The 115,343-nt window shown below is 41.8% G+C and carries 80 protein-coding genes, 1 tRNA gene and 1 pseudogene (2 of these 82 running past the window's edge); 49 read left to right on the top strand and 33 right to left on the bottom strand.

Going from position 1 to position 115,343, the window contains the following annotated elements; translation table 11 throughout:
• The 3 genes from ACTQ9S_RS01105 to ACTQ9S_RS01095 all read right to left on the bottom strand — a co-directional run.
• Positions 1–24, bottom strand: the 5' end (the start) of a protein-coding gene (locus ACTQ9S_RS01105) for a phosphoadenosine phosphosulfate reductase domain-containing protein (RefSeq protein ID WP_440453355.1). Its footprint begins 615 nt before the window's first position; only the first 24 of its 639 coding nucleotides appear in the window; its start codon is at positions 22–24; its stop codon lies off the left edge, out of view.
• Positions 25–194: 170 nt separating this feature from the next.
• On the bottom strand, positions 195–797 hold the full coding sequence (locus ACTQ9S_RS01100; RefSeq protein WP_440453353.1) for a DUF934 domain-containing protein: 603 nt from the start codon (positions 795–797) through the stop codon (positions 195–197).
• Entirely contained in the window at positions 790–2,481 is a 1,692-nt protein-coding gene (locus tag ACTQ9S_RS01095; protein ID WP_440453351.1) for a nitrite/sulfite reductase, read from the bottom strand. Before ACTQ9S_RS01095 ends, ACTQ9S_RS01100 begins: the two co-directional genes overlap by 8 nt.
• Before the next feature lie 258 nt (positions 2,482–2,739).
• On the opposite strand from ACTQ9S_RS01095, the gene sat reads away from it, so the two are divergent.
• Positions 2,740–3,993, top strand: a complete 1,254-nt coding sequence (gene sat / locus ACTQ9S_RS01090; RefSeq protein WP_440453349.1) for a sulfate adenylyltransferase — start codon at positions 2,740–2,742, stop codon at positions 3,991–3,993.
• 267 nt (positions 3,994–4,260) lie between these two features.
• Here sat and ACTQ9S_RS01085 read toward each other — a convergent pair whose 3' ends face one another.
• Entirely contained in the window at positions 4,261–4,779 is a 519-nt protein-coding gene (locus tag ACTQ9S_RS01085) for a hypothetical protein (RefSeq protein WP_068035927.1), read from the bottom strand.
• 344 nt (positions 4,780–5,123) lie between these two features.
• Here ACTQ9S_RS01085 and ACTQ9S_RS01080 point away from each other — a divergent pair, with 344 nt between their 5' ends.
• The 5 genes from ACTQ9S_RS01080 to ACTQ9S_RS01060 all read left to right on the top strand — a co-directional run bounded on the left by ACTQ9S_RS01080 (position 5,124) and on the right by ACTQ9S_RS01060 (position 10,547).
• Positions 5,124–6,263 (top strand): sulfate ABC transporter substrate-binding protein, encoded by a 1,140-nt coding sequence (locus ACTQ9S_RS01080; protein WP_440453347.1) that lies wholly within the window; start codon positions 5,124–5,126, stop codon positions 6,261–6,263.
• Positions 6,264–6,574: 311 nt separating this feature from the next.
• A complete protein-coding gene (locus ACTQ9S_RS01075) occupies positions 6,575–7,678 on the top strand; it encodes a sulfate ABC transporter substrate-binding protein (protein WP_068039166.1) in 1,104 nt (367 codons plus the stop codon).
• A 291-nt stretch (positions 7,679–7,969) separates the two neighbouring features.
• A complete protein-coding gene (cysT, locus tag ACTQ9S_RS01070; RefSeq protein ID WP_068035926.1) occupies positions 7,970–8,854 on the top strand; it encodes a sulfate ABC transporter permease subunit CysT in 885 nt (294 codons plus the stop codon).
• A gap of 1 nt (position 8,855) precedes the next feature.
• A complete protein-coding gene (cysW, locus tag ACTQ9S_RS01065; RefSeq protein WP_068327864.1) occupies positions 8,856–9,794 on the top strand; it encodes a sulfate ABC transporter permease subunit CysW in 939 nt (312 codons plus the stop codon).
• A gap of 30 nt (positions 9,795–9,824) precedes the next feature.
• The gene (locus ACTQ9S_RS01060) at positions 9,825–10,547 is read left to right on the top strand and encodes a sulfate/molybdate ABC transporter ATP-binding protein (RefSeq protein ID WP_082785668.1); all 723 of its coding nucleotides are present in this window, start codon (positions 9,825–9,827) and stop codon (positions 10,545–10,547) included.
• Between the two features lie 90 nt (positions 10,548–10,637).
• Here ACTQ9S_RS01060 and ACTQ9S_RS01055 read toward each other — a convergent pair whose 3' ends face one another.
• Positions 10,638–10,949: an ArsR/SmtB family transcription factor gene (locus ACTQ9S_RS01055; RefSeq protein WP_350656426.1), complete on the bottom strand. Its 312-nt coding sequence runs from the start codon at positions 10,947–10,949 to the stop codon at positions 10,638–10,640.
• Between the two features lie 610 nt (positions 10,950–11,559).
• Between ACTQ9S_RS01055 and ACTQ9S_RS01050 the strand changes: the two genes are divergently transcribed.
• From ACTQ9S_RS01050 to bfr (ACTQ9S_RS01040), 3 genes are all read left to right on the top strand, one after another.
• A complete protein-coding gene (locus ACTQ9S_RS01050) occupies positions 11,560–11,751 on the top strand; it encodes a (2Fe-2S)-binding protein (protein ID WP_440453345.1) in 192 nt (63 codons plus the stop codon).
• Positions 11,752–12,153: 402 nt separating this feature from the next.
• Positions 12,154–12,642, top strand: a complete 489-nt coding sequence (gene bfr / locus ACTQ9S_RS01045) for a bacterioferritin (RefSeq protein ID WP_440453343.1) — start codon at positions 12,154–12,156, stop codon at positions 12,640–12,642.
• Positions 12,643–12,712: 70 nt separating this feature from the next.
• Positions 12,713–13,195 carry a bacterioferritin gene (gene bfr, locus ACTQ9S_RS01040; RefSeq protein WP_068035914.1) on the top strand — a complete coding sequence of 161 codons (483 nt, stop codon included), beginning with the start codon at positions 12,713–12,715 and terminating at the stop codon, positions 13,193–13,195.
• Positions 13,196–13,374: 179 nt separating this feature from the next.
• On the opposite strand, the gene ACTQ9S_RS01035 is transcribed toward bfr (ACTQ9S_RS01040), so the two are convergent.
• A complete protein-coding gene (locus tag ACTQ9S_RS01035) occupies positions 13,375–14,751 on the bottom strand; it encodes a DHA2 family efflux MFS transporter permease subunit (protein ID WP_440453341.1) in 1,377 nt (458 codons plus the stop codon).
• 343 nt (positions 14,752–15,094) lie between these two features.
• Between ACTQ9S_RS01035 and yghU the strand changes: the two genes are divergently transcribed.
• From yghU to ACTQ9S_RS01020, 3 genes are all read left to right on the top strand, one after another.
• Positions 15,095–15,949, top strand: a complete 855-nt coding sequence (gene yghU, locus ACTQ9S_RS01030) for a glutathione-dependent disulfide-bond oxidoreductase (RefSeq protein ID WP_440453339.1) — start codon at positions 15,095–15,097, stop codon at positions 15,947–15,949.
• Positions 15,950–16,239: 290 nt separating this feature from the next.
• Positions 16,240–17,460, top strand: a complete 1,221-nt coding sequence (locus tag ACTQ9S_RS01025; protein WP_440453337.1) for a DUF1176 domain-containing protein — start codon at positions 16,240–16,242, stop codon at positions 17,458–17,460.
• Positions 17,461–18,037: 577 nt separating this feature from the next.
• On the top strand, positions 18,038–19,717 hold the full coding sequence (locus ACTQ9S_RS01020; RefSeq protein WP_440453336.1) for a DEAD/DEAH box helicase: 1,680 nt from the start codon (positions 18,038–18,040) through the stop codon (positions 19,715–19,717).
• Between the two features lie 142 nt (positions 19,718–19,859).
• On the opposite strand, the gene ACTQ9S_RS01015 is transcribed toward ACTQ9S_RS01020, so the two are convergent.
• A complete protein-coding gene (locus ACTQ9S_RS01015) occupies positions 19,860–21,704 on the bottom strand; it encodes a sigma-54-dependent Fis family transcriptional regulator (protein WP_082787201.1) in 1,845 nt (614 codons plus the stop codon).
• 445 nt (positions 21,705–22,149) lie between these two features.
• On the opposite strand from ACTQ9S_RS01015, the gene ACTQ9S_RS01010 reads away from it, so the two are divergent.
• The 8 genes from ACTQ9S_RS01010 to uvrA all read left to right on the top strand — a co-directional run bounded on the left by ACTQ9S_RS01010 (position 22,150) and on the right by uvrA (position 31,293).
• Positions 22,150–22,449 carry a phenol hydroxylase subunit gene (locus ACTQ9S_RS01010; RefSeq protein ID WP_440453334.1) on the top strand — a complete coding sequence of 100 codons (300 nt, stop codon included), beginning with the start codon at positions 22,150–22,152 and terminating at the stop codon, positions 22,447–22,449.
• 70 nt (positions 22,450–22,519) lie between these two features.
• A complete protein-coding gene (locus ACTQ9S_RS01005; RefSeq protein ID WP_440453332.1) occupies positions 22,520–23,530 on the top strand; it encodes an aromatic/alkene monooxygenase hydroxylase subunit beta in 1,011 nt (336 codons plus the stop codon).
• A 47-nt stretch (positions 23,531–23,577) separates the two neighbouring features.
• Complete coding sequence (locus tag ACTQ9S_RS01000; protein WP_068035900.1) at positions 23,578–23,847, top strand: MmoB/DmpM family protein; 270 nt, start codon at positions 23,578–23,580, stop codon at positions 23,845–23,847.
• Positions 23,848–23,921: 74 nt separating this feature from the next.
• A complete protein-coding gene (locus ACTQ9S_RS00995) occupies positions 23,922–25,439 on the top strand; it encodes an aromatic/alkene/methane monooxygenase hydroxylase/oxygenase subunit alpha (protein WP_068035897.1) in 1,518 nt (505 codons plus the stop codon).
• Between the two features lie 32 nt (positions 25,440–25,471).
• Positions 25,472–25,834 (top strand): phenol hydroxylase subunit P4, encoded by a 363-nt coding sequence (locus ACTQ9S_RS00990; RefSeq protein ID WP_068035895.1) that lies wholly within the window; start codon positions 25,472–25,474, stop codon positions 25,832–25,834.
• 72 nt (positions 25,835–25,906) lie between these two features.
• Positions 25,907–26,965, top strand: coding sequence for an NADH:ubiquinone reductase (Na(+)-transporting) subunit F (locus ACTQ9S_RS00985; protein ID WP_440453330.1), 1,059 nt, complete (start codon positions 25,907–25,909; stop codon positions 26,963–26,965).
• Positions 26,966–27,185: 220 nt separating this feature from the next.
• On the top strand, positions 27,186–28,430 hold the full coding sequence (locus ACTQ9S_RS00980) for a DUF819 family protein (protein ID WP_440453328.1): 1,245 nt from the start codon (positions 27,186–27,188) through the stop codon (positions 28,428–28,430).
• 280 nt (positions 28,431–28,710) lie between these two features.
• Positions 28,711–31,293 carry an excinuclease ABC subunit UvrA gene (gene uvrA, locus ACTQ9S_RS00975; protein WP_440453326.1) on the top strand — a complete coding sequence of 861 codons (2,583 nt, stop codon included), beginning with the start codon at positions 28,711–28,713 and terminating at the stop codon, positions 31,291–31,293.
• A 54-nt stretch (positions 31,294–31,347) separates the two neighbouring features.
• Here the strand turns inward: uvrA and ACTQ9S_RS00970 are convergent, their stop codons facing one another.
• The 3 genes from ACTQ9S_RS00970 to ACTQ9S_RS00960 form a co-directional block, all read right to left on the bottom strand.
• A complete protein-coding gene (locus ACTQ9S_RS00970) occupies positions 31,348–32,088 on the bottom strand; it encodes a peptidase (protein WP_068035887.1) in 741 nt (246 codons plus the stop codon).
• A gap of 39 nt (positions 32,089–32,127) precedes the next feature.
• Positions 32,128–32,913, bottom strand: coding sequence for a transglutaminase family protein (locus tag ACTQ9S_RS00965; RefSeq protein WP_440453324.1), 786 nt, complete (start codon positions 32,911–32,913; stop codon positions 32,128–32,130).
• Positions 32,914–33,009: 96 nt separating this feature from the next.
• Positions 33,010–35,355, bottom strand: coding sequence for a circularly permuted type 2 ATP-grasp protein (locus ACTQ9S_RS00960; protein ID WP_440453322.1), 2,346 nt, complete (start codon positions 35,353–35,355; stop codon positions 33,010–33,012).
• Between the two features lie 303 nt (positions 35,356–35,658).
• Here ACTQ9S_RS00960 and rhuM point away from each other — a divergent pair, with 303 nt between their 5' ends.
• The gene (gene rhuM / locus ACTQ9S_RS00955) at positions 35,659–36,666 is read left to right on the top strand and encodes a RhuM family protein (protein ID WP_264753618.1); all 1,008 of its coding nucleotides are present in this window, start codon (positions 35,659–35,661) and stop codon (positions 36,664–36,666) included.
• A 211-nt stretch (positions 36,667–36,877) separates the two neighbouring features.
• Here the strand turns inward: rhuM and ACTQ9S_RS00950 are convergent, their stop codons facing one another.
• Together ACTQ9S_RS00950 and ACTQ9S_RS00945 are read right to left on the bottom strand one after the other, a co-directional pair.
• Positions 36,878–38,362 (bottom strand): amidase, encoded by a 1,485-nt coding sequence (locus ACTQ9S_RS00950; RefSeq protein ID WP_440453321.1) that lies wholly within the window; start codon positions 38,360–38,362, stop codon positions 36,878–36,880.
• Between the two features lie 89 nt (positions 38,363–38,451).
• A complete protein-coding gene (locus ACTQ9S_RS00945) occupies positions 38,452–39,210 on the bottom strand; it encodes a 5-oxoprolinase subunit PxpA (RefSeq protein WP_068035880.1) in 759 nt (252 codons plus the stop codon).
• A 179-nt stretch (positions 39,211–39,389) separates the two neighbouring features.
• Between ACTQ9S_RS00945 and ACTQ9S_RS00940 the strand changes: the two genes are divergently transcribed.
• Together ACTQ9S_RS00940 and ACTQ9S_RS00935 are read left to right on the top strand one after the other, a co-directional pair.
• A complete protein-coding gene (locus tag ACTQ9S_RS00940) occupies positions 39,390–39,740 on the top strand; it encodes a hypothetical protein (RefSeq protein ID WP_440453319.1) in 351 nt (116 codons plus the stop codon).
• 101 nt (positions 39,741–39,841) lie between these two features.
• Positions 39,842–40,585 (top strand): zinc-dependent peptidase, encoded by a 744-nt coding sequence (locus tag ACTQ9S_RS00935; protein WP_440453317.1) that lies wholly within the window; start codon positions 39,842–39,844, stop codon positions 40,583–40,585.
• A 65-nt stretch (positions 40,586–40,650) separates the two neighbouring features.
• Here the strand turns inward: ACTQ9S_RS00935 and ACTQ9S_RS00930 are convergent, their stop codons facing one another.
• Together ACTQ9S_RS00930 and ACTQ9S_RS00925 are read right to left on the bottom strand one after the other, a co-directional pair.
• Complete coding sequence (locus ACTQ9S_RS00930; protein ID WP_440453316.1) at positions 40,651–41,580, bottom strand: hypothetical protein; 930 nt, start codon at positions 41,578–41,580, stop codon at positions 40,651–40,653.
• A gap of 572 nt (positions 41,581–42,152) precedes the next feature.
• Positions 42,153–42,827: a hypothetical protein gene (locus ACTQ9S_RS00925; RefSeq protein ID WP_068035873.1), complete on the bottom strand. Its 675-nt coding sequence runs from the start codon at positions 42,825–42,827 to the stop codon at positions 42,153–42,155.
• Between the two features lie 206 nt (positions 42,828–43,033).
• On the opposite strand from ACTQ9S_RS00925, the gene ACTQ9S_RS00920 reads away from it, so the two are divergent.
• Positions 43,034–43,468: a hypothetical protein gene (locus ACTQ9S_RS00920; RefSeq protein WP_227514033.1), complete on the top strand. Its 435-nt coding sequence runs from the start codon at positions 43,034–43,036 to the stop codon at positions 43,466–43,468.
• A 286-nt stretch (positions 43,469–43,754) separates the two neighbouring features.
• On the opposite strand, the gene ACTQ9S_RS00915 is transcribed toward ACTQ9S_RS00920, so the two are convergent.
• Positions 43,755–47,069 (bottom strand): ESPR-type extended signal peptide-containing protein, encoded by a 3,315-nt coding sequence (locus tag ACTQ9S_RS00915; protein ID WP_440453314.1) that lies wholly within the window; start codon positions 47,067–47,069, stop codon positions 43,755–43,757.
• A gap of 575 nt (positions 47,070–47,644) precedes the next feature.
• Positions 47,645–48,601 carry a hypothetical protein gene (locus ACTQ9S_RS00910; RefSeq protein ID WP_440453312.1) on the bottom strand — a complete coding sequence of 319 codons (957 nt, stop codon included), beginning with the start codon at positions 48,599–48,601 and terminating at the stop codon, positions 47,645–47,647.
• A 228-nt stretch (positions 48,602–48,829) separates the two neighbouring features.
• On the opposite strand from ACTQ9S_RS00910, the gene ACTQ9S_RS00905 reads away from it, so the two are divergent.
• The 5 genes from ACTQ9S_RS00905 (at position 48,830) to acnD (ending at position 56,881) form a co-directional block, all read left to right on the top strand.
• Entirely contained in the window at positions 48,830–49,810 is a 981-nt protein-coding gene (locus ACTQ9S_RS00905; RefSeq protein ID WP_440453310.1) for a LysR family transcriptional regulator, read from the top strand.
• 309 nt (positions 49,811–50,119) lie between these two features.
• On the top strand, positions 50,120–51,406 hold the full coding sequence (locus ACTQ9S_RS00900; RefSeq protein ID WP_440453308.1) for an NRAMP family divalent metal transporter: 1,287 nt from the start codon (positions 50,120–50,122) through the stop codon (positions 51,404–51,406).
• Between the two features lie 508 nt (positions 51,407–51,914).
• Positions 51,915–52,808 (top strand): methylisocitrate lyase, encoded by an 894-nt coding sequence (gene prpB / locus ACTQ9S_RS00895; protein ID WP_068327803.1) that lies wholly within the window; start codon positions 51,915–51,917, stop codon positions 52,806–52,808.
• Positions 52,809–52,914: 106 nt separating this feature from the next.
• A complete protein-coding gene (gene prpC, locus ACTQ9S_RS00890; RefSeq protein WP_440453306.1) occupies positions 52,915–54,042 on the top strand; it encodes a bifunctional 2-methylcitrate synthase/citrate synthase in 1,128 nt (375 codons plus the stop codon).
• A 205-nt stretch (positions 54,043–54,247) separates the two neighbouring features.
• The gene (acnD, locus tag ACTQ9S_RS00885) at positions 54,248–56,881 is read left to right on the top strand and encodes a Fe/S-dependent 2-methylisocitrate dehydratase AcnD (RefSeq protein WP_440453674.1); all 2,634 of its coding nucleotides are present in this window, start codon (positions 54,248–54,250) and stop codon (positions 56,879–56,881) included.
• A gap of 110 nt (positions 56,882–56,991) precedes the next feature.
• Here acnD and ACTQ9S_RS00880 read toward each other — a convergent pair whose 3' ends face one another.
• Positions 56,992–57,282, bottom strand: coding sequence for a type II toxin-antitoxin system RelE/ParE family toxin (locus ACTQ9S_RS00880; RefSeq protein ID WP_440453305.1), 291 nt, complete (start codon positions 57,280–57,282; stop codon positions 56,992–56,994).
• A 17-nt stretch (positions 57,283–57,299) separates the two neighbouring features.
• Entirely contained in the window at positions 57,300–57,521 is a 222-nt protein-coding gene (locus ACTQ9S_RS00875) for a TA system antitoxin ParD family protein (protein ID WP_068035855.1), read from the bottom strand.
• 100 nt (positions 57,522–57,621) lie between these two features.
• Between ACTQ9S_RS00875 and prpF the strand changes: the two genes are divergently transcribed.
• The 5 genes from prpF to ACTQ9S_RS00850 all read left to right on the top strand — a co-directional run bounded on the left by prpF (position 57,622) and on the right by ACTQ9S_RS00850 (position 63,719).
• On the top strand, positions 57,622–58,869 hold the full coding sequence (gene prpF, locus ACTQ9S_RS00870; protein ID WP_440453303.1) for a 2-methylaconitate cis-trans isomerase PrpF: 1,248 nt from the start codon (positions 57,622–57,624) through the stop codon (positions 58,867–58,869).
• Between the two features lie 133 nt (positions 58,870–59,002).
• Positions 59,003–60,850, top strand: coding sequence for an ABC transporter ATP-binding protein (locus ACTQ9S_RS00865; RefSeq protein ID WP_068035852.1), 1,848 nt, complete (start codon positions 59,003–59,005; stop codon positions 60,848–60,850).
• A gap of 154 nt (positions 60,851–61,004) precedes the next feature.
• A complete protein-coding gene (locus tag ACTQ9S_RS00860; protein WP_068327796.1) occupies positions 61,005–61,397 on the top strand; it encodes a hypothetical protein in 393 nt (130 codons plus the stop codon).
• A gap of 12 nt (positions 61,398–61,409) precedes the next feature.
• Positions 61,410–62,009: a GNAT family N-acetyltransferase gene (locus ACTQ9S_RS00855; RefSeq protein WP_440453301.1), complete on the top strand. Its 600-nt coding sequence runs from the start codon at positions 61,410–61,412 to the stop codon at positions 62,007–62,009.
• A gap of 210 nt (positions 62,010–62,219) precedes the next feature.
• Positions 62,220–63,719: a bifunctional 2-methylcitrate dehydratase/aconitate hydratase gene (locus ACTQ9S_RS00850; RefSeq protein ID WP_440453299.1), complete on the top strand. Its 1,500-nt coding sequence runs from the start codon at positions 62,220–62,222 to the stop codon at positions 63,717–63,719.
• 117 nt (positions 63,720–63,836) lie between these two features.
• Here ACTQ9S_RS00850 and ACTQ9S_RS00845 read toward each other — a convergent pair whose 3' ends face one another.
• From ACTQ9S_RS00845 to ACTQ9S_RS00825, 5 genes are all read right to left on the bottom strand, one after another.
• Complete coding sequence (locus ACTQ9S_RS00845; RefSeq protein ID WP_440453297.1) at positions 63,837–64,613, bottom strand: SDR family oxidoreductase; 777 nt, start codon at positions 64,611–64,613, stop codon at positions 63,837–63,839.
• Positions 64,614–64,829: 216 nt separating this feature from the next.
• Positions 64,830–66,272 (bottom strand): mercury(II) reductase, encoded by a 1,443-nt coding sequence (gene merA / locus ACTQ9S_RS00840; protein WP_440453295.1) that lies wholly within the window; start codon positions 66,270–66,272, stop codon positions 64,830–64,832.
• Complete coding sequence (gene merF / locus ACTQ9S_RS00835; protein WP_350656394.1) at positions 66,269–66,517, bottom strand: mercury resistance system transport protein MerF; 249 nt, start codon at positions 66,515–66,517, stop codon at positions 66,269–66,271. The genes merA and merF overlap by 4 nt, the downstream gene beginning before the upstream one ends.
• A 9-nt stretch (positions 66,518–66,526) precedes the next feature.
• Positions 66,527–66,739 carry a mercury resistance system periplasmic binding protein MerP gene (gene merP, locus ACTQ9S_RS00830; protein ID WP_440453672.1) on the bottom strand — a complete coding sequence of 71 codons (213 nt, stop codon included), beginning with the start codon at positions 66,737–66,739 and terminating at the stop codon, positions 66,527–66,529.
• Positions 66,740–66,783: 44 nt separating this feature from the next.
• On the bottom strand, positions 66,784–66,957 hold the full coding sequence (locus ACTQ9S_RS00825) for a MerR family DNA-binding transcriptional regulator (RefSeq protein WP_440453294.1): 174 nt from the start codon (positions 66,955–66,957) through the stop codon (positions 66,784–66,786).
• Between the two features lie 293 nt (positions 66,958–67,250).
• Here ACTQ9S_RS00825 and ACTQ9S_RS00820 point away from each other — a divergent pair, with 293 nt between their 5' ends.
• From ACTQ9S_RS00820 to ACTQ9S_RS00805, 4 genes are all read left to right on the top strand, one after another.
• Entirely contained in the window at positions 67,251–68,651 is a 1,401-nt protein-coding gene (locus ACTQ9S_RS00820; RefSeq protein WP_440453292.1) for a DUF2868 domain-containing protein, read from the top strand.
• Between the two features lie 224 nt (positions 68,652–68,875).
• A complete protein-coding gene (locus ACTQ9S_RS00815) occupies positions 68,876–69,859 on the top strand; it encodes a sterol desaturase family protein (RefSeq protein WP_440453290.1) in 984 nt (327 codons plus the stop codon).
• A 147-nt stretch (positions 69,860–70,006) separates the two neighbouring features.
• Positions 70,007–70,204 (top strand): hypothetical protein, encoded by a 198-nt coding sequence (locus ACTQ9S_RS00810; RefSeq protein ID WP_350656389.1) that lies wholly within the window; start codon positions 70,007–70,009, stop codon positions 70,202–70,204.
• A gap of 21 nt (positions 70,205–70,225) precedes the next feature.
• A complete protein-coding gene (locus tag ACTQ9S_RS00805) occupies positions 70,226–71,911 on the top strand; it encodes a DUF3482 domain-containing protein (protein ID WP_440453288.1) in 1,686 nt (561 codons plus the stop codon).
• A gap of 131 nt (positions 71,912–72,042) precedes the next feature.
• On the opposite strand, the gene ACTQ9S_RS00800 is transcribed toward ACTQ9S_RS00805, so the two are convergent.
• The 3 genes from ACTQ9S_RS00800 to ACTQ9S_RS00790 form a co-directional block, all read right to left on the bottom strand.
• Positions 72,043–73,059: an ArsA family ATPase gene (locus ACTQ9S_RS00800; RefSeq protein WP_440453286.1), complete on the bottom strand. Its 1,017-nt coding sequence runs from the start codon at positions 73,057–73,059 to the stop codon at positions 72,043–72,045.
• A gap of 88 nt (positions 73,060–73,147) precedes the next feature.
• A complete protein-coding gene (locus ACTQ9S_RS00795) occupies positions 73,148–73,423 on the bottom strand; it encodes a cory-CC-star protein (protein ID WP_440453284.1) in 276 nt (91 codons plus the stop codon).
• Positions 73,424–73,576: 153 nt separating this feature from the next.
• The gene (locus ACTQ9S_RS00790; protein WP_440453282.1) at positions 73,577–75,256 is read right to left on the bottom strand and encodes a carbon starvation CstA family protein; all 1,680 of its coding nucleotides are present in this window, start codon (positions 75,254–75,256) and stop codon (positions 73,577–73,579) included.
• A 503-nt stretch (positions 75,257–75,759) separates the two neighbouring features.
• On the opposite strand from ACTQ9S_RS00790, the gene ACTQ9S_RS00785 reads away from it, so the two are divergent.
• Positions 75,760–76,428, top strand: coding sequence for a hypothetical protein (locus ACTQ9S_RS00785; RefSeq protein WP_440453281.1), 669 nt, complete (start codon positions 75,760–75,762; stop codon positions 76,426–76,428).
• Between the two features lie 111 nt (positions 76,429–76,539).
• A complete protein-coding gene (locus tag ACTQ9S_RS00780) occupies positions 76,540–77,103 on the top strand; it encodes a hypoxanthine-guanine phosphoribosyltransferase (protein ID WP_068035828.1) in 564 nt (187 codons plus the stop codon).
• 106 nt (positions 77,104–77,209) lie between these two features.
• On the opposite strand, the gene recD is transcribed toward ACTQ9S_RS00780, so the two are convergent.
• The 3 genes from recD to ACTQ9S_RS00765 all read right to left on the bottom strand — a co-directional run bounded on the left by recD (position 77,210) and on the right by ACTQ9S_RS00765 (position 88,704).
• A complete protein-coding gene (recD, locus tag ACTQ9S_RS00775) occupies positions 77,210–79,417 on the bottom strand; it encodes an exodeoxyribonuclease V subunit alpha (RefSeq protein ID WP_440453279.1) in 2,208 nt (735 codons plus the stop codon).
• A 102-nt stretch (positions 79,418–79,519) separates the two neighbouring features.
• Positions 79,520–84,115, bottom strand: coding sequence for a UvrD-helicase domain-containing protein (locus tag ACTQ9S_RS00770; protein ID WP_440453277.1), 4,596 nt, complete (start codon positions 84,113–84,115; stop codon positions 79,520–79,522).
• Positions 84,116–84,189: 74 nt separating this feature from the next.
• Positions 84,190–88,704, bottom strand: a complete 4,515-nt coding sequence (locus tag ACTQ9S_RS00765; RefSeq protein WP_440453275.1) for an exodeoxyribonuclease V subunit gamma — start codon at positions 88,702–88,704, stop codon at positions 84,190–84,192.
• A 615-nt stretch (positions 88,705–89,319) separates the two neighbouring features.
• On the opposite strand from ACTQ9S_RS00765, the gene ACTQ9S_RS00760 reads away from it, so the two are divergent.
• The 4 genes from ACTQ9S_RS00760 (at position 89,320) to ACTQ9S_RS00745 (ending at position 91,417) form a co-directional block, all read left to right on the top strand.
• Complete coding sequence (locus tag ACTQ9S_RS00760; protein ID WP_350656379.1) at positions 89,320–89,835, top strand: hypothetical protein; 516 nt, start codon at positions 89,320–89,322, stop codon at positions 89,833–89,835.
• 201 nt (positions 89,836–90,036) lie between these two features.
• A complete protein-coding gene (locus tag ACTQ9S_RS00755; protein WP_227514032.1) occupies positions 90,037–90,744 on the top strand; it encodes a hypothetical protein in 708 nt (235 codons plus the stop codon).
• Positions 90,745–90,817: 73 nt separating this feature from the next.
• Positions 90,818–90,893, top strand: a tRNA-Arg gene (locus ACTQ9S_RS00750).
• 41 nt (positions 90,894–90,934) lie between these two features.
• Positions 90,935–91,417, top strand: a complete 483-nt coding sequence (locus ACTQ9S_RS00745) for a RidA family protein (RefSeq protein ID WP_440453670.1) — start codon at positions 90,935–90,937, stop codon at positions 91,415–91,417.
• A gap of 94 nt (positions 91,418–91,511) precedes the next feature.
• Here ACTQ9S_RS00745 and ACTQ9S_RS00740 read toward each other — a convergent pair whose 3' ends face one another.
• A complete protein-coding gene (locus ACTQ9S_RS00740; RefSeq protein WP_440453273.1) occupies positions 91,512–93,659 on the bottom strand; it encodes a heavy metal translocating P-type ATPase in 2,148 nt (715 codons plus the stop codon).
• 153 nt (positions 93,660–93,812) lie between these two features.
• Here ACTQ9S_RS00740 and cadR point away from each other — a divergent pair, with 153 nt between their 5' ends.
• The 5 genes and pseudogenes from cadR to ACTQ9S_RS00715 all read left to right on the top strand — a co-directional run bounded on the left by cadR (position 93,813) and on the right by ACTQ9S_RS00715 (position 97,362).
• Positions 93,813–94,226, top strand: a complete 414-nt coding sequence (gene cadR, locus ACTQ9S_RS00735) for a Cd(II)/Pb(II)-responsive transcriptional regulator (protein ID WP_068035815.1) — start codon at positions 93,813–93,815, stop codon at positions 94,224–94,226.
• A 303-nt stretch (positions 94,227–94,529) separates the two neighbouring features.
• Complete coding sequence (locus ACTQ9S_RS00730; RefSeq protein ID WP_227514031.1) at positions 94,530–94,793, top strand: hypothetical protein; 264 nt, start codon at positions 94,530–94,532, stop codon at positions 94,791–94,793.
• A gap of 51 nt (positions 94,794–94,844) precedes the next feature.
• Complete coding sequence (locus tag ACTQ9S_RS00725; RefSeq protein ID WP_440453271.1) at positions 94,845–95,177, top strand: hypothetical protein; 333 nt, start codon at positions 94,845–94,847, stop codon at positions 95,175–95,177.
• 80 nt (positions 95,178–95,257) lie between these two features.
• Positions 95,258–95,956: a VIT1/CCC1 transporter family protein gene (locus ACTQ9S_RS00720; protein WP_068035813.1), complete on the top strand. Its 699-nt coding sequence runs from the start codon at positions 95,258–95,260 to the stop codon at positions 95,954–95,956.
• A 122-nt stretch (positions 95,957–96,078) separates the two neighbouring features.
• Positions 96,079–97,362 (top strand): annotated as a pseudogene (locus ACTQ9S_RS00715) (IS3 family transposase).
• 228 nt (positions 97,363–97,590) lie between these two features.
• Here ACTQ9S_RS00715 and ACTQ9S_RS00710 read toward each other — a convergent pair.
• The 3 genes from ACTQ9S_RS00710 to ACTQ9S_RS00700 all read right to left on the bottom strand — a co-directional run.
• The gene (locus ACTQ9S_RS00710; protein ID WP_440453269.1) at positions 97,591–106,842 is read right to left on the bottom strand and encodes a ribosomal protein L7/L12; all 9,252 of its coding nucleotides are present in this window, start codon (positions 106,840–106,842) and stop codon (positions 97,591–97,593) included.
• 130 nt (positions 106,843–106,972) lie between these two features.
• Positions 106,973–114,169 (bottom strand): SpvB/TcaC N-terminal domain-containing protein, encoded by a 7,197-nt coding sequence (locus tag ACTQ9S_RS00705; protein WP_440453267.1) that lies wholly within the window; start codon positions 114,167–114,169, stop codon positions 106,973–106,975.
• 1,107 nt (positions 114,170–115,276) lie between these two features.
• Positions 115,277–115,343 carry the 3' portion of an NAD(P)/FAD-dependent oxidoreductase gene (locus tag ACTQ9S_RS00700; RefSeq protein ID WP_440453668.1) on the bottom strand. It continues 1,439 nt past the right edge of the window, so 67 of the gene's 1,506 nt are visible here — the last part of the coding sequence; the start codon falls outside the window, past its right edge; its stop codon occupies positions 115,277–115,279.

Here is a 115,343-nt window from a genome sequence, read left to right as displayed (position 1 = left end):
TATATTTGGGTGTAACTGGCTCATAATACGTTCCTTAAATGGGATTAGTTTAACAAGTGAGTTAGAAAAAGCTTAATACATGAGTGTCGTAGGCCGTAGCTTTAGCCAGCATTTTGCTTTCGCAAAGGTTTAAGCTGGGCTAAAGCTACAGCCTACAAAAGAAAGTTAGCTATTCAAAAGAGAGATAACAAAAATTAATTGCCCGAAAACATCGGTAAGTCAGCGGCGTTGCGACCGTCATAACTGCTAGCAAGGGCAGTAAACGCTTGGTCAATACTGAATTTAGAGTCTGGTTGCATGTCATGCTCACTGAGCACAAAGCTATCAACACCTACGCGTAACAGATAAGCAATTTGATCACGGCCGAACGCGCCAGCGACACGAATCTCACCTTGATAGCCCATTTGGCGTAACGTTTGAGCGAAGCTAAAGTTGCGTCCATCAGCGAATTTAGGAACATGAATGACGATGAGCGCCTTCTTTATTAGCAGCTCACTTAGCTCTGTCAGTGCATTCGCATCCGTATCAGCAGTCACCCATAATCCAATACGGCTGCTATGCTGGACTATCAGCTCATACACCTCTTTGACCAAACCACTTGCCAGCGCCCCTGAACCGTCCAATAAATCAGCAAGTGGTACTAGGACGTCAGGTTTTTCTTGCTTATGTAGCAGCTCAAGTAAAGTAAGATCTATCGAGGCAATACCATCTGGTAACGTATCCGTGGTTAACGCATGCCAGCTATCTTTATGGCTGATATCGACGCCGTGACTATCCAAAATGTGGTGATTAGCCATAGACCTTCTCCTTAAATGGATCAATACCGACACGCTCAACCAATTCGCCAAAGCTTTCAACGTCATTCTCGGTGGTGGCACGCAGATCGACATAGACATCAACAATCTGTTGAATGGTATCAGCAACCGCTTCGGTAGGTACGGAACGGCCGAGTATTTTGCCAAGCTTGGCATCGTTACTTGAGTTGCCGCCAAGGCTAATTTGATACCAGTTTTCACCTTTTTTATCGACACCCAAGATACCGATATCGCCAGTATGGTGGTGTGCACAGGCATTGATACAGCCCGACATATTGAGGCGGATATCGCCAAGATCGTATAGATAATCTAAATCGCTAAACTGCTTCTCGATTTGCTCAGCAATATTATGCGTGGTGGCATTGGCAAGTGAGCAATAATCCCAACCAGGGCAGACGATCATGTCAGTTAAAGTATTGATATTGGCACGTGCTAAATGCAAATCTGAGAGCTGCTGCCACAATTCATAGAGGTTGTTGGTTTGCACATCAGCGAATACTAAATTCTGCTGATAAGTGCCGCGCAGTTCGCCAAAGCTATACTTGTCAGAAAGATCAGCAAGCGCATCCATCTGCGATTCGCTGACATCACCGGATGGTACATACTTGCCATCGACCAAGCCTGCTTTGAGAGAAATAACGACTGCGCGGTAACCAGCGACCTTATGTGCCACGGTGTTTTGGTTATACCAATTGGCAAAGTCTTTATCAGCGCTTAATTGCTGCTGTAGATCGGACTGTGCTTGTAGCGCATCAAAGGCTACATAATCAGGCTCACTAAAGAAGCTGGTAGCAGTCTCAAAGTTTGCATCAGTCAGCGTCAGCGGCCCGTCTTTGGTATGCGCTTCCCATTCGGCATCGACCAATTTAGCAAACGCAGGTCCGCCCAGTGTGTCGACCAAAATCTTGATCCGTGATTTGTACTTACTACCTTTATCACGGCGACCATGCAGATTATAGACACGCAATATGGCGTCTAAATAACTCAGTAGATGCTGACGTGGCAAAAATTTATTGATAACTTTACCAAGGACTGGGATACGTCCAAGACCGCCGCCAACTAGGACTTCAAAGCCAAGCTCGCCATCTTCATTTTTCTTAAGGTGCAGACCAACATCGTGTACTTGTGTCGCTGCGCGGTCCTCATCGGTGCCGATAACAGCAATCTTAAATTTACGTGGTAAAAAAGCAAACTCAGGATGAAATGTCGACCACTGGCGAATGATTTCGCAGTAAGGACGCGGATCGGCAATCTCATTTTGATGAATACCGGCATAAGGATCGGTCGTGGTATTACGAATACAGTTACCAGAAGTTTGTATTGAGTGCATCTGTACCGAGGCCAGCTCCGCCAAGATATCTGGTACATCTTCTAGCTTTGGCCAATTTAGCTGAATATTGGTACGGGTAGTAAAGTGCCCGTAGCCTTTGTCATATTTACGAGTAATCTCAGCCAATTTACGCAACTGATAGCTGGCAAGTAACCCGTAAGGAATGGCAATACGCAACATTGGCGCATAACGTTGGATATAGAGGCCGTTCTGCAAACGCAGCGGCAAAAATTGCTCTTCTGGCAGCTCGCCTGCCAAAAACCGCTCGGTTTGGTCGCGAAATTGGGCGACTCGTTCCTCTACCAAGGTCTGGTCAGCGTAATTATATTGATACATGACGTAATCTCAATTTTGTTTTTAATCTTAAAAGCAGCAACGAAAATGATTTGCGTGTGTGATAAATCTTATGGCTAATCGCGGTGCAAACAATGTAATTTCACTATCATATAAGTTTACGCCTTTAAACATAAATTCCTTTAAGTCATATCCATATCCAAACACAGCATAAATTTTCATAAAGAAAGTTAGGTAGCCTATGTTTATCAAATTTATTACTACTTATTTCATCCCTACCTATAAAGGCTCTAAATCAATATGACATCTACAGCCCATAATCAACAATCATCAAAACTTGTTCCGCCGCACGGTAGCAGCGATCTTAAGCCGTTACTATTAACAGGTGATGCTCGCAAGCAAGCGTTGAAACTTGCCAGCACCTTACCGACGATTACTCTGAGCTCACGTGAGCGTGGCGATTTGATTATGTTGGGTATTGGCGGTTTTACCCCATTGAATGGTTTTATGAACCAAGCGGATTGGCAAGGGGTGGTTGATAACATGCGTCTGCAAAGTGGTGATAATACTGGCTTATTTTGGCCAATTCCCATCACTTTATCAGCGCCTAAATTAACCGCCGATAATCTAAATCAAGGTGATAAAGTCGCGTTAGTCGCCCAAGATGGTGAGATTATGGGCATCTTGACGGTAGAAGAGACTTATACCATCGATAAAGAATATGAGTGTCAGCAAGTCTTTACCACCACTGATAGCGAACATCCGGGCGTACAGCAAGTACTAAACCAAGGTGAAGTAAACATTGCAGGTAGCGTCGAAGTGCTAAGCGAAGGCGAGTTCCCAACCTTATATCCAGAGATTTATAAAACCCCTGCTGAGACACGTGAGATTTTAGATGCCAAGGGCTGGAAAACAGTCGCCGCCTTCCAAACGCGTAATCCAATGCATCGCTCACACGAATACCTTGCCAAGATTGCCATTGAAATCTGCGATGGGGTGTTGATTCATTCATTGCTAGGGGCATTAAAGCCAGGTGATATCCCAGCTGATGTGCGTCAAGAAGCCATCAAAACCTTGATTGATAATTACTTTAGACAAGATACTGTTATTCAGGCAGGCTATCCGCTCGATATGCGTTATGCCGGACCACGTGAGGCGCTATTGCATGCCGTATTCCGTCAAAACTACGGTTGTAGTCATCTGATTGTTGGCCGTGACCATGCTGGTGTCGGTGATTACTATGGTGCGTTTGATGCGCAGACTATCTTTGAATATGTTGGTAAAGACGACCTCATTACTCAGCCGCTAAAAATTGGCTGGACGTTCTGGTGTAATGCTTGTAATGCCATGGCTTCAGATAAAACTTGCCCGCATGAAGCGTCTGAGCATGTCAAAGTATCAGGTACTAAGCTACGTAAGGCATTATCAGAAGATGAGGACGTGCCAGAGAACTTTAGCCGTCCAGAAGTATTACAGATTTTACGTGATTACTATGCCGGTATCGCAAAAGAGGAACGTGCTGAGGTCAAATTGACTGGTGCATCTGCGGTATAGGTAGTATTTTTATCGTTGATAAAATTGCAAAATAAAAAAGATACAGCGAGACTGGGATAAATTTTTTGCAGCCTCTGTCTGCGCAGGCACAGCACGCAAGAAAAATTTGTACCAGTCTAGCGAATTCATGCAGTGTATCTATTTTATTTAGTATCGACTATATATAAAAAAGAGTGTGTATAAAAAAGGTGGTAGACCCAAAATCTACCACTTTTTTTATGCATGATTTTTTTATACCTGAAGACCAAACATTTAAAAATAATGCGTTTAGGTTAGCTCTAAATTACTCGAAAGCTTCTTATAGTCGCCAACTAGCGTACCGCCACCAGAACAAAATTGATTCAGTGCGTACTTATCTTGACTATCAATAGTTAGCTGACCATCTTTAAATTGAAAAAAAGCCATACTGTCATTAACGGTCGTTTGAAAGATAACGCCGTGCGCTTTATCTTGACCCATCAAAGTCGCCTGACCATCAAAATGGCAGGTTGGTTTTTTAACATCGCTACGAGCGCGTACTTTGATATTAATCTGGTCGCTGTCATCTGCCCGTACCATAACTCCCACCCAATCATTACCTTGCGCCCGTTTGTCATAACCTGAAGAAGCATAATCACCAACGACCTTTTGTACAGCAGGCGTTTGAATAACGGTAGCACTCTTCGCTACGCGTTCAGCATGTGCATCATTACTGTAGCTACAACCCGTTACGGTAGCGAAGGCAGTGGTAGCAAAAAACAGTGCTGCAACAGAAAATAATGAGCGCTGGCGTTGGTAGTTAATCATAGAGGGGACTCCTTGGTATTAATAGATGGTAGACGACATATGGTAGGCCGTGACTGTGCGCTTAATAGTTTGCGCTTGATAATTAGAGTATGCCACAGTCTATAACAGAACTCTCTCATCGCCTTATAGGATAAACGTTACGTAAACTTACCTACTATAGAACCGTTAAACCGCTTACTTATGCCAAGTTCATCACTCGATAAGCCTAAATGTCACTAAGCGCTCAACAAACAAGCTGCTAGCATAGCTTCAATCCTCACATAATTCTTATCTATATCTGCTCCACTTAATACTTTAATAAAAATAAACCCTCATTCAATTCTCCAATTCTGCAGAGAACTACCATGCAACTGATTACCGAAACTATCAACACCTTATCGTCTCGTAGCAAACATAATGTCACGGGCGCTCAGAAAAATATGCTGCCGCGTACTTTAATGATAGGTAGCGTATTTACAGCGCTGATATTAATGACAGGCTGTAGCCCGACACAGGCGACTCAAAACGATGCAGAAAAATCAGCAGGCGATGCGAAAAACATTAGCCTTTTGAATGTCTCTTATGATGTGTCACGCGATTTTTATAAAGAATACAATACGCTATTTAGTAGTGCTTATCAGGTTAAACATCCAAACAGTAAAGTGAACATCAACCAGTCGCACGGTGGCTCCAGCAAACAAGCGCTATCTGTCGCTAATGGCTTACAAGCGGATGTGGTGACCCTAAACCAAGCGACTGACATGAATTTACTGGTCGAAAAAGGCTTGGTGGGCACCAATTGGCAGCAAGCATTACCAAACAATGCCGTCCCTTATACCAGTACCATGGTGTTATTAGTGCGCGATGGTAATCCAAAAAATATTCAAGATTGGCAAGATCTAGCGCGTAATGATGTTGATGTAGTAATGCCAAACCCAAAAACAAGTGGTACCGCTCGCTATGCTTTTTTAGGAGCGTATGGCTATGGACTGCATCAATTTAAAGAAAGCGTACAAAGTCCAGCTAAGACTGATGACTTTATTAAAAAGGTACTGGCAAACGTGGTTACTTATGACAATGGCGCACGTGCCGCAACGACCAGCTTTACCCAGCGCGGGCTAGGGGATGTACTGATTACTACGGAAAATGAGGCGCATTTAGTCACCAAAAAATACGCTAAAGGGCAGACTGAGCTTATTTATCCAAGCTACTCTATTACCATCAATAATCCAGTCGCTGTGGTCAATACCGTTACTGAAAAAAATGGTAATGCAGATGCAGCAAACACTTACCTAAAAGGTTTATGGGATAAGCCTGCCCAGGAATTAATGGCGCAGATGTATCTACGTCCCAGTGATAAAGCTGTCCTTTCCGCGCATAAAGATACCCTACCTGATATCAATACTTTTGAGCCAGTAGCCGTCTTTGGGTCATGGGAGCAAATTATGGATAAATTCTTTGTCGATGGCGGAGTTTTTGATCAGTTGGCACGGGCAGAGCAGTAAGCCTCACCATTATAAAACAGTTATAAAGTGTCATATAAGTAACTAGATATTGGTACCCAGCTGGAGAATTATTGCGCTGCATATTTATAAAATGTGCAGCGTGCCTGCTAGCATATGAAACCTAAGTAATTGATAGCTTTGGCTTTATAGTTATCTATCACAGCAAGTCCTAATAATTAAAATATTTGTGGATTTACTAGATGCGTATGTTATTCCATTTTGGCAATAACATACGCATATTAGTCATTAAACATAATAAGCTGGCACTGTTAGCATACTTGCATTACATAACAAACATCTTTGAGGCATTTATGACATCTTACGCGGCAGGCTATCAACATAAAAATAAAGCGCTTAGCGTCTTAAGTATCGCAGGCGTTGCCCTCACACTTGGAATCGCTGGCTGTAGTAATAATGAGCAGGCAGACACTACTACTAATGCTGATGGCACCGCAGCGACCACAGAGGGTCAGGATATTGAGCTGCTAAACGTCTCTTATGATGTAGCACGTGATTTTTATAAAGGCTATAACCCGTTGTTCGTTGAGCATTATAAAGCTGAAAATCCAAACAGTAATATCCTAATTAAGCAGTCACATGGTGGCTCAAGTAAACAGGCATTGTCTGTTGCCAACGGTCTGCAAGCAGATGTCGCTACCATGAACCAAGGCTCAGATATCGAGCTGCTTGAGAAAAAAGGCTTGGTTGAAGCAGATTGGGAAAGCAAATTCCCTGATAACGCCGTACCTTTTACCAGCACCATCGTATTCTTAGTACGTAAAGACAATCCCAAAGGCATTAATGATTGGGAAGATTTAACCAAAGACGGCGTTGAGATTGTCATGGCCAACCCAAAAGTGACCGGTAATGGCCGCTATGCATTTTTAGGGGCTTATGGTTATGGTTTACATGCCTTTAATAATGAAGAGACTCCTGCCAAAAATTACGTAAAAGACATGCTTAAGAATGTCAAAGTCTACGAGAATGGCGGACGTGCAGCGACGACGACTTTCGTACAGCGCGGTATCGGCGATGTCTTGGTAACCTTTGAAAACGAAGCTAACCTTGCCGCTACTGACTTTGGTGCTGGTCAAGTTGATATCGTTTATCCCAAATACTCTATCAAATCAGAAAGCCCTGTTGCGATCGTTAAGTCTGTTACTGACAAAAAAGGCACGACTGACGCGGCAAAAGCATATCTTGATTATTTATGGAGCGAGCCAGCTCAGCAATTGGCCGCAGACCTCTATTTACGTCCTAGTGTGAAAAGCGTCCTCGATAAAAACGGTGACAAATTACCACCAGTTGAAACTTTCCGCCCTAACGATGCATTTGGCACATGGGATGAGATCATGGGTACTTACTTCAGTGATGGTGGGGTATTCGATCAGCTAGCCATTAATGCGCCACAGTAGCTAGCTAGTACGGCATTGTAAAAAACTGCTACTTAGCTAAAAAGTACGACTTAGAAAGTACAGTAGCTTCTAACAAAGCAATTCGTTGATTAGCGTTCAATCATATAAAGGACATGGCTGCCCGCGCTATGTCCTTTATACCGTAAGCAGACTAATAATAGATTTGATATAACGTGGTCGTTACGATACGTGCCATTGCTAAGTACTGTCACTAAGTACTATCGCTAAGTACTAAGTACTGTCACTAAGTACTATCGCTAAGTACTATTAGTTAGACAATAGGACATCAATATGAGTGCAAAAACACCTTCTGCCAGTAAACCCCTTAATAAAAAAGGTTGGCTGACACGTTTGCGTCAACGCAATGTGCTGCCAGGTTTCGGTCTGAGCATGGGCATTACCGTCTTTAGCTTATCACTATTGGTGGTACTTCCATTTGCAATGATGGCTTATACCACGACACAAATGGGCTGGACTGGGTTTTGGGAGACTATTACTCAGCCACAAGTAACTGCTGCCATTAAGCTGAGCCTATGGATGTCCTTTTTGGCGATGTTGACCAATATGGTATTTGGTACGCTAGTTGCGTGGGTGTTGGTACGTTATGAATTTTGGGGCAAGTCAATGATTAATGCCTTAGTAGATTTGCCATTTGCACTACCGACCGCAGTGACAGGTATTTCTCTTGCTACTCTTTATGCACCTAATGGTCTAATTGGCCAGTGGTTTGAGAAGTTCGACATACAGGTAGCTTTTACACCTATAGGTATTTGGCTCGCCTTAGTCGTGGTTAGTTTTCCGTTTATTGTCCGTGCCGTGCAGCCAGTATTAGCAGAGTTGTCAGTTGAATTTGAAGAGGCTGCTGCGGTATTAGGCGCGAATCGCTTTACTACCTTTCGCAAAGTTATTTTACCAGAACTGCTACCGGCACTACTGATGGGTGCAGGTATGATGTTTGCTCGTGCTACTGGTGAGTATGGTTCGGTGATTTTTATCGCGGGTAATATTCCAATGCAATCTGAGATTTTACCGCTTATTATTATCAGTAAGCTTGAGCAATTTGATATTCAAGGCGCTTCGGCAGTGGCATTATTTATGCTGTTGATTTCATTTGTGATTTTATTGACCATTAATATCGTACAGTGGAAACTGTCGCGCCGTGTAGGAGCTCGCTAAGATGCAAATAGCTAATAGTTATGATTATCAAAGCAATCCTGCAACCAAAGATACTCCATGGATACGACGTACCTTTATCGCTATTGCCGTCTTATTCATGGTGATCATGCTGGTCGTGCCACTACTAGCTGTATTTTATGAAGCTTTCAAGGATGGCTGGCAGTTGTATATAGCATCGCTTGTCGATCCAGAAGCCTTACAAGCTATTAAGCTCACGTTAATTACTGCTGGTATCGTATTACCAATCAATATGGTGATGGGCATCGCAATTGCATGGTTAGTCACCCGTTATCAATTTAAAGGTAAGCAGCTGGTCACCACTTTGCTTGATTTACCTTTTTCAGTGTCACCGGTCGTTGCAGGTTTGATGTTTGTATTGCTATTCGGACTCAACTCTACCGTTGGTGGCTGGCTTGAGAGTATGGGCTTTCAGGTCATTTATGCTGTTCCTGGTATTGTATTAGCGACATTATTTGTCACTTTTCCATTCGTGGCACGTGAGCTGATACCGCTGATGCAAACGCAAGGCGACTCTGAGGAGCAAGCAGCGCTTACATTGGGCGCCACTGGCTGGCAGACTTTTTGGCATGTAACATTACCAAATATCAAATGGGCATTGCTTTATGGTTTGATTTTGACTAATGCCCGAGCAATGGGCGAGTTTGGTGCTGTGAGTGTGGTATCGGGTCATATTCGCGGTGAGACCAATACTATGCCGCTATTGGTTGAGGTTGCTTATAACGATTATAACTTCACTGCCGCCTTTGCGTTATCAAGCTTACTTGCTGCACTTGCTTTAGTGACGCTGCTGATACAACAAGTGATGACTAAGCTACAGGAGCGTAAATTTGCCAAGTCCGAAAGGTTGGTTAGCGCGCCTGAACTACCGGTTAGTGCCAATGCGACTGTGATAAGTAGTGTCGACAACAACAAAGCCTAATATAAAAAGAATCATAAAAGAGATACAGATATGAGCATCGAGATTCGTAACGTTAATAAAAATTTTGGTAACTTTACCGCTTTAGACAACATTAATATCACTGTACCGACTGGTAAGCTGACTACTTTGCTTGGTCCGTCAGGCTGCGGTAAAACGACCTTACTGCGTATTATCGCGGGTCTTGAATATGCGGACTCGGGACAAATATTATTTGATGAGCTGGATGTGACTAATACGCCTGTGCAAAAACGCCATATTGGTTTTATGTTTCAACACTATGCGCTATTTCGACACAAAAATATCGCTGACAATATAGCATTTGGACTGACTTTATTGCCAAAGAACGAACGACCTAGTAAGGCCGATATCAATAAGCGCGTCGCAGAGCTATTAGACTTGGTGCAATTGCCACAACTGGCAAATGCCTATCCGCACCAGTTATCAGGCGGTCAGCGTCAGAGGATTGCGCTGGCACGGGCACTTGCAGTAAAGCCTAAATTATTATTACTTGACGAGCCGTTTGGTGCGCTTGATGCCAAGGTACGTAAAGAGCTACGTACTTGGCTAAAAGATATTCATCACGATTTGGGTATTACTAGCATCATGGTGACTCATGATCAAGAAGAAGCACGTGCAGTGTCAGATGAGATTGTGGTAATGAATCATGGTCATGTAGAGCAGGTAGGGACATCAGAAGAGCTAATCCATCATCCAGCTAATGCCTTTGTTAGTGATTTCTTAGATTTGGTGTAATCAGACGTATTACTCAAACATAAAAAGAGACCTGCATTAAATTAATGTAGGTCTCTTTTTATGCGCAAAGAATAGTATAAAGCTAAGCTGTTAACTAATTTCTGGCTGACTCATCAGAGTCTTGTAAGTAATCTCTAAAATATCTTGGCACCATTCTGGTAAGTCATCTGCTACCTCATACCACATCCATGTACCTTCGCGCGAACAGCTAAGAATTCCCAGCTTCTTTAAATGATTCAGGTGACGCGATACGGTCGGTTGCGGCTGGTCAAGCAAATCTACCAATTCACATACGCAACGTGACTCTTTGTTAAATAGAATCTGAAACAACTTCAAACGAGTCGGATCAGATAGTACTTTAAATAAGTCAAGAGGCTGCATAGCAAAAGTATTGTCAGACATAGAGTATATTCCAAATATATTGTCACGCTTACTTATGAATTTTAATCATCCTAATAAGAGAACAGTTAAGTAGTTAGTAAAATAGATAATCCATTATCTAATAGCACCTGATAACTTATTATCTAATCAATTCAGTAAAAAGCATTCATCCAGTAAACAAGACAAAGCGTAGTTTCGTTAATTTTATTTCGTTAATTTTGTAGGGACGACCTGTGTGGCTTTCAGCCAATAATTGTCCTATTGAGCCACTGTCGAATAACTGCTATTTGTTCACATATATACACAAATATAATATAATAAGAAAACAATAAAAAACATTATAACAACTGAAATCAATAATAACACAATAAATACATCAAGTTATATAAAAATATTCTTTATTCATCCGTTTGTCGCCATTTTAACACCGTTTATCACAAATATATGCATATTTACGGATATATAAATATATTCTTTTATATTATGATCTTTGCGAACTTGTTTTTTTGTATTAAAAATAGATAGGTTAATATCTTTAAGTTAAGCACATAAGACTGACAATTATTGCAAATGGTAATAGTTATCGTTATTATAAAGAGTATCAACCAGTTATAAAGATAGGAGCAGCTAAATGTACGTATGTATCTGTAACGATGTAAAAGAGAAGCAAATTCAAGCGGCTATTGCTTCAGGAATCGATACCCTTGAGGGTTTGAAAGATTCCCTTGATGTTGCTACCTGTTGTGGATGCTGTGAACCTATGGTCAATGACTATCTAAACGAGCACCATGCTAAGCTTGATTTACTGGCTTATGCAGTCTAAATATTGCAATTAGCATGCCATAAAAATAGCAAGTTTTAGTTAGTGATAGATGTATTAAAGAATTCTCGTATTTATACAATATAAGAGGTGTATAGATGGTGGTTTTTTCACGATTTGTAGTAGTTTCTATGATGAGTAGAAATCCTTTTATTCAACTTTCTTTCCTTAGCTAATAATCAAATAACTCTATTTAATTATTATTCTCAACTGGCATCTTATTCTTAGTTCACAACGTTACAAGCCATATCTTACCTGTATGCTACTATATCTATTTGACATTGTCAGAAGCCACTCAAGTATAAATATTACTAAGTAGTTCAAAAAAACTATTATTATTGTGTTAAAAGTGTGGGTTCAAGGTAAGTGCAAAGCCAAATAAGTTCAAAAATAGGAGTAGATGTTATGATAGGCAGCCAAAAAGTTATCGATTATCTAAATTTTTTACTAGGCGGTGAGCTGGCCGCTCGTGACCAATATTTTATTCATTCAGAGATGTATGCTGAATGGCATTACGGCAAGCTGTATGAACGTATTCATCATGAGATGGAAGACGAAACTCTGCATGCACAAGCGATTATTCGCCGTATTTTAATGCTGAGCGGGACACCGAAAATGTCTGTTGATGATATCCACATCGGTAAGACAGTGCCAGAAATGCTGCAGTTTGATCTTGATTTAGAGTATCAAGTTCAAGAGCATCTCAAAAATGGTATCGCTATGTGTGAAGAAGAGCGTGATTACGTCACTCGCGATATGCTGGTTGAGCAACTCAAGGATACTGAGGAAGATCATGCGCATTGGCTAGAGCAGCAGTTACGTCTTATCGATATGATTAGTCTACCAAATTACCTCCAGAGTCAAATGGCCGAAGTATCACTCAATCTTGCCTAATGATAATAAAACTGATAGTTAGTCAACAACGAAGATTGATTCTATAAGCGATAAAAAAGGGAGAGAGATTATGAAAGGTGATAAAGAGGTTATTCGTTCATTAAATAAGGTGCTTGGTCAATCACTTATCGCGATCAATCAGTATTTCTTGCATGCTCGTGTAGCACGTCATTGGGGGCTTGAAGCATTAAATGATGCATTTTATAAGCAGTCAATTGCTGAGATGAAGTGGTCGGATGATTTGATTGCACGTATTTTGTTGTTAGGTGGATTACCAAATCTACAAGATTTGGGCAAAATCCTTATTGGCGAAGACGTACCAGAGATTATTGACTGTAATCTACGTTTAGAAAAGCAAAAATTTGACATCATTACTGATGCTATTGCACTATGCGAGACGCATCGCGATTACGTGTCACGCCAGTTATTAGTAACGCTCAAAGATGGCAACGAAGAATATGAGGATTGGCTCGAGACCCAAGAAGACTTAATTAAAGCGGTTGGTGTGCAAAACTATATCCAGTCACAAATGGATGACGATGCAACACCTTAGAGCGCTATAGGGTCAGAAAATGCATTAAAACAAACCTGCCTTTAAACTAAGAAGCTAGATGCATTTGATTGTGCCAGTTTAATCAAACTTGCCAGCATATTTTTTATAAAGTATGTTGGCTTTTTTGTGTTTAGAGGATTATCACGTTTTGATCTGACTCTGCTGTAACGAGTCTATTCTTAATATAAGCCTCGACCATCTTCAAATTTGAGTCGTAAAAAATACAACCCTGAAAGTATCGTTAGAATCCCTAGCACCCAGTAAGTCGTCTGAAATGCCATCAAGATATCAAGCTCTAACCGCTCTCTTAATAAATTGAGAACTGCTGCCCCAAAGGCAATGCCAAAACTGATTGCCAATTGCTGGTTTACTGCCATGAGGCTATTGCCGCTACTAGTCTGCGCGCCCTGTAAATCACCAATTGTAATAGTATTCATGGCACTAAATTGCATTGAATTACTTGCACCCATTAGTGTCAAAACCGGTATAAACCATGGCCACTGTGATGAGTCGCTGAACTGCGCCAAGATGATAATTAGCGTGCCCATTAAGAAGGTATTGTAAACCAATACAGTACGGTAGCTATAACGCTGAATGATTTTACTAACCCATGGCTTGATACCTATCGCACCAACTGCGATAGGTGCAAGTAACCAGCCTGCCTGTGAAGGAGAGTATTCAAACACTACTTGTAGTAGCAGAGGTAGCAAAAATGGTACAGCGCTAATACCGAGGCGCGTAAACAAGTTGCCAGTAATACCAATACGAAAGGTGCGGATGCTAAACAAGCTCAAAGGAAATATCGGTGACTCTTTACGTTTCGCATGCCAAATATAGGCACCTATCAGTAGGGTTGAGACTAGAGCCATCAGTAAACCATAGAGCCCACGATCGGCTTGTGATCCAAACTCGACAGCAAGTGTAAACCCGCATGCTGCTGCAGCAAATAATAAAAAACCTTTCCAATCTAGACGTTTGGTATCTTCAAAGAGTGCAGGTACAAGCTTTTTGGCTAATACAAAGCCGACCATACCCATAGGAATGTTAATCAAAAATATCCAGTGCCAGCTAGCGTATTGTACTATGTAACCACCCAATAGTGGTCCGACTAAGGGCGCCACTAACGCGGGTATGACGGCAAAGTTCATTACCGTCAATAACTTATTACGTGGATAGGATTTGACTAAAATTAAGCGAGCAACCGGGGTCATCATTGCACCGCCGATACCTTGTACAATTCGAGATCCAATCAAAACGTCTAAAGTAGGCGAGGCCGCACACAATAGCGAGCCGATACAAAAAATGATAATGGCCGATAAGAATACTCGACGCGTCCCATATTTGTCCGCTAAGAAACCACTGATAGGGATAAAGATAGCTAGAGTTAGTGCATAACTGATAACGGCCCATTGCATTTTTAGAGGCGATTCACCCAGCGCTTGGGCCATTTGCGGCAATGAAGTATTCAAGATGGTAGCGTCTAAGATTTGCATAAATAACGCTACTGCCAGTACATACGGTAGGTATTTCTCTTGCGTCGGGGTCAGCGTTACCATGTCAATCTCATTAGATATCCCAGTATAAAATAAGCGAAATGATCTGTTTGCAACCAGTTCGCTATGCAAGCCGAGTAGTATAAGAAAGAGCAGATGATAATAAAAGTGACTCAAGGTAACGGTTTATCATTAGCTAACTCATAAAACCTAATGACTATAAGCGTGTAAATAGTGCCGTTTAAAGCAAGATGTTGCTTACAAGAGAGAGCTTTAATATAGAGGCTAGTTCCCGCTATAGTAAAGCTTCACTAGCTACTTAAGCAAAAAATATAAGTAAGCAACGTTAGTAGAAGCATGATAATGCTATAAATATGAGTCGATAAATACAAACTAAGGATATGTTATGAGTCAGGATAATAATAAATCTAGCAATCATTCTAATAAGCAAAACGATACATATGTACCGCCAAAAGTTTGGGTGCAGGATAAAGACAACGGTGGTAAGTTTGCTAGCACTAATCGCCCGACAGCAGGCGTGCGTCATGAACAAAACCTACCAGTGGGCGATGCACCGTTCCAGCTGTACTCATTAAATACGCCAAATGGTGTCAAAGTAAATATAATCTTAGAAGAGTTGGCTGAGCTTAATATAAAGGGTGCCGAGTATGATGCCTATAAGATTGATATCTCTGCAGGTGATCAGTTTGGCTCTGACTTTGTCGCTATGAACCCTAACTCTAAAATACCAGCTTTGGTTGATCATTCTAGTAACGATGCTGGCGAGCCTATCGCTATTTTTGAGTCTGGGGCTATCTTGATGTACCTAGCCGAAAAGTTTGGCAAATTTGTGCCAATGGAACAAGGAGCAGCGCGGGCAGAATGTCTTTCTTGGGTAATGTGGCAAATGGGTAGTGCGCCTTTCTTAGGTGGCGGCTTTGGACATTTTTATGCTTATGCTCCCGAACCAATGGAGTACCCAATCAACCGTTATACGATGGAGACCAAACGTCAGCTTGACGTACTTGATAGCCATTTAAAAAACCGAGTATATATGTGCGGCAATGACGAAAAAGATTACAACATAGCAGACATGCTTATTTGGTCTTGGTACGGCCAGCTCGTATTAGGCAAACTCTATGATGCTGCTGAGTTTTTACAAGTCGATAGCTATCCACATGTGCAACGTTGGGCAAAATTAATCGCTGAACGCCCTGCAGTGAAAAGGGCTGTCGACTTACCATTACAACCAATTTCTTGAATTCATGGCAATTTTTTAACGTGTATTTTATTTGATTAGAATTTTCTTAATAGCTTTTTGCGATAGCTATTTATAATAAAAGTTGAAAGGCTGTTTAGCATTGCGCTAAGCAGCCATTTTTATGGAGATCATTCAAACTAAATGTCATAGCTGTTTGAAAGTTGTTTGCTTGTTTATTTACATAATGATACATTAGTACAACAGACAGAAACGTCGGTGGGTTAAGATGACGAGTCGCTGTAGTCATTAGGATTCAGTGTTTATATTTCCTCTATTGATGAGTGAGAGTTATGAAAGGTTTACATAATGAGCCTAGGCAGTCATCTATGTCTGCGGGCAATAGTAGTGCTAAGTTTAATAACAACAACAATAAACTGGCTTGGATGCTTGATATTTCTCGTGATAAAGCGCTAAACAGCACATCTTTAAAAAGTATTTTTGCTAAAAATAAAATAGTATTGTCGGCATTCGTAGCCGCTAGCGCCATCGCAATAAGTCCAATAAGTAGCGCCACTGAACTAACTCATCAGGATTGGCAAGTGGCGTGTGACAATACGCGCACTTGTCGGCTGGCAGGCTACCAAGCTGAAAACAACAGCGATTTCCCTGTTTCTGTATTATTAGTTCGTCGTGCTGGCAGTGATGCTAACGTAGTTGGGAAAATCAAACTTGGCGGTGCTAAAGAGAGCTCTACGAAAGCCCTGCTACAGCTAGGTAGTCGTCATCGCATGTCACTGTTTATTGATGATAAAGACTTGGGGGAAACCAAGCCATTCTCAACGGTAGCTGGCGATGCGGACTTAACTTCGACACAGGTTGCAGCGCTGCTTGAAGCATTAACCAAGTCTAGTAAGATTGAGCTTGTAATGCGTAATTCGCGCTGGGAGTTGTCTGACAAAGGTGCAACGGCTGTCATGCTAAAAGCAGATGAAGCACAAGGGCGAGTGGGAACATCAAGTGCCTTCATTAGCGCCGATGGTGCTAGCAAATCTAATAGTAGCGTATTAGCACCTAAAGCCGCACCGCAGCTTCGCTTAGTCGTGCCAAATGCAAAAGCCACCTCAAGCAGTAAGAAAAAATTTAGCATGAAAACATCACAGCTGTCAGCGTTGATGAAAGATACGATACCAGACGTGAATACTGATTGCCCAAATTTGATGGATAAGTCTTCTTGGCGTATCAACCGTTTAAATGGATCACAGCTGCTAGTACAGCATAACTGCTGGATGGGTGCCTACAATGCAGGAACTGGGATGTGGGTAATAAACGACACCAAACCTTATAATCCGGTGTTGGTGACTACCGAGGCGACCAACTATGATAGTGGTAAAATAAGTTCAGTTCAAAAAGGACGCGGTATTGGTGACTGTTTATACAAAACTGACTGGATATGGACAGGTAAAAGTTTTGTAAAAAGCCATGAAAGTAGCACAGGAATGTGTCGCATGATTGAAATAGGCGGTGCATGGCAGCTACCAACCTATGTATCTGAAGTAAATAAATCACGATAGCTTAATTTTATAGGTTCAAAGTTTTATAGGTTCAAAAACTTATTTTTGACCTACAGATACTGTTCTTTTGATAAAAAACTAAAAAATAAGTACTGATAGCGGATTCATTATGCTATACTGCGTCGCCACGTTAGCTTAGACTTTCGTGAATTATGAGATTGATAACATCGCCTGCGATTTTGGGTCTAGGATTGACCGTAAGTAATTGTTGCCGATGATTTTGTGTACTTAAATAACATTTAATAGAAAGATCAGTTATTTTTGACTCATATCTTATCTACTGAATCATAAATATGGTTTAGATTGGTTGTTATTCGCCTTTATCTGCTTTGGACAAAGCAATGATAATGCGCTGATATCAAACAAGGATAAGACACTCGGCACTACCACCAAAATACGTCAGACAGCACGAACGCATTTATTGTAGAGGCTCTAAGTTTTAATGACTTGGCTTCTGATTATCGACACTTTTATGTGGTCCGGTAATTCTTTAATAAAGGCAGCGTGGTGAACGGTTATCAGTGGTATGCATCAAGTTTGCTGAATTTACAGCAACTTATACTTACCAAGGATTCTCATGACCGATATCTTATCTGCAATCGCCGCTGAAAACGGCATCATCGAAAACACTGATACCCCAAATACTGATAATAACAATCAAGCGGCTACTACTGACGCGACTGATGAAGATCAAGTAACCTTTACTGACCTTAATATTGCCAAGCCAATTTTGACCGCGCTTGATCGCAGTGGTTATACCAACCCAACACCTATTCAAGCACAAGCCATTCCTTTTGCTCTAGCAGGTCGCGACTTATTATTGTCAGCGCAAACTGGTAGTGGTAAAACGGCGGCATTCGTTATTCCAGTACTTGACCGTTTAAGCCGTGCTACTAGCTTTGACAAATTAACTAAAGCACTTATCCTAACGCCAACGCGTGAACTTGCTCAGCAAGTACATGACAGCGTCCGTACGTACTCTAAAGACATGCGCGGTTTGTTCTGTGTGCCATTAGTAGGCGGCGCACCGTACAACGGTCAGATTACTGCTTTGAAAAAAGGCGTACAAGTAATTGTTGCGACTCCTGGTCGTTTACTTGACCATATTAATGCTGGTCGCGTTGATTTATCAAGCCTTGAAGTATTAGTACTTGATGAAGCTGACCGTATGCTAGACATGGGTTTTGCTGATGATATCAACGATATCTTAAAAGCGGCTCCTGACAATCGCCAAACCATCATGTGTTCAGCGACTTGGGATGGCCCAGTAGGTAAAATTGCTGCTAGCTTCACTAAAAACCCTGAGCGTGTTTCAATCAAAGTTGAATCAGCTCATATCGAAGAAAACGTGTATTACTGTGATGATTTTGATCACAAAAATCGTTTGCTTGATAAAATCGTTTGCCAGCCTGAAATGGAACAAATCATTATCTTTGCGGCAACCAAACGTAGCACTGAAAAATTAGCCAAATCTCTACAAGAGCAAGGCCATAAAGCCAGCTTCTTACATGGTGACTTGCCACAAAGCAAACGTAACCGTATCGTACAAGACTTGCGTAATGGTAAATGTAAAATCTTAGTAGCAACTGACGTTGCTGCTCGTGGTCTTGACGTGCCAGCCCTATCACACGTGATCAACTACGACTTACCACGTCAAACAGAAGATTACGTGCATCGTATCGGTCGTTGTGGTCGTGCCGGTCGTACGGGTGTTGCTATCAGCTTATGTAGCATGGATGATCGTCCACAGCTAAACGCTATCAACCGTTATTTAGATCGTAAAATGGAAGTATCAGTTATCGAAGGCATGGAGCCTAAGAAAACTTATGTTCCTAGCGAAAACAAAGGTAATGGTCGTGGCCGTGGTCGCGGACGCTCTAACGGCGGCGGTGGTCAAGGCCAAGGTCGTGGTCGTTCAGGTGGTGGCTATGCTGGTAAGTCTAGCGGTGGTGGTCAAGGCCGTGGTCGCTCAAGCGATAGCGCACCGACTGGTCAACGCGCAAGCAATGACAGCGGTTATCAAGGTAAGCCACGTGATTCATCTGGTAAGCCAAATGAGCGTTCAGGTGGCAAGCCATATCAAGGTAAACGTACTGGTGGTCCTAGCCGTGGTGATAGCACTGGTGTTCCACGCGGTGAGCGTGCAGCAACTGGTCGCGGTCGTCCAAGTGGCAGCCAAGGTCGCCCAGCAGGTCGTTCTGATAGCCGTGGTCAAGGTCGTCCGAACAGTGGCAACCGTGGTAACACTTCATCATAAGAGTGCGTTTAGCTGCTATAGCAACTCTACTGGGTTTGATTTAACAGCGTAAAACAACGTTATTTATAGAATATCAAAAAGCCAGATACTCGTTATCTGGCTTTTTTGTGTTCGTCTGGTTTTACTTATTTATAATATTATATTAAGGCGTCCTATTATCACTAGACTTGCTGAGTCGGTAGTCAAGTTTGGCACGGCTAATATTCAGCAAGCGGGCGGCTTTAGATACATTACCCTCGCATTGATTCAAAGCTGCATGAATAAGCTTATCGTTGAAATTTTCTAAATCGAAACCTTCATGGAATAAGGTTTCAAGCGCCTCATTAACCCTGCTGTCATCAGCGAGCTGTAAGCTACCACTATCGGCAGATATTTTGAGTTTTTGTGAGTTTTGTTTATGTCTGTCTTGTATATTAGATAATAATAAATCAGCTGCATCGATTAAGTGGTGATCTTCATTAAGAATGACTGCACGCTCAGTGACGTTTTGGAGCTCACGAACGTTGCCCGGCCATGTGTGTAGATTGAGGTATTCACGCGCCTGATCGGTAAAACCTTGAATGTTCTTGTTGTACATCGCGGCATATTTTTGCAAAAAGAATTTGGCTAATAACAAAATGTCTTGCTTACGCTCGCGTAGGGGCGGGATATGAATGGGAAAAGTACTTAAACGATAATATAAGTCTTGGCGAAACCTACCTTGAGTAACCGCTGTCTGTAAATCTTCATTAGTTGCCACAATCACTCGGACATCAACTGAGATGTTAATATGACTACCTACACGATTGAGCACACCTTCTTGCAACACCCTTAATAAAGCTGCCTGCGCCCGATGAGAAAGCTCAACCACCTCGTCTAAAAATAGTGTCCCTGAACTTGCCACTTCAATCTTACCTTGCCGAGTTTGCACAGCGCCAGTAAATGCGCCTTTTTCAACTCCGAAGAGCTCAGATTCGACGAGATCTGTAGGAATGCTAGCACAGTTTATGGCGATAAATGGGTTTTCATTGCGATCACTGGCTTCGTGGAGCGCTTGGGCAAAAACTTCTTTACCAACGCCAGTTTCTCCTTGTAATAATACCGTCGCTTTAGTCTTAGCTACCTTTCTTGTCAACGCGGTCGCTTTCTTAAAAGAGGGTGACTCACCAATGGCAGAAAAAAAACCTTCAGGCTTTATTCGTGTATTAGGGTTTTGTCTTTTAACTTCATCAAAATTACTTCGACGCTCAAACAACTCAGTGTTTAGACGCTCAGTATTAAAAAACTTTTGCAAATCAGTATCTTCCTCCCATTCTTCTAATGGTCTACCTTCTATACGGCAATGATCAAACCCCATCGCTGCGCATTGCACTTCTTTAAAAGCGATCTGCCGTCCGAAAAAATAGCTGGTATAACCGCTAGCATAACCAAGCGAGCTAAAACATACGGGCGTCTCTGATAGACCATTGAACTTTTTATGATAAGCCACTTCAAATGAGTTATACCAATCAAAGCTTGCAAAAAATTTACCACTATCAAAATCGACAGTCATCTCATCAGGGACGACTTTTACCATGCCACGAATGGTGTGCAATTGTGGTCCAGAGAGGAAGACTTCTTTCCAGCTACCATCTGGGCGTAGTTTTTTACTGATTTCAGCATCTTCCACGCCAGCAAAGTACCCATAACGAAAAAAAAGCCGCTGTGTGATATCAGAGCCAAGCGTCAGGTTCAGCTCTTCGCGCAGACGCCATAATGCATGGGCATGATTGAGTAGCATACGTTGACCACCAAACCATATTTTGCCTGCATGCACATCGAATTCAAGATGGGTTAATAAGTCTTCAATGCTTTTAGAGAAATCCTGTTCTTTTACGCTTTGTTGTTCATTTTTCTCCAACGGCTCAAGTAGAGAATGGCTATGTGACCTATGTGATATAGGCGAGGGGGTGAGAATGTTGGGGTTTTCAGAGGTTTGATAATTATTACTATGAGAGTGCTTTGACATGTCAGACGCAATCCTTGCCAGTGGCTGGGTGATGTCTATCCTTAGACGAATATTCGTTGCTATTTATAATCACACATATACTCAAATCACGCAATTACCTTAATCCAAATATATTGCTTGCTCTGCAATCAGATGCATTACAACCCTGCGTAGTTAGCGAAATGACTTCATTATTTCATGAAAACCAAGAATAAATTTTCAGCAAATGCTGAATTAATGATGATAATAAAAACGTTTTTAAATAGACAATATCTGAAAATAAAAATTAAATACTTTTAAATTCAGTCACTTAAAAAATAAAAATCGTGGTTGGCATGCAACTTGTAATGTCTAAATTAGCAATGAAAGGTCTTTGAGATAATTGCTTTCACTGATCATAGTAGTAAGTCACTTTAATAGTAAATAACTTGAACAAAATGGCAGGACGCCAAATAAGGAATTTAGGATGAATTCACACACCCCTCAATCAAATCTCCCATCTTTTAATGATCTCCCTAAGTATGTTCGGGTCAGAAGTGCACCGGATGCCAAATTTGTCATGTTTGACTTCGCGATTGGAGATTCAAGTTTGTTCGTTGAACTGGTGCTACCTCCCGCAAGTTTTGCAGCATTTTGTGTCAACAATAATGTCATCACCATGACAGCTGAACAAATGCATTTCAATGATGAAGAGGAGGACAAATGGCGTTATGGCACCAAGTCTACGTTAGTAGGTAATAACCATTCTGAAGCTAGAAGCTCCTAGTCATAATGGCAATAACCATCACCCCAATTACTCGTATGATTCTATTTATATTTATTAAGAATAACTGAATATGTCTTTAGAAATCAAAACCTCCAGCCTTGAACCCATTCGTCATACCTTTGCTAATATCTCTCGGAGATTTGGTGAGAAGCCTGCTACTCGTTATCAAGAAGCGACTTATGACGCTCAGGGGACCACAAACTTTCATTATAAGCCCCTTTGGAATCCTGATAAGACTCTGAATGACAAAACTTACTCTGTCATTCAAATGACGGATTGGTATGACTTAAAAGATCCACGCCAGTTTTATTATGGGGCTTATGTTCAAAACCGTGCCCGCCTGCAAGATACAGCAGAAAGCAATTATAAATTTTTTGAAAAACGCGATCTTTTGAACAATCTAAGTGAAGAAGTGCTAGAAACCGTTACGTTTGGTTTGATACCGCTACGCCACGTTGAGCAAACGGCCAATCTAAACTTTATGTACGGCGCAGCTTATGGTTATGGTACTGCTATTACCCAAGCTTGTTTATATGCAGGTATGGACAGACTAGGTATGGCGCAATATTTATCGCGAATTGGGCTGTTAATCGATGGCAACTCTAGCGATTCATTGCAGCAAGGCAAAGCGTATTGGATGAACGATGCGGCGTGGCAAGGTGTTCGTGCGCTTTGTGAGAATACATTAGTGGTAAAAGATTGGTTTGAGCTGTTTATTGCGCAGTCTCTTGTTATGGATACCGTTATTCATGTCGTCCATTATCAGTACTTGGATAATTGGTTAGTCGAGCATAATGGCCGCGATATCGCGATGCTTACTGAGTTTATGCAAGATTGCTTCAAAGACCTAACAGGCTGGAGTAATAGTGTTATCAAAATCATCGTGGCTGAGAGTGAAGATAATAAGGCGCACTGCCAGCAATGGCTGGATAAATGGTTGGATAAAGTATTAGTAGCGTATCAGCCTTTGATTGAGAAGCTGTTCGGTGCAGAGCAAGCGGTAATTGTGATAGAAGATATTCAAGCTCAATTGGCCAAACGCTGTAAGACCGTAGGGTTAAGTACTGTAACAGCAGCATAAATTTATCTAAATACACTAAGTTATATTTCATCATTTAAGGAACTGTTATGTCAAAAGTATATCTAGCGCTGCAAGACAACGATATGTCACGCTATATCGTCCAAGCAGTAGAAGAAGACAACCCGAAAGTCACTGTCATTTACCAGCCAGCTATGATTCGTATGGAGTGTGAGAACGAGCTTGTTGTTAACCGCGCGACAGTCGAAGAAAAACTTGGTCGTGAGTGGGAGATTCAAGAGCTACAGTTAAGCTTAGTGACATTAGGCGGTAATGTCGAAGAAGAAGAAGACTCGCTGACCTTAAGTTGGCATCAGTAATACCTAAAATCAAAATATTATCAAGGATTGATAATCCCGTGATTAATAATCCCGTATCTAACAAGGAGCAGACCATGACTACTACAAAAAACGCCAAAAAGCTCAACCTAAAAGAGAAATACCGTCTCTTAACCCGTGATCTTGACTGGGACTTTTCATACGAAGACAGAAAAGAAGCTTTTCCTCACGAAGATTTTGAAGGTATAAAAATTACAGACTGGTCAAAATGGGAAGATCCTTTCCGTTTGACGATGGATACTTATTGGAAGTATCAAGCTGAAAAGGAAAAAAAGCTATATGCTATTTTTGATGCTTTTTCTCAAAACAACGGTCAAATGAATATCTCAGATCCTCGCTATTTGAATGCCATCAAGCTATTTTTGACAGCCGTTACGCCACTAGAGTATCAAGCATACCAAGGCTACGCTAACGTTGGTCGTCAGTTTAGTGGTATTGGTGCACGTATCGCCTGTCAAATGCAGTCTATTGATGAGCTACGTCATGTCCAAACTCAGATTCATGCCATGAGCCATTTTAATAAGTACTTTAACGGTTTCCAAGACTGGAGTCATATGCATGACCGTGTCTGGTATCTATCTGTTCCCAAGTCGTTTTTTGAAGATGCGCGCTCAGCAGGGCCTTTTGAGTTTTTACTTGCGATTTCGTTCTCGTTTGAATACGTACTCACTAATTTACTGTTTGTACCTTTTATGTCTGGAGCTGCGCACAACGGCGACATGGCAACGGTGACTTTTGGTTTTAGTGCTCAATCAGATGAAGCACGTCATATGACGCTTGGACTTGAAATCATCAAGTTTTTACTTGAGCAGCACGAAGATAACCTTCCTATCGTGCAAAAGTGGATTGATAAGTGGTTTTGGCGTGGCACGCGTCTACTGTCCATCGTTGGCATGATGATGGATTATATGCTGCCAAACAAAGTTATGTCATGGAAAGAGGCTTGGGAGGTCTACTTTGAAGATGCTGGCGGGGCGTTATTCGATGATTTAGCTCGCTACGGTATCCGCCCACCAAAATATGTCGAAGTGATTGAAAAGGAAAAAGAACACATATCGCATCAGGCTTGGTGGATATTTTATAATTTTGGTCATGCTTCTGGATTCCATACTTGGATCCCAACCGATGAAGAGCTTAATTGGCTCAGTGAAAAATATCCAGATACTTTTGACAAGTATTATCGCCCTCGTTGGGAGCTGGCCAAAAAACTTGAAGCAGAAGGCAAACGCTTTTATAGCAAAGGCTTGCCGCAGTTATGTCAGATTTGCCAAGTGCCAATGACCTTTACGGAGATGAATGATGATCCAGGTCAGTTCAGTTATCGCAGTACTGTCTATAACGACGAGCGTTACCACATGTGTTCAGACGGCTGTCAAGATATTTTCAATGATGAACCTGAAAAATACGTACAGGCATGGCTACCCGTACATCAAATCTTGCAAGGCAACTGCGGTGGCCCAGAGCTAGACGATATTCTCACTGAATACTATCGCATGAATATCGGTGCCGACAATATGGATTTTAAAGGTTCTGTTGATGAAGCTAACTGGAAAAAATGGAAAGGTGTGGCTTAATTTAACCAAAAAATATTGATAAGGAGATTTTTATGGCAGTTCAAGCAATCCGCCCTGAGTACACGGGTGACGTTATGGATAAACAAGCCAACTTTGGTGGTAATATTTTAGTCTTTATCGGTTGGGATGAGCATTTGCTGTTCTGTTCTGCCAAGTCTTTTCCATTACCGCCAACCATGACCTTTAAAGATTTCAAGGCTGGTGTTCTGACTGAAGGTTTTGATCAGCATCCTGACTTTGAACATATCAAATGGGATGAGGTGCAATGGAATTTAAATGGAGAGATGGTCACACCGTCGGATGAGCAAACACTAGCAGAGATTGGCTTTGATCATAAGTCATTGTTACGCTTTAAAACACCGGGTTTAAATGGTTGGAGAGGGACTGGTGTATAAATTGGCTTAGGAAAAGTCAATTAACAATAACCCTGATAATGGTTTTTAACAAATACTGCAATGGAGAGCGCTATGTCTTATGAAGTGACTATTGAGCCGACTGGCGATGTTATAGAAGTTGAAGACGGTCAAACATTATTACAGGCCGCTTTGCGACAAGGAGTGTGGTTACCTTTTGCTTGTGGTCATGGCACTTGTGGGACTTGTAAAGTGCAAGTGCTTGAGGGTTTTGTTGACCTTGGAGAGGCGTCTACCTTTGCACTCATGGAGGTTGAGCGTGACGAGGGCAAAGTGCTGGCTTGTTGCTGTTATCCTGAATCTGATTTGGTGATTGAGGCCGATATCGATGTCGATCCTGATTTTTTAGGATATCCTGTGCAAGATTATACGGCAACGGTCATTGAGAGGAATTCGTTATCACCTACTATATTGCGCGTTCGCTTGCAGTTGGATGAAGATATACAGTTTCAAGCAGGTCAGTATATCAATCTGGACATCCCTGATGTTGGTACTCGAGCTTTTTCTATTGCCAATCCTCCATCGCAACCAAATGTAATTGAGCTACATGTACGATTAGTACCTGATGGAAAAGGTACATCTTGGCTACATAATGACCTGTCTGTCGGTGATGAAATTTCTTTATCAGGTCCTTATGGTCAGTTTTTTGTCCGAAACAGCGATAATCAAGATGTGATTTTTGTGGCTGGCGGGTCTGGATTATCTAGTCCTGAATCTATGATTTTAGATCTTTTGGAGCAGGGCGATAGGCGTCAGATTTATTTGTTTCAGGGAGCAAGGAATATCCCTGAGCTATACCATAGAGATAAATTTGAACAATTAGCAAGAGATAATGAAAATTTTCACTATATTCCAGCTTTAAGTGCTGAAGATACACTGGGAGAGTGGACGGGGTTCAAAGGCTATGTAAATGATGCGGTTAACCAGCACTTTGATGGTAAGTGCTCAGGGCACAAGGCTTATCTGTGTGGACCACCGCCAATGATAGACTCTACTATTACTACGCTGATGCAAGCACGACTATTCGAACGCGATATTCATATGGAACGCTTTTTGACTGCGGCTGATGGCAGTGAGGAATCAAGTCGCTCCGCTTTGTTCAAAAGAATATAATCGTTACTTACCTGATAGAACTATAGCCTTCTAAAATAGTTTGATGTTTTTTAATGAGCCAGATACTTTTTATCTGGCTTTTTTGCGTTTGCTTACTGGTATATTTAGGTGGATATTAAGGAGTGTTCAGCACACCCTAAATAAATACCAGCTTGCACCTGTTTTTCGCCTTGTCTATACTGACGAACTTTGACTAACTAGCACACTCCGGAGCCTTTTAATGCCCGCCACCTCAAGTTTAGCAATTGATAGTCTGCCATTAGCGTTTGGCATCATCATGGCAATTATCGGCTTAGTATTTTATACCCAAGGGCTGCCTGGTAAATTTTGGCGACGCTTTTATGCCGTATTGCCGGGTATCGTACTATGCTGCTTTATACCGGCGACGCTGAATAGCTTAGGCGTTTTCGCTGATGGTATTGGCTCGCAGATTTATGGTTTTACGGCTACCTACTTGTTGCCAGCAAGTTTGCTATTGATGACCTTGTCGATGGATGTCCCTAAGATACTAGGACTGGGCTGGAAAGCGATTGCTATGTTTTTTGCAGCCAGTATTGCCATTGTTATCAGTGGTCCGATTAGCTTAGGTGTGGCTAAGTGGATATCGCCCAGTATGTTTACCGATGATACCCTGTGGCGCGGATTTTCAGCAGTGGCGGGTAGCTGGATTGGCGGTGCGGCTAACCAAGCAGCAATGAAGGAGCTGTTTGGTGTCAGCGATGACTTATTTGGGATGATGATCTTGGTTGATACGACCAATGCTTCATTATGGCTATTGGCTATCTTGGTCATGGCCAAGCACAGCGATAAGATAGATCGTCTATTAAGGGCTGATAGTAGTAGTATTGATAAAGTCATCGCAGCGGTTGAGAGCTATGAGCGCGATCATGCACGTCCAGCGACACTGAATGACTTAATGGTAATGTTCGGCTTATGCTTTGCCATGGTAGGGGTGGCACACTTTATCGGCGGGCAGATAGCAGGGTTTTTTGCACCATACAGCTGGGCGGTACAATATAGTTTTGCCAGCTCATTCTTTTGGATGGTGGTCATTATTACCTTGATAGGTGTCATCTTTTCTTTTACCAAGGTCCGCAGGCTCGACCATGTTGGGGCATCAAAAATCGGCACGGTATTTATCTTTGTATTGATTGCTGCTATTGGTATGCAAATCAATCTAGCCGGCATCGTCTCACAATGGCGTTTATTGCTCATCGGTTTATTATGGATGAGTATTCATGTAGTGATTATTTTTGCGGTCGCTAGACTCATTCGTGCGCCATTTTTCTTTTTAGCAGTCGGCTCCAATGCCAATACTGGCGGCGCGTCCTCAGCACCGATTGTCGCTACGGCATTTCATCCATCGCTTGCGCCAGTTGGGGTGTTTTTGGGCATTCTTGGCTATGCGGTCGGTACGTTTGGTGGTTATATTAGTACGCAGATGATGCGGCTGGTGGTGGGGTGAGAATATTTTATTTTCTCCTATTTCCTATTTCGGATATTAGATGCTTATAGAAAAAAAGACCTGCCTAAAGGCGGTCTTTTTTTGTTGATTAACTACCGAGAGCTACTATCAACTGCTGATTGTTTAAGTTATCGTTTTGTCTATCTATGCTAGTAATACGTAAGCCTAGCTATAGTAACGATTTGAACATGTTAGACTCTTTTGCAACTGCTGAATGGTCTTATAGACACAGCGAAAAACATTTAAAATTAAAACATGTATCAATAGGAAAAACGACTTTATGACCTCTAAAAACAATAAGAATAAAACCAACGCTGAAATTAACTTAGAAATTCAAAACATCCTAAACGATTCTAACAACCAAATTCAAGTGAGAGGCGCACGTGTCCATAATTTAAAAAACGTCAGTGTTGATTTACCGCGTAATGCACTAGTAGTCTTTACGGGTATATCAGGCTCTGGTAAATCATCATTAGCGTTTGGCACTTTATTTGCTGAGTCACAACGCCGTTATCTTGATTCTGTATCGCCTTATGCGCGGCGTCTGATAGATCAGGTCGATGAGCCAGATGTCGATGCAATAGAAGGGTTGCCCCCCGCAGTCGCATTGCAGCAGCAACGCGGTACGCCCTCTGTGCGCTCATCTGTTGGTAGTGTCACGACCATATCGAACGGCCTGCGTATGCTGTACTCACGAGCTGGCGAGTATCCAGCAGATCAGGAGATGCTATACGCCGATGCGTTTTCGCCCAATACGCCAGAAGGGGCATGCCCAACGTGCTCGGGTATTGGTCGTGTGTTTGAAGTCACCGAAGCGCTGATGGTGCCTGATGCGACTAAAAGCATTCGTGAGCGCGCTATTGCCTCGTGGCCGCCCGCGTGGCAAGGTCAAAATCTCAGCCGTATATTGACCACGCTTGGCTATGATATCGACACCCCTTGGAATAAACTACCAAAGAAAACTCGCGACTGGATTCTGTTCACTGATGAGACGCCGACGGTGCCTGTCTATCCTGAATATAATACTGAACAAACTCGCATAGCGATTGAGAAAGACGAAAAGCCAAACTATATGGGCACCTTTACCAGTGCAAAAAACTTCATATTACACTCGTTTGCCAATACCCAAAGCCCGCGCACCAAAAAGCGCGTTTCGCAATTTATGCAAATATCTGAGTGTCCTGAGTGCCATGGGAAGAAGCTAAAAAAAGAGTCTCTATCGGTTAAGTTTGCAGGTCTGGATATTGGTGAGCTATCGCAACTAACTTTAACCGAGCTAGCGCTTAAACTTGAAAAGACGGCTCGCACCAAGGTCGTTAATGAGACACCAAACCGCGAAAAAGCCATTGTTGCTCAGCGTATCGCCAGTGATATTCTCACTCGTGTCGAGGCATTAACGAGACTGGGATTGGGCTACTTATCACTTGAACGTACGACACCGACTTTGTCGCCAGGTGAGCTACAACGCTTGCGTCTGGCGACCCAAATACGCTCGCAGCTGTTTGGCGTGGTATATGTACTTGATGAGCCATCCGCGGGTTTGCATCCTGCTGATACACAGGCGCTATTGAGGGCATTGGATGAACTCATCGCCGCTGGTAATTCAGTGTTTGTCGTTGAACACGATGTCAGTGTCATCCGGCATGCTGATTGGGTAGTAGATGTGGGGCCAAAGGCTGGCACGCATGGTGGTGAGATTGTATACAGCGGTCCTATAGAGGGGTTGCGTAATGTCGCTCACTCACAAACGGCTCAATATCTACTTACTGATACTGATTCGGTGGATTCAACGACAAATCAGCTATCTACACTATCACTAAGACAGCCAACAGCGTGGCTAAAGCTGGCTGATGTTGAACGCAATAATATCCAAGGGTTAAGTATTGAGTTTCCGCTAGGCATTATGACCAGCGTCACTGGCGTATCTGGTTCGGGTAAATCAAGTCTTGTGAGTCAGGCGTTGGTTGAGCTGGTCAATGAAGCGTTAGGACAAAAAGCCCACGTGGATGCACCAACTGGCGAAGCGGATTTACTTGAGCAAGAGTTTGAAACGGTTACGAATGGCAAAATTATTGCTGGCATGGATAAAGTAAGCCGCCTCATTAATATCGATCAAAAAGCCATTGGTCGTACACCTCGCTCAAACCTTGCGACCTATACCGGGCTGTTTGATAATGTTCGTAAATTATTTGCAGCAACTGAGCAGGCAAAAGCGCGCGGTTATGATGCGGGTCGCTTCTCATTTAATACGGTCAAAGGCCGTTGTCCAAATTGTGAGGGTTTAGGTTTTGTCAGCGTTGAGCTGTTGTTCCTGCCTAGTGTCTATGCTCCTTGCCAAGTCTGCCATGGTCAACGCTACGATGATGACACGCTGGCGATCACTTATCGAGATAAAAACATCTCTGAAGTGCTAAATCTAACGGTGGAAGCGGCTTATGATTTCTTTGCCGATGAAGCGTCTATTTTGCGCGCATTAGATGCGTTACTACAAGTCGGCCTTGGTTATCTGCGTCTGGGTCAGCCAGCGACTGAACTATCAGGTGGTGAAGCCCAACGCATCAAGTTAGCCACTGAGCTGCAACGCACGCAACGAGGCGATACACTCTATATACTGGATGAACCGACCACTGGTCTCCATCCAGCAGACGTATCGATGCTGATGGCACAATTAAATGGACTCGTCGATGCAGGTAATACGGTCATTATGGTTGAGCATGATATGCAAGTGGCCAGCAATAGTGATTGGATTATCGATATTGGTCCAGGGGCAGGGGATGAGGGCGGACAGATAGTCGCTCAAGGCACACCTGATGAAGTGGCAAAATCAAAGACCAGCCGAACCGCGCCTTTTTTATTGATGTAGTGAGAGTTTCCAGAGTAACTTCAATCAAATCAAGCTCAACATTGAGAAAGCCCTTTACTCCCAATAATTATCAGGGCAGGCAGGTAATTCAACTAATGTATTACGCAGCGCTTCTAACCACTGACGACTAATGGTTTTAAAGTATTCGTCGTCTTCCTCGATACGGCGACCTTTGGGTAGCGTGAGACTATCATTTTGGTAAATCACAAAGTCTATTGGCATACCGACAGACAGGTTGGAGTGAATGGTTGAATCAAACGACAGCATTAATGCTTGAGCAGCATGATTAACCCCAGTATCGTATTTCACTGATCGATCAAGAATGGGTTTGCCATATTTGCTTTCACCAAGCTGGAAAAATGGCGTATCTTGAGTGGCTCTAATACAGTTGCCTTCAGGATAAATCATATATAGCTCGGGCGGTTGCCCTTTTATTTGACCACCTAACAAAAACGAGCTGGTAAAAGTACCGCTACTATTATCATTAGCAACTCTTTGTGCATTGGTCATGACGTTACGCATACACTCACCAACCATTTGCGCGCCGTCAAATAATGAAGAGACGGCATGTAAGCTGTGCTCGGAGCGCAAATTAATATCGCTCTGTAATTTGTTGAATACAGCCTGCGAGGTCGCAAGGCTACCAGCTGTTTGTAGCACCATAAAACGCTCACTCTCAACGCCATATTGATACAGCTTTCTAAAGGTTGATATGTGGTCCACGCCTGCATTGGTACGGGTGTCACTGGCAAAAACCATCCCTTCTTTGAGGCGGATAGCCGCACAATAAGTCATGAGATATTCCTAATAAATATAATTGCATAAAATCTGCCATTACGATAAGCGTGTCACTAGTACTTGACTGTATAGATTCTCATAACCACCACCCATGCGTACGCCGCGCACAGGAGCTGCGTCTAAGTAATCGCGACCAATAGCGACATATACATGAGAGCTTGGCTGAAACAGCTGGTTTGAGATATCAAAGGTATACCAGTATCCATCGAGCCATACCTCAGCCCAAGCATGACTTGCCATATGGTTCTCAGTATCGTCATACAGGTAGCCCGATACATAACGCGCTGGTATTTGCTGATCACGGCAGCAGCCCACAAACACATGGGTATGGTCTTGGCACACCCCAGCGCCTATTGCAAAGGCTTCAGCTGCAGTTGTACCAACATGGGTGGTATCTTTAACATAAGGCATCTTCGTTAAGAGCTCAGCCGCCATCGCTTTTAAACTGTCATGCGTCGGGTTTTTTAGATAAGGCGCTGCAAATGTACGCATTGCCTCTGAGCACTTGGTTAAGGGGCTTTGTACGGTAAAGAGCAAGTAGGGAACGTTATCCATATCCTCTAGTCGCTCAGTATCGGTATTAATCTCAACGATGCCTGACGCCTGCATCTGTAAATTATTATGTGCCTCGTTACGGCTAAGCGTGAGCCAGTCGTTACCAAAGCCGTCCTTTTGACTGGTGGCAACTTTGGGTAGCATGACATCCCACTGATGAATGATTTGATGCGGCAGTTGCATCGGTGTCATACGTATATACTGTACGCTGCGCTGGGCCAGCTCGCCATAATAGTAGTTGGTCTGATGGCTGATTTGAAGTTTCATAACGTCATCCTTTGTTTTATCTACTGTCTTGATTATCTGGACGCTCATTTGCTAATGATTGAGCAAATAATAGTGATTAAGCAAAAGCTTGCCGTATCAGACCCCTTGCTGAAGGATAATACTGAACTCTCGGCTGATGAGCTTAAAGTCGCACAGTTGCTTTGATTTAATCATCTGATTGGTCAAACGCGTAAGCTCACGCCAGCGTGTGTTCTCTGGTAACTCACTGATCCAATATTTAAATTCAAGACTGATTTCTGTCGCATCTTCGTCTAACAATACTGCTCGTTCGAGCCGCTCAAATAAGCGTCCCAATTGCCAAAAACAAGTCACGGTTGGATGCTCTTGTGCCATAGCCGCGTTGCAGGCATGTAGCTGCAATGTGGCCGCTCGATAAGTGCCTGCACCTGATAGACGTTTGATTAAGTTATACAGCTCAGCAGCATCTTCACCGATGACACCTTTGGCCTCTTGTACATTGGTCTCGATAGACTGAACCACATTAGGAATTTTATTTTGTGCCAAGTCCCGTAGCATTTGCGCAGTGATAGCTTTTGATGAATCATCAGGATCAGCTTCAAAGCCTAGGCAAGTAATTAAATGCTTTAGTTGTGACTTTTTAAGATCGCCTTTGATCAGATGCTTCATAATATTATCGTAACAATAGAGCCGTTCGCTATATCTACCGAGCCAGATCAGATGATTGGCGGTAGACAGTAGCAATATCATAGGCGCATCATCGAAGCTCTCATATCCGGCTTCGAGCGGCTGCGCAGGATTATGATAATTGGCATGATAAGCATTAGCTTGGCTATCGCCTTTAATCGTTTGATTGGCCTCGTGCTTAGCTGACGGTTTCAAATTGCTATCGTCAATGACCCATGTATCCTTAATGCCGCCGCCTTGAGATGAGTTGACGACTAATGAGCCTTCAACCATTGCCACGCGGGTTAAGCCGCCGGGGACGATGTCCACAGAGCCGTCACCATGACTAAGGATAAAGGGGCGTAAATCGATATGACGCGGTGCGATACCATCGCTTACAGCGGTAGGGTTGGTAGACAGTGAGATAGTCGGCTGAGCTATAAATCCTGCTGGGTTGTCAAGCAGACGCTTACGATAGTCGCTAATTTCTTGCTTGGTGGAGGTCGGTCCAATAAGCATCCCGTAACCACCAGAACCTTGTGTTTCTTTGACGACCAGTTTGTCTAAGTTGCTCAGCACATATTCTAATTCATCAGGTTTGCGGCATTGAAAGGTTTCGATATTAGGCAAGAGAGGCTTCTCGCCTAGGTAAAACTCAATCATATCGGGTACGAACGGGTATAAGCTCTTGTCATCAGCGACGCCAGTGCCTGGGGCATTGACGACCACCACATTGCCTGCGCGGTAGGCACTCATTAGCCCTGACACGCCTAAGATAGAGTCTGAGCGAAATGCTAATGGGTCGATATAAGGGTCGTCGATACGGCGATAAATGATATCAACTTGTACTTTACCGCGAATGCCTTGCATATAGACTTTGCTATCCTCAACCACCAAATCATAACCATGTACTAAGGGCACATTCATCTCATGTGCCAAAAATGCATGCTCATAATAAGCACTATTAAAGCGCCCAGGCGTCAATATGACAATTTGTGGGTCGTATTTGCTCGTTGAGCTGGCAAGACAGGCTTTTAGGCGTTGCGGGTAATCGCTAACACCTAAAATCGGAGTATGCGCAAACAAATCGGACAGCAGTGTCTCTGATATATTGCGGCTCTCAAGCATATAAGAGACACCAGAGGGCGTGCGTAGGTTGTCCTCCAATACGCAAAATCGGCCGCTCTCATCACGTATAAGGTCAATACCACTGATGTGTGAGTAGATAGGTTTATCTAGTTCAATACCCATCATCCATGGCTCATAACAACCGCTAGCATAGACATAAGCGTCAGGGACGATGCCTTCTTTCATGATGGCTTGATCGTGATAAATGTCGTGCAAAAAAGCATTTAAAGCGGTAATACGCTGCTTACAACCAGCTTCAATCTGTTGCCACTCACTTGCAGCAATGATGCGTGGGATAATATCAAATGGGATCATCCGTTCGATGTTTTTGGCATCGCTATAGACGGTGAAAGTAACGCCTTTTCGGTAAAAGATATTTTCTGCTTGCTCATTTAAATGATTGAGACCATCAATACTGATATCATCTAACCAGTCACCAACTGCCTGTGCTACCGGACGGTACTGGTCTTTACTGCTCTTTAATTCATCGAAGCATTTTGGCTTTTCTTTAGACTTCGTTGCTACATCTTTTGTAGCGTTTGCAGAACTGGGCTTGGTAGCAGGTTTGCTAGCTGTTGATGCTTGCGTCTGATTTTGGTTTTCAGCATTTCCGTCGTTTTGGTTTTGAGATTGGTTTTGGGCTTGGGACTGAGTCGCTTCTTTATTCATAAATACCTCACGCATCCTTGGTAAAGTTATTGTTATGATAAGTAAACTGGCTATGATAGGCAGACTAGTGTGGCAATACGTCCAATATATAGCCTGTGTCTTATATTCACTATACCGTGTCTATAAGCCAATGCACAATAAGTGTTTGATATTTTAAGGTTGCCAGAGCTACAGCTACGATAAGACACAAATATAGAGCTGATTTTTAAAATAAATCTAGTGTTATACATTACAGTTATGCTATCTACATTAGTGCACAAAAGTTCAATACGTATAGTAATTGAAGATTAAAGAAGGAATAGAATGAACATTATCGATACTATGAATACCAACACCTCAACCATAGAGATATATGAGAGTTCGGATGGACAAGCTGAAATCCAAGTGCATCTTGAAAATGAAAGTGTATGGCTTAATCGACAGCAGCTATCATCGCTTTTTGATCGTGATATAAAAACATTAGGTAAGCATATTAATAATGTATTTAAAGAAAGGGAGTTGGATAAAGAAGCAGTTGTCGCAAAATTTGCGACAACTGCTGCAGATGGTAAAACTTATCAGGTTGAGCACTACAATCTTGACGTTATTATCTCAGTTGGCTATCGGGTAAAGTCACAGCGCGGCACCCAGTTTCGCATTTGGGCAACCCAGCGCTTACGCGAATATTTAGTACAAGGTTACACTCTTAATCAACAACGACTTGATAAAAACTCAAGCGAATTACAACAAGCTTTGCGCTTGATTGAAAAAACAGCAAAAAGCCCTGACCTAAATACTGATGAAGGGCGCGGCTTGATTGAGATTATCAGCCGTTATACGCAGACATTTTTATGGCTACAACGCTATGATGAAGGGTTGCTCGATGATCCAGCAGGGCAGGATGGCGGGGTACTGCCTAGTACCGATGACGCTATGGCAAATTTGAACAATCTAAAGTCACAGCTTATAGCAAGGGGAGAGGCGACTGAGCTATTTGCCAAGCCTCGCGGTGACGGTCTGGATAGTGTGCTAGGTAATTTACAGCAAACCGTATTCGGCGAGCCTGCTTATCCGACTATAGAGAGTAAAGCGGCGCACTTATTGTATTTTATGGTCAAGAACCATCCATTTACCGATGGCAATAAACGCAGCGGTGCTTTTTTGTTCGTGGATTTTTTGCATCGTAATAATCGATTGCTCAATGACAAGGGTGACATGGTCATTAATAATACTGGTCTTGCGGCATTAACGTTACTGGTCGCTGAATCTGACCCCAATCAAAAAGAGACGTTGATTAAGCTTATTATGAATATGTTGTCGCTAGAGGGTTAAGAAATGAAGCTTAGCAAAGTAAAACTTAGTTTTTATATCCCGAGACTGCTTATACAGTGATACTTAGCGAGTTCAACGGTTGGGGTGTTATCAATACAGGTGTCAACAGTGATACATTAGCGGAAGTGCTGGCACGCACCAAAGGTATCTATTTTTATCGCCTTAACGCCTATAATTTTAGCCGTTAAGGCGAATCTCGAAATTAAAAAAATCATAAGTATTTAGGGGTACGACGCACATTATTGGCCTGTTCAAATGCGTAACCTAGTCGGAACAAATCTGGCTCGTGATATGGCAAAACAACCAGCTCCATACCCACGGGTAAGCCATTTTCACTGAATCCAGCAGGTAGGCAAATCGATGGCATCCAAGTCTGCGAAGCAATCAAAGTATTGGTTGGGAACGTTAGTACTTGATGCTTGCCGTCACGGATATCCTGTTTTGATGGCGGAAGAATTTGAATGCAGGGAAACACTAACGCATCCAAGTTGTTTTTCGCAACGATTCCAGCAACTAAGCGCTGGAACTTATCACGAGCGGCAAGCTTTCGAAAATAGTCAGGCTCATCTTCTGGATTTACCGGTCCTTCAAAGATATCAATCAAAAGATCCAGCACTGGGTGGAACGTACCGTTTTCTTTGATTTCTTCAAGGCTTTTGGTTGGCATGTTTTCACGTGAGGCTAAAAATTCATTAATGTCATGCCGCGAGTGTGAACCATACAAGGAGGTTTCAGTAATGTGTTCCATCATATCTGGAATTTCAACATCAATTAGTACAGCGCCAGCGCTCTTTGCTTGTTCAAGTGCTGAGTCAATAATCTGATTAACTTCTGCCGATTCAGTATTATCGTTTGGTCCATAAGCGTTGCGCACAACTCCCAGACGCGCATTTTTGAGACTGTTAATATCCATCGCATCCGCGTAGCTGCCTTGATGATTGGCAATACTCGCTGCGGTAGTATATTCATCGGCTGGATCATAGCCCACCATCGCATCTAGAAGGAGTGCAGCATCCGTAACAGTACGCGCCATCGGTCCTGCTGTATCCTGAAACACCACAAGGGGTGATGTGCCGTCACGACTTATCAGGCCTGGTGTGACACGGACACCAACAAGATTTGTAAAACTGGCTGGCAAGCGTATAGATCCACCGGTATCTTCGCCTACTCCGACCAGCCCTAGGTTCGCAGCGATCCCAGAAGCTGTGCCACTACTGGAGCCACCTGGATCATGTGACAAAACATATGGATTCTTGGTTTCACCCTGTTTTGAGCAGAATCCGAACCATGATGTTGCAAAATCTGGCAATACTGTCTTGGCAAGGATAATGGCGCCTGCTGCTTTCAGCTTTTTGATAACGGTTGCGTCGTCCTTCGGGTGATAGCCGTCCTGAGCTATCGAACCAAAGGTAGTCATCATATCCTTGGTTTCTATCTGATCTTTTACTAGCACCGGCACGCCGTGTAATGCACCAACAAATTCGCCTGTCTTTGCGAAATGTGAGTCAAGGCGATCGGCTTCATCCAGCGCGATTGGATTAATAGTAATGATAGAATTTAGAGTAGGACCAGATCTATCAATTGTTTCGATTCGTTCAAGGTACGCTTCAACCAAACCACGTACAGTTAGCGATCCATTTTTGAGATGCGTCTGCATATCAGTAATAGTCAATTCTTCAATTTCAAAATTTCTCATAATTATCTTCCTTGAAATTATCGTTGTTTTTATTGCACTTATTGCACTTATTGCACTCGTTCAAGCGCTCAACTGAAATAATAGTTGAGTTAAGGAGCCGCTACCTTGATACCGGCGTTATCAAGAGCTATTCGTACAGCCTTAATCAACGAAAGGGCACCCGGAGTATCGCTGTGAATACATATAGAGTCGAATTTAACCTTTATTAGTTTGCCGCTAACCGCCTCTACCTCGTTGTCTTGGCAGGCAAGTAACACTTTTTTTGCCACCATCTCAGGATCAAGGCGATTGACCTTGCGCACGAATACAATGTTTCCTTCATCGTCGTAATCACGATCCGCGTAAAACTCATGAATTCTCTGTAACCCAACGCTTTTTGCCGCATTATCAATGGCTGAGTCGGCTAGGCAATAAATATATAAGTCAGGAGCGACAATTGCCAGAGCAGATGTTAGCTTTTCGGCAAACTCCTTATCTCGTGCTGCATGCATGAATAACGCGCCATGCAGTTTGAAATGATGCATCTTGAGGCCTTCAAGGTGAGCAAGTTCACGCAGAGCACCCAGTTGGTACAGAGCGTCATTCACCAGTTCATCGGCGGGCGCCGAAATATGGCGGCGTCCGAATCCTACCAAATCACGAAATCCTGGATGTACACCAATGCATACTCCATGGCGCGATGCCAAACGCAACGTCTCAATCATGATGGAAGGGTCTCCAGCATGAAAGCCTGCTGCAATATTGGCGGAGCTGATAAATGGCATAATATCGGGATCGACCCCGTCGCCAACCGACCAAGCACCAAACCCTTCTCCCATATCTGAATTCAGATCGATCGTTAGTGTCATTGAACCTCTCCCTAGGAATACATTCACATTTATGGCAATGAAAGAGCTATATTAATATTTTTAATTCTTGTACAGTAACATTAATAAATATGAACGATTTGAGTATAACAATATAAGATTAAGTTTAGCAATATTCACTGTAGTGCATACATAGCTTTGAGCTACTGATAGTAAGCTATATGATGGCGCATCTAAAACTTGAGATACTTTTCATTGATCCGAGCTACGAGCCGATTAAACCCAAACGTATTCAGGCCTATGTCATTAACTCTCTGAAAGAACTTAAAAATGAAGCCAATACAATCAAGTGCAATACGGTAGTAATGTGTAGTTCAGCATATGCATTTAGCAGTACCAATGAAGGGGAATGGATACAAGGCTCGATAGCGGATTATAAAGAAGAGTTAGATAAGAGCAATATCCAACCTTTATCTAATAATTATATTGAGTTTATTCGTTATGGTCAGCACTATATGGAAAAGAACGGTGAGGGTAACTTAGCTCTTATCACTAATAACAGTTTCGATTGACGCGATAGATAGTGTTTAAGTCATTAATGTCATTTAGCCATTAACTTATACCATGACTAGAAATAGTAGTTTCATTACTGGAAATATTAAGGAAAGCCAATATGTTTAGCATGATAAAAGACTGGCGCGAGCAGCATATATTGGACAACAGTGAATTTACTGATGCGGATTGGATGCAAGCTGCCGAGCGTATTGTCATACTTGATAGGCTAAACAAGGATGAGATGTCTCGTTTGTTTGAGCTGGCGACATTGTTTTTGGACGACAAATCTATTAACGGCGCTCAAGGCTTTGAGATTACCGATGCTGTTAGGAAATCTATTGCCTTGCAAGCTTGTCTACCTATCTTAAACTTAGGCCTTGAATGGTACACTGGCTGGTCGTCAGTCATCATCTATCCTGGTTCGTATAAAAGCGAAACTACTACCGTGGATGAGTACGGCATCGTTCATGAGGGAACTCAACATCGTAGTGGTGAGGCCTGGCAGCGCGGGCCTGTGATACTGTCATGGAAAGATGCCAAGCACTCAGGCGAGCGTGATGGTCACAATGTTGTCATTCACGAGTTCGTGCATAAGCTCGATATGCTCAATGGTCGCGCCAATGGCTTTCCACCACTACAACCTGATATGGATCCCGAGCGGTGGACAAAGATTATGAGCCGTGATTTTGAAGACTTTCAAACCCATCGCAAGTCAGGACTCGATCGTTATGGTGCGACTAATCCAGCGGAATTTTTTGCGGTACTTAGTGAGGTGTTTTTTGAGACTCCGCAAAAACTCGTTGACGCTTATCCTGATATCTATGACATTATGGTGAAGTTCTTTCGCCAGACGCCGAATTGAAGGAAGATAATAGGTTTGAGGAAGGTACAGTGAGCTAAGTTCTGTCGACCAACTCTCACTCATTCCTAATTAATATATTGTTGGCAAGATTTAAAACTTGAGTTTTTAATTATCTTTAGTGGTTCAGTCATATCAGCTTTTGTGCGGTTATATATAGATAGGTCAGCAACCCAAAGCATATTGCGTGTAAGAACCCATCTGTAATGTGAGTAAATACCCATTGATCTTATCAGATTGTATTCTTCAGCAGTTTGATTTTCAGGTGCACCAATATTATCCACTCCAGGCCATTTATTAAAAAACGGGCTTCTTACTATTTTTAATACTTCATTATCAGTTGATGCCAACCATATTTTATTGTCTGGTTTTCCATGTGCATAAGTTTTTGGGCTTGGATTCAAGGCCCAAGCCTCAGCTATTTTATCTTTTGTTGAATCGTTTTTAGTAACATGAACTGCTAGTCCTGCACCGAGTGAATAACCTGCAACGACGATTCTAGTATTTGGATTTGCTTCCGCTATTTTTAGTACATATTCTTCTGCTAATTTGTACTGTTTTTTACTAAAAAGTAAGTTTGTAAATACCCAGTCACGTTTCTGATTTGAGCCAGTGAATGCAATTATTATTTCTTTAAGCTTTGTTTTTTCAGATGTTTCATATAGCTTAAATGTCCCAACGCCAAAACCAGATTTGTCTGACTTAGGCCAGTGATATACTTCTAAATAAGAGGGTATTTGAAAAAAATGGCTTTTGCTTTCTTGTGATATTTTATCTTGACCCTCCTGACCCTGAAGTACTAATGAACTAGCCAATGCATATATATAACCTCTTTCAGCTACTTTAAGATGTTCCTTACCAAAAGGAGGAGCTAACTCATGAAGGTATCTATCATTGCACCAAAAATACTTGCCTTTTTCACTATTTGTTGTAATTTTTCCAAGTATTGAGCAACTAGACAAAAGCGCCAAAACCAACATTACTATAATAAATCTCATAATATTAACATCCTTGTTAGTTATTTCTCATCACATACCTGTATTTTTAAATAACTTCTAATAATTATTTCTAAGCAACTGAAGTTGCATTTCTAAATACAACGTTCGTAAGATTAACGGTACAATTATTTAACACTTTTAGTAAAAACTGGAAGTTCACTCCCTTTTTGATAGTTTAAGTTTTAGGATATTAGTTGCATCTCATGTTATTTATAGCTTGAAATTTATATCTGATAGAGGAATATATTAGATATCTTTAGAGAGATATTCTGTCCAAAAAACAAAAAATGTTACAAGAAGATTACTATAAAATTTGATGGTAAAATTAAATTACAATCTATTTACAAAATATCAGAAAAATGTATAAATTTATACATTTTTCTTCATTAAAAAATTTTGTAACTTTAGTTGAGAGTTTTCGCGTATGTTAAAAAACTTTATATTTTAAAAGAAATGAAAAGATAGTTACAGCTAAACTCTTTTTTTGATAAAAAAAGGGCAGTGCATCACATACGATGCATTATTGCCCTCTTTAATAAAATTTCCTAATAAATCATATGCTTAGGTTCTATTTAAACTGTCCATCTATCATTAATAATGGCCACCAGATAGCGCTTGCCTTGATAGTCATCAAACACTAAACGCATGATGCGCCAGTCCATGCCATCGTATACATCTGACCCTTTATAATAGAACTCAACCACATCTGAGTTTTGATAGACATCTCTTAAGTTATTAATCATACCACCTGTTTGGCGGAATTCATTGATACTGATGGCGCTATTATTATATTCTTGCGCCGCAACCCAAGTATTTAAATATTCTGGTAATGGAGTCACCAATAGGTCACCAGTACCGTCAAGTTCGCCCCAAGTGAAGCGAATTTTGGACTGCTGTAGATACTTTGCATATTGCTCACGACTAAAGACTTTATCAGCTTCAGGACGCACATAGGCGTACATTGAGAAGCGAATGCCACGTGTTGGATGGATATCATTGGTGATTCTTGCAAAATCATTATTAGCGAGTGCACGTTGTATACGTAACGCTTGCTGCCTAAGGGTTTGTTGACTGATATCTGAGACAACTGGTGTCGATGAGTTGCCATTTGGTTGATTGGAAGCGGTCGTGCTGGACTCGGCAGAAGATTGGCAACCAGTGGCAATCAGTATTGAAGTAAAACATGCAGCGATTGATAGTTTATAAAGATAAGACTGAGAGATATGCAAACAAGATGACGGCATCATAACAATATCCTTATCGTAGCTTACTGCTTGAATAAAAATGGAATTAGAGTGGAATTAAACCAATATAAATACTAAACAATTATGCAGTCAAATGATAGTTTATATGTGTTTTAATGAATTTAACACTTAAAATGTCATAGTTCATGGAGGACACCATGCAAAAAACGATATTTTCTATAATAATGTTAATAATAGGGTTTTCTGCTATGACGGCTGTCGCTAATCTAACAGAGCCGTTACAGATGGTTTTTGCCATGAAAGTTAATACTATTGCCAAGATGTACCAGCAGGATGTGAATAATCAAGGTCAAGATTATCCGGTTGTGCTGCAACAATATGGCAGTCAAGAGCTACAAGAAGCAATGCAGCTTGAGCAAGATTACTTTGATAAAGAGCAAGTGTCCTGTCATATTGGTTATGACGTGTTGTGGAGTTCCCAAGATCCTGACTATGCACAAGATAAGAAGTTTTCAGTGACCACAACAGGATTGGTTCAAGTCAGCTTAGCGCAAGGCAATGATGTTTATTATGAGTTGTCGTGTGATAGCATCGATAATAAAGCGGCTTGCCAAGTGGCAGATGTAATCTTAGATGAGGACGGCACATCTTTACGAGAACATTTACTTAAAAACTGTCGTTAGCTGGTATCGATATTAAATACTGATATAAATAATGTAGAATTTTAAGTATTGAATAAATTTTTATAGAAATGAATGGCAAGATTTGCAAATAGTACTAGATAAAACATTATGCGCTCAGCTCTTAAGACCATTGGTTTGTTTTCGCATAATGTATATTATGTTAAATGAAGTCTATGTAGCAATAACTTCATGATACAGACTGTTTTATATTAAACTGTGATGGCAGTTAATGTTTATAAAAAAACAAGGGATAAATAAATATCCCTTGTTTGTGCCTAATTAATCCTTACCAGCTATAACCCAAACCTACACCACCAGAGGTTTCGTCTTTGGTAAAAGCGCCACCAACACTAACGCTAGCATTGGGATGGATGACACGTTGATAGCCGACTGAAACTGCTTGCTCAGACCCCTGAAAACCTGCGCCTACGCCAATACGATTTTTACCTGATAGTCCTGATGTACTCGTGGCCATATTTAACATCGCGGCACTCATAGCTCCTTGACGATCAAAACGCTCATCAACCTCCCGAAAACGTCTGTCATTTTCGTATTCATAACTTTGGAATGTATTATTCAAAGTCGCTATACCAGTATCGGTATATGCATTGGCCGTTTCGATAGCGTTCGTTTTTTCAGCTTGTAGTTGACTCACATTTACGGCATCAGTATCAGCGGTACCAGCAGCGACATTGATGATTTGACGTTGGCTAGTAGCAGAACCAACCGACACCGTATTGTCACGATCAGAGCTAGAGTCATTACCCAATACCACCACATTTTGAGCTGAAGTATTGACATTGTTGCCTAGCACAAAAGTATTATCGCCAGACACATTATTGTCGTTACCAACACTGTAACTGTTATTGCCACTGACGACACTTGGATCACCAATCGCACCAGAATGATTTCCAGTCACCTTATTACCTGTACCTATACTAATTGCTTGTACACCGCTGGCTTCTGCACCATCACCAATGGCAATAGATTGCTCGCCTTGACCTTGTACTGCTAAATCATTGGCATCTACATCATTAAGACTGACAGACATCATTCTTGCGTTATTGCCAATAGCAAATGTTGCTACAGCCATATCGCTATCATCTTCAATGAATTTAGGCTGCGCACGCACTGCTGTAAAGGTCTGTTGTATAACCAATATCTGGTCATCAACATAACGTTTATTCACGGCATCATACGCATTTAGTGGATCAGCAACGTTGGTAATGCGTTTTTCTGCACCTGCACGACCCACTGAAATGGTATTCGTCTCATTTGCAAGAGAGTCATGACCAATAGCGGTCGCACGTGCTGCTGTGGCTTGGCTGTTGCTTCCAAACACATTACTAAAACTACCCGATGCGACATTTCTATAACCTACCGCACTACTTTCATTACCTGATACAGTATTGGAACGACCTACTGCACTACTACTTCCACCTGAGGCAATATTATTGAAGCCTACTGCACTGCTGTAGCCGCTTGATGCCGTATTACTACGTCCCATTGCGGTGCTAAAGTTACCGGATGCAGTATTACTACGGCCCATCGCACTGCTATTAGTGCCCCCTGCTCTATTTTCAGAACCCAGCGCACTACTATTAGTACCCAGCGCTACGTTAGCAAAACCCAGCGCACTACTTCCATTACCTGACGCAGCATTGGAGCGACCTACTGCGCTGCTATCAACACCCAGTGCTTTATTCAAATAGCCTAGCGCACTACTATTTCCACCTGATGCGGTATTAGCACGACCTATAGCACTACTAGCAGTACCTGAAGCTTCATTGGAAACACCTACTGCACTGCTAATAATACCCGATGCCGTATTGGCGCGACCCAGCGCACTGCTATCGATACCCAGTGCTGTATTACTAACACCTATCGCACTGCTATTACGTGCTGATGCCTTATTAGCAGCTCCTATTGCATTGCCAAAGTCATCCGATGCTTCATTATTGAAACCTATCGCACTACTTCCATAATCCGATGCTTCATTAAAAGCACCTACTGCACTGCTACTATCCCCCTGTGCACTATTAAGAAAACCTAGCGCATTGCTCTCAGTGCCTAATGCTTTATTATTGACACCCACCGCACTGCTACGTTCCTCCGATGCCTCATTATTAGCACCCACTGCACTGCTGTATCTATTCGATGCGGTATTGTTATACCCCAGCGCACTGCTAAACCTACCTGATGCGGTATTGTTATTACCCACTGCACTACTATTTGTAAATGATGCTTTATTACTGAAACCCATCGCACTACTGCTATTACCCGATGCAGTATTACCATTACCTAAGGCATTACTTAATGGACCGCTTGCAGTATTATTAAGACCTACTGCATTAGTGTTTTCACCCGATGCGGTATTTTGAGAACCTACCGCACTACTATTAAGTCCTGATGATTCATTTGTATAACCTACGGCACTACTATTTTCACCTGAAGCAGTATTCTCGTTACCCACTGCACTGCTATAAAAACCAGATGTACGATTAGCACGACCTAGCGCATTGCTCCAACCGCCCTCTGCGCTATTACCATTACCCACTGCACTGCTATATTCCTCCGATGCTGTATTGCCACTACCTAGTGCAACGGTCCCATAAGTCGTTGCTGTATTGCTATCACCTATAGCACTACTCATGGGACCTGTTGCATCATTGTTATGACCTACGGCACTGCTCCAATCACCTGATGCATTGTTGTTACTACCTACGGCACTGCTAAAATAACCTGCTGCACGATTGCTATAGCCTACTGCACTGCTATTTTCCTCTTGTGCTTCGTTACTGAAACCTATTGCACTGCTATTGAACATACCACTTGCAGTATTGTTATAACCCACTGCAGTGCTGTTTTCTTCACCTACTGCTCTATTACTATTACCTAATGCACTACTATTAAGTCCTGATGATTCATTTGTATAACCCACCGCACTACTATTTTCACCTGAAGCAGTATTCTCGTTACCCACTGCACTGCTATAGTCAGCTGATGTACGATTAGCACGACCCATCGCACTGCTCCAAAAGCCCTCTGCTTTATTATAATTACCCACCGCATTGCTATATTCCCCTGATGCTGTATTGCCACTACCTAGTGCAACGGTCCCATAAGTCGTTGCTGTATTATTACTACCTATTGCACTGCTGTCATAACCCCATGCTTTATTGCTACCACCTACAGCATTGCTTTCATCACCTGATGCCGTATTACTACTACCTACAGCACTACTAAATCTACCCCATGCATCATTGTCAAAACCGACTTCAGTACCGAACAAAGGAATTGAGTTTTCATCCAAGTCCACATCACTACTGTTTTTATCTAAATCATTGAAACTAGGGTCTGTATTATTGAAACCAGTATCTGCCCAGACAGTAGCGCTAATAGCCGCCATACTAAGCACTAAAGCCTTTAAGGTAAGTATTTGATAATTAGTTGAATTGTTGGATGTATGAATAGATGGACTAGTCGTTTGGCTAATACTGCCAGTAGTGCAATTAGTCTTGCCAGCACTTTTCGCGTTCTCAGATACGACGACTACGCATCCCAGTGACTTATTCCAAACTTTTTTAAATATTTTATTCATAGCTTGCTCCTTAGCTTAAAAGAATATTTAGTATTCGTTAAAGCGGATGTATTTGCAAGCATACAGAATGTAAATGTAGCGTAATCTTTTATCACTAATTTCTACAAAAAAATATAATAGACATACTAATGAACAATTTTCTATTTATTCGATAAATTAAAAACTAATTCCTTATAAAGTACAGAGTGTTTCTACAGTCATTTAAAATATAACGTACATATAAAAAAACACGCCCTAATATTAAATGATTATCATTCAATATTAGGGCGTGTTTAATCCTAATAAACTAGCACACTCGTCAGCTTTAGACGTTACCAACTTATGGCTATCTGTATTCTAATCATAAGTCGTTTTTTAGACAAAAATAGTTGTTTATTAAAAAAATAAATTTAATTACAAAAGTTCATTTAAATTATTTTGTTTACATTTGGTATTTTATTAATCTACTTTCTTATTTTTTTATAAATAAATAGCATTAATTTTATTTTTTTGAAAATATTTTAACTATAGATCGTAAGTTATTGTTTACAATAAATTATTTTAAGCGCTTATAACTTAACTATAGTTTTCAATGATTAGTTGTTGGCTTCTCGATATAAAGTGCTCTGCGCCTCTTTTGCAAAATCTTCATAACTAATGACCGTTTCAGTTTTAGCGTTATCAGTCTTAATATTTTCAGCTTTGCTTTCAGTATTTTTTTTGGGTGCTGGACTTTTTGTGATTGTTTTTGATGACGTATTTTGTTTTGGGTCATTAATTGACTCAGACTTAACGTTTTCATCTCCATCTATTGATTTTTCCCCAGCGACTATCTCATTACGATTATCCAAAATCAAGTCCTCTGTACTTAGACTATCAAGACTTACATCATTGGCTTCAACTACTGTCTCATCATTATTTGCTGGCTCAGCACTGGCAGTTGACACACTTGTACTTGTTTCAGTTTTTTGCGAATTGTTTGAAGTTAGGTAATCGTTCAAGGTCGCAAAAATGCCAGTAGCGTTTAACAGTATGGCAGTAAGTACGCTGAGTAATAAGCCGCAGACAATACCAGTTATTAATAATTTCAAACCACTAACTTGCCTGCCTTTTAATACGCCTACCTTTTTAGCATCTGAGCCTATACTAGACTCAGTGGCTGACACTAATATGGCATCGTCAAACGTAGTACTATCTTCTAAAGACAGCTCCATTGCGTTATCTTCATCGTTAGATGTAATAGTATTTGTTTCTTGGGTATCTAATTTTTGTTCAGGGCTTATAACAAACTGCAGCTCTTCATCACTTAAAGGCTCGTATACAGATGTGTCATCGAGACTGGTCTGATTATTCTCGTCAGTTTTGTCATTAGAACCAGAGCCATTGATGCTTTGAACTCGATTAATAAAGCGCTCATAAATATCGCTGGTTTTATTATTATTGGTTTTCGTATAATTACTTTTAGATAAATCTCCTTCGATATCTGATTTATTATTGTTTAAGTTATCGTCTAAGATATTGTTTTCTATATTATAGTTATCTAAATCATTCATATGATAATAAACCAAGTTATGTCATTATTCTTAAGTGACCGCTAGAATTACGTTATGATGCTGATATCTGATTAATGTCTTGCTAGCTAATTAATAGTTTTGAAGCATAATTTGGTTTGCTAGTATTAATTTGGTGCCGAAGTAGCAAAATCTATGCCAGCCTTACAGATAACACTATGCACCTAATTAAAGACAAAAAATAAAGCGACTGTGATAGGACTATAAACCATGGATTTAAAGCAGCTTAATGCCTTTATTGCTATCGCTGATCTAAAAAGCTTTAGTGCGGCAGCTGAGATAACGGGCTTATCGCAGCCTAGTCTTAGTCGGCAGCTCAAGCAACTTGAGACTGATATGGATGTGATATTGGTTGATCGCTATCATCGTCCCCTACAACTAACAGAAGCCGGTCAATTCTTTTATGACAAAGTCAGTGCCGTATTAACAGAGCTCAATACTATTACCAGTATGACCCAGCGTTTATCAGCGCCAAGTACAGCACTTAATATTGGTTTTGTACCGTCAGTGCTCTACGGACATTTACCCGAAATTATTGCGTCTTTGAAACAACAAAGTCCTGATATTGAGGTTAATCTAAAAGACATCAGCTCCTACCAGCAAGTTGAAGCGCTTAAATCAGGTGAAATTGACATCGGCTTTGGGCGCTTTGCTCATCAAGATGCGTGGATACAGCAGATTTTATTGCGCCATGAACGCTATTTAGTGGCATTGCCCAAAGCGCACCCACTTGCTCATACCAAGGAACAACGTCTGATTGATTTGGCGAATAACCGTTTGATTCTATATCACCAAACTCATTTGCCAATGTCTACTACTGCTACCACCTTAAAAACCAGAAAAAACGGCACGCTAGATAATGAGCCTGTTACCGAACCTTTACTACACTTGTTTGCGCAATACGGTATCACGCCACTAATGACGACTGAGGTCAGCGATTTGCAAGTAGCACTTGGTCTGGTAGCTGCTGGTGAGGGTATTACTTTAGTGCCTGCCAGCCTCAAAACAGTACGTACTGAACAAATCAGTTATCAGCGCTTGATTCATGAGAATGTTACCTCCCCTATTTACCTACACACTCTCAAAGATTTTGTACACCCAAAGATACCCAATCTGCTCACCGCAATTTATCATGTCTATGAGCGGCGCGGAATTACTTATCGGCAGCAAAAATTTGTGTCAAAGCTGTAAATTATAAGAATAGTCTGAAATTATCAGATATCGGCTGCATATTGTGGTATAAAGAATCGCCAAAAAATAATCAATGCTAATGCTTGATATTAGTTATTTATTATGATAACTATCAAGAATGGCGATGCAAACAAATAGTAATAATAACTAGAATAATCATTATCCTGAAGAGCATTGGTGTGCTAAAGTCGATACGATATGAATCGTTTTATATTTTGGCCTGCCCGAGATAGAACGATTTTCTACTGATCATTGGCAAGCTGACACAGGTAAGTGATAATTTGCCGTTTTAACCATTTCGAGGTATTCATGACCACTCAACAACTCAATAATCCAAGTACAGCTGACGGTAGCTCTAACGCTCAACAAGAAGGCTTTAGCTGGCGTATCTTTGGACCAGGAATTTTGATGGCGACTGCTGCCATTGGTGGCTCGCATTTAATTTCATCAACGCAGGCGGGCGCTATATATGGCTGGCAGTTAGCGATCATGATTATTTTAGCCAACGTCTTTAAGTATCCTTTCTTTCGCTTTGGCACAGATTATGTCTACGATACTGGCGAGAGTTTAATTGCTGGTTATGCTAAGCGCTCAAAAGCGTATCTATGGATCTACTTTGTTTTATCCATCCTATCCGCAGTGATTAGTACAGGTGCAGTGACCCTACTTGCGGCAGTGATATTGGGCTTTATGCTGCCCGCTTCTGTAGGACTGTCCAGTATTGGCTTGGCTATTATCATCGTTGCTGTTTGCTGGTTCTTTCTGATTGCCGGTCACTATAAGTTGCTCGATGGGGTGACTAAATGGATTATGATTGCTCTGGTCAGTGCAACCGTATTAGCGGTCATTATTGCTGCTGGCAAGCCAACGGTGATGACCCCTGACTTTGTCGCCGCCTCCCCTTGGAATTTAGCGACTCTAGGATTTATTGTGGCTCTCATGGGCTGGATGCCAGCGCCGCTTGAATTTGCTGCCATTACCTCAATGTGGACATCTGCAAAGAGAAAAGCGGACAACACCACTCATAAACAAGGTTTGCTTGATTTTAATGTGGGCTTTTTGGTTTCTGCTGTTTTAGCGTTGTTCTTTTTATCGTTAGGTGTCTTTGTTCAGTATGGCTCTGGTCAAGAGATTCAAACCGCAGGCGTTGCTTATATTGATCAGCTAATCAATATGTATACAGCCACTATCGGTGAATGGTCAAGACTGCTAGTCGCCTTCGTCGCCTTTATGTGCATGTTTGGTACTACCATTACCTGTGCAGATGGTTATGGCCGTGCCAATGCTGAGTGCTGGCGGTTAATAAAAGGTGAGAGCGAGATTAATAAAAAGCAGATTGCTTTTTGGACGACTTATGCGATTGGTGGGGGTTTGGTTATTATCACCTTCTTTACTGGACAGTTAGGTGCTATGTTGAAGTTCGCTATGATATCCGCCTTTGTATCAGCGCCTATTTTTGGTTGGTTGAACTATTCTTTAGTAAAAAACCATCAAAAACTATCACCAGGTATGAATGCTTATTCGATTACAAGCTTACTTTTCTTAGGCGGCGTCGCCCTGTTATTCTTAGCTAACCTTGCTGGTCTGCTTGGCTAAAATCTTATCAAAAACCTAATTAAGCAATAAAAAACCAAAAGCCCTCTTAGCTGCTAGCTATCAGGGCTTTTTCTATTGTCAAAAAGATAAAATTAATAATATGCTCGATCTTCTTCTGTATTTGTATCACTGCTTATTGTCCATTATAAATGTAACTAAATATGACAACCTAGCCCGCATTAAAACAACTATGTTTATTGATATGCATAGTAAAGCGAATATATCATTAGAATATGGATATCATCATTCAAAATATGAATACTATTAATTTTTCTACAATATTTATTAATCTAAGCTAATATTCTACTGGTAATAACCTCTTTCAAACTAGGGATAATTGCGTATACTCTAAGTTAATAAAAATTCGTTATAGCAACGGATGTTTTGGTTAAGAATGAACAATGCTGAACTGAACATCTAACTAAGTATATAAAAACGAAAGAAAAAATAATAGTTAGTATCTAACTATCCCTACAGTAAGACTAACCCTCCACGCAAGGATTCTCGAATGACTTCATCATCAGCTGGCGCGCGTTTTCGCAGTGCCATGAAACAAAATAATGACAATAACCAACCGCTACAGATAGTCGGTACTATTAATGCTTATACAGCAATGATGGCAACCCAAGTCGGTCATCAAGCATTATATCTTTCTGGTGCTGGTGTAGCGAACGCCTCATTTGGTCTCCCAGACTTAGGTATGACCAGCCTTGATAATGTTCTAGAAGATGCACGCCGTATTACCGATGCTGTTGATACACCATTGCTTGTCGATATTGATACCGGCTTTGGTGGCGCATTCAACATTAGCCAAACCGTTAGAAAAATGGAAAAAGCAGGGGTTGCAGCGGTACATATCGAAGACCAAGTCGCCCAAAAGCGCTGTGGTCATCGCCCTAATAAAGAGATTGTTAGTATTTCTGAGATGGTTGATCGTCTAAAAGCCGCTCTTGATGCCAAAACTGACAGCGACTTTGTAATAATGGCGCGTACCGATGCCCTATCTGTTGAAGGGCTTGATGCTGCCGTTGAGCGTGCTGTTGCCTTCCAAGAAGCTGGTGCTGATATGATCTTTGCTGAAGCATTAACAGATATCGAGATGTACCGTAAGTTTACGGATGTACTGGATATTCCAGTACTAGCAAACATGACTGAGTTTGGTCAAACTGACCTATACACCACAGAGCAATTACATGGTGTTGGCGTAGACATGGTGTTATATCCATTATCAGCTTTCCGTGCAATGAACAAAGCTGCGCTGAACGTTTATCAGCATATCTTGTCTGATGGTACGCAAGAAAAAGTCGTTGATACCATGCAGACGCGTATGGAGCTCTATGATTTCTTAAACTATCATGAGTTTGAGCAAACACTAGATAAATTATTTGCCGACAACAAGTAAGACATAAGTCAATTAAGATATAAATAAAATCATTAGAATTTGATTTTATTTATTCATTTTTACTATCGTCCCACCCAAAAAAGCTACCAACAAAAGGAATTTAATCATGGCAGCACAGAAAGAACTATCAGGCGCAGGTCTACGCGGTCAAGTCGCAGGTAAAACAGCTCTATCAACGGTCGGAAAATCAGGCTCAGGTTTGACCTATCGCGGTTATGACGTGTCAGAGTTGGCTGATAAATGTATTTTTGAAGAAGTGGCCTACTTGCTACTTTATGGCAATTTGCCAACCCAAAGTGAGCTTGATGCCTACCAAGCCAAACTGAAAAAGCTACGTGGTCTACCGCAACCTTTAAAAGACGTGCTTGAGCGTATTCCAAGCGATGCGCATCCGATGGATGTATTGCGTACCGGTTGTTCTATGCTCGGTAACCTTGAGACTGAGACTGACTTCTCGCAAGAAAACGACCAAACTGATCGCATGCTGGCAGTGTTCCCATCGATTATCAACTATTGGTATCGCTTCACACATGACAACGTGCGCATCGAGACTGAAACTGATGATGAAACGATTGGTGGGCATTTCTTACACTTACTTAAAGGTGAAAAACCAAACGAGCTACATACTAAGGTTATGAACGTATCCTTAATCTTGTACGCAGAGCATGAGTTTAACGCCTCAACCTTTACCGCGCGCGTCTGTGCGTCTACTCTGTCAGATATCCATTCTTGTATTACGGGTGCGATTGGCTCATTGCGTGGTCATTTGCATGGCGGCGCTAATGAGGCAGCTATGGATATGATTGAAGGCTTTAGCTCACCTGATGAAGCTGAAGAAGAGATGATGGGCATGCTGGCACGTAAAGATAAGATTATGGGCTTTGGTCATGCTATCTATAGCGAATCAGATCCACGTAACGTCGTCATTAAAGGCTGGGCTGAAAAATTGGCTGCCGATGTTGGTGATGAGGTGCTATACCCAGTATCAGTACGCTGTGAAGAAGTCATGTGGCGCGAAAAGAAACTGTTCTGTAATGCTGATTTCTTCCATGCCTCTGCCTATCACTTTATGGGTATCCCAACCAAACTGTTCACGCCAATTTTTGTGTGTTCACGTCTAACTGGCTGGGCTGCTCATGTATTTGAGCAACGTGCTAACAACCGTATCATTCGCCCAAGTGCGGAATATATCGGTGAAGACTTGCGTCCAGTACCAGATATGAGCGCGCGTTAATTTTTCTTGATATAGAATATTTGTAGGGTGTGCCTTGCGTACCCTACATCTACTTTCCTTTTCTTAATAACACCTACCTTCTCAACGAGATTTTTTAGCAAAGCCTACTTCTAATACTAATGATTTTGCTAAAAGAACGATTATTTTTGAATTTCAACCAGCTAACAGCCAAAGGTGACTTATGGATAATGCCCTAGTACAACCCATGAATGAACAATTTAAAAAGCCATTACCTGGCACTGATTTATACTATTTTGACACCCGTGAAGCGATTGAGAACATTGAAACTGGTGCGTATGACAAGCTACCGTTCTGCTCAAAGGTATTGTGTGAAAACTTGGTTCGCCGTTGTCCGCCAGAAGAATTAACCGATGCGCTTAAGCAACATATCGAAGGTAAGCAAGACCTAGATTTTCCATGGTACCCTGCTCGCGTCGTTTGTCATGATATTTTAGGTCAGACCGCTTTTGTTGATTTGGCAGGTCTACGTGATGCTATCGCTGAGCAAGGCGGTGACCCATCCAAAGTGAACCCTATCGTACCAACGCAATTGATTGTTGATCATTCATTGGCCGTTGAACATGCAGGCTTTGAAGAAAACGCTTTTGAGAAAAACCGCGCTATCGAAGAGCGCCGTAACGATGACCGTTTCCACTTTATCAACTGGTGCCAGTATGCTTTTGATAACGTGAACGTCGTACCACCTGGTAACGGCATCATGCACCAAATTAACCTAGAAAAAATGTCGCCAGTCGTCCAAGTCGTACACAATAAAGCGGGTGAAGAAGTTGCCTTTGCCGATACTTTAGTCGGTACCGATAGTCATACACCAATGGTTGATGCGTTAGGGGTTATCTCAATCGGTGTTGGTGGCCTTGAAGCCGAAAGCGTGATGCTAGGTAACCCATCTTATATGCGCCTACCTGATTATGTTGGTGTCAAGTTAACGGGCAAACTGCAAAAAGGCATTACCGGTACCGATTTGGTATTGGCAATGACCGAGTTCTTGCGTGATGCAGGCGTGGTCTCTACTTATATTGAATTCTTCGGTGAAGGTGCTCGTCAATTAAGTGTTGGTGACCGTGCATCTATCTCCAATATGACGCCTGAATATGGCGCGACTGCGGCGATGTTCTATATCGATGAGCAAACCATCGACTATTTACGCCTAACGGGTCGTAGTGAAGATCAAATCAAACTGGTTGAGCAGTACGCTAAGCAGACAGGTCTATGGGCAGATGGTATGGAAAATGCCGTTTACGACCGTGTGCTTGAATTTGACTTGTCAGCAGTCGTACGTAATATGGCAGGCCCTTCACGTCCGCATGCTCGTGTTTCAACCACGGATTTGGTTGCTAAAGGTATTGCTCACGGTGAGGGTGACAAACTTCCTGAACTAGAAGATGGCTTGATGCCAGATGGTGCAGTAATTATTGCTGCGATTACCAGCTGTACCAATACCTCTAACCCTCGCAACATGGTTGCTGCTGGCCTTGTCGCCCGTAATGCTAATGCTAAAGGCCTACTACGCAAACCTTGGGTAAAATCATCATTAGCTCCAGGCTCAAAAACGGTAAAAATGTACCTAGAAGAAGCTGGACTCATGCCTGATTTACAGAAAATTGGCTTTGATGTGGTTGGTTTTGCTTGTACGACCTGTAATGGTATGAGTGGTGCATTAGACCCTGAGATCGAAAAAGAAATCATCGACCGCGACTTATTCAGTACAGCGGTACTATCTGGTAACCGTAACTTTGACGGTCGTATCCACCCATACGCCAAACAAGCCTTCTTAGCGTCACCACCGCTGGTTATCGCTTATGCCATCGCCGGTAATATTCGTTTCGATATCGAAAAAGATTCATTAGGTAAGGATCAAGACGGCAATGACGTTTATCTAAAAGACATCTGGTTTGATGACGAAGAAGTCGATGCCATCGTTGCCAAAGCCGTGAAGCCTGAGCAATTCAATGCTGTGTACATCCCTATGTTTGATGAAGCCAAAAAAGACACTGGTAAAGCATTAAGCCCATTATATAACTGGCGCGAGATGACCACTTATATCCGCCGTCCGCCGTATTGGGAAGGCAAAATGGCCAAGAAAAATGCCTTAACTGGTTTGCGCCCACTTGCTGTATTGGGTGATAACATCACCACCGACCATATGTCACCGTCTAATGCGATTTTGGGTGACTCGGCTGCTGGTGAGTACCTTGATACGATGGGTTTACCTGCAGAAGACTACAACTCTTATGCAACGCATCGCGGCGACCATTTAACCGCCCAACGTGCTACTTTTGCCAACCCTAAACTACTGAATGAAATGGTACGTGACGATGATGGTGAAATTATCCAAGGCTCATACGCCAGAGTTGAACCACAAGGTCAAGTCATGCGTATGTGGGAAGCGATTGAGACTTATATGAATCGTGAACAGCCACTTATCATCATCGCTGGTGATGGTTATGGTCAAGGCTCAAGCCGTGATTGGGCTGCTAAAGGTGTCCGTTTGGCTGGCGTGGAAGCCGTAGTCGCTGAAGATTTTGAACGTATCCATCGTCAAAACTTAGTGGGTATGGGCGCGCTACCTTTACAGTTCGAAGAAGGTACGACTCGCCATACGCTAAAAATCGATGGTTCAGAGACTTTTGATGTGACTGGCGAAGTGTCTGCTGGCGGTTTAATGACCTTGGTTATTAATCGTGCCGACGGCAGCAAAACTGAAACCCCTATCATTTGCCGTTTGGATACGGCTGATGAAGTCAAAATGTATAACGCAGGCGGTATGTTACAGCGCTTCGCCAAAGAGTTTATCGATGGCACGTTAGATATTGCGTAAGCATTATGACTTTTAAGTAATTAAAGAACCGATGTTGTATAGACTGTCTATATGGCATCGGTTTTTTAATATTTGGGTATGAAAATAATGACACTAGCACTATATAATAATCAGAGCACTAATTTAACATCACGATAAAAATTCTCATGTGTGCCAATCATTAATAAAGTGAGAACAAGCTGACCATCGTCAATCTGATAGGCCAATAATGTTAACTGTTTTAGCATTTTAAACTTATAGATACGTACGGACGATAAGTCACCCACCTTCTGCACGCCCAAATTAGGATTATCAATGATGGCACGTACAGCATCATCTAGGTCGGCTTTCTGATTTTTATGTAATTTCTTAACTGCTTTTTTAAAACTATGTGATTGAATAACACTTAAAGACTGAGTCATTATTTGTCCAAAATAAACTATCCAAATTCGTAAGGTTCAACCATACCCGCATCGACTTCTGCTTGTGCAATCAACAGCTGACGAACAAATTCATAGGATAGGTCAGGATTATCTTCCATAATTTGTCCTATGGTTGCCCAATGTTCTATTTGCTTTGGCGGGGTACGATGTTGTGCTTTTGAGATCGCATAGGCTTTATCAACTAACACTTTATTAAGACGTATGCTTGCGGTAGACATAATTTTCTCCATATTCAAAATATTAACCTTTGTGGTATTTTACCACAAAAATAGTATATTAACGACCCTCACTCTAATAAGCCGATATAAGGAATAAACAATGACCCAATCAAAAACAAAATTCGCCCCACAACACTCCGTCCCTGCTACCTATATGCGCGGCGGCACCTCAAAAGGCACCTTCTTTAAACTATCTGACTTACCTGAGCGCTGCCAAGTTGCTGGCGCGTCGCGAGATAATTTCCTATTGCGTGTGATCGGTAGCCCAGATCCCTATGGTAAGCAAATCGACGGTTTAGGTAATGGTAGCTCTAGCACGTCAAAGACGGTGATTTTGTCTAAGGCTAAGCAAGCAGACCACGATGTTAATTATTTGTTTGGACAAGTTAATATTGCCAAACCTATGATTGATTGGGCAGGTAACTGCGGTAATTTAACTGCCGCAGTTGGTGCTTGTGCGATTAATATGGGCTTGGTTGATGCGAATAAAGTAGCGGAAAGTGCCGAAAATGGTACTGGCATCTGCGAAGTCCGCATTTGGCAAGAGAATATTGGTAAAACCATTATCGCCCATGTGCCTGTATACATGGATGAGCAAGGCAAGGTACAAGTCCAAGAAACAGGCGACTTTGAGTTAGACGGTGTCACCTTCCCAGCCGCCGAAGTCAAAATTGAATTTATTGACCCAGTCGACTCTTCCAGTGATATGTTCCCGACAAACAATCTAGTCGATGACTTTGATGTGTCTGGTTGTGGTTTAGAAACTGATAGCGTCAAAGCGACTTTTATCAGTGCGGGTATCCCAACCATATTTATGAAAGCAGAAGATTTGGGCTTTACTGGTACTGAGCTGCAGGGTGATATCAATAGCGATAGCGAAACCTTAGCTAAGCTTGAGAAAATCCGTGCCAAAGGCGGGGTTGCGATGGGCTTATTTAAAGATGTTTCTGAGGCACAGGCAAGTCAGCATATTCCTAAAATTGCTTGGGTTGGCGCTGCACAAAGTTATACCGCGTCCAGTGGTAAAGAAGTTAACGCAGCAGATATTGATTTAGTGGTAAGAGCAATGAGTATGGGGCAACTACATCATGCGATGATGGGCACAGCAGCAGTTGCTATTGCCGCCGCAGCGACCACGCAAGGTACACTCGTTAATCAAGCAGCGAGCGCTGGCCAATCTGAAAAACAGTTAGGTGAAGTGCGTTTTGGGCATCCTTCTGGCACATTGTTAGTTGGCGGAAAAACTGAACAAGTCGATGGACGCTGGCAAGCCAAAAAAGTCTCAATGAGTCGCTCTGCTCGTCGTATTATGGTGGGTGAAGTTTTTGTACCAAGTGATAGTTTTTAGTTAACAGATTTTGGGATGCTGATTAAAGTCTTTATAATAGCTATCGATTTATAAGGTATATAAAAACCAATACGAATAAACGAAACCCTTTAACCATAGGGATTTAACTGAAATTAGATAGCATCTTCATATTATGAGTACTCCTCCACGCCGCGTACAATTAGATAAAAAGCCTCCGGTCGAAAAAAAAGAACGGAGAGCTTTGCTATGGGATATTCTTAAAAAGCTGGCGGTATTTGCTAAGCCTTATCGAATATTAATCATTGCTACGCTGGTGTTGACGGTGCTTGGCTCTTTTACCGCACAGGTCAATGCGTTTGTACTGCGCTACACTGTCGATACCTTGACCGAAATCGCTACCCTTGCCGAGCCTTGGGAGGCTGGTCTGCGCATGCTCGGTATCATTAGTGTCGTTTTACTGACTAAAGAGATATTGTCTATCTTTATCTCTTTTGGTCAGCGTTTTTTTGGTGAAAAGATTCGTATCAATCTGTCACGTGATTTGTCCCAGCGCATCATTGAGCGCATTCTGACCTATCGTATGGCGTTTTATACCAGTAGTGAAAACGACAGTGGCAAACTGCAAACCCGTATTGATTACGGTGTCAGCAGTCTCACAAGTTTAGTGCAAAACTTCTTTATCGACATGCTGCCCTTGTTTGCCAGCGCCATCGTTTCACTCATTATCATGTTTTCGACCAACTTTTGGATCGGTTTGGTCGGTCTTATTATCATACCCATTTACTTTTTTATCAGTCAAAAGCAAGCGCGGCGCTTGCAAGGCTTTCGCAGGCAGATGCGCGGCTTTAGAGAAGCCAAGAGCGGGCTTGTCATTTCATTAATTAATTCGATCAGCGTGGTCAAATCTTTTGTGCGTGAATCTATTGAGGCTGAGAAGCACTTAAAGATTCAAAAAGAGATGACCGACAATCAGCTTAGAATTCGTAGCATTGGTTTTATTTATGATGCGGTTAAGACCTTTATTGAACAGATTGGGGTGGTGGTTATCATCCTGCTTACTGCTTACTTTGTCTTGAATGGTCAGATGACCATCGGTATGATTTTATTCCATGTGATGCTATTTCAAAACGTCGCTGCCCCTATTCGCCAGTTACATCGCATTTATGACCAAATTAACAATGCGCTGACTTATGCCGAAGGATTTTTCGAAATCTTAGAAGATGATGAGCAAGTCGAAAATGTCAATGGGATGAGCAGTAAAAATTTAAAAGGTCATATCGAGCTCAAAAATGTCGATTTTACTTATCCTAATGGCACGCAGGCGCTAAAAGATGTCAGCTTCACCATTAAACCCAATCGTATTACTGCGCTAGTTGGTTTAAGCGGTGCAGGTAAAAGCACCATTATTAATTTATTGGTGAAATTTTATGAGCCAGATGCTGGCACGATATACTTGGATGGTCATAATTTAGCCGATTGTGATACCCATGAATTACGCCAGCGCATCGGTCTGGTGTTACAAAGCAATCATATTTTTTCAGGCACCATCAGTGAAAATATCCGTTATGGCAATATGGACGCGACCGATGAGGATATTATTGTCGCTGCTAAAAAAGCCTCTATCCATGAGCAAGTTATAAAGCTGGCTCACGGTTATGAGAGTACGGCAAAGTCCTTATCGGGTGGTCAGCAGCAGCGTATCGCACTGGCAAGGATGTTTCTAAAAGATCCGCCAATTGTGTTTTTAGACGAACCAACGGCCAGTCTGGATGCGATTGCCAGTCAACAAGTCAAAAAGAGCTTAGACCTGATTAAAAGAGATCGCACAGTGATTATGGTCTCGCACAATATTGCCCAAATTATCGATGCCGATGATTTAGTGGTCATAGAAAATGGTCAAGTGGTTGAGACGGGCACACATGAAGAGCTGTATGAGAAACGTGGTAAGTACTTTGAGATATTTAGTGCCATGTCTGATAGCTTGAACTTGGACAAAATTAGTCAAACACTAAAGGGTTAAGTATATATAATAGTGGATTATTTTTAGTTATATCTCTCTTAAATATATAAATTTTAAACGAAATATTTGATTAGTTACCTAGCGTTGATGACTACCATATCTAAGATACTGGCTCATTTACTACCTTTACCCTTACTTTTTAATTGGGATCAAAATGTTAACTAACTCAGCAAATGCATTAAAGCTTCAACAAAAGACTATGACGATGTGTGTCGCTATTCCACAAATTATGGCCTCTAGAATTTGGCTGCTTGCTACCTCTCCTATGAATGCTAAATTGCAACAGAAAGAGATATTCACTATGGTTGAAGAAAAACAAAAAGCTTTTTTAGACTCTATTAGTAACATAAATTCGCAAATTATGTCATCACAAACAACCTTAGTAAATAAGTGGATAAGCAACTGTCAAAGCTTTATGTTAGGACATCACAATGCTTTTAATAACTTTGATAATGATATCGATGAAGAAGCCATTAAAATTATGGATAAAGGTATTAGTCCTTATGCCACCACTGTAAAAGTAAATCAAAAGCGTCTAAATCATTAAGAACCATTAACTATGACCTGTCAATTTTCTATAAAAACCTTTGACGAGCTAACTTCAGTTGATCTTTATCATATTCTAAAAGCGCGCTCGCAGGTATTCGTCGTCGAGCAAAACTGCGCTTATCAAGATATGGATGAGGTGGATTTTGACTGCCTACATCTTGTCGCGCATAAAGATGAAGCACTGGTTGGTTACTGTCGCATTATTGCACCTGAATCTAGTACCTCAGCTACTAATACTCTGCCAATGCCTAGAATCGGCAGAGTATTAGTATTACCGAAGTATAGAGGTGAGGGCTTGGCGCGCCAAATCATGACGCATGCCATTAAGCACTGCCGTAAAAAATACGGTAAAAAACCCATTGCAATCTCAGCACAGACCTATTTACTCAACTTCTATGAATCTTTAGGGTTCGTGCGTGCAAGTGAGTTTTATCTTACAGACGGTCTCGAACATGTTGATATGATTTTGCCGATTATTAAAAAGTCTAAAGCAAAGAACCTGAAGTTAGGTGGCTCAGAAGGGTCAGGTTTTGCGACCAAACTTTTGAGTTTTTTACTGTTGATATTGAGCCTTATGTTCATTGCAGGCTTAATCTACTTGATGACTTAGATATATTTATATGATAAGTCGTATGTTATTAAACTCACAATAAAACCTTAGATTACAAGGGCTCAAACTACAAAGTTCTTTTACACTATGTCACTGTTGTTACCTATTGAGTATGCTACTTTTGAGTCATGACTATGATCGTGAAAACGGTGGTCGTGGTAAACGGTCAATGGTCAAAAAAGTAGCTAACTTAAGGAAGAGGTAACGACTATGTCTAATGTAGAAAGCAATGTCCGTCCAGAATATGACGACGAGATTCAAAAAATCGCCGATTATGTTCTCAACTACTCTATTGATGATGACTCCCCAAATAGCGCTGATGCTTGGAATACCGCACGCTACTGTCTGATGGATACGCTTGGTTGTGGTTTACTTGCACTGCGCTTCCCTGAATGTACCAAACACCTAGGACCCGATTGCGCTGATCAGATTACGCCTAATGGCGCGCGCGTCCCCGGTACTTCCCATCGATTAGACCCCATTAAAGCCGCTTTTGATATTGGCTGTATGGTGCGCTGGCTTGATTATAATGATACGTGGCTTGCTGCCGAATGGGGGCATCCCTCAGACAACTTGGGCGGTATCTTGGCAGTAGCAGACTATATCAGTCAGCAACACGTCAGCCAAGGTCGCGCAGCACTCACCATAAGAGATGTGCTTGAATCTATGATTATGGCGCATGAGATTCAGGGTGTAATAGCACTTGAGAACTCATTTAACCGCGTTGGGCTGGATCATGTGTTTTTAGTCAAATTAGCATCAACCGCTGTCGTCGCCAAATTATATGACCTGCCACGCGAGCGTATTATGGCGGCTATTTCACAAGCACTTGTTGATGGTCAAGCGCTACGCACCTATCGCCATGCACCCAATGCTGGTAGCCGTAAATCATGGGCGGCAGGTGACGCAACCAGTCGTGCTGTGCGCTTGGTAGATATCACGCGTCGTGGCGAGATGGGAATACCTGGCGCGTTAACTGCCCCGCAATGGGGGTTTTATGATGTGCTATTTAGCCATACCAATAAAGACTTAGCACTCAAACCTGAAGATGAGCGTCGCTTTACCTTTCAGCGTGACTTTGGCACTTATGTGATGGAAAATATTTTATTTAAGATAAGTTTCCCTGCTGAATTCCATGCACAAACTGCCTGTGAAGCAGCAGTCATTCTGCATCCACGCATCGAAGATAGAATCGATGATATTGAGAAAATCGTACTCACCACCCATGACTCGGCGATTCGAATTATCTCAAAAGAAGGCGCGCTTGCCAATCCTGCCGATCGTGACCACTGTCTGCAATATATGGTCGCTGTGCCTTTACTAACTGGCGATCTCATGGCAGAAAACTATGAAGACGACTATCATGAGCAACATCTATCAATTGATGAGCTACGTAGCAAAATGGTGGTAGAAGAGGACGAGCGCTACTCAGCAGACTATCATGACCCAAGCAAGCGCTCTATTGCCAATGCGATTCAAATCTTCTTCAAAGATGGCACCAGTACCGATAAAGTCGCTGTTGAATATCCTATTGGTCACAAGCGACGCCGTGAAGAAGGCATCCCTGTGTTAGAAGCGAAATTCCGATCCAGTCTAGCTACCCGCTTTATCGAGAGTCGTTGTGACGAAATCATTGAGCTGTGCGATGACCAAGCTCGATTAGAGCAGACGCCCGTTAATGAGTTTATGGACTTATTTGTCATTAACTAGACGATGATTAATTGAGGTTTTATGGAACAGACTTCTATAAATCAAAAGAGTGTGTCATTGACTGAATCATGACACACTCTTTTTTTGTTTTAATAATTTAGTTTTTCAAGTCCTACTTTACCAAGGAATTGACTCCCCTGCCCAGTCGACAAAAATCCCAGATTGGGCAGTAGTCATGTTTGACAGCACCTCCAATAGACATTCTGCGCTATAGGCTGGCGAGAATAATTGCCCATCAGCGACATTACCTTGAAATGGTGCAGACAATTGGGTGTTGACCGTACCTGGTTGCATGACCACTATACAGACGTCTTTTAATGATCGTCCCCATTCTATGCTTAGGTTTTTCATACCCATATTTAGCGCAGCCTTACTCATTCTATAGCTATACCAGCCGCCCAGCTGATTGTCACTAATGCTGCCCACACGCGCTGATATAGTCGCGAATATTGCAGGTTTATCAGCACTGCGTTGCGCTTTAGCAAGTAGCGGCCTAATATGCTTGGCTATCAGTAAGCCTGCTAACGCATTGATTTGCATATTTTGTAAGAAAAATTCCGTTTCAACTTGCCGAAGTGCCTTCTCTGGCTGTGATTTTTCAGTATGTAGCAGCCCCACACAGTTAATAACCCAATCAAGATGCGTGCTCTGCTGCTTGATATCGTCGGCAGCTTGTTTAATACTGTTCTCATCGCTGACATCCATTTGCAACCAATGCAGATTATCCGCTTCAAAGTCAGGAATACTTCTATGGTAAGTGGCAAAGACTTTAATGCGAGTGCTGTCATTATCTTTGCTGCCTTGTTCATTAGCAGTCGCTTGTACTAGCTGTCTGACCATCGCTTGACCAATGCCGCCAGTCCCGCCGATGATAAGATAGGTTTTATTGTCCATATGGCACCTTCCTTTTCAATTTCATTATTCTTCTTTAACTTCATTTAGTATGAACGCTATTGTTATCTTTAACATAGCATAGTGTATGGCAGATAATTAGAGACAATTTATGAAGAAAGACAATAAAAACTCGATTTTATACAACGTTTAACAGGCCTAATAGTATTGATAGTAGTGAAAAATAGATACGGGGTAACGTCTGATAGCCGTATGAGGTTATCCCGCGCAGCATGATAGCTCTTTAATATCCTTGCTAAAAGTTTGTGCACATAGCTTTAAACCTTTGACCATCGTTAAATATGGAAATAGCTGTCCTGCGAGGTCATCTACTGTCATATTGTTACGAATAGCGAGTGTAGCGCTTTGAATTAACTCCCCACCTTCATGAGCGAGTATTTGTGCGCCAAGGATTTTACCTGTTGGTTTGTCAGCGACCAGTTTGATAAATCCATCTGTTTCAAAATTAACTAATGCTCTAGGCACATTTTCCATATCTAACACTCGACTAATCACTTCAAATCCTGCGTTTACCGCCTGAGTTTCAGTTAATCCAACTGTTGCGACTTGTGGATCTGTAAAGATAACCGCAGGCATCGTAGATAAATCTAGCCTTGCATCACCACCCATTATATTGACACCTGCCTTAGTACCTGCTGCAGCTGCTACATAAACATATTGAGGCATGTTAGAGCAATCACCTACAGCATAAATATGAGCTGTTGATGTTTCCATTTTATCATTGACTATAACAGCTCCATTTTTTTGTATCGCAACACCTACGTTCTCTAATCCGAGCTGAGCTGTATTTGCGTGACGACCAGTAGCAATAAGTAACCTATCAGCGCTTAAAACGCCTTCATTTGTATCTAATGAAAAGAATTTTCCATCGTAGCTGACGCTGCTTGCTTGAGTGTTATTTAATACTTGAATACCCTCTCTTTCAAAACACTCTGTTAATCTCTCGCCTAATAAAGGCTCTTCTGCATACAATAACGTATGGCGTGCCAATATAGTCACACTACACCCTAAACGATGATAGGCTTGGGCAATTTCCAGGGCAATAACCGATGAGCCGATTACCAGTAAGCTCTCTGGCAATTCTTCAGCAAATAAAGCTTCTGTAGATGTCCAATACGGGGTGTCTGCTAAACCATTAATTGGTGGGATAATCGGTGTAGCACCCGTTGCAATTAAAATACGGTCTGCGCGAAGTTCTTTTTCTGAACCATCAGGCTTTTTTATAAGCAACGTATTTTCATTTTCGAAGCGTGCGTAACCTTTTAATAAGGTTATTGCTGGATTTGACTCTAAAATACTAATGTACTTGGTATCACGTAATTCATCGACAAGTGCAGTCTGTTGTTGAGAGATTAGAGAACGGTTTACTTGAGGGTGACTGTTTTTTAGTCCTTTAAATGGATTATCTCGTTGCTGATGCGCTAATTGTGCAGCACGAATAAGTATTTTTGATGGTACGCAACCTGTATTTACACAAGATCCACTAACCACTTTAGCACCTTCAATCATGGTTACTCTTGCTCCAAGCTCTACCATTTTAATAGCACTAGCAAAAGCACCTGAGCCACTGCCAACGATAGCTATATGCATGGCTACCTTTATATCAGTAACATCTGATGTGTAAACTTCATCATTAATCATTTTTCATCCTTTTTTTTATCATCATTACAGAGGTTTTTATCTGTTGAATTTTTTTTATACAGTGCGTAAATGGTAAGTACGACAAAAAATGCTAGTGCCGGAAGTAAAACAATGTCCAAATATCCTGTTAAAGAAGCAAGACCTACAGCACCTAATAAAATGACAAGAATAGGAGTAAAACAGCACAAAGCGACAATTATGGTGCTTATAATTCCAAATCGGAATAATAATGTATCTTTATCCATAGTTAAAATTCATCTTCTTAATGTAGACGGATAACCCGCATTGGTTGTTGCTTTCATTAAGATTTCTGCGTTGGTTTTGGTGTCATCATATATAATCACAGCCGATTTAGTTCTATAAGTGACTTCGGTTTTTTTAACACCATCGACCTTCTTTAGTGAATGTGTGACTGTTATCAGGCATGTCACACAGTTCGTTGTTGGTACGTCAAGCTTAACTGTCATCAGAAGGTTTGATTGTTTCTGCTCCATATAAATACCTCGTTAAGTTATGACACAAGTGTATTATATGTACCTAGGTACGGAGTCAATTCTATTGGATACTGCCTATAACCTTGCATAGGTTTAATAGGTTGTTTAATTAGTCCTTTACGCTCATAAAAACGAACGGTTTCTATATTGATACCTATTTCTTTTGCTAGTTTGCTGATGGTTCTAGACATTATTTCTCCTTGCTAAAAATCAGCACAATGTTAAATGCGTTTTTCTAATTAAATGAACATGTTACCAAGAAATAGGCGATAAATACTTGATGAGTATCATTAATTTTTTATAAATAGTCCTATTGTCTGCACTATTCCATCCGCACCTCAAAGTAAAAATACTATTTATTTTTGCCTAGATAAGCATGGATAATCACAAATAATAATCTTGCCAAATACGCTACAATACGCTTGAATAACTATTCATTTAAATGACCTAATGTTTGTTTCACTGACACGGATATCTTCCCATCATGCTATCACCCCAAGACCAATTAACTGAGCTGGTACGTACGCTTGAGACTCAGCAGCATGTCTTCACAACTGATCCTTTATTGGTGACTGAAAAACTACAGGTAGAAGACGGTAAGCCTATTCAAAAGCTACATCGTCGAGCTTCGCGTATCGACAGCAATGGCAATCTTGCACGGGTGTTAGGGAAAATTGACGGCCGTATCAAAGGCATCATGGTAGTCATGAGTGTCGTGTGGTGCGTGTCAGGATTTTTGGGCTTGTTTACTTTATTGCAGACCAACGTGGTCAATTTTTTCTATGTGTTGGTTTGCCTGCTGGGTTTTCATACACTTATGCTGGGTGGCTGGCTAGTGATGACACTGATTAATCAAGGTCGACAGTCTCCCAGTTGGTTTGCAAACTTTGTTAGTCCTAGTTATCTGATACGCGGTAAGGACGATGTCACTAAGGCGGCAGTGGAATTGTACGAGCGTCAATTGCAGCATAGCGGGATGCGTTGGTATCTAGGTCGGTTTAGTCACCAATTGTGGCTGGCAACGTTGACAGGAATGATGTTTGCGATCATTTTTTTATTGATTGTGCGTCAGTATAGTTTTAGCTGGGAGTCGACGTTATTATCAGATCAGGCGCTGATTAGCTTGACCCAAGTGCTTGGCTGGCTACCAAGTATGGTTGGTTTTGATGTGCCGGACAATGCTGCTATTGTGCAGAGCCGACTCGTAACAGATGCTATGCCATTATCTGTCGCGCGGCAATGGGCAGGCTTGTTAATTGGTAGCCTAATTATGTATGGTATCGTCCCGCGTGCGATCGCTTGGGGATTTTGTGCGCTAATGTTTCGCCGCAAAAAAATGCGCTTGGATATCAAACTCCCCTATTATCAAAAGATTATTAACTTTTGGCAGCGTCAAGTAGTAGATGCCGATGACTTCAATGAAGCGCCAGCACCGGTAGCACCAAAGGCGAGCGTTAGTGCTGGCAAAAAGCTGGTTGCACTACTTGAGTATCCATCAGAGCAGGATCATTGGTGGCAAGTAGGTCTTAACGATACGAATAGTGATAGTGAGATTGAAAATTTCGGTATCGTTGATGACCGTGATGATATGGATCGCCTAACGACTTATTTAGATAAAAATCCAGTACAAGTATTGCTAGGTATTCATAGCCAGGCATTGCCCGATCGTGGCACCCTGCGTAAGCTTGACCGCATTGCTACTCATGCAAAACATGGCCTTATCGTTCAATTGTTAAATAATGACAGAATGGATAGCGCCGATATCAATAATATCTCAACATCTGTAGTGGCTACTGATCTAAAATCTCCTCAGGCTATCCGTTATCAACAATGGCAAACGGCATTATCCGCACGTAATATTGGCTTGGTAGAGAATCGTTCATAGTGGTTCATTATGAGGTGCTATTGATATAAATTTTCTTTGCTTACTGTGCCTGCGTAGACAGATGCTGCAAAAAATCCATACCAGCAGCCCTATCCTATATCATTTTTATATAAGACCGACTGCAGATGACGCATGCGTTCATAAGCAATGCTGATTTTGTAAGGCGTCAAGCTTATATTAAAGAGTCAAGGATGACCACAATGGTAGATATGCGGTAGGATGTTATGGCAATGACAGATAATAGTAGTAACGGTCTAATAAGTTTAGGCAAGTACGGACAGACTTTAGATGCTTACAAAGAGACGATCAATCAGAGTATCTTAGCCATCGCGCCTGAGTCTTGGCAGCCCATGCTGGCGAGTATCTTACCTGCACATTGGCAAGAGTGGCTATTGCCGCTGGCAGGTGGACCGTTTTTCTTACTGTTTTTAGCGGAATGGTTTTATCAATCTAAGCGTGGGCGCGGTTCTGCCTTTGGTTGGCGTCGTGCCATGACCAACTTTAGCTTAGGTGGCTCTTATTTAGGCTTTGAGCTGATTATTCAAGCACTTGTCGTGCTGCCTATTTGCTTGTGGTTATATCAATATCGCTTGTTTACGATTGAAGTCACATGGCTAACGGCCATTCCTATATTTGTCGCGGTCGAGTTCTGCTATTACTGGTTCCATCGTAGCTCACATCGTGTCAACTGGTTTTGGTCAGCGCATGTGGTACATCACTCCGACGATCAAATGAACTTATCAACGGCTATGCGCCAAAGTTTATTGTACTCAATCACAGGCTGGTGGTTGTTCTTTGTCCCGCTGATGCTGCTTGGCGTCCATCCGGTTTGGGTTTTCTTCTTCTACGCGCTTGATCTGATTTATCAATTCTTTATTCATACTGAAACGGTTGGCAAATTCCCTAGGTGGGTTGAATATATTTTTGATACTCCATCCAACCACCGTGCGCATCATGGTACCAATGGCGACTATATCGACCAAAACTATGGTGGCGTTATTATACTTTTTGATCGTTGGTTTGGCACTTACGTAGAAGAAGATACGGTTAATAACCCAGTGAAATATGGCGCAGTAGGTGAAGCCAGTCACGATAATATTATCAGCCTAATATTTGGCGTATTTTATCGTATGTGGCAACGCTTCTTCCGTACCAAAGGATTAAAGAACAAGCTTAAAGTATTGTTTCGTCCACCTAGTGCCGTTTAAAAATGACTGATTAGCAATAACATCGCTTATATAGACCCTATAAGGGCGTTTGGTTACAATGGCTTATAGATGAGGATGTATCTGTATGAAAAAGAGTGATTTTTTCATAGAGTATTTGCCAAATCGACAGTCAAGAGGAGGTTGGACATGAAAGATAATAGAAAAGTAACGCTAGAAGATTATCGAGGAATGATAAAAGATGGTGATATATCAGTGCACCTTACTCAAGATCAAAAAGCGATGATCTTAAAAACTTATGATTACGGATTAAATGAGCTAACTGAGATTGACGAGATGTTATTAAGTGCTGTTATCCGACAACTGAAAGCCGCAATCGACCAATAACATTTAATATAAGACCCTATCATGAATAATAACAATAATAATTCTGACAGTCAGCCGAAGAGCCTTTTTGCGGATAAGGCTTATGATGCGTCCAATTCGTCTACCAAACCTATTGAGGGTACGCCACCTATTGATATCAGTAAAGAACAGAGTGCGAGTAATACTGGTCAATCTACTACGGATAGTAGCCTAATCGATTCATCGGTTTTATCAACGTCACCAAAAGACGCTACCAAAACAACCAGTAAAACCACAATTGCCAGTGACGAGCCATTAAAATTGGCAGTCGTTGGTCATACCAATACGGGTAAGACTTCAATACTGCGTACCTTGCTACGTGATGTCTATTTTGGTGAAGTCAAAAATGAGGCTGCAACTACTCGTCATGTTGAGCGTGCGCAATTAACGGATAACCAAACGGGCGAAGTGCTGGTCACCTTGTACGATACGCCGGGTTTGGAAGATGCGTCTGGCCTGATGGATTGGCTGGAGGATAATACTGCCAGTCGCCGTGATGGTATTGAGCGTTTACAACAATTTTTGGCAGCAGACAATGCGCAGGGTGGTGACACTTTAGGTAGCAGTGAGGATTATAGCCAAGAAGCTAAAGTTATCCGCCAGCTGCTGGCAAGTGATATGGCCATTTATGTGGTCGATGCGCGTGAGTCTGTGCTCGGTAAGTATAAAGACGAATTAACCATTTTGTCGTGGGCAGCAATTCCGGTTATGCCCGTATTTAACTTCACTGATAGTCAGGATGCCAATATCGATGAATGGCAAACCATGCTGGCGCGCCGTAATTTGCATATATCCACCCGTTTTGATTCTGTGGCTTTTGAATTTGCCGATGAAATGCGACTTTGGCAGAATTTAGCGACTATGCTTACTCATGCTGAAATGCTTGAGCAATTGATGCAGCGCCGGACTGAAAACTGGGCACGTCTGTACGATGAGGCGAATATCATCATTGCGGATTTTTTATTAAATGTCGCCGCCTTCGTCCAAGAAATTAATGAAGATGATGACCCGATGCCTGTGTTGCAGCAGATGCAAGAAGCCGTTCGCCAAAGCGAGCGTAGCATGCAGAATAAATTATTAAATCTTTATAAATTTTACGATAATGCTGTAGCAGCGACTCCACTTGAGTTGCAAGCCTATCAACAAGATCCATTTGATCCTGAATTGCTCAAAAGTTATGGTATTCGTACGACTTCTGGTGCGGCGGCTGGCGCGTTATTGGGATTGGGTATTGATGCGGCAGCGTTGGGTACGACTTTAGGATTGGGTGCCGCGATAGGTGGTATTGCAGGCGGTCTGTTGTCCAATACGGGTAGTATCGCTGATAAGTTATCCGGTGTGAAGCGTTTGTATATTGATCCCGCTACCCTAACCCTTCTTGCTACCCGTGCTATGGACTTACTAGTTGCCGTGCGTCATCGTGGTCACGCTGCAACTGATGCGACGCAGCTCCTGTACGCAAAAGAGCAAATCACGACTGATGACAATGTTGAACTTAGTGATGATGAAAGCAACCCGATTACCCCTTGGCCTACCCATAAACTGCCAAGTGAGCTAAAAAAAGCCCGTGGCAAGCCGCAATGGTCGTCACTCAGTAGTGGTAAGTCAGAGCAAGCGGAAAGTTTGCGTATTGATGCTGCATGGTCACTTGCGAGTAAATTGCAGGCGCATAGTCATGATCGTGAGTAACGGTTTTAATTGATGACTCTCTCTAGAGCGTAGGGTGCTTTCTAAGCACCTATCAAATTATAATGGAGTATGGAATGAACCCTACTAAAGTCCATACTAAGTTGAGAGTCAGATTTAACTCAATAACTTATCTAACTCAATAACTCACTCAAAGCTTCACTACCGCGTACGTCTGTCTGCTGTAAATAAATGGGATATATCGGATAGTTTGTAAAATTACTTTCTATCTCTTTCATCAACCCTTGTTGTCTGTCTGCACGTTTGCGCCAAAACTCATCGGTTTGCGTAGGCGTTATCAGCTGATTGACCACGATTGCCGCTGGCGTGAGTTTGGTTTCCTCTAACTGCTGGATGGCGCGCTTAGTTTCGGCCAATGGCAATACATCAGCAGTCATTACCAATACAATGGCTGTTTGCTTACGATCATGTAGTAACAACCCTGCTTCACGGAACAGCTGCTTGCGTTTTTCTAGGACAGATACTGCCTGCTCCCAGCGATCTGGCTTTTGCTTAGCAAAGGGGTTTGAGACGTCGTTTTTATCATTGTCTTTATAATTGTTGTTATCTAAATCCAAACTCGTCGCTGCCGAGCGTAACTTAGACTGCCGCCGCTGCTGGGCTAATAATCCATCTGTCCACGCTCCCATCATCTCTGGCAATACTAATAAGCGCAAGGTATGCCCAGTTGGAGCGGTATCAAAGATTATATGCTCGTAGCCAGCATCCGCTGCCGCCACCAAATGCTGACACATCGATTCGAGCATGGCGGCCTCTTGTGCTCCGGGCGCAGACTTTGACAGACGTAGATGCTCACGAATCTTGGGCATCATGTCAGGATTGGCATAACCTTTGATGGTACGCTCGACCTGTGCAAAATGGTTATCAACGATAATATCTGGATTGAGCTCAAGCGCATCAAGGTAAGGGGTAATTGCTGTCTTCTCGTTACTGAGCGCTACATTTAATACATCGCCCAAACTATGCGCTGGATCAGTGGAAATAATGAGAGTCTTTTTTTGCTGAGTAGCATAATGGCTGGCAAGTGCGGCGGCTGTCGTTGTTTTACCAACACCGCCTTTACCACCAACAAATATAATCGGTTGAGCAGCTAGCTGGGTGACCAATGCATTTAAAGGTTGTAAGGCCATAATCCTTTCCCATCCCATTTTATGTTTGTATGTTTTTTCTTATAGTTATTATTTATAGTTACTTCTAACCATCTAATTAGTCACCCAACTAGCAACAGCCGACATGATCAAAGGGGCATTTCTCCATACCCATTCGTGTATGCCATTCATGGAAATTTTCTAAAAAAAGCGGTTGTAGCTCAAGTGTATAAAAGCTGGCTGGGTTATCAATGCCGAGGCTCTCCGCGAACATCATTAGCATAAATAAATCTTCTTCATCGCGTGCAGCGCGTGCCATTGTTTGCCGATATGGTGCATGGTAGAACTCATTAAGTCCTGCTAGGAATCTTTGCCATAAAGGCTTGTCATTTTTTATATCGTCCATAGTTTTGCCTTAATTTTAAGAACTCACTTATTAGATAATATCATTAAGTGGTGGGTTACGCTGCGCTAACCACACCCTACAATGCAATATCTCACAACATAAAAACGCCAGCAATTGCTAGCGTTTTGTTCTGCTCAAATATTTCAGATTTAATTAATTCTCATTTTTACCTTTATGCTGCGACCATTCACGGCGCAGTACAGAGAAACTCTCAAAAGTAACCAAAATCGTTGCAATCATGATGACGATATCCATAATAATAAGCAACCAATTGCCATCGGTATAGAAAGTTTTAAGCTGGATTAACAATGCAAAAACCGTCATGACTAATAAGAACGACAAAGGCGCTAAGGTATACCAAACCGGTTTGCCTTTACGTAATAAGATAACGGTTACGATCATGAGTGTTAATGCCGCCATCAACTGGTTAGTAGTACCAAATAGTGGCCAAATAATCATGCCGCCTTCACCGCCAATACCGCCCGCACCAAATGCCAATAATAGACAGGATCCAACTGCTAGCAAGGTAGCGACCACGCTTTTACTTAAAATTGGAAGGTTATAGAACTCACCAAACTCTTGGAAAATGTAACGTTGCAGACGAACACCAGTATCCATTGTTGTCCCGGCAAATAGTGCTGCCATTACCGTAAGCATCGTCTGTGACAATACCATATCGATACCGACACCAGCATTGAGTATCGCCGCGCCGCCATCAATGAATGCTCCAACCGAGCCGTCACCGAATTTTTGATAAACTGCTTGCCAATCACCAAGGGTCGCAAAACCTGCAGTAGCAGCAAGAATGGCGCCTAATGCCAACATTCCTTCGCCAAGTGCACCAAAGTAACCAACAAAACGTACATCTTCTTCTTTGTCAATTTGCTTAGAAGTTGTACCTGTCGCCACCAATCCATGGAATCCTGAAATAGCACCACAAGCAATAGTCACAAATAATAATGGCATTATTGACGGTGTGCCTATCGGTAAGTCAGTATTGATTGCTGGCGCGACAATGTTAGGCGTTGAGATAAAGATAGCGGCGTACAACAGAATCAAACCGACGAATAGCTGCAACCCATTAATATAGTCACGTGGTTGCAATAGCATCCATACTGGTAGTAGCGAAGCAATTGCGGCATAGGTGAATAGAATAATAATCCAGACAGCATTATCTGGCAGTCCAAAAATAGTCTCAGGTAATACGACTGGGAACATAGGGCCAAGATAAATCAGACCGTAAAGAGCAACAACCCCAATTACTGACACCCAACCCAAGCTCATTTGATAGCGATAAATACATTGACCAATGATGAAGGCAACAATTAATGCTCCCCATACTGGTAATACCGCTGATGGCGTTTTGATAAGCATATTAGCAATAGCGACACCAAATACAGCGTTGACCATTAGTAATAATAAAAATATAACAACCATCATCAGACTACGTACGCGTGTGCCCATGACCGTACCAGCGATAGAGCCGATAGACTGACCACGATTACGCATACTCGCCCATATGGCGGACATATCATGAACACCAGCCATAAAGATCGTTCCGAATACCACCCAAAGCACAGCTGGCACCCAGCCCCAAATGACTGCGATGGCAGGACCGATAATTGGCGCAGCACCTGCTACAGAGGTGAAATGATGTCCCCATAATACATATTTATTGGTAGGTACATAATCTATCCCATCTTTCATCGTATGGGCTGGCGTGGGACGACTATTATCTAACGCCAAGATCTTGGTCGCGATAAATTTTGAATAAAACAAATATCCGCAAAGCATTGCGGCAATCCCAAATAATAATACAATAGCGCTATTCATCTTATCTCTCCTTAGATAAGGCGAGGATGGTGAAATTTACACCTCCTCTTGTCCTTTTTTCATTCCATTGTTGCCTTAGTGAGCTAGTTAATGCTGGCAGGAAGTAATTATTATGTTTTTCGTTAAGACTGTATTAAATAAAGACGGCTTTGACGTAAAACATAAAGAAATATTGAATGTTAAAATATGGATATAACGCATTAAGTTTAATCCATCCGACATAAAATGTAACGTCTAATGTCCATTATTGAGTAGTGTAAACGTAGCCCTAATACTGTATAGGTATCAATAATTGTTAAAATACATTGTTGATATTTTCACACCCATACCCTATTTTCACCAATTATGCACATAGTCAATGGATGCAGACGTCGACCTATTATTTTATTGGTTTAAGATGTCCTCGCGCAGATAATTTGGCTATACTGACGCCGGATATGATAATAAGTATTTATTAAACACTTATTAGTTATCTATCCTATTAAGTATCTATAAGGAATAAAATGACATACTATTTTGGATTTGTACCATCAGATAAATTGAATGATATGATTGATGAGGCTGAACGTATGATCACTTCAGGTGAACAAGTGGATTACTATCCTTATCGCAATGACCTCACTCAGCAAATCGCCCGCGAGCTAAATGAGAATCTATTGGTGAGCTTGATAGATGTAATTCCAAATCCGGATCGCCAAGCATCCATGCGAAAGATTGTAAATACGATTGAGCGCGCGACAGAGACTCTACTCAACGTACTACTTGGTAAAGATAAAAACGAAGACATCATGCCAAGCTTTAATTTTTTGAAGAACGAGACCATGTTTATTGATAATGAAGGTGTTCGCCGTGTTGGGTTTGAACTACCTAAAGCTTCTGCTGATACTATTATCGAAGGTTTTGATGCGGTTACGCCTGACAATGTTGATAAGAGTCAATTTAAAATTGCGCTTGAAACTATGAATGAAGAAGCACTTAATCATTTTATTAGCAAATTCACTGAAACACTCAAGCTTGGTATGATCAAACGCAAATCTATTCCGGTTGCTAAAGTAGGTATCGATAAGGGTATGGGCATGGCCCTAAACAAACTATTGCCGCAGCTACCTGATGCTGGATTAAATCGTTTGGCTCGTTTTTACCGCCCTTTTCTTATAAAGATGGCTGACTAATCAGATAACGATAAAAATAAACCACTATTTTTGCTTTAAAGTAATATCTCGTTGGGCAAAATCACCAAAGCTTGCTAAAATAAGCAGCACTTTTCCTCGAAGGCGCAACTCATGACTCAAATCAGTAATCAAGAAATTGAAAAAACCCTGCGCAACTCAGAATGCCTCATTAGTAGTATCGAAGTAGCTGCGGCCTATGAGCGTCTTGCCGCTCAACTTAACCTTCATTATGCTGGTCTTAATCCAATCGTTATGGTTGTTATGAATGGCGGACTCATTCCAGCCGGTCAGCTGCTGACTCATTTAACCTTCTATCATCGTATGCATTATATTCATGCTTCACGCTATCGTGATAATGAAGGCACCAATGAGCTTGATTGGAAATTCAAACCTGATGTTAGCCTTGAAGGCGAGCACGTATTACTGATTGATGATATTTTTGACGAAGGTATTACCTTAAAAGCTATCGTAGAAGAGTTAGGTAAAGAAAAACCGCTAACTATTGAATCTTGTGTATTACTCAATAAAGAACATGATCGTAAAGTCGCCGATTTTGATGTTGATTTTGTCGGTATTAATGTCGCCGACCGTTATGTTTATGGCTGTGGTATGGACTTTCATGGTTACTTGCGCCATCTGCCTGGCATCTATGCTATTAAAGAAGACAAAATTTAGTCAGTCTTTAGTTTGAACAATAAAAAAGCACCCACTGGGTGCTTTTTTCGTTGGACTATTTTTACTAAGTACGCGTATGCGTCAACGGTAAAGTTGTTTGGTATTATTAAAACTGTAATGCCAAACCCGTATGGCGCTCAGTGGGTGTCTGGACGGCCTTTTCCAAAGCAGATTTCGTACTATATATGGTTACCTGTTTTTTGGCACGGGTCACAGCGGTATAAATAAGCTCTTTGCTCAGCAATCTTGCATGACTATTATCAAAGGTAATGGTCACATGATCAAACTCAGACCCTTGCGACTTGTGAATGGTCATTGCATAGGCGGTGGCAATCACCTCTTCATTAAGCAGATTGACGGCAATCCCTTGTTTCTTATTTTCAAAAAATACTTCGAGTCGACTGCGATCATCACTTGTCTGCAAGCAAAAACCAATATCACCATTAAACAACCCTAGCTCATAATTGTTTTGTAAGACCATAACGGGACGACCATGAAACCATGTGTTTTGACCCAGTGGTAGCTTAAGCTCAGTAAGGTGCCATTGAGTAAGATAGTTATTAATGTAGTGGTCGCCCCACTCCCCATTATGACCTGCAGTTAATACTCTAAACTGATTAAAGGTTTCCATTAATGAAGTAATGGTGTTTTTAACTGATTCTGGCATGGATTTTTCTATTTGATTTGTCAGTAATGATTTAATTTTATTTAGGTAGGGATGGTAATTCATAGTGAGGTTCGAAATACTCATATTTTTGCTTAGGCTATTTTCTATCTTATTATCTAGAGAAGTGTCTGTTTGCAAGGTGTTGACGCTATTCACATATTGAAAGCTCAGTGCCTTATCATGCTTTAACAACTGCCAAATAGCTTGAGTATCTGTCTCTGTTTTGTTGATTTGATAAGCAAGCTTACCGATACCCGAGTCTGCTGTAAATCGACGACTCTCTGTTAGCTCTGCATGAATGGGTTGTAACTGCGGTATGCGGCACAAGTCAGCCAATACAGCCCCTGCATCTACTGCGGCTAACTGGTTCGCATCTCCTAACAATATAAGCCTTGCGCCAGGCTTTACCGCACTCACAAGATAGTTCGCCAGCTCAACCCCTAGCATCGATGCCTCATCGACGATGATAATCTCTTCGCCAAGTGGATTGTTAGCATCGTAACGCGGTCTGCCCGTCCGACCAATACCTAACAAGCGATGAATAGTTTTTGCTTCTTGCAACTGTAATTCAACATTCGCTGCGTCTAACGCTGCCTGCAGAGACTCTTGCATACGCTGTGCAGCTTTACCAGTTGGTGCTGCTAATGCCAAACTGGCACTGTCAGTGCTGAACCTAATGCTTTCAGACACATCTCCCCCACTCTTCGTCGCCTGTTGCAGCGCAATCACTAGTTGAGCAACGGTGTAGGTCTTCCCCGTGCCTGGACCACCAGTAATAATGCTAAAGGCATTGTTATTAGCGACATTAATTGCCTTTATCTGATGCTCATGAAGGTTTTTGGGTATTGCTATCTCTAGCGGTGTTACCTGCTGGTCTAAAATAATGTTGATGCGCTCTGCTAAGTTGAACTCTGCTTGCCAAGCTCGGTGTAACCAAAACGTGATGGTCGTATGTTGTTTATCAGCCTCTTTGTTATTGATAAGCTGATAAATGATAGGTTGATTGTTTTTGCTTAGGCTATTTTTATTCTCATTATTACTGACGTTATCGTTAACGCTAGCGAACAGAGTGTGCTCATCGATTAACTTAGTAAAAGTCGATAAGTCGTTATTTTTTAATAACTTACATAATAATTCAACTGTATCCAGCCGCTTAACCAACATCTCTTTTTCATGATTACTGAGTGCCAGCTGCGCCCATAGCTGGTCTTGCTTAGCAAATAAAGTCTCTAGCAATACAAATATTGATAGCTCAACCGTAATATCGACCTCTGATTGAACCTCTATTTGAGTGTCAATCAAGGCAATAATCGGCGTTGCTAGCATCTCTAATAATTGCTGTTGCCAAGCATATAGTGTCACTAGCTCGTCATTAATATGACCGCTGAGCGGTACTTCATGCTCAGTTTCCTCAATGGTGAGTACAGTATGTCCTTCTTCTAAATGCGTCGCCAACATAGTAAATAAGGCTGTAAATAAGCCGCTGTCTGGTGTTCTGTCTACTTTTGCACTACTAGCATTAAGCTTGGCATCTGTCATGCTATAGGCCACATGCGTTTGCTGACGACGCAGCAAAATATAATCGCTGATATTACTGGCCCAGCTGTCTTGCAGGCTAATAGCAGCCCTGCTCTTATTATTATTCATAGATTATTACTCATGGTATGTTCTTCTCTATATTTATATGATTGATTGCTATAGTAATTTCTATGCATCAAATTTATTATCTAATTCATTTTGTATAGCCTGCTAACTTGACATGCCAAACAATGCATCTAGGGCTTTAATAAAATCAATAGGAATGTCCCAAGTCACCAATCCATAGCGGGCACTGCTTATTGATTTATGCTTTATTGAATTACTGTGCATTAAGTTGCTACCGTCAAGCGTATTAGCATCTTCTGCTTCAATAGCTAACGAGGCAGCTGGATCATATACGCCCCGTAAAAAAACATACTCCACCGCGCCCAAATACTTATCTTCATTGCCTGCATAGTCATTAATCCGCATAGATAAGAATCGATGCAACGCCACCTGATAAATCGCTGCTTGCAACCAATATCCTGCTTTGGACATTGCTTGCTTGAGGGTGTTTTCATTATAATCGCTTAGGCTATTTCCTAAAAAATTACTCTTATAGTCGACGACGTAATACTTGCCAGCATGCTCATACACCAAATCGATCTCACCACGTAAATAACGATACAAATGCGCTTTGTTTTGCGGAACAAGATTGACATGTTTGTCGGTTTCATTAGGCAGGTACTGTTGAAAGAGTCTATTAATATCCTGTGCTTTAAAACGCTCTGACAGCCCCATATTGAACTCTAATTCAGCGAACCTATGACCTGCATCAATAGAGTATAACGGTTGATTAGACGCTAATAGCGGCGTATGTAGCACCTCCTCAATCCAGCCAATGAGAGCTGCATGCTTGCTAGCATCTATCGAGTCAGGATTAAATGAATCAGTCTCAAATGAACTCTCATTACCTTGCTCTTGCTTCTTCGCTTGTAATCGACGGCTTTGGGTTTCAGCACTGCTATACACCAACGGCAGCTGATAGCTACTGATGGCTCTATCGATAACCTGAGACCACTGCGATTTATTATTAAAATCAATTTTTTCAAATATCTCATGCAAAAATGTACCAGCATCGGCACCTTTCACAAAAGTAAAACGAATATCATCCTTTAGCTTGAGACTTAACTCATTGACTTGCTCAGCAGACTCATTATCATTCAGTGATGGCACAACTGAAACCGAAGTTTCGGTCATATCAATATCTATCGCATCATCAATACGCTCATCCATAATAGCCATTGTCTGCGTTGATTCGTCTAGCTGACGGGCTAAGGCCGTAAAACTGGTCTTAGCCCAACCATAAAAGTAATTGATTTTCATAACCTCTGAAAAATCATCATACTTAATAGGCTCGGTTTTGGGCTTAATCGAGGCAAGCGCTCCATTATCCGTTAATGCGCCTGCTTTAGCGGCAGCACAATTAACGTTATAGAAATCATTGACTTTATGCCCTCTAATCATACCTATGGTGCCTTTAAGTCTATCTGGCAACTCAAACTTGGCCTCCTCTGAGTCAAACCAATAACACACTGGTCTGAAGTTACAATCAGTATTTCTATAGGCATCTTTTAATACCACATAAAGCTGCTCACTGGCGCGAGTAAATGCCACATAACCAAGCCGGCGCATCTCATCAAAGCCCTCTTGTGTCTCAATATCGGTATAGTAGCCCTCTGTGGTCGCAGAGCCTTGTACAGGAGAGAATCGGCGCTGATTGCCTGTCGATTGCTGAGCTAGCGCTGACTTATTTTGTTGAATAGCGTCTTGTTGAGTATCATCTTGCTGGCTAGGGTTTTGTTGCGCGTTATAGAGATACAATCCATACTCTTCTTTATTACCTGACTTCCTACTGGCATCGCCCATACCCAGCACATAAACAATGGGAAACTCCAACCCTTTTGATTTATGAATGGTCATCATCTGCACACCAGACTCTGTAGGCAGCGGATACTGCTTAGCCCAATCACTGCTAGGAGCGGTATCTATGTTTTGTCTAAACCAGGCTAGCAGCTCATATTCACCCATGCCGATACCATACTGTGCCAAGATATCCATCACATGACGCAAATCCATAATATGACGCGCGCCTTCTGGATGCGCTGCTAATGCTTGCCAAACGCCTTGCGGCTGCATAGGGCTTTGATCTAACAAGTAATGCATGGCCGATAATATGCCAAAGTGCTGCCAACGCTGTGTGCCTTCTTTTAAATAGCTAATAAAGTCTTGATAGCTTTTCTGATTATCAATGGCTTTTGTATTAACGCTATTTAAATCTACAGCCCCTAACTCATGGTCAGTCATCATGGCTTTGACATTCTTGATACTCAGACCATATAGATGACTGGTCAGCACCCGATTAATCATGTCATGACGATACGGGTATAGCATGGCACTCAGCAGCGCTGCCACATCTTCTGCCATGACGGTTTCAAAGATACTGACATCACTGGTGGTCAAGGTCGGCACATTGAGTTTTACTAGCTCGTCTTCAACCCGTTTTAAATCTTTTTTGGCACGTGCCAGCACGCCGATATCACTCGGCTGAATCGGTTTGCCTTTTAATGTCTGACCACTGCTGAGTAAGGTCGCAATATGACGCGCTGTGATTTCATGCTCATCGTACTCAAGCTCTTTGTCTTTATCATAAGGCAGGTGCAACACACTCACTGGCTGAGCAGAGAGCACGTCATTTACTAAGTCGCTGTTTAGGTCACTGTTTAGTATGTCTGGCTCATTAAACCAAGACAGCTGATTTTCTTCTTTATGTGCTGTAATGTGTTGATAATAAATACCACTACCTAACTGTGCGAGCCTATTCTCATTAGTCACTGGCGCAGGCATACCAAACCAGCAGTTTAGGGCATTAATCACACTGGCGTTTGAACGACGGTTAATATCAAGCGTCCAAAGGCTGCTTTTGTCAAACTGGGCTTTCATATAATTGTAGTTGGCGACATCACCGCCGCGAAACCCATAAATGGCCTGTTTAGGATCACCAACCAATAATAAAAACTCATGGTTGGCTTTATTAGTAGCCTGTTTGTCATTGGCCGACGGTTTACGTTTACGCTTCGGCAGATAGATACTTTCAATCATAATGGCTTGCTCGCCATTGATGTCTTGCGACTCATCAATCAATGCCACTGGATAGTGATGACGAATATAACGTGCCAGCTTCTCTCCTTGCCGACCCGTTAATGCTTGGTTCAAACGTACCATCTGCAAGCTAAATGTGGTCTCACCGTGCTCTTCTAAGATAATCGGTAGCCTGTCACGAACCGCAAGCACGATATGGCGATTTAGATTAGCTAAAATAGTAATGACGTATTCATCAAGCGTCTTACTTTCTTCAATATACCGTTTGAAGTCACGAACTACCTGCAATTCATTAAATATTAAATTAACTCTTTCACCGTCTTTTGGCTTGTAGAACTGTTTGCCTATATCATCAGTCTTCTCAAAAGCTTCGATTAACTTCCCAGTATAAGTTTTTGTGTCTGATATAAACTTGTAAGCGGCGGGACCAGACTCTTCTAACACTTGAATTATTTTCGGCCAAGACTCTCTGTTATTCTGCAATTGTCCTTTGGGAACTTCATAATATTCGCCGTCAGGCTTAAAGAAAGCATCAAGCTCGTCACTGCGCTCAATGATACTGCGGATAAGCCGCTCATAACCCTCAAAAGAAAAATCACTGCTCACAACCTCATTAATCGGCGCAGAGATAAAATTCAGCGACCGAGTCACATAACTTTTATGATCGCCAACCGCCGTCAGCTTACCTTGCTGATCCATCAATGCATACAATTTAGGCTGCTCATGATACAGCCTACTTTGAAACTGACGCAGCTCATCATGAACAATACTGTCAGTCACTTGCTCAATACTGCTGTCTTCAATAATAGCCATGCCTTGCTGATGACCGGTCTCGCTACTGTACTCCTTCAACCATTTTTGCGCCAAACTATCAAGGGTGCCGACAAACAGCTTATCCAAGGTGGTTAATACCAGCGCCGTGCGTCGAATGGCCTCTGTCATTGGATAGCTGTATACATGATCAAGCAAGTAGCCGACCAAATGCAGATTAATAGGGTCTTGCATGATGTCATCTAAGCGCACATATTTAGCCTGAGCGATCAGCCAATCCTCACGATCTTTTTTTGCTTGTGCGCGCTTTTCAGCAGCGGCTTTTTTGTCATGAACGTTGTTATAAACAACGTCTTGATTTAGTTCATCAACATCTGTTTCAGCGTTTGAATCCGTATTTGAGCTATTGACTGCTTGCTTATCCTTATCACTATCAGGTGTCACCTGTAGTATATGCGGATACAAACTCTCTTTATTAGCGGGGTCAGCACTCAGGCTATTCACCCATTGCAGCAGCTGATAAAAATCCACCAAACGATCATGAATGCGCTGACGCATCTCAGCTGCAGCGGCGCGGGTAAAGGTCGTCGCGATAATTTGCTCTGGCGCACGCCGTGCTTCAATCAACAGACGCAGTACAATGCCAGTTAGTGTCCACGTTTTACCCGTACCGGCTGACGCTTCGATAAGATGCCGACCCGTCAATGCAACATCAACCGCTGGTATCACATCCGCCTTATTCTTAGGCTTAGTCATGTCGTCATCCATACACTCACTGTCAGTCATACCCTGATATGTATCAAATGAGTGAGGCGATTCACTCAGGTACTCATCAGATGAGTGTGGCTGGGTAGAAATGTCCATCATGTTAGTGGTGGCGGTAAATTCTGTCATATGGGCGTACACTTTTTATTATTAATTAAGCCAAAGGGCAAAAAACGAACCGTTTTGAATAACCAACTAGCCAGCTAACTATCTAAACCTTGTAGGGCAGTAAACATCGGCTCATACAGCGGCTGTGCTAACGTCGTTAATGCTGCTGATAGGGCTTTAAAGGCGTCTTGATCACGCAGTACATATTGCCAAATAGTATGCTGCGAGCAGGTATCGTATACCGTGTCTACATGATAGTTAGGTCTTAGCCAATCTGAGAAATCTGCGCGTTTTGGCCAATAACTGCCGCTCTCATCTTCACTCTCTGCCGCTTTTGCACACTTATCAAGATAACTGAGCGCATATTCTGGCAATAAGGTAATCGGCACTTGACCGACTAGCTTGCCAAACATCGCCCATTTTATTAGCTCGGCTACGGCATCTTCATACACAATAGGGCTTAGCTTAAAGGCGGTTGTTTTTTCGTACTTTTTGACTTGTGAGCTGAGCTTATTAAAACGCCAAATACTTACGCCATCATTTAGTGCTACTTGCTCGGCAGTAGTGCGTCTGGCAACTTGCCAATACAGATGCGACAACCAAAACTTGATTAAATGCTTAGGGCTAGCAGAATTGGGTAGTATGTTTAACCACTGCTTGGGTGATTGCTCGGCATAGGACACACCTGCCTGTATGTTAGAGCGATGGTTATTAGCATCTATTGCTACTGATGTTGGTACTAATATTGGTACTGAGCCTTTTATCTTAATGAATTGGGGTAATAGCTTGTGCCATATTTCACTATCAGCATGACTTAGCACGGATGCTAGCGCTAGCTGAACGGGGTGCTCGGTGGTTGGGGTCAGTAGCTGCAAACCGCCTATCTCTCTCGCCTCCAATATCTGGGTATCATCCAAGCCATTAGCAATTAGCTGCTCTTTAAATTCCTGACATTGCTGTTGCAGTTTTTGTTGTTGATTGGGCAAGGTCGTTTGGCGCGCCACACCTGCTGGCATGATTTTTTGATACATTAGAATTGGGCTGTCTTGCGTGGCTGTGCTGTCGGTACTGTTATTGGCTGCATCGCTCGCCAACTCATTAATCAAATACTCTTTAATCTGATAAGTCGTCAGATTATCTAGGAATAGCGGCTCTTGATGTGCCATCGCTTCCTCGCCCTGCACCACGTGCACCTTTTGAGTACGCAAAAATGCCTTGGCCGGATGACGCACTTGATACGCCAATACCCCTTCAACGTCTATCTCCCCAATGTTAAATACGGTATCGGCAAGAGACCTTTTAGTAGCATCATCTATATCAGCAGAATCACTGGATACAGCTGTCGCTTCTAGTGACAACATCTCAGCCAATGTAGCTAAGGTTTGATTGTCTACTTGTCCTAACTGACCTAGAGATTGACCAAGCAGCTGAGCGATTGATTCGTACTGTGCTTTGGTAGGCAAGCCAACCAGTTCTGCATGCTCACTAAATGCTCTGCCCTTTAAGGTATGAAACACCGCTTGCCAAAGCGGCGCAGGCGGAAACTGACGTTTTTGCGCAAGCTTGGTTTTGCGCATGGCTTTATTCAAAAGAACATCTAACTCATCTGCATTATCAATAAGTCTGTTGTCTTGAATATTATTTTCAGTGTGGATAGCTGCGCTTTCATTCAAATTGAGCTTAGGAGTGTCAGACGCTTGCTCACAAACATCTGCGTCTTCAATGTCTGTTTCAAACAAACTCTCATGAAACGGCAGTGCAGGATGCTCAGTCAGTAGCCACTGTTTAATCAATTTAGGTAAATAACGCTTAAGGCTCTCGGTGGTAGAGTCAACATTCTCAGGTAATGTGTCTAACGCTTCAAGCGAGTTGACCTGCCACTGCACCTCACCTTGCAAAAACTGTAATAGCTCACTGACTGGGTTGGCTGGCAGGTGCTCGTGGGTGTCCGTCAGACTTTGACCGTTATAAAATATCCAGCAAGCACTGCGCGCGCACAGCAATGCGTCTAAAAACGCACCATTATCATCATCTTCACTGACTCTATCACCGCGGCGGGCATTGGTGGCTTTCATCAAATCGTAGCGATTATCAAGATCACGCCCAGGGAATTCAGAGAGATCCATATTGAGCATCACCACCAAATCAAAAGGCACGTTTCTTAACGCACCAAATCGACCAAAGGTAATCACCCCAGTCGGCTCGGCACTGACCTGCTGACTCTCAAGCTCCGCCTCGATACTGTCCAACATAAAACTCAGCTTTAATGGCAACTGCTCAACGCCTGCCAGCCTTTGCTCTACTTCTTTTTTGTTAGCATTACTGACACTATCGCTACTGGCGTACTGTCTATAGTGACGATTGGCCCTCAGGCTTGACTTAAAGCCATTCATCGCATTATAGATGGCGCGCATCGTACGGGTTTGATCGACATCACCAAAGTAGCGATGAATGACTTGTTTCTCAATCTGATCGAGCCAATCTTCCGCTTTTAGTTTTTGTGTATGATCATCACGGCGAGCAGTCAAACCGGCATAAATACGACAAAGCGCTTCAATAATCATCGCATCATTTAGGCTCACTTGCGGCAGCGGCAAACTCATCTCTGGCAAGGCAGTGCTTGGCCAATCTTCCTGTGCCAAAGGATATAAGCAATCGCTCAAACTGGCCTCTGGCATCACCAGACCCAAGGTTAATCTATCTAGCGCTTGAGCAAAGGTAAATCGGTAGTCATAGTCGTTGCTATCTAGGGTTTGTTTAAGATGCCATTCATCAAAGCCGCGGATAAAGCCTGCCTCTACCAGTAAATCACAGCCCCGGCTCATTTGGTCATGGGTTAAGCCAAAACTTTCATACAGCGGTGGCAGCATCAGCCAGTCCAAAACTTCTGCCGCTTCAAAGCGGGCACTATGACTGCCTAACAGCTTATAAAAACCAATAATAGCTTCCCATAGCTGACGAATATCTGCATCGACAACACCAGTCACCTTTGCTGGCAGGGTTAAACCGTCTTGACCTTTACCGCTGACGAAAATAGAGCTGATCAGCGCATGGTGACGCTCAACATCGGGTAGCAACACGACAATATCGGATATATGGCGTTTTTTCTCACCAGGTGTTAATGGTTCATTCAACCAGCGCCCAATCATGATACGTAGTACTTCAAGTTGACGCTGCAAACTATGACACGAATGAATGCTTAGGCTATTATCTTGCGCAGACATTGCCCAAAAACGCTCCTTCTCAAAGCGTTTATTTTCTAACACTTCATCGTCATACCACGCCGTTTCTTTCTCGTCTTGATCAGAGCCTGTCTCTAATTGCTTGCTGACTGCTTGCGAAACTTTTGCTGCTGTCGCTTGCTGGGTAGACTGCTCATCCAGCATCAACACATCATTTTGCAAACGCCTTAATAAACTTGCGCTATCTTGCACATCTTGAACGCTGTCATCGAAGTCAATACCGAACTCGTCGCTCAAGCCATCATCGCCCTCATTAAAAATATCCTGCCACTCGACGAGTGCATCTTGGTATTGCTCATTACCCGATAAATTAGCAAGCATCGCAAAGGTATCACGTGACTGTTTGCCTAAACGCGATAGCAAACTGTGACCGTAGTCACGTAAAAATACACTTTTAGGGTTAATAATCTGCTGACGCTGTAGCCACGACTTATCAACAATATCCGCCCAAAACAGCTTGGATGGGTTGTAGTGCAGCAGTGTGATATTCATGTATTGTGATAAGCGCTGTAAAAAGTCGAGCTCGGTTTGTGGCAACTGCTGAATGGTAAAAATACGCAGCACTTTTGGCAACTGAGCACGCTCATTCGCCTTGTTGTCTTTTAAGGCTGACCAAAAGGTATCCTCAAGTGCCACACGGTGCTGATGCACATCGGCAAACAAATGCGACCATAAGAAACGCTGCGCGACCTCTAATTCTATATAATGCGCCACCAACCACTCAGGCGTGCCACGCGCATACTTATCGAAGCGCAGGGATAGTGCATCCTTATCCGCTATCAGCGCATCTACATTAAGCGGCTTATTATGTGACCACAGGTCTAACCAGTCCTCACGATGGGTTAAATAACGGTTAAACACCCTAGCCAAATCACTTGCCAGCTGCCAAATACGCGCATCTTGTTGCGCCTTATCCTGTCGTACATTGTCCTGCTGAACTTCCTCTTGCGGCTCATCAATTAAAGACGCCAGCAGTGGATGAACGGGGTGCTTTTCATCAGCGATAATCGCCTCTTGATAGTAGGTCAAATAGCCAAACAATCGCCACTGCATTACCGTTGGTGACAACACTGCCACCTCAGGCACATTTAGGGTTGCCACATCAGGGTCTTGCTCTAACAAATAGGCATTGTGACGGCTCAACACATCCTGCATCAATGTCCACTGATACTGTCCCCAAAACGTCGTCGTCACTAAGGTGCTGATACCCGCTTGGCTTGCAATAGACTTATCTAGCCAATCACCAAGTACCATGGACGGCACAATGACCACAAACTTCTCAAAAACAGGTTGGTTTTTGGACTTATAAGCTGTTAATAACTGTTCAACCAAAATCTCGGTACGGTGGGACTGAATAATCGTAAACATAGACAATAATCTAATTAAAATAAGACAAATAATAAAAACTGTTCGCAATAATAACAGCGATACAACAATGACGTTATAAGAAGTTTTAGTCGGTTAGAAAAGATTTAAAAGGACATAGATGTAGACAATTTAATACTATATAAAGTAATAAAGTTTAAACAGATAAAACAAACGCTGTCTTAACATTATGGCTCTTAGAACATAAAGCAATCATAAGCACAAAGAGCAATATCCATTAATCTATGTTTAGCTGTCGTGCCAGTTATATATTTCTGCTAAGATAGCTGCGTTTGATTGTGAACTACTGCTGACTTTAATGTAATATGACTTGTCAAACGTCAACACCTGTAGTTGTAAGTTTCGAGCTAATATACTGCGAATAGTGTGCCATTGATACTCGCTATTTACTAGTTTATTACTCAAATGCATAATAGCTTGCGACAAATGATGTCGCGTGTTTTGTTAATATTGATAATTAGCTTGATCATCTGAAACTAGAAAATTGCGATTCTACTATAACTAATGATGATTGATGATTGATGATTGATGATTGAGATAACATCTTCATCCAACATCTAAAAACTTTTAACCTTAAAAACGAGATAATTACGTATTATGCCAATGCGTCCCATTGATGCTATCTTTGTTCATCCCGAAAAACGCCTTTATGTCGTTTATTTTCGCGGTGAACTGTGGCAATTACCACGTATGAAAATTGACCATGCCGCTTGGCAACGTCGGCAGCCTTACAATGGCGACGTCAAATCGCTTTATCTCAGTCGTCATCAAGCCATTACTGATCCTATATTGGCACAAAAACTACGCACCCTAAATCTACCTGAGGCTGTACGTGGAAGTACATTGCCTCGATTTGAGGATTGGTGGGAAGTTCATGGCTTTGAATGGTTAAGAGCTTTGCTTCATGATGGTAAATCACCGCTAGCTGCTCATCAATCAAACACAGAAGAGCCAATCTCAGCGGTTCAGTCTTTGGGCAATGACAATGAGGCCACCAACACTGTAAATAACGCAGAAAAGACAGAGCCTATAACGCCACCTGTTGCCGAAGATGATATTTTTGACGATATGCTAGCTGATCTAACCAATGAGGTATTGCATCATCGGCATTAAGTAAAAAATCGAGACAACATTAAAAAAGAAAAAACACTAAAACAATTCAAACAATATCTCAAAACAAAAGATGAGCTGTAACCTATGAAAGACTACAAGCTACTATTAGCTGGGCTAATTTTATTACTACTCGTTATTATAATTGGTATTTTTGCTTGGCTATGGAGTAGTAATCGGAAAAATATGGACCCTCTCCCGATAATGGCAAGTACAAATGGGGAAACATCTACTGTTAATGAGGATGATCCAGAAACAGTCAATACTGCTATCTTGTACGTACAAGCAGAAGATAAACTGCAATCACCTTTGGATGATGTCATTGCTCGTTTTGAATCACGCTATCCTACGGTGCAAATATTTACGCTTTATGTAAATGCTAATAAACTGCTGACTTTGCCAAATACAAGTACTTCTGATGATAATGGTGTCAATAAAAGCTCAGAACTTATTTTTAATACTGACATCATTATGGCTAATGATAAAATCTCTAAAGAGCGCTTAGCACCTCTACAAGCCTTGCTTAAAGAGTCTCAAGCTGAGCGTAATAAAAACTCAATTAATGCTGACCATACAGCTACTAATCAAGCTATAGATAATGACGATGAAAACGCTAAGGCGCCATCTCCAAACGATAATAAGGAAGCGCGTAATTTAGCATCATTTAGTTATGCGCTGAGAGACTCTAAAGCAGTCGACGGGGTTATCTTAACGGAAAACCCTGCTGCGACGAGTTTCCGCAATTTCTTGCTATCTAGTGTGGGACAAGATATTTTGAAACAGCATGATTATGAGAATATTGAAGGTTATAGAAATAATCTACATGACTTATTTAACCCAACATCACGCTCCAAATCAGCATCAAATGAAAGCTCTATACAGGTTGCCGATGCCCTCAGTAACGGAAAGTAGCTACAAACCGTGTTTATTTATCTTTTGCTGATTGCTTTTATGCATGCTTTTTTTTACAATGGCACTCCATAATGCGCCTATAGCTCAACAGGATAGAGCAATTGCCTCCTAAGCGATCGATCCGAGTTCGAGTCTTGGTGGGCGCACCATATCAATATAATACAACAACCCATATTACCTCGTAAGCCTTATACTTCTGTTTGCATTTACCGCAACTCAAGCAAATGCAAATATCAATGACACCGTCACCAGAACCTTTACAAAAAAAGCGATACTAGTAGCTACTGACACTAAAAAAGAATCAACGCTTACGCCTATCTTCTATGGACGTAGTAGTCGATACCCTTTTTCTTCTGCAGTACGCTTAGGCGACACACTATATCTATCAGGGCAGATTGGTTTAAAAGATGGCAAGCTTGTTGAAGGCGGTATAAAGGCTGAGACCAAACAAGCTTTAGATAATGTGAATGCGCTGTTGGTCAAATATGGCTATCAAAAGACAGACCTTGTGAATTGTACGGCAATGCTAGCGGACTTAAGTAAGTTCGGTGAATTTAATGAAGCTTACACAGCGGGATTAAGTAAGCCTTATCCTGGAGGCACTTTACTTGGCAACGATGAACCACTCATACTTGGGGCAAGTGTAGAACTAGAGTGTTCAGCTAGAAAGTAAATTTTTAAGGTATATCGAGCAAAGATAAGCTTAACCTTGTCTATACTCGATATACATTTAGAGTTATTTACTTATTTTTAGGGCAAGTTACCAATCAGCTAACTCCTTTAAAACGCAGTAAACGCAAGGCATTTAGCGTTACTAGCACAGTAGCGCCGGTATCAGCCAATACGGCAATCCAAAGTCCTGTAATGCCGAGCACAGTCGTTATCAGAAATATACCTTTTAAGCCCAATGCAAATATGACGTTTTGATGAATATTTCTCATTGTGGCGCGAGATAAAGCAATAAGGTTAGCAACGTCCATCACGCGGCTTTTTAATAGTGCAATATCAGCCGTTTCGATAGCCACATCCGTGCCACTGCCCATCGCAACGCCAACATCTGCCGTTGCCAAAGCGGGTGCGTCATTGATACCATCACCAATCATCGCTATTTTACTGTTCTCTTGCATCTCGCTGAGTAGACGCAGCTTGTCCTCAGGTAACAGCTCAGCCTTCCATTCTATATCTAACTGACTGGCAAGCGCTTTTGCCGTACGGCTATTATCACCTGTGAGCATGACAGAGCGCACGTTCATATTGTTAAGCTGTGCAATGGCTTGCTGTGCATCCTCTCGCAGCTCATCACGTAGAGCCACCAATCCTAGTGCCTCACCCGTTTGCTCATCGAACAAAATAGAAACCGTCTTACCATCATTTTGTAGCGTCTCAATTTGAACCTGTTGCTCAGGTGACAACACAACTTTCTCAGCGACGTAGACTGATGAGCCAATGGATAAAGTACGTCCAGCGACAGTTGCATAAACTGCTTTACCCGCAGTAGCAGAAGCATTAGAGGCATCAGGTATATTCACCTTAGCTGCTTTGGCATGATCCACAATAGCTTGAGCAAGAGGATGACTAGAAGCGGAATCTACACTCGCAAATAGGGCCAATAACTTGTCTTCACCCTCAGCATCTGTATGCGCTATTGTAAAGCCAATAACATCGGTTACCCGTGGTTTGCCTTCGGTCAAGGTGCCCGTTTTATCAAAAGCGACGGTACTCACTTGACCCACCAACTCCATAACATTACCACCTTTGATAAGCAGTCCATGACGCGCGCCAACAGCCAAACCTGAGGCAATAGCGGCGGGTGTTGATAGTACTAGGGCACAAGGACAGGCAATCAGTAATAGTGCCAAACCACGATACAGCCATGTCGCCCACTCTCCTCCCATCAGCAGCGGTGGAATGATAATAACCAGAGCAGCAAGTGCCATCACTATAGGCGTATAGTAGTGGCTAAAGGTTTCAATAAAACGGGCGGTCGGTGCTTTGGACGCTTGCGCCTGCTCCACCAGCTCAATAATACGTGCAATCGTATTATCCGCAGCCGTTTTTTCCACGCGTACTTGTAGTACGCCATCAACGTTGATGGATCCAGCAAAGACGTCATCGTCTATTGTCTTGGCAACAGGAACAGATTCTCCAGTCACAGGTGACTCATCAAGGCTAGATATACCTTGAAGAATCACACCATCAGCAGAGACTCTATCACCAGGACGCACGAGAACTTTATCGTTAACCTGTAGTGAAGTCGCTGCCACCTGACGTTGTTGTCCTTGCGCATCCAATAAGATGGCAGTCTTTGGTACTAGCGATGATAAAGCTTTGATGCCTGCGCGAGCACGATCAGCGGCGACGCTCTCTAACAGCTCACCAACTGAGAATAAAAAGACCACGGCAGCCGCTTCTTCAGCTTCACCAATGATAAGGGCGCCAATAGCAGCGATAGACATGAGCATTTCAATTGAAAAAGGCGAACCTGCTGACGCCAGTGCAAAAGCTTTGCGAGCAAATGGTAGGACACCGATAGCCACAGCGGCAATAAAAGCCCATGCACCATATTCAGGGAAGATCAAAGACAACACATATGCTGCGCTCATTAAAAGCCCAGTACCAATGACCTGCCTGCCCTTTATGGTTTGCCACCAGCGCAGATCGTCTACCGCTGCTTGACTACCCTCAATGCCTACCTCATTTTCTTGATCAGTTGAAGCTGACACCCCAAACCCTAGGCGCTTAATGGTTTTTTCGATATCTTTGATCTCAGTATTCGTATCAGGCGCTAGGATTAGCTCTAGTTTTTGGGTTGCAAAGTTCAGCTGAACGTCAGAGACACCGGGCATACGTATTAGCGCCCGCTCAATTTTGCCAACACAACTGGCACAGTCCATACCTTCAATATGATATTGCATAATCATTTATCCTCTTATTAAAGGTATTATGAACCCTGTAGTGGCTTCAGGGTCAAGGGTTTTGACAAAAAATCAGTTTGATTCTTTTGTCATCTAACCTTATAGTTACTTTATTGTTTTAGATGATAAAGACCATTATTTGAGGAGATAAAAGTGCTTATCAAAATTGGCGAGCTTGCCACACGTACAGGTGCGACGGTCGAAACTATTCGCTATTATGAGAAAGAAAAGTTATTACCAGAGCCTTTACGCAGCCAAGGCAACTATCGTTTATATAATGAGGGGCATATTGAACGTCTGCAATTTATCCTACACTGTCGTACGCTCGATATGACTTTGGATGAAGTACGAACCCTGCTTCAGTATAGGGATAAACCTGATGAGAACTGCGGTGAGGTCAATGTGCTATTAGATGAGCATATTAAGGCAGTCAAAATACGTATGGAAGAATTGGCGCAATTAAAACAGCATCTGCTTGTTTTGCGGCAAAAATGTGCAAGCGAAGCCCCAGCTGAATCATGCGGGATATTACATGCGCTTGCCGATAATTCTTGCCATCATGGTTGATAGACTATCATCTATTTTACTCAAAGTTTAATAGTAATAAAATGATCTCATTCAATTCAAATTGACAAATTTTGGCGACGCAAACTCTGACTCTTTATACCCTCCATCGAATATTGTCTTTTATTACTCAAATTTTTATTGCCCTCTAAGCTCAGCTTAAGAGCGTGTTATTGTCAGTAAATAAACTGACTATTAAGCGAGGTGTAATGATGGGCCAAAACAATCATAATGATATAACCAACGACGCAAGTGTACCCTTTTTACAACCGTCTAAAACGAAGCAAGTAAGGGTTTGAGATATCCTTGTCAGAATCACCCATTGTGCAGGCGCTATGGACAGTATTTATTTTAAGTGCTGGCATAGTCGGTAGTGTCTATGCTCTTTCGTTGTGGGGAGAAAGCCTATCGCAAATCCTTATGACCACAGATAAGCATTTTTGGTACTCATCACACGCAAGTGGTGTGATTGCCTATGCTTTATTTTGGTTGGCAGTTGTTTTTGGTTTGTTGCTCAGTACGCGCCTATGTCGGTATTTTAATGCTACAAAAGTATTTGCATTACATTAATATTTAAGCTTGCTCGCAGTAGGCTTTTCTACTTTTCATGCGGTTATTCTATTGACTGATAATTATATAAATCTTAATATTTGGCAGGTATTATTACCCCTTGGGTTTCAGACTGACCGTATCGGTGTCGCATTAGAACAATTGGGATTTTGGTTTTTATTCATCAGCGCGTTTAGCTTCTACCTTAAAAAATACATGGGTCAATCAGCATGGCGATGGTTGCATTTTTTAACCTTTTTAGCTTATATGGGCATTTGTATTCATGTGTTTATGGAGGGCTCTGATAGCCGACTGCTAGCGCTATTATTGTTTTATGCGGGTAGTCAGACAGTGGTGTTTTTACTGATTGCCTATCGATTATATGCCTTAAGGCAAGTTAGCTAATCTCTGAGCAATTTACAAGGTAAACTATACTATAGTATTTTTGGTTCATTATTCTTGCTTAGTTATTTTTGAGGTTATTTATGTCTCTTTCTATTCATGATGAAGTGCATTTAAGCAACCGTAGCCAATGGCTCAGAGCAGCAGTGTTAGGTGCAAATGATGGATTAATTTCTACCGCCAGCTTACTAGTTGGTATTGCTGCTGCAAACGCAAATAGCCAAACTTTACTACTGACAGGACTTGCGTCGTTGACTGCGGGTGCCTTGTCAATGGCAGCGGGTGAGTACATTTCAGTATCATCGCAGGCAGACATTGAAAAAGCTGACTTGGAAAAAGAGCAACATGAATTGACGCATAATTCTGAGCGAGAGCTTCTTGAGCTAACAAAAATTTATGAGCAGCGTGGACTTGAGCAAAACTTAGCCCATCAAGTTGCCGTGGCTTTAACTGAGCACGATGCCCTTGAGGCACATGCGCGTGATGAGATAGGTTTGACTGACATAAGTGCAGCAAAGCCGCTTCAAGCCTCCGTTGCCTCTGCCATCTCATTCATAGTAGGCGCCATAGTACCCGTTATTGGTATTCTACTATTGCCAGCAGAGACATTAGTATGGTCGTTGGCCTCGTTGACCATTGTGGGCTTAATTTTGCTTGGTGTAGTATCAGCACGCTTGGGCGGCGCTCCTATTATTCCTGCTACTGCTCGGGTGGTAATATGGGGTGTATTGGCAATGCTAGCAACCTCATTTATTGGCGGGTTGTTTGGCGTAAGCGTTTAGCTCCGGTCTTCTTTACTATAAAGTTCGTTTATGGTAATAATGGGGTTTTTTAAGCTTTGAGCTATGCTGAAGAAACCGTATAAGTAAACTTGGTAAACTAACGACTCGATAAGGAGTTTACTATGACTAAGAAAAAGCAAAGCTATAGCACAGAATTCAAAGCAGAAGCTATTAAAAAAATTGCAGACAACAATGGTAACTTGAGTGCAACTGCTCGGCAGCTAGGAATAGCGATGCAAACGTTATCTAATTGGCAAAACAAAGTGAATGAAGGCAAGCTCAAAGGTACTGAGCAATATGACCCACAATTAGCAACTGCGCTTGAAGAGATAAAACAGCTTAAGCGACAACTTAAAGTGGCCGAAGATGAACGAGAGATATTAAATGAAAAGGGGTAAAGCGAAGCACTGCTTCGCCCCTACGCAAGATGAGAGCTATGCTCGAATGAGGCCACCACATACTTTGCCAGACACAGTTCATGAAGTACGCTTTTATAAAAACTAATAGACAGGTCTTTACTATCGCAAGCATGTGCAAGGTCTTAGCTGTTAAGCACTCAAGCTACTATGACTGGATCAGTCGTGACATCAGCGAACAACAGATACATTGCAACCATTGCGAGCTACTGGTTAGAGCCGCTTACAGTGAAAGTAAAGAACGTTATGGTGTTGATCGACTGCAGGCAAAGCTGACAGAGCAAGGCCATGATATCAGTCCATATATGGTTAGAAGTATCGAAGAAGAAATAACATCAAATGTCATCGTCACAAACGCTTTAAAGTCACCATCAACTCCAATCATAATAAGCTGATTTATCCAAACCTGCTTGATCAGAAGTTTGACGACAGTCTACCTAATGAGTCGTGGGTTAGTGACATCACATATATTTGGACTTGCGAGGGCTGGCTGTATTTAGCAGGCGTTAAAGACCTCTACACCAAAGAGCTGGTCGCCTACGCTATCAATAAACACATGACAGCAGATTTAGTATGCCATGCACTCAATATGGCCATCAAGAGCAGGCGGCCCAGCCAAGGGTTGATTTTACATTCTGACAGAGGCAGTCAGTATTGTAGCAATGAGTATCACAAGATCATTAAGCAGCATAAGTTCAAAGGCTCAATGTCTAGGCGTGGCAACTGCTTTGATAACAACCCCATAGAGAGCTTCTAGGGCGTCTTAAAGAATGAGCTGATGTATCACCAAGACTATAAAAAAAGGTTTACAGCGATCAACGAGATTACACAATATATCGAGCTTGAGTACAATGAGGAGCGATTAGCAAAGCACTGCTTTGCAGCGACGCAAGACAAGAGCTATGCTCGCAGTGAGACTAGGATTCAGAAGGATTTAGGCTATAAGACGCCAGACAGATATGGTTTGATTATTATCGTCAGGCTGCGTAACTAAAACCTCCCAAGTTAATGTGTACGGGATTGACAACATAGGACAGTGTTCGGTATTCACGTTAATACATCAGAGCCAGTAAGAGAAACTCTTATACGTTGAGTACATTGAATACATTTGAACCACCAGACTTAATTATGTTCTTTTCAAGCTTCATCATAAATTTTAATAGCTCATAGAAGGTAACTTTATAAATACCTGTATAGCATTAAAATTTCCGAAGCCACTTACACGGGGTAGTCAGGTAGCTCACCCTCACAAGTTAAAACCAGCAAAATATCACTAATTTTTTCATCTTCAAATAGTTGTTTAATAACGGGGATATTAGGCAGCTCCAACTGCCACTTCCCTTTTGGTACGCTCCCGCCTATTGAAGCCCAGTTTGTTCCGTTCGTATTTGAGCGGATTACCCCATCAATCGGTAATGCTTCGCCTCCTGATGTATTGCTATCTTGATGTTGTGCAAAGAACAGCTTAGCTGCGAAGACACTAGGCAAGTCACCGTCAGCGATAAAATACATTAATACATTGCTAATGATTAGCTCATTAATGTTGGAGGGAAAGTCAGCCAATGTCGTCTCAAAACTCACGCTCATAGGAGTGTCAGTTTGCTCTGGGTTATGTAGGTCATACCATGCATCAGAGAATTCTTGGCGGAAGCTGAAAGCTCTATCGAAGCTAGTATACGTGTCCAGCTCTTTCTGTACTTGTTGCTGATAAGTTCTATCATGCAAAGCCGTATATTCAATAGTTAATAACACATCAGCAATGGTATTGAAATCCATTGGATTGGAAGCTTTTGGTAAACGAACTTCCCATCTAGTATCCACCCCATTGCCTTCAAAGGGCAACAACATTTCAGGATTAGGACTCAATTCAAATACACCTGATGCGCCAATAGGATTGGAGAAGGCAATCGACTCTGGATCTCGGCGAATAACAACAGTTTGGAATACATCACCGGCTATCACTACGCGAGATATACCACTAGAAGTCAAGGTAGCACTGATACCTTGCACAGGAGGAACAAGCGCAACTACTGATACTCTAACTTGTTTAATCAGACGTAGATATTGCCCTGGAAAACGTCGGTCAAACACTTTACCTGACGTATCAAAATTTAAGATACCCGTTTGTTTAAACTGCTGGAAGGCAAAAGGGTCAAGTTGTGATAATGAAAAGCTAACACTGAGTTGTTGTTTGCGCTGATCTGTAGTAAAAGCATATTGATCAAGCTTGGTAATATCTCTTAATAATCTGGCCGAACCTGTCAGCCCTCGTCTATCAACCGTAATAGAATCACTACTTGCCGAATTATTACCATCGAAATTAGGCAATTCATAATAGTCATCTTTAATGACACCGAATAAAGGCTCTTGTCTCTCAAACGCCAGCTGTATTTCAGCCAGTTTTGACATAGCAGCCGCCTGTTGCAGATAATAACGGAAGATACTTTCTAGCACACCGCTCATCCAGTCATAGAGCTCTACGTTAGTAAACTTCTCTTGTAAAAAAATAACATTATCGCTGGCTTGTTCTGACTGAATTTCGGCTATAGCTTGCTCTTGTTCAGTAATCTGAACACGGTCATTAGCTAGTTTAATTTGTTGATTACCTATCTCTAAATCTTGTTCTGACAGTTGATGCTGTAGTTGGTATTCGCGATTGCGTAGTGCAATACTGATTGATTGTGAAAGTGTGTTTATTTTAAATTGGCTTGTTGCTAGCACGCTTTGGCTAACCGTTTCAGCATATATTGGAATGATAGCCGCAGCAGCTGCTGCTGAGGCAGGGGCGCCTCCTGTTGCACCACCCGCAGCAGCGGTAACAGCAAGACCAGCTATATGTGATGCATAATTTGCAAAGGCAGAAAGGATTTGCGCATCCTGATGAAACTTATACTGATCGAGTAGTTGCTTTTCCAAATCAAGCATATCTTCGCTCGACCATTCAGCATAGGTCTCAGCTAAAATAGCAGTTCGCTCGAGCTGCAACTCAGCTAAGCCAAGACCATTCTCCGACTCACGCACACGTAATTTTTGTAATTTTACGCCTTCTTTTGATAACTCGACGTCCTGCCGCGCCTTAAATAAGGTGTATTTTTCTTGGTCTAACGATTGCAGAGTACTAAAGAATGAAGCTTCCGTTTGCTGTGCCAAGTGAGTCAATTGCTTCGCCCGATCGACCAATACTGGATAACGGTATTGTGTGGGTCTAATTCTCGTCACGCCTGCCAGATTTATCTGCCCTCCAGCTCCCACACTTGGCAATGCACTTTCTACGTCTATTGGCGCTGAGTATGGTTCAAGCTCCCGATGCATTCCCGCAATATTCATACAATTACGGATTTTAAATAAATTAAGCTTAGCTTTTAGTAAGAGAAATTTAACTGTTGGGTTATTGGGGATGCAAAACTCAAAGGATAAGCGCGGGGAATACCCTATTACTATTTCGCTAAAATCAGCTATCTCAACCGTTTCATCTCCAGCACTATTGTTATCCGTTATATTTGGGTTTGAACTGGCTAATCTTGACAATAAGCGACCAGTTTGAGAGAAGTTAGTAGATATATTTAAATCGGCAAACAGTGTTCGGCTAAAATTTTGCTTGGTTAGCAAAGATTTAGTTATAATCTCTGTGGCAGTTAAGGATGCTTTTCGCTCGCCCAACGCCATTTGTATGACCTCTAAAGTATTAGCCAATCGTTTTTCTTCAGAAAGATTGCTGTTTAGCTTATTACGCACTTCTACCAATGTGCTTTTTAATATCTCTGTTGAGGTAAGCTCACCCAGTTTTGATTTAAGATACTCATAATAAGGCTGCAAAGTTATGTCTTCGACCGTATATTTGAGCGATTCAATTAATGCTGAGCACTTATTTTCAGGTTGAACAGGCAGTTCTGACTCGATTAATTCTAATGCAGTATTATAGAGATTTCTAGCTCGCGCTACGCTTTCGCTGGTATCATAGGTAAACTCAGCGTCTGCATAATCAAGCAAGCAGCGGATAATTGATTGTACTGTGAAGTGCTTGTATGTTCCTGAACGTTGTGAAGCTATTGTATGTGGGTTAATGGGATCATGAAGCCAACTCTCACTCCTATCGAATTGTTTATCATCACTACCATCTTCCAAACCATCGTAAATAATATAAGGGTTATATGTAAACCCTTCACTATAAAAAAAGAGGTCAAACTCTAGTTTTCCGTATCCAAGTCCTAGATAGTTATATACCTGACGAAACCATAGAAGAGCTTGTTGATAGTTTCCAGATTTTGATAATTCTATCGCAATCATTAGCGGAATAAAATAATAAAGCTCCTCTATAAATATCAGTAAACTACTATTTTTCTTCATATTGTATTCTCGAAAATACTTTGAAGATGCTCTTAATAATAGATAGTCATAATCAGTCATTTGGAAAGAGGGTTGAAATGGTATTCGGGTGCTTAGTCGACCATAATTATCGAGAATATAGGGCGTCAAGCTTGTGTTTTCATAAGTTGATATAAAGCGTAATTCATCTATTTGATTGTCAAACTCCTCAACGCTTTTCATTTCACACAAAAATGAACTATCTGAATCTTTTATATCCGATCTGTAGTGAAATGACCCTGACCTAATAAGCTTTTTGTTTGGAAGAACGCCACTATGAATTGCAAAATTATTTATAAGAACCTCATATCTATCTGGTTGATAGACGCTAAACCATCCCGATACTTCATCATCAAGAACAATACGTGTTTCATAACGAATATAATTTGAACCTATCAAGCTCAAAACATCTACGGGAACTGCTACTTCTCCAAGGAAGAATCTCTTTATAGTTCCGCTTCGGAATACACCATAAATCTCATCAGTATCAGGATAACGAAATGCACCTACTGAAAAATCGTTCACACTCGTTGTGTGTTTAGAAACAAGTAGAGACAAATTATCCGGCCAGCTTTCATCCTTCATAATATATTCTATTAAAGTTCCTTGGTGACCTCTAAAAAATACATAATATGCTTCTTCTATTTCAATAACGCTTTCTATATTGGGGTAGAGCGTATTATGACCATAAATATCATATGAATTTCTCCAGTGTTCTATATTATTTATCCAGTTGGTACCATCCTCATTGAGACTGTTTAAGGATAAAATTGATATTTTATTTGGGTTATCTAGATATATTAGATGGACTGCTATAATGGGGACACTTTGATCATTCGTACGCTCTACCAAAGCCGCCGAAATTATTTTGGTATCATCGGGAGTTTCCAATTCTTTAGGTTCTTCCCATTGTCCATTACTTAAGTCCTGCCTCATTAAATACAATCTGCTTACATCAGCATCTTTAATGATTATAAAAAGTATAATATTGTTATTGTATTCAGTCGCACCAGCTATAGAGATAACATCTACTAAATAGGGTAATTGAACCCATGAAGTCTGTTGTTGACTTTCCCAATCGTAAGTAGACATGTAAGCTCCACTGAACTTTTTCCCTTTTCCAAAAAGATAAAATACGTTATTCCACTTAACTGAGTAATTCCCACACTCACTTAAGTCTTGAACATTTTTTTTAGCATAACAAGTGGCATCAACAGTAATATTTCGGACATCGTCTATATAATCAAAGTAATCAGAAAAAGCTTTGCAAGCATCCGTATCAGTAAAACTAGTTGTATTACGAATTGATTCACTAAGTTTTTTAAACCCAGAAGTCTTATCTCGTCGTAAAGAAGGATACAAAATCTGCTCAGGATAGAGAAACACGCCCATCGACGCTTTCCAAGTAGCATAAGAACCCATCCATCTCCATTCTTGTTCAAACTGCTTTGAGCTTAGTTTCAGCTCAACATCCGCAATATCAATTTTGCCTGACCTAATTGAGAATACTAAGGTCTGCAAGACCTCCAGTGCCATACTGACACGTGTGGTCATCTGGCAGCCACTTTGTTGCAGGTCTATAAGAAATCGCTTAGTAAGCTTTTCTGCTTTAATGTTAAATGCATCATTGGGGTTATGGATAATCTCAATTAAGGCATCTCTTAATTCAGGAAGCGTTTGCTCTTCTACCTCAGAAACCATTGATTTAAGACTAGATGCAAGCACTTGTTGTTGATCGATTCTTGCTTTTAGCGTTCTATACCACTCGCGTTGTCTACGTGCATCAATACGCCATTTTTGTGCCTCTTGTTGCATTGTGAATGTAGGACGCTGTGTAGGATATTTAAAAAACTCAGGGCTAAGTGACAGTTTATTACTCTCTTCTTCTCTCCATGTGGCAAACTGTTTTACTTTCCATATTTGTAGCAGAATGGCATACATATTTTCACGTGTACCAGCTAATACCTTCGATCCTTTTTCTATGCGCTTAGCGACATCCAACAAAAATAAATAGGCCTCTCTTACCAGCGATATTTGCTGTAGCCGGCTCGTAATGGCTATCCCCACTTCTTCCAGCTGGCCAAGTACTATCAGGTCTTGATGAGAGATACCTAAATATTTTTCTTCACTAAATAAATCTTCTATAGCATCTGGCTTAATCACATCATCGGTAACATTGCCGCCTTGCTCTATGCTGTCACGGATAGTATTTAGCTCTACATCAATTAGCTTTGTACGTGAGCGCCAAGTATCATAAGAAAAGTTCCCAATGACAGGCTCGAGTAACACATCACCAGAGATCACATCAGGGTCAATTAATGGCGGCGTACTTGCCTGCTTTAATGTTTGTTGCCATTGTTGTCTTTGTGACTGACTTGCCCGCCATTTTGGTAGACGCGCTTTAAGCGACTGCCAATATGGCAAACTGGCTTCTTCTAGCAGCCAACTTTCATATAAGAAATTGAATTTATATGCAGAAACTAGAGCGACAGATAGATTATTTTGCACCGTATCAGATAATGTTTGATGGTCATCGTTTAAAATCAAACTAGCAGCTATCAGTGTGATGAAGCTTTCTTGATGCAAATTTAATGCTAGTATTTGCGCTTTTGCCTCTGACTGCTCAGCCTGATCTAAACTGTTGAGCTTGGTATTGATATCTTCAATATCAGGTACTGTACCAAAGGCATCTATCATAATCACGTCTAACCCACCTGCCGTTTTTGATTTCAAAATATCAGCATATTCTTTTTGCTTGTTATCCAACTGTATTCGGTGCTCATTCCATAATGTGCGTGCCGTGAGCGCAAACTTACCGTCTGGCAGCTGTTTTGGTTCAATGTTTTCAGGATCAAGCAGTGGTTTTTCACTTTCCAAAAATAGTGACCATTCTCCTTCTTGCGGTTCAGTCAAAGACGGCCAAAATGTCGTCATATTCAAGCTAACATTAACCTCTTCTAATATCCAGCTGCTATAAGCGGCTCTTTTTACACTATTGACAATTATATTGGTAGCATTGGTTACATAGGTTTGCCATTCCTCCTCATTGTATTCTTTACCTGCTTTTACATCGGTTGCGAATCTTGCCAGCTCATTTAACGCCTCAACGCTTAACTGTCTTTCGCTGAGCCATTGAGTAAATGTTGCATCCTCGATAATCTTTGCATCGTTTGCCAATAGCGCTTGTTGAGCAATCAGATTATCGAGCGTCGTGGGCACAGTAATTTCTGCAATAGCAGCCGCTAGACCATAGGGGTTATTGGAATCGGAAATAACCTTGCTATGAATACGGGCAATCTGTTCATCAACCCATTCACGCCTCGTTTTCCAGAGCTCAAAAGCAGTATTAAGCTCGTCAGGATGACGAAAATCATCAGGCCCGATCACATCAGGATCAATAATCGGTGTGTTTTGTGACAACGGACTTTCAGGAAAATCTATTTCTTTCCATTGTTTTTTTAGACGCTCTAATCGCCAGTCATAAAGCTCAGGGCGTTTTTGCTCTGCTTTTAAAAACCTTAATGGATCAAGTAAGCGTACCCGTGGAATATCTATATCAATGTACGTTTCCATATAAGCTGGCAAACCAAAAATCCGCTCTAAATTATGCTCTGATAACGCATTAGCTAAAATTTGGTGAGCACCCGATTGCAGCTGTAATTCTTTTACATACTTAGGGTCAATACCTAGACGATTGGCAATGGCTTCGATATCGGCATCTGATGATGCTCTATCAAGGTCAAACTGGGAAGTACCTATATTTCTAAGCAATGACTGGTAGGCTGCCTGACGATATTTAGCGACGCGCTCGTCAGTAATCACAAAATTTAATTGAGAGGTATCTATAGCAGCAAGGAGTACTTCACAGGCAATTCTAACTTGTCTTAATTGAGTTTTTGTTGCTGCACAATTAATTGGCAGTTTGGATAAAGGTTGATGAAAGTTATCCACCAAAAAGTCAAGCGTAATGGCAGTACCGCTTGCTTGAGTGACGTTCGAAGTTACATAGCCTATCAAATCTGTTAGATATGCACCTGGACTTAGTGCCGATACACAGTCTTCACATTGGCAGCTTAATGCTGAGTCTTGTTGAAGCTCTTCTGAGTTATTCGTACCACCTGTTTTAATATCAAGATAGGCATTTGCCAATTGAAAATCTAGATAGCGCGCTTGTGCATGCTGTATCGCTGGTGAAACAATACTATCATTACCTATGACTGATACAAATTGTTCTACAGGCATATCAGCAATCGCAGAAAAACTAGCGAAACCTTTGTCTATTAACAATTGATTTTGCTTAATCTGTTCTGCAGGCTCTAAGTCAGTAGAGAGTAAAGACAAATCAACCTGTGCTTGTAATTGTTTGACCTCGTCACTTGCACGCAGTGTTTCTGGCAATCCTTTTACAGTTTCAAGATTCCCAAGCTTACGCAGCTCAGCGATATTGGTCAGATTATTCTTTTTCAAAAAAGTAGTTAAGTCATTGGAAAACGTTATGGGTAATGCCGTTAGCTGTAACGCTTCGCCGGGCTCTATTGGAACAGGTACGGTTATTTTTATTGTGATAGCTTCTTTTTGATCTACTGGCAAGCTTACTTCTTGTTTATCAAGCTTATCACCATTAGAGGTTTCAATATTTAAAACCAATGAGAGATTTGAAAGTGTTGTCTCTGGAGGCAATGCATAAGTGAGGATGAATTCACCCTGCCCATTGGTGATGCTTCCTTGCAAATTCAGCGAGCTGTCTTCATCAGAAGATTTAGCATTTATTAAAAAACCTACCAGTGGTTCAGCGCTTGCCGCATCTATTAACACTCCTTTTACTTCGTGTGGTATCCAATGGTCTTTTTCTTGTTGTGTTTTTTCGTCACGTAAACCTTGCAGTTGACTTAATATTGAATCAATTTGCTCTGCTAACCATGCTGGAATAATAATTTTTGCTATTGCCTGCTTCAATGCCTCTGCTAGGTATTTATCAGATTGTTCCAGTAACGTATCTAAATTTAAAATTGGCTGTTCAGTATCTTCATCACGCACAAGCCCAAACTCCATACGCGCCCAGCCATAAAAGGCTGCTGCAGGTATATTCGTTTCGTGAGATAGCTTTGCACTCTGGACTATAAAGTGAATGCTATTAGAACCAGCAGGAAATTCATCTAAAAATTCATTTATTTCAGTTTCATTAATCAGGAAGTTAATATCTTGCAAAGATAGATCTGCGAGTACTGCACTATCTAAGGCAGGGCTTAAGAATACTTCGAGACGCTCATATTCTGAGGCTTTAACAGCTGCTGACTCTTCTAGCTGTAGGTTGATTTCACTCTTTTTAGGACTGTTAAAAAATATATCTGGCCCATCTTTATTTTTTGTTTTTAACGCCAATTCTATACCGACTTCGTTAAACACTCGCAATAACAGATCGGCACTGTTTTTTTCACTGCGAGAAAACTGCTCTTGTTTATATGAGATAGCGTAGTCGCCCGTTGATGATATTGAGGCTTCCCCTAGGTATTGCTCGCTGCGTAAGTCCTTATCGTAGGCTCGAACCAGCACGCCGCTGGCAGGCTCTCCATTAGCAAGACTGACTTTACCTGTTACCAAGTAATTATCATCTTTGGCGGGTTTAGGTTTCTTAGGGTCTTCACCATTGTCAGAGCCTGACATAGCTTCAATAACCACGGTAGCGCCAGCACTAGATAATCTCTGATGAACTTTTATAGCAGATGGTTTATCTAAGTTGTCTTTGACGACGCCATTGTTCTCAACCAGTGCTTTGACCTCTTTTAAGCCCAGTCCAGTAATATCTCTGACCTGTTTTATGACTTGTATTTTTTGCTCACCAAAGGAGAGCAAACGAACTCTGAATAAATCTAGGGTTGTATTGCTAAGCTCTATAGAAACAGTTGCTCCTGCTTCACGTAACTTAGTGGCAAATACATCGGCCGCCTGTTCATTTAAACCACCTAATACAAAGCCACCAATATCTAGTAATGTATTGATTTTATTAGCAGCGTCTGGTCCTAGCATTACCTTTAGAACGTCGGTGACAGATTTTTGTGCCGATAATGGCACGCGATTGATAGATACATCAAATAAATTAGCCATAATCCCAATCCTTTGGTTATGTTTAACTGCCTATATTAGCTTCCCTAATGTTCACTTCATTTATAGCTGGATAAATTCTTTAAACTTAGTTCTCTTATACATTTTTTTAAACTTTTGTTTCTTTATACGCTTATGTAATATCTGGATCTCTCCCGTTATTTATCATATTTTCTAGAATTCTTGGATTAAAAATTAACGGCATTGACGGCATTGACGGCACAGGAAAAGTTAACTTAGGAGCATTTTTTATTAAATCAAGGGCTTTTGCTGCAGCAGCAGTGAAAGCAGTTACTATTCCAATTTTTTTAACAGCCTCAGGGACTTCTTGTGGTTGTTTTACAGGAGCTTTCTGTGTATTAACTTTTATTTTACTCCATTTGTATAAAATAACCCCAGGTTCGGGAGACCAAAAAGACAGCATTCTTTTTGGCAGTGTTATCTGATATATATGATTGCTAGGCAAGCTTTCACCCAACTTTGCTGGAAACCCAATCTTGTCCAAAGCAGTAACATATTCATTTGCTTGATTTCTTGCACCCTCGATATCATTCGCTGGCTTAATTTCAAAGACTTCTCCCTCCTCGCCTAAGGTATCACTACCGTTTTTTTTAGGTCCTATATAAATATCTGGACGCAAACGAAAATCCTGATTAAAAGATGTGTGTGGGTCATCAGCATCATAAGAAGGTTCTATAGAATGTGATGGTGTGATATTTTCGTATATATGTTTAAGTCCTTTATCTGCAGTAGCCCCGTGCGAGTACTCCATTATTGATCCAATTATGTAATGTGCAATAACACCATCCTGAAAACGTAATGGAGTGCCATTAGCTACTGTATCTATTGCTTTTTCTAAAATATCTCCTGCTGTTACTTCTAACAAATCAATATATACCTTTTCTTTATCATCCATCCCATTAAGATCAACACGATTATTTGGGTTAGAACTTGCATACGAAAACAAATTAATCCCACCCGCAAGCCCAATAGGATCACAAGAAATCCACCTAACTGTTGAAACTGAATAATACCTTGCCCTATGATAATTTAAACCACTCTCCTCATCCCGCTCTTTACCAGTAAACCGATAGCGCTTGCGAGCAAAACTACCAAAGCTGGTTTCACCGTAGGGATAATGCTCTTCCCGATTTATCATTTCCCCAGCATCATCCAGTACCAGATTACTGCTTCCCAAATGATCGCTTAGATGAAATTGTACGGCTGGCCCAGCATCGTTTTGATGAGCGTCTCCTCTTCTCACTAATGCAATCCGCTGTTGATTATCCATGATATGCAAGACATTATTCTCTTTTGGGCTAGCGCCTGAATTATCCCAGCGAAAATGCTCAAACAGCTCACCGATATAAACTCGGCTTTCCCAGCCACCACCTTGTTTGCGTACCAGTTTCATCACACGCAGCCCTGAAGCATCATATAGATACTGGGCATGGATGCTGGGCTCACTATAGCCTGTTTGGGTTCTAAACACTGTCAGCTGATCACTATGATTCCATTCAAAATGACGAGCTAATCCTTCGCTTATCATATTGCCATTGACATCATAAACATAAGAAAATTCCATTCCGCTAAAATTGACTTGCTCAAGTCGGTTATTATTCGCTTCAACAGTAAAGTCTCTGTTGCTAACTACATTACCTCTATTAGTGACATGGGTATGCTTCAATAATTGCATATTGCCCATTTTGTCATACTGGTAGGTTTGGATATAAGCACGCGTTTTTGTAACGTCATTATGGTGGGGTAATTCAGGGCCGTCTGGGGTAGATAATGACCTATCACTTTCTCTACCCGTTGCAGAGGTTAGTCTTGATAACGGATCATATTGAAAGATTCTATCGAGCTTGTCGATGTTTAGGGCTGGATTATGCACGCCACATTCAGGTGAGCGATCTGCTATTTTTAGAATATTGCCATTGAGGTCATATTGGTAAGCAAAGTCTTGTAGCACTTTACCTGTTGGTTTATAGGCCGAGGAATTTGATGCATGAATATTTACATCGAAGTGCTCCGTGCGCAAACGATTTAAGCGAAAAGTATTATCATCATAGCTATAACGGGTTAGAGCGCCATTACCATAGGCAATCAAAATTCTCTGCCCTTTGGCATTATAGACAATGCGTTCTACATAAGTCTCATTATCCAGCGCCACACTTTCTAGGGCGCCTGAGCGATTGTAATATGGGATTAGTTTGGCGCGTTTGCCTGTCACATCTTCTGGATAGACAATCTCTGTTGCACGGTTGAGCGCATCAAAACGTGAGCTACTGGTGTATTGAAAGGGGTTTAATAGACTGGTTGCGTAGTCTTGTTCACTAGTGCCAGCTGGTGCTTGCCAATTTACCTGGAAGGGCTTTATGTCCCAGTTATTATTGGCAGCGCTATCATAAGGGCTTAGAAGATGCTGTTCAGCAATGACTTGTCGGGTGCTATCTAGCGGATTACCTTTAAAGTCAAAACCTGACGTACTCACGCTACCGGCTTCATCATAGTGTTTGGTTAATTGCCCTAAAGTGTTACTTATCTTAGCGACATCAAAATCAGCTACGTTATCATCCCCATAGTGATTACGCTGGCGCAGGGTAATATCTCCTTGCTCGGTATTACGCGCCCAGAAGTATTTCGGACGCAGCAGCGAATCGTAACTTTGTAAGACCAGTGAGCCTTTGCTATCTCTACGTTCAACTTCTTGCCCTACAGCGTCGGTTATTATTTGACGTATTCCAGCATCGATACTGTCGATACGCAGCGGCGACGATTCTGGTATAAGTGAATAGCTGTATTTGAATGCAATACGACCCAATGCATCGGTCACTTCCAGTAGATTGCCCAAAATATCGTAACGCGATTTTGTAACTATCCAATCAACTGGGTCATTACTACTTTTTAATCGTTCTACTACTTTGATGGTTCTGCCTAAGGCATCTAGTTCAATATGTGCTGGCGTATCCCAGTGGTTTTGATAGTTCTGACTTTCGTTAAAATGGGTTCGCCCTGCATTATCATTGGCATCATAAGTATAAGCTTGCCAAGGGCTGGGAATGAAGTCTTCCGGACTGTCTAATCGTTTAGGAATACCGTAAATCACTCGCTGTTCTGAGCCATCTGGATTAAGGGTGCGAATCACTTGACCTCTAGGGTCATAGAACATTTTGGCGGCTTTGCCGTGTTTGTCATTTTGAGCTTGATGCTCGTTTCTATCTAAATAATCCCAACCTACATGATAAAAAGGTTCGTATTGCTCTACTACACTGCCTTTATTATTAAAGGTTTGCCAGCCACTAACAATGACATTAGGTTGTGATTTGGCTCTATTTACTGTGCCCGTTACTATCTGCTTTGTTATTTGTTCATCGGATTGATTGGCAGGTAATCCGCTATGACCGAAATTATTATCGCCAAAACGAGTTTCGGCCGCTTGTACACGTGTTTGTATCTGTCTACCAAAACCATCACTATACTCACGTATTTGTATAAAGCGTTCGGGGTATTTATCTTCTTCGTTATCGAAAAAATCAGTGATTTCTGATTCTGTCATTTCTGCTAGATTTGCTGCCGCTCTTTTGTCGTTCTCTTCATCAATTAACTGCCATGCATGTCCAGTCCGCTGCAGGGTGTGCACATACACTGGTTGTGGGTTTTGCCCCTGTTTTTGACTATCAACAAAAGCATTAAAATCATATCGATACCGTATGCTAGGTTGTTCTACTCGGTCGCCGATATTTTCCCCTGCTTTAGCGTTAACTTGTATGCTTTGTAACATTCCCAACGGTGAATAGCTTGCTTGGCTTTGATTACCATTGGCATCAATCATTAAGGCAATTTGCAAAGTACGGTAATCATACTCTGCCTGAATAGTAAGCCCTCTAGGGTTAGTTGCCTTGATAGGAAAAAAGTCATATTGATCATATTCAATATGCGATTCACTCCCGAAAGGATTGACACTAGTGGTCACCATGCCACGGGCGTTTATTTCCTGACGCTGCCCAGCTGCGTAGTAACCATGGGTATAGGGTGGCGTTAATCCATCGGCAAAGCCATATGCAAGCGGTGTAATAGCTAGGTCTGGACGTGTCGCATCATGAGAGCTATCCACAGGCAGGCTATCGACAAATTGTTGCGGATATTCACTAGACCAATTAGGCTGTCCATTTTTGGCAAAAACATCGGGTATTTGATTATCATAAATATGATTAAGAATCTCTTGCGTTAATACCAAGGATTCACTACGTGAAAGTACGCCATGTTCACCAATTTCCCCCAATGCCAAGCCGGTATATTTATTACCATCATAAAAATTAAGAGAATGACCGATTAGCTGTTTATTAATCTGTTCGTTCTCAACGGCCTGTTTAATTTGGAGAAGGGTCTGCGGCGTTGGCATTAATAACTCATAACGCTTAGATTCTGCGAGTCGGTCTACGATATAAACATGCTCGTCATCACGTTGTGCAAAAGAGCTTTGAGCAAAGGTAGCAAGGTAATTTTCTGTCTGACTAAACTTATCTATCCAGCCTTTTGGACAGGCGACTTGCCAGCTTCTTTGCGGTTGACCATAATCATCGTAATCGCTAGTGAAGCTAAATTGGGTCATCGGCTCATCACCGCGCTCCCACTGTGTGGTTCGACTGGCTACAGAGAAAGGAAAATATATGCGTTGTCTATTGGACTCAACTTGGGTAGGAACCGCTATTTCCTTAAGCTCAAAGGCAGATTCTGAAACGGTGTAAGGAATGGCTTCTCTTACGCTGCCATCCAGTGCATAAGTCTCTGAGCGCAGTAAAGTCCCTCTCAGGGTACGTATAGCATCACGTCTGTCTTGTGGTTGTAACGTTTTTAGAAAGCTTTCTTGATCGTATAGTCCGTCTAGTTGCCTAGGATCCCCTGCCCAATATTCGTGTCTAAAATCAGAGCTACTCCAGTGTCCCTCTTTTTTACGCACAGGGCCTTGATGAAACCAGTTACGCGTTTCTGTGGGCGCTGAAAAGTAGGTGTAATCAATATCAAGAAAGGATAGTTGGCTGTCGGTAGTATATTGGTGGTAATTATCAAAACTTTCCGTATCCCGTTGGTCAACGCGGCCAAAACCACGGAACTCTCTCTCTTTACCATCCCAATAGCCGTGGTGATAGCTGTATTCAGTGATCAGTTTGCTTTGGGAGATAAAATCAATTGATTCTACCCGGCTCACCACCTGAACAGGGAATGGTAAGGTGCTCTGCCAACGGGTATCGACCCGCTTTTCATCCTCAAGATAAAAACGAATAGAGGACTCATAGTACACACGAGTTAAAGCACCAAGCTGATTATCCATCTCATTGAGTAAATAAGGCTTTACGCCACCCGTAAAATCAAGATAATAATAATGGTGACCTGTTCCATTCTTATTATCTGTCCACAATAAGCCACTCACACCGCTCCCATATAAATCAACCAATCTAATTGCTGTAGGACTAGTGACAGGTGGCGTTCCATTAATAATTATTGGATCACTCCAACCTTTTCCTGCCTGATTAAGCCAAAGTGTTACTTTGTAATCGTCTACATAAATCAGATCTGCATTGCCACTACCGTCGATGTCGTCAAGATAGAGTCGTTGCAAGTCGTAACCATAGGGCAACCGAGGGCTGTTATGCATATGCACACGCCTCCCCCATTTTCCATAACCTTGGTATGGCCAGTATTCGATATTGCCATCATGAACCATCACAATATCGGTTAATCCATCACCAGACATATCAGCCCACTTAACGCGTGGGTCTGTGAAACTGACATTCGGGAAATATTTTAGCGCTTTGCGCGAAACTTGCTGAGTGATTGACCAGCCTTTATCAGAATCGTTATAGAACAGCTCAAAACGACTGCCGCTTCGCAGGGCATCGGTAACACCATTACCATTAAGGTCAATGAGTTTTACTTGCAAATCTTGTAAGCTAAAAGAAGGTGCTGAGCGATAGGGTTGGAACGAATGACGATCCCATAATGCACCGGCTTCACTGGAGAAATAGCCATTCATTTGGTGGTTACTGACCATCAAATCAGGTCTACCATCACCATTAGCATCTAATAATTGTACGCCAGCAGTAGAAAGATTAAAGCCTATAGGCGCTTCTTTCATTATGCGTGGCGTATCAAAGTTACCATCGCCAAGGTTGCGCCAATAACGGATTACACCTTTCGTTTCTAATAGGTCTGGTAAACCATTGCCAAATAAGTCGACCAGTTCTAGGTCAGGATCTGATAGAGATTGTGTGGGTAGATTTGTATCATCTAAGGGCGTGAACTTTCGTTGTTCAGGATCAAAAGTGCTATAACTAAATTGAGGTGCAGGTAATACTTCTGTTTTGTCGTTGTCATGTCCTACGACTTCAATTTGATGAAGATAAGAAAGACCGTTTTGCGGAGGTTTTATTTTTTGGGCTTGTTGTTTATCTAGACTTAATTGATCTATGTACTTGAGATGGTAACTTCGGATGAGTTGGCTTGTTGTGAGCTTATCTTGAGGTAGTGCATCGGGATTGCTGTAAATTTCTATCGAAGAGCAGCGTTTAGCGGTGCGAACCTCAAAGCCTGCCCGATGATCTGATGAGGGATAAATACTTTTTTGTTCTGGCAAATCTTCATAACTGAAACGAATGGTTATGAGAAATTTCGGATTTTTATTATTAGAGTCTTCCCCATAATTTAGGTAAAGAATCTCATGCAAGTAGCTTTGAGTATAATCTTCATCAGAGTCATCAAAATACTTATAGCGTATTTGATTACCAAATGTGTCTACAGTATTAGTTAATTTCCATACAAAAATATTATTGTTATTTTGTGGGTCTGCAATAGTCGCAACATCAGATTTTCTTGATTTTTCATTTCCATAATAACTGGTTAACCCTTCTTTGCTACGCACTTGCCAATAATCATTGTTTGCATCTAAATGTCTAAATATTTTGGCAAATAGCCCTTCAGTACGAGGTCTATATTGAGTAACGCCCTTATCTTTTTGAATGGGAACAAGGTCTTCAGCACCTGAGAGAATGAAAGTATCTTCACCCAAATAACGAGGAATACCTTTGCTCGTTTTTCTGCTAACACCCGGAATAGTGAGCTGCCACCCTAAGCCAAAGGGACTGATACCATTACCAGTGCTGTAAACAAGGATTAGTTGAGGTTGAAAGCCATTCCGGCCTGGAGGAATGTCGATGGGTACTGAGAAGTTACCCGTTCCGGTAAAAAGATCTGGTGAGAAGGTCTCCCCCAAGCCAGCTATAGCGCCTCCACCTTTTGGCAACGATATGTTTGAACTTATATCAGACATTATTAACTCCCCACTAAATCAGAGATTAATCTATCTTATATGTCCAATATACCCTATGTACTGTTACTTATGTAAGAATTTAGCACAACTACTTATTCCTTATGTCCTTTAGCTATCTTAGCTGTCCAGTTACTAAAGAGATGTAACGTAAAAGCACTGACGTTATCTAAGCGAATTTGTTGTGGATAGCAACGCCACTCGGCTAATTGATTAAGGTAACGAATCACTCTTAACAACAGTATATTCATACTAATATTAATACCTAACACCTCGTGGTTATAGTCATCAACCACCTTAAAGACTCAGAACCAGATGTTGTTATCTAATTTATCGCTCATTGTATTATTTTAGGAAATAGTTACATTTACAGAGTTTTTGCAAAGGTTTCAAAAGGTGAAATCCAATTCATGAATTTTTCTACTTGCAGTATTTTCATTGATCAAACCAATAAAGCCTTTATTTATTGACGACTTAAGGTCATATTTTGAATTCTGACAGGCCGCACTTTAAACTTGCATAGTAAGGACATAAAGCTTCTTGTATTAATAAGTTAGTAATTCGGTCAGAACTATTTAATATCTTTACTTTCATATCATTGGTTGGCACTAATACGGGTTACAGCTACATAAAAAGGATTACTAGGGCGTGTCCCTAATCACTAACCAAAATATGAACACACTATATTGATAATTTATCTAAGCCTACTTATATAAGTCTTACACCACAAATTGCTAATAATAAGATTTGTCAGGTGTCTTTGTGAAAATCGGGGTTTGAGCTGTACTACATGAGGAGCGATTAGCAAAGCACTGCTTTGCAGCGACGCAAGGCAAGAGCTGTGCTCGCAGTGAGACTAGAATTCAAAAGGGTTTAGGTTATCTATTGCCAAGAAAGATGTGGTTTAGCTTTCAGCATCAGGCTGCATAACTAAAATCTACCAAGTGAATGTCTACAGGTTTGACAGCATAGGTCAACAAGAGTAGTCCACCACCCTAAAAACACAAAAAAGCCTTTCAAGCTTTATACTTCATAGCTTGAAAGGCTTTTTCGATCGCATATTTTTATCTAGGTAAGAGGTTTAATATTGTGGTTTGCCTAAAGCCGCTCTTAATCTATCTTCAACATCGATTTCGCCACAGCTTCGGCCACTTTAATGCCATCAATCCCTGCTGAT

The sequence above is a fragment of the Psychrobacter sp. ASPA161_9 genome (assembly GCF_051970275.1).
GTDB lineage: Bacteria > Pseudomonadota > Gammaproteobacteria > Pseudomonadales > Moraxellaceae > Psychrobacter.
This window is presented reverse-complemented; position numbering and strand designations above follow the sequence as displayed.

Excerpts from the sequence above, each read along its gene's own strand:
- ACTQ9S_RS01100 (WP_440453353.1), bottom strand. The coding sequence starts at position 797 with ATGGCTAATCACCACATTTTGGATAGTCACGGCGTCGATATCAGCCAT.
- ACTQ9S_RS01095 (WP_440453351.1), bottom strand. The coding sequence starts at position 2,481 with ATGTATCAATATAATTACGCTGACCAGACCTTGGTAGAGGAACGAGTC.
- sat (WP_440453349.1), top strand. The coding sequence starts at position 2,740 with ATGACATCTACAGCCCATAATCAACAATCATCAAAACTTGTTCCGCCG.
- ACTQ9S_RS01085 (WP_068035927.1), bottom strand. The coding sequence starts at position 4,779 with ATGATTAACTACCAACGCCAGCGCTCATTATTTTCTGTTGCAGCACTG.
- ACTQ9S_RS01080 (WP_440453347.1), top strand. The coding sequence starts at position 5,124 with ATGCAACTGATTACCGAAACTATCAACACCTTATCGTCTCGTAGCAAA.
- ACTQ9S_RS01075 (WP_068039166.1), top strand. The coding sequence starts at position 6,575 with ATGACATCTTACGCGGCAGGCTATCAACATAAAAATAAAGCGCTTAGC.
- cysT (WP_068035926.1), top strand. The coding sequence starts at position 7,970 with ATGAGTGCAAAAACACCTTCTGCCAGTAAACCCCTTAATAAAAAAGGT.
- cysW (WP_068327864.1), top strand. The coding sequence starts at position 8,856 with ATGCAAATAGCTAATAGTTATGATTATCAAAGCAATCCTGCAACCAAA.
- ACTQ9S_RS01060 (WP_082785668.1), top strand. The coding sequence starts at position 9,825 with ATGAGCATCGAGATTCGTAACGTTAATAAAAATTTTGGTAACTTTACC.
- ACTQ9S_RS01055 (WP_350656426.1), bottom strand. The coding sequence starts at position 10,949 with ATGTCTGACAATACTTTTGCTATGCAGCCTCTTGACTTATTTAAAGTA.
- ACTQ9S_RS01050 (WP_440453345.1), top strand. The coding sequence starts at position 11,560 with ATGTACGTATGTATCTGTAACGATGTAAAAGAGAAGCAAATTCAAGCG.
- bfr (WP_440453343.1), top strand. The coding sequence starts at position 12,154 with ATGATAGGCAGCCAAAAAGTTATCGATTATCTAAATTTTTTACTAGGC.
- bfr (WP_068035914.1), top strand. The coding sequence starts at position 12,713 with ATGAAAGGTGATAAAGAGGTTATTCGTTCATTAAATAAGGTGCTTGGT.
- ACTQ9S_RS01035 (WP_440453341.1), bottom strand. The coding sequence starts at position 14,751 with ATGGTAACGCTGACCCCGACGCAAGAGAAATACCTACCGTATGTACTG.
- yghU (WP_440453339.1), top strand. The coding sequence starts at position 15,095 with ATGAGTCAGGATAATAATAAATCTAGCAATCATTCTAATAAGCAAAAC.
- ACTQ9S_RS01025 (WP_440453337.1), top strand. The coding sequence starts at position 16,240 with ATGAAAGGTTTACATAATGAGCCTAGGCAGTCATCTATGTCTGCGGGC.
- ACTQ9S_RS01020 (WP_440453336.1), top strand. The coding sequence starts at position 18,038 with ATGACCGATATCTTATCTGCAATCGCCGCTGAAAACGGCATCATCGAA.
- ACTQ9S_RS01015 (WP_082787201.1), bottom strand. The coding sequence starts at position 21,704 with ATGTCAAAGCACTCTCATAGTAATAATTATCAAACCTCTGAAAACCCC.
- ACTQ9S_RS01010 (WP_440453334.1), top strand. The coding sequence starts at position 22,150 with ATGAATTCACACACCCCTCAATCAAATCTCCCATCTTTTAATGATCTC.
- ACTQ9S_RS01005 (WP_440453332.1), top strand. The coding sequence starts at position 22,520 with ATGTCTTTAGAAATCAAAACCTCCAGCCTTGAACCCATTCGTCATACC.
- ACTQ9S_RS01000 (WP_068035900.1), top strand. The coding sequence starts at position 23,578 with ATGTCAAAAGTATATCTAGCGCTGCAAGACAACGATATGTCACGCTAT.
- ACTQ9S_RS00995 (WP_068035897.1), top strand. The coding sequence starts at position 23,922 with ATGACTACTACAAAAAACGCCAAAAAGCTCAACCTAAAAGAGAAATAC.
- ACTQ9S_RS00990 (WP_068035895.1), top strand. The coding sequence starts at position 25,472 with ATGGCAGTTCAAGCAATCCGCCCTGAGTACACGGGTGACGTTATGGAT.
- ACTQ9S_RS00985 (WP_440453330.1), top strand. The coding sequence starts at position 25,907 with ATGTCTTATGAAGTGACTATTGAGCCGACTGGCGATGTTATAGAAGTT.
- ACTQ9S_RS00980 (WP_440453328.1), top strand. The coding sequence starts at position 27,186 with ATGCCCGCCACCTCAAGTTTAGCAATTGATAGTCTGCCATTAGCGTTT.
- uvrA (WP_440453326.1), top strand. The coding sequence starts at position 28,711 with ATGACCTCTAAAAACAATAAGAATAAAACCAACGCTGAAATTAACTTA.
- ACTQ9S_RS00970 (WP_068035887.1), bottom strand. The coding sequence starts at position 32,088 with ATGACTTATTGTGCGGCTATCCGCCTCAAAGAAGGGATGGTTTTTGCC.
- ACTQ9S_RS00965 (WP_440453324.1), bottom strand. The coding sequence starts at position 32,913 with ATGAAACTTCAAATCAGCCATCAGACCAACTACTATTATGGCGAGCTG.
- ACTQ9S_RS00960 (WP_440453322.1), bottom strand. The coding sequence starts at position 35,355 with ATGAATAAAGAAGCGACTCAGTCCCAAGCCCAAAACCAATCTCAAAAC.
- rhuM (WP_264753618.1), top strand. The coding sequence starts at position 35,659 with ATGAACATTATCGATACTATGAATACCAACACCTCAACCATAGAGATA.
- ACTQ9S_RS00950 (WP_440453321.1), bottom strand. The coding sequence starts at position 38,362 with ATGAGAAATTTTGAAATTGAAGAATTGACTATTACTGATATGCAGACG.
- ACTQ9S_RS00945 (WP_068035880.1), bottom strand. The coding sequence starts at position 39,210 with ATGACACTAACGATCGATCTGAATTCAGATATGGGAGAAGGGTTTGGT.
- ACTQ9S_RS00940 (WP_440453319.1), top strand. The coding sequence starts at position 39,390 with ATGATGGCGCATCTAAAACTTGAGATACTTTTCATTGATCCGAGCTAC.
- ACTQ9S_RS00935 (WP_440453317.1), top strand. The coding sequence starts at position 39,842 with ATGTTTAGCATGATAAAAGACTGGCGCGAGCAGCATATATTGGACAAC.
- ACTQ9S_RS00930 (WP_440453316.1), bottom strand. The coding sequence starts at position 41,580 with ATGAGATTTATTATAGTAATGTTGGTTTTGGCGCTTTTGTCTAGTTGC.
- ACTQ9S_RS00925 (WP_068035873.1), bottom strand. The coding sequence starts at position 42,827 with ATGATGCCGTCATCTTGTTTGCATATCTCTCAGTCTTATCTTTATAAA.
- ACTQ9S_RS00920 (WP_227514033.1), top strand. The coding sequence starts at position 43,034 with ATGACGGCTGTCGCTAATCTAACAGAGCCGTTACAGATGGTTTTTGCC.
- ACTQ9S_RS00915 (WP_440453314.1), bottom strand. The coding sequence starts at position 47,069 with ATGAATAAAATATTTAAAAAAGTTTGGAATAAGTCACTGGGATGCGTA.
- ACTQ9S_RS00910 (WP_440453312.1), bottom strand. The coding sequence starts at position 48,601 with ATGAATGATTTAGATAACTATAATATAGAAAACAATATCTTAGACGAT.
- ACTQ9S_RS00905 (WP_440453310.1), top strand. The coding sequence starts at position 48,830 with ATGGATTTAAAGCAGCTTAATGCCTTTATTGCTATCGCTGATCTAAAA.
- ACTQ9S_RS00900 (WP_440453308.1), top strand. The coding sequence starts at position 50,120 with ATGACCACTCAACAACTCAATAATCCAAGTACAGCTGACGGTAGCTCT.
- prpB (WP_068327803.1), top strand. The coding sequence starts at position 51,915 with ATGACTTCATCATCAGCTGGCGCGCGTTTTCGCAGTGCCATGAAACAA.
- prpC (WP_440453306.1), top strand. The coding sequence starts at position 52,915 with ATGGCAGCACAGAAAGAACTATCAGGCGCAGGTCTACGCGGTCAAGTC.
- acnD (WP_440453674.1), top strand. The coding sequence starts at position 54,248 with ATGAATGAACAATTTAAAAAGCCATTACCTGGCACTGATTTATACTAT.
- ACTQ9S_RS00880 (WP_440453305.1), bottom strand. The coding sequence starts at position 57,282 with ATGACTCAGTCTTTAAGTGTTATTCAATCACATAGTTTTAAAAAAGCA.
- ACTQ9S_RS00875 (WP_068035855.1), bottom strand. The coding sequence starts at position 57,521 with ATGTCTACCGCAAGCATACGTCTTAATAAAGTGTTAGTTGATAAAGCC.
- prpF (WP_440453303.1), top strand. The coding sequence starts at position 57,622 with ATGACCCAATCAAAAACAAAATTCGCCCCACAACACTCCGTCCCTGCT.
- ACTQ9S_RS00865 (WP_068035852.1), top strand. The coding sequence starts at position 59,003 with ATGAGTACTCCTCCACGCCGCGTACAATTAGATAAAAAGCCTCCGGTC.
- ACTQ9S_RS00860 (WP_068327796.1), top strand. The coding sequence starts at position 61,005 with ATGTTAACTAACTCAGCAAATGCATTAAAGCTTCAACAAAAGACTATG.
- ACTQ9S_RS00855 (WP_440453301.1), top strand. The coding sequence starts at position 61,410 with ATGACCTGTCAATTTTCTATAAAAACCTTTGACGAGCTAACTTCAGTT.
- ACTQ9S_RS00850 (WP_440453299.1), top strand. The coding sequence starts at position 62,220 with ATGTCTAATGTAGAAAGCAATGTCCGTCCAGAATATGACGACGAGATT.
- ACTQ9S_RS00845 (WP_440453297.1), bottom strand. The coding sequence starts at position 64,613 with ATGGACAATAAAACCTATCTTATCATCGGCGGGACTGGCGGCATTGGT.
- merA (WP_440453295.1), bottom strand. The coding sequence starts at position 66,272 with ATGATTAATGATGAAGTTTACACATCAGATGTTACTGATATAAAGGTA.
- merF (WP_350656394.1), bottom strand. The coding sequence starts at position 66,517 with ATGGATAAAGATACATTATTATTCCGATTTGGAATTATAAGCACCATA.
- merP (WP_440453672.1), bottom strand. The coding sequence starts at position 66,739 with ATGACAGTTAAGCTTGACGTACCAACAACGAACTGTGTGACATGCCTG.
- ACTQ9S_RS00825 (WP_440453294.1), bottom strand. The coding sequence starts at position 66,957 with ATGTCTAGAACCATCAGCAAACTAGCAAAAGAAATAGGTATCAATATA.
- ACTQ9S_RS00820 (WP_440453292.1), top strand. The coding sequence starts at position 67,251 with ATGCTATCACCCCAAGACCAATTAACTGAGCTGGTACGTACGCTTGAG.
- ACTQ9S_RS00815 (WP_440453290.1), top strand. The coding sequence starts at position 68,876 with ATGGCAATGACAGATAATAGTAGTAACGGTCTAATAAGTTTAGGCAAG.
- ACTQ9S_RS00810 (WP_350656389.1), top strand. The coding sequence starts at position 70,007 with ATGAAAGATAATAGAAAAGTAACGCTAGAAGATTATCGAGGAATGATA.
- ACTQ9S_RS00805 (WP_440453288.1), top strand. The coding sequence starts at position 70,226 with ATGAATAATAACAATAATAATTCTGACAGTCAGCCGAAGAGCCTTTTT.
- ACTQ9S_RS00800 (WP_440453286.1), bottom strand. The coding sequence starts at position 73,059 with ATGGCCTTACAACCTTTAAATGCATTGGTCACCCAGCTAGCTGCTCAA.
- ACTQ9S_RS00795 (WP_440453284.1), bottom strand. The coding sequence starts at position 73,423 with ATGGACGATATAAAAAATGACAAGCCTTTATGGCAAAGATTCCTAGCA.
- ACTQ9S_RS00790 (WP_440453282.1), bottom strand. The coding sequence starts at position 75,256 with ATGAATAGCGCTATTGTATTATTATTTGGGATTGCCGCAATGCTTTGC.
- ACTQ9S_RS00785 (WP_440453281.1), top strand. The coding sequence starts at position 75,760 with ATGACATACTATTTTGGATTTGTACCATCAGATAAATTGAATGATATG.
- ACTQ9S_RS00780 (WP_068035828.1), top strand. The coding sequence starts at position 76,540 with ATGACTCAAATCAGTAATCAAGAAATTGAAAAAACCCTGCGCAACTCA.
- recD (WP_440453279.1), bottom strand. The coding sequence starts at position 79,417 with ATGAATAATAATAAGAGCAGGGCTGCTATTAGCCTGCAAGACAGCTGG.
- ACTQ9S_RS00770 (WP_440453277.1), bottom strand. The coding sequence starts at position 84,115 with ATGACAGAATTTACCGCCACCACTAACATGATGGACATTTCTACCCAG.
- ACTQ9S_RS00765 (WP_440453275.1), bottom strand. The coding sequence starts at position 88,704 with ATGTTTACGATTATTCAGTCCCACCGTACCGAGATTTTGGTTGAACAG.
- ACTQ9S_RS00760 (WP_350656379.1), top strand. The coding sequence starts at position 89,320 with ATGCCAATGCGTCCCATTGATGCTATCTTTGTTCATCCCGAAAAACGC.
- ACTQ9S_RS00755 (WP_227514032.1), top strand. The coding sequence starts at position 90,037 with ATGGCAAGTACAAATGGGGAAACATCTACTGTTAATGAGGATGATCCA.
- ACTQ9S_RS00740 (WP_440453273.1), bottom strand. The coding sequence starts at position 93,659 with ATGCAATATCATATTGAAGGTATGGACTGTGCCAGTTGTGTTGGCAAA.
- ACTQ9S_RS00720 (WP_068035813.1), top strand. The coding sequence starts at position 95,258 with ATGTCTCTTTCTATTCATGATGAAGTGCATTTAAGCAACCGTAGCCAA.
- ACTQ9S_RS00710 (WP_440453269.1), bottom strand. The coding sequence starts at position 106,842 with ATGGCTAATTTATTTGATGTATCTATCAATCGCGTGCCATTATCGGCA.
- ACTQ9S_RS00705 (WP_440453267.1), bottom strand. The coding sequence starts at position 114,169 with ATGTCTGATATAAGTTCAAACATATCGTTGCCAAAAGGTGGAGGCGCT.